Source organism: Clostridium sp. ETTB3 (assembly GCF_053571985.1).
Genome location: NZ_CP199832.1, coordinates 860,515 through 975,857, shown reverse-complemented (window position 1 = coordinate 975,857; position 115,343 = coordinate 860,515). Strand labels below are relative to the sequence as shown.

The 115,343-nt window shown below is 26.3% G+C and carries 106 protein-coding genes, 1 tRNA gene, 3 pseudogenes and 2 riboswitches (2 of these 112 only partly in view); of the genes and pseudogenes, 18 read left to right on the top strand and 92 right to left on the bottom strand.

What is annotated here, in order from left to right:
- The 3 genes in view from ACUN06_RS04785 to ACUN06_RS04775 are tightly spaced (each overlapping or abutting the next) and all read right to left on the bottom strand, a layout consistent with a single transcriptional unit that may run on beyond the window.
- Positions 1–47, bottom strand: partial view of an iron ABC transporter ATP-binding protein gene (locus tag ACUN06_RS04785; RefSeq protein WP_291731289.1) — the beginning only. 709 nt of this gene lie to the left of the window's left edge; the window shows 47 of its 756 coding nt (coding positions 1–47); the start codon lies at positions 45–47; its stop codon lies beyond the left edge, outside the window.
- Positions 44–1,000, bottom strand: coding sequence for an iron chelate uptake ABC transporter family permease subunit (locus ACUN06_RS04780; RefSeq protein WP_449390157.1), 957 nt, complete (start codon positions 998–1,000; stop codon positions 44–46). Before ACUN06_RS04780 ends, ACUN06_RS04785 begins: the two co-directional genes overlap by 4 nt.
- Complete coding sequence (locus ACUN06_RS04775) at positions 990–1,943, bottom strand: ABC transporter permease (RefSeq protein ID WP_291731292.1); 954 nt, start codon at positions 1,941–1,943, stop codon at positions 990–992. Before ACUN06_RS04775 ends, ACUN06_RS04780 begins: the two co-directional genes overlap by 11 nt.
- Before the next feature lie 471 nt (positions 1,944–2,414).
- Between ACUN06_RS04775 and pflB the strand changes: the two genes are divergently transcribed.
- Positions 2,415–4,646, top strand: a complete 2,232-nt coding sequence (gene pflB, locus ACUN06_RS04770; RefSeq protein WP_291731311.1) for a formate C-acetyltransferase — start codon at positions 2,415–2,417, stop codon at positions 4,644–4,646.
- Positions 4,647–4,681: 35 nt separating this feature from the next.
- Here the strand turns inward: pflB and ACUN06_RS04765 are convergent, their stop codons facing one another.
- Positions 4,682–5,533, bottom strand: coding sequence for a metallophosphoesterase (locus ACUN06_RS04765; RefSeq protein ID WP_449390156.1), 852 nt, complete (start codon positions 5,531–5,533; stop codon positions 4,682–4,684).
- 132 nt (positions 5,534–5,665) lie between these two features.
- Entirely contained in the window at positions 5,666–9,205 is a 3,540-nt protein-coding gene (gene nifJ / locus ACUN06_RS04760; RefSeq protein ID WP_449390155.1) for a pyruvate:ferredoxin (flavodoxin) oxidoreductase, read from the bottom strand.
- Between the two features lie 349 nt (positions 9,206–9,554).
- On the opposite strand from nifJ (ACUN06_RS04760), the gene ACUN06_RS04755 reads away from it, so the two are divergent.
- Positions 9,555–9,923 carry a winged helix-turn-helix transcriptional regulator gene (locus tag ACUN06_RS04755; protein WP_291731298.1) on the top strand — a complete coding sequence of 123 codons (369 nt, stop codon included), beginning with the start codon at positions 9,555–9,557 and terminating at the stop codon, positions 9,921–9,923.
- A gap of 183 nt (positions 9,924–10,106) precedes the next feature.
- Positions 10,107–11,318 (top strand): FprA family A-type flavoprotein, encoded by a 1,212-nt coding sequence (locus ACUN06_RS04750; RefSeq protein WP_291731300.1) that lies wholly within the window; start codon positions 10,107–10,109, stop codon positions 11,316–11,318.
- A gap of 51 nt (positions 11,319–11,369) precedes the next feature.
- Here the strand turns inward: ACUN06_RS04750 and ACUN06_RS04745 are convergent, their stop codons facing one another.
- The 4 genes from ACUN06_RS04745 to ACUN06_RS04730 all read right to left on the bottom strand — a co-directional run bounded on the left by ACUN06_RS04745 (position 11,370) and on the right by ACUN06_RS04730 (position 15,266).
- Positions 11,370–12,974 carry an ABC1 kinase family protein gene (locus ACUN06_RS04745; RefSeq protein WP_302537959.1) on the bottom strand — a complete coding sequence of 535 codons (1,605 nt, stop codon included), beginning with the start codon at positions 12,972–12,974 and terminating at the stop codon, positions 11,370–11,372.
- 43 nt (positions 12,975–13,017) lie between these two features.
- Entirely contained in the window at positions 13,018–13,323 is a 306-nt protein-coding gene (locus ACUN06_RS04740; protein WP_291731304.1) for a phasin family protein, read from the bottom strand.
- A gap of 316 nt (positions 13,324–13,639) precedes the next feature.
- Positions 13,640–14,020 (bottom strand): hypothetical protein, encoded by a 381-nt coding sequence (locus tag ACUN06_RS04735; RefSeq protein ID WP_449390154.1) that lies wholly within the window; start codon positions 14,018–14,020, stop codon positions 13,640–13,642.
- 49 nt (positions 14,021–14,069) lie between these two features.
- Positions 14,070–15,266: an alanyl-tRNA editing protein gene (locus ACUN06_RS04730; RefSeq protein WP_449390153.1), complete on the bottom strand. Its 1,197-nt coding sequence runs from the start codon at positions 15,264–15,266 to the stop codon at positions 14,070–14,072.
- Positions 15,267–15,530: 264 nt separating this feature from the next.
- Here ACUN06_RS04730 and ACUN06_RS04725 point away from each other — a divergent pair, with 264 nt between their 5' ends.
- Together ACUN06_RS04725 and ACUN06_RS04720 are read left to right on the top strand one after the other, a co-directional pair.
- Positions 15,531–16,688, top strand: coding sequence for a 3D domain-containing protein (locus tag ACUN06_RS04725; protein WP_291736391.1), 1,158 nt, complete (start codon positions 15,531–15,533; stop codon positions 16,686–16,688).
- Positions 16,689–17,073: 385 nt separating this feature from the next.
- Entirely contained in the window at positions 17,074–17,640 is a 567-nt protein-coding gene (locus ACUN06_RS04720) for an NUDIX hydrolase (RefSeq protein ID WP_294161155.1), read from the top strand.
- Positions 17,641–17,659: 19 nt separating this feature from the next.
- Here the strand turns inward: ACUN06_RS04720 and nifJ (ACUN06_RS04715) are convergent, their stop codons facing one another.
- Positions 17,660–21,172 (bottom strand): pyruvate:ferredoxin (flavodoxin) oxidoreductase, encoded by a 3,513-nt coding sequence (nifJ, locus tag ACUN06_RS04715; RefSeq protein ID WP_294368636.1) that lies wholly within the window; start codon positions 21,170–21,172, stop codon positions 17,660–17,662.
- A 171-nt stretch (positions 21,173–21,343) separates the two neighbouring features.
- Here nifJ (ACUN06_RS04715) and ACUN06_RS04710 point away from each other — a divergent pair.
- Positions 21,344–21,419 (top strand) — tRNA-Met (locus ACUN06_RS04710).
- A gap of 62 nt (positions 21,420–21,481) precedes the next feature.
- Here ACUN06_RS04710 and ACUN06_RS04705 read toward each other — a convergent pair.
- A complete protein-coding gene (locus ACUN06_RS04705; protein WP_291732121.1) occupies positions 21,482–22,027 on the bottom strand; it encodes a cysteine hydrolase family protein in 546 nt (181 codons plus the stop codon).
- A gap of 204 nt (positions 22,028–22,231) precedes the next feature.
- Between ACUN06_RS04705 and ACUN06_RS04700 the strand changes: the two genes are divergently transcribed.
- The gene (locus ACUN06_RS04700; protein WP_301953304.1) at positions 22,232–23,071 is read left to right on the top strand and encodes an undecaprenyl-diphosphate phosphatase; all 840 of its coding nucleotides are present in this window, start codon (positions 22,232–22,234) and stop codon (positions 23,069–23,071) included.
- Positions 23,072–23,113: 42 nt separating this feature from the next.
- On the opposite strand, the gene ACUN06_RS04695 is transcribed toward ACUN06_RS04700, so the two are convergent.
- The 20 genes and pseudogenes from ACUN06_RS04695 to ACUN06_RS04600 form a co-directional block, all read right to left on the bottom strand.
- On the bottom strand, positions 23,114–24,772 hold the full coding sequence (locus ACUN06_RS04695; protein WP_291732127.1) for a sensor histidine kinase: 1,659 nt from the start codon (positions 24,770–24,772) through the stop codon (positions 23,114–23,116).
- A gap of 292 nt (positions 24,773–25,064) precedes the next feature.
- The gene (locus ACUN06_RS04690) at positions 25,065–25,274 is read right to left on the bottom strand and encodes a heavy-metal-associated domain-containing protein (RefSeq protein ID WP_291732128.1); all 210 of its coding nucleotides are present in this window, start codon (positions 25,272–25,274) and stop codon (positions 25,065–25,067) included.
- A gap of 63 nt (positions 25,275–25,337) precedes the next feature.
- Entirely contained in the window at positions 25,338–27,773 is a 2,436-nt protein-coding gene (locus ACUN06_RS04685) for a heavy metal translocating P-type ATPase (protein WP_449390152.1), read from the bottom strand.
- A gap of 9 nt (positions 27,774–27,782) precedes the next feature.
- A complete protein-coding gene (locus ACUN06_RS04680) occupies positions 27,783–28,043 on the bottom strand; it encodes a metal-sensing transcriptional repressor (protein WP_291732130.1) in 261 nt (86 codons plus the stop codon).
- A gap of 335 nt (positions 28,044–28,378) precedes the next feature.
- Positions 28,379–29,332 (bottom strand): TDT family transporter, encoded by a 954-nt coding sequence (locus ACUN06_RS04675; RefSeq protein WP_291732132.1) that lies wholly within the window; start codon positions 29,330–29,332, stop codon positions 28,379–28,381.
- 368 nt (positions 29,333–29,700) lie between these two features.
- Positions 29,701–30,156, bottom strand: a complete 456-nt coding sequence (locus ACUN06_RS04670; RefSeq protein ID WP_302537967.1) for an MOSC domain-containing protein — start codon at positions 30,154–30,156, stop codon at positions 29,701–29,703.
- A 4-nt stretch (positions 30,157–30,160) separates the two neighbouring features.
- Positions 30,161–31,132 carry a GTP 3',8-cyclase MoaA gene (moaA, locus tag ACUN06_RS04665; protein ID WP_412858244.1) on the bottom strand — a complete coding sequence of 324 codons (972 nt, stop codon included), beginning with the start codon at positions 31,130–31,132 and terminating at the stop codon, positions 30,161–30,163.
- 18 nt (positions 31,133–31,150) lie between these two features.
- Positions 31,151–31,627 carry a cyclic pyranopterin monophosphate synthase MoaC gene (gene moaC / locus ACUN06_RS04660; RefSeq protein WP_291732139.1) on the bottom strand — a complete coding sequence of 159 codons (477 nt, stop codon included), beginning with the start codon at positions 31,625–31,627 and terminating at the stop codon, positions 31,151–31,153.
- A 22-nt stretch (positions 31,628–31,649) separates the two neighbouring features.
- Positions 31,650–32,666: a molybdopterin-binding protein gene (locus tag ACUN06_RS04655; RefSeq protein ID WP_291732142.1), complete on the bottom strand. Its 1,017-nt coding sequence runs from the start codon at positions 32,664–32,666 to the stop codon at positions 31,650–31,652.
- Positions 32,667–32,680: 14 nt separating this feature from the next.
- Positions 32,681–33,172 carry a MogA/MoaB family molybdenum cofactor biosynthesis protein gene (locus ACUN06_RS04650; protein WP_291732144.1) on the bottom strand — a complete coding sequence of 164 codons (492 nt, stop codon included), beginning with the start codon at positions 33,170–33,172 and terminating at the stop codon, positions 32,681–32,683.
- Entirely contained in the window at positions 33,172–33,747 is a 576-nt protein-coding gene (locus ACUN06_RS04645; RefSeq protein WP_291732147.1) for a molybdenum cofactor guanylyltransferase, read from the bottom strand. Before ACUN06_RS04645 ends, ACUN06_RS04650 begins: the two co-directional genes overlap by 1 nt.
- A gap of 12 nt (positions 33,748–33,759) precedes the next feature.
- Positions 33,760–34,965: a molybdopterin molybdotransferase MoeA gene (locus ACUN06_RS04640; RefSeq protein ID WP_449390151.1), complete on the bottom strand. Its 1,206-nt coding sequence runs from the start codon at positions 34,963–34,965 to the stop codon at positions 33,760–33,762.
- Between the two features lie 120 nt (positions 34,966–35,085).
- Positions 35,086–35,223: riboswitch (molybdenum cofactor riboswitch) on the bottom strand.
- Entirely contained in the window at positions 35,218–35,727 is a 510-nt protein-coding gene (gene mobB / locus ACUN06_RS04635) for a molybdopterin-guanine dinucleotide biosynthesis protein B (RefSeq protein WP_291732153.1), read from the bottom strand. It overlaps the preceding riboswitch by 6 nt.
- Before the next feature lie 229 nt (positions 35,728–35,956).
- On the bottom strand, positions 35,957–37,183 hold the full coding sequence (locus ACUN06_RS04630; RefSeq protein ID WP_449390150.1) for an NAD(P)/FAD-dependent oxidoreductase: 1,227 nt from the start codon (positions 37,181–37,183) through the stop codon (positions 35,957–35,959).
- On the bottom strand, positions 37,183–37,590 hold the full coding sequence (locus ACUN06_RS04625) for a 4Fe-4S dicluster domain-containing protein (RefSeq protein ID WP_291732157.1): 408 nt from the start codon (positions 37,588–37,590) through the stop codon (positions 37,183–37,185). The genes ACUN06_RS04630 and ACUN06_RS04625 overlap by 1 nt, the downstream gene beginning before the upstream one ends.
- A 14-nt stretch (positions 37,591–37,604) precedes the next feature.
- Entirely contained in the window at positions 37,605–39,692 is a 2,088-nt protein-coding gene (locus ACUN06_RS04620) for a molybdopterin oxidoreductase family protein (RefSeq protein ID WP_449390149.1), read from the bottom strand.
- A gap of 195 nt (positions 39,693–39,887) precedes the next feature.
- A pseudogene (locus ACUN06_RS04615) lies at positions 39,888–40,480 on the bottom strand (SDR family oxidoreductase); the annotation flags it as partial.
- A 54-nt stretch (positions 40,481–40,534) separates the two neighbouring features.
- Positions 40,535–41,365, bottom strand: coding sequence for an NAD(+) diphosphatase (gene nudC / locus ACUN06_RS04610; RefSeq protein ID WP_294125996.1), 831 nt, complete (start codon positions 41,363–41,365; stop codon positions 40,535–40,537).
- 13 nt (positions 41,366–41,378) lie between these two features.
- On the bottom strand, positions 41,379–43,334 hold the full coding sequence (locus ACUN06_RS04605) for a GTP-binding protein (RefSeq protein WP_301953300.1): 1,956 nt from the start codon (positions 43,332–43,334) through the stop codon (positions 41,379–41,381).
- Between the two features lie 200 nt (positions 43,335–43,534).
- Positions 43,535–44,101: a zinc dependent phospholipase C family protein gene (locus ACUN06_RS04600; protein ID WP_291732112.1), complete on the bottom strand. Its 567-nt coding sequence runs from the start codon at positions 44,099–44,101 to the stop codon at positions 43,535–43,537.
- 296 nt (positions 44,102–44,397) lie between these two features.
- On the opposite strand from ACUN06_RS04600, the gene uvsE reads away from it, so the two are divergent.
- Positions 44,398–45,360, top strand: coding sequence for a UV DNA damage repair endonuclease UvsE (uvsE, locus tag ACUN06_RS04595; RefSeq protein ID WP_449390148.1), 963 nt, complete (start codon positions 44,398–44,400; stop codon positions 45,358–45,360).
- A 204-nt stretch (positions 45,361–45,564) separates the two neighbouring features.
- Here uvsE and ACUN06_RS04590 read toward each other — a convergent pair whose 3' ends face one another.
- From ACUN06_RS04590 to ACUN06_RS04580, 3 genes are all read right to left on the bottom strand, one after another.
- Positions 45,565–46,956 carry a PH domain-containing protein gene (locus tag ACUN06_RS04590; protein ID WP_294396761.1) on the bottom strand — a complete coding sequence of 464 codons (1,392 nt, stop codon included), beginning with the start codon at positions 46,954–46,956 and terminating at the stop codon, positions 45,565–45,567.
- 2 nt (positions 46,957–46,958) lie between these two features.
- Complete coding sequence (locus tag ACUN06_RS04585; protein ID WP_449390147.1) at positions 46,959–47,357, bottom strand: GntR family transcriptional regulator; 399 nt, start codon at positions 47,355–47,357, stop codon at positions 46,959–46,961.
- 207 nt (positions 47,358–47,564) lie between these two features.
- Entirely contained in the window at positions 47,565–47,702 is a 138-nt protein-coding gene (locus tag ACUN06_RS04580) for a hypothetical protein (protein ID WP_172676168.1), read from the bottom strand.
- A 223-nt stretch (positions 47,703–47,925) separates the two neighbouring features.
- On the opposite strand from ACUN06_RS04580, the gene ACUN06_RS04575 reads away from it, so the two are divergent.
- Positions 47,926–49,308 carry a GntP family permease gene (locus ACUN06_RS04575; protein ID WP_294396759.1) on the top strand — a complete coding sequence of 461 codons (1,383 nt, stop codon included), beginning with the start codon at positions 47,926–47,928 and terminating at the stop codon, positions 49,306–49,308.
- A 98-nt stretch (positions 49,309–49,406) separates the two neighbouring features.
- Here ACUN06_RS04575 and ACUN06_RS04570 read toward each other — a convergent pair whose 3' ends face one another.
- From ACUN06_RS04570 to cobT, 15 genes are all read right to left on the bottom strand, one after another.
- On the bottom strand, positions 49,407–50,282 hold the full coding sequence (locus ACUN06_RS04570; RefSeq protein ID WP_291732100.1) for a carbohydrate ABC transporter permease: 876 nt from the start codon (positions 50,280–50,282) through the stop codon (positions 49,407–49,409).
- The gene (locus ACUN06_RS04565; RefSeq protein WP_449390146.1) at positions 50,282–51,124 is read right to left on the bottom strand and encodes a carbohydrate ABC transporter permease; all 843 of its coding nucleotides are present in this window, start codon (positions 51,122–51,124) and stop codon (positions 50,282–50,284) included. Before ACUN06_RS04565 ends, ACUN06_RS04570 begins: the two co-directional genes overlap by 1 nt.
- A gap of 85 nt (positions 51,125–51,209) precedes the next feature.
- The gene (locus ACUN06_RS04560) at positions 51,210–52,595 is read right to left on the bottom strand and encodes an ABC transporter substrate-binding protein (protein WP_294396758.1); all 1,386 of its coding nucleotides are present in this window, start codon (positions 52,593–52,595) and stop codon (positions 51,210–51,212) included.
- 329 nt (positions 52,596–52,924) lie between these two features.
- Complete coding sequence (locus ACUN06_RS04555) at positions 52,925–54,406, bottom strand: cobyric acid synthase (protein WP_442879616.1); 1,482 nt, start codon at positions 54,404–54,406, stop codon at positions 52,925–52,927.
- The gene (locus tag ACUN06_RS04550; protein ID WP_294396752.1) at positions 54,393–55,055 is read right to left on the bottom strand and encodes a Dph6-related ATP pyrophosphatase; all 663 of its coding nucleotides are present in this window, start codon (positions 55,053–55,055) and stop codon (positions 54,393–54,395) included. The genes ACUN06_RS04555 and ACUN06_RS04550 overlap by 14 nt, the downstream gene beginning before the upstream one ends.
- A 53-nt stretch (positions 55,056–55,108) precedes the next feature.
- Positions 55,109–55,864, bottom strand: coding sequence for an ABC transporter ATP-binding protein (locus tag ACUN06_RS04545; protein WP_449390145.1), 756 nt, complete (start codon positions 55,862–55,864; stop codon positions 55,109–55,111).
- An 11-nt stretch (positions 55,865–55,875) separates the two neighbouring features.
- The gene (locus ACUN06_RS04540) at positions 55,876–56,907 is read right to left on the bottom strand and encodes a FecCD family ABC transporter permease (protein WP_291732085.1); all 1,032 of its coding nucleotides are present in this window, start codon (positions 56,905–56,907) and stop codon (positions 55,876–55,878) included.
- On the bottom strand, positions 56,888–57,817 hold the full coding sequence (locus tag ACUN06_RS04535; RefSeq protein ID WP_291732083.1) for an ABC transporter substrate-binding protein: 930 nt from the start codon (positions 57,815–57,817) through the stop codon (positions 56,888–56,890). The genes ACUN06_RS04540 and ACUN06_RS04535 overlap by 20 nt, the downstream gene beginning before the upstream one ends.
- 255 nt (positions 57,818–58,072) lie before the next feature.
- Positions 58,073–58,251: riboswitch (cobalamin riboswitch) on the bottom strand.
- Between the two features lie 24 nt (positions 58,252–58,275).
- A complete protein-coding gene (gene cobD, locus ACUN06_RS04530; RefSeq protein WP_291732076.1) occupies positions 58,276–59,349 on the bottom strand; it encodes a threonine-phosphate decarboxylase CobD in 1,074 nt (357 codons plus the stop codon).
- Between the two features lie 44 nt (positions 59,350–59,393).
- Positions 59,394–60,332, bottom strand: a complete 939-nt coding sequence (gene cbiB, locus ACUN06_RS04525; protein WP_294124604.1) for an adenosylcobinamide-phosphate synthase CbiB — start codon at positions 60,330–60,332, stop codon at positions 59,394–59,396.
- 16 nt (positions 60,333–60,348) lie between these two features.
- The gene (locus ACUN06_RS04520; protein WP_294396743.1) at positions 60,349–60,951 is read right to left on the bottom strand and encodes a histidine phosphatase family protein; all 603 of its coding nucleotides are present in this window, start codon (positions 60,949–60,951) and stop codon (positions 60,349–60,351) included.
- A gap of 58 nt (positions 60,952–61,009) precedes the next feature.
- Complete coding sequence (locus ACUN06_RS04515) at positions 61,010–61,387, bottom strand: bifunctional adenosylcobinamide kinase/adenosylcobinamide-phosphate guanylyltransferase (RefSeq protein WP_294396740.1); 378 nt, start codon at positions 61,385–61,387, stop codon at positions 61,010–61,012.
- A gap of 30 nt (positions 61,388–61,417) precedes the next feature.
- Complete coding sequence (locus ACUN06_RS04510; RefSeq protein ID WP_294161138.1) at positions 61,418–62,188, bottom strand: adenosylcobinamide-GDP ribazoletransferase; 771 nt, start codon at positions 62,186–62,188, stop codon at positions 61,418–61,420.
- Between the two features lie 74 nt (positions 62,189–62,262).
- A complete protein-coding gene (locus ACUN06_RS04505) occupies positions 62,263–62,799 on the bottom strand; it encodes a bifunctional adenosylcobinamide kinase/adenosylcobinamide-phosphate guanylyltransferase (protein WP_294396737.1) in 537 nt (178 codons plus the stop codon).
- An 8-nt stretch (positions 62,800–62,807) separates the two neighbouring features.
- Positions 62,808–63,908 (bottom strand): nicotinate-nucleotide--dimethylbenzimidazole phosphoribosyltransferase, encoded by a 1,101-nt coding sequence (gene cobT, locus ACUN06_RS04500; RefSeq protein ID WP_291732023.1) that lies wholly within the window; start codon positions 63,906–63,908, stop codon positions 62,808–62,810.
- A gap of 112 nt (positions 63,909–64,020) precedes the next feature.
- Here cobT and ACUN06_RS04495 point away from each other — a divergent pair, with 112 nt between their 5' ends.
- Entirely contained in the window at positions 64,021–64,878 is an 858-nt protein-coding gene (locus tag ACUN06_RS04495) for a choline kinase family protein (RefSeq protein WP_291732020.1), read from the top strand.
- Between the two features lie 99 nt (positions 64,879–64,977).
- Here ACUN06_RS04495 and ACUN06_RS04490 read toward each other — a convergent pair whose 3' ends face one another.
- The 7 genes from ACUN06_RS04490 to ACUN06_RS04460 form a co-directional block, all read right to left on the bottom strand.
- Entirely contained in the window at positions 64,978–65,331 is a 354-nt protein-coding gene (locus ACUN06_RS04490; RefSeq protein WP_291732017.1) for a hypothetical protein, read from the bottom strand.
- A 311-nt stretch (positions 65,332–65,642) separates the two neighbouring features.
- Entirely contained in the window at positions 65,643–65,978 is a 336-nt protein-coding gene (locus ACUN06_RS04485) for a hypothetical protein (protein ID WP_291732015.1), read from the bottom strand.
- A 128-nt stretch (positions 65,979–66,106) separates the two neighbouring features.
- Positions 66,107–67,453: an MATE family efflux transporter gene (locus tag ACUN06_RS04480; RefSeq protein ID WP_291732114.1), complete on the bottom strand. Its 1,347-nt coding sequence runs from the start codon at positions 67,451–67,453 to the stop codon at positions 66,107–66,109.
- 140 nt (positions 67,454–67,593) lie between these two features.
- Complete coding sequence (pdxR, locus tag ACUN06_RS04475; RefSeq protein WP_294396731.1) at positions 67,594–69,039, bottom strand: MocR-like pyridoxine biosynthesis transcription factor PdxR; 1,446 nt, start codon at positions 69,037–69,039, stop codon at positions 67,594–67,596.
- A 675-nt stretch (positions 69,040–69,714) separates the two neighbouring features.
- Positions 69,715–72,582: a hypothetical protein gene (locus ACUN06_RS04470; protein WP_449390144.1), complete on the bottom strand. Its 2,868-nt coding sequence runs from the start codon at positions 72,580–72,582 to the stop codon at positions 69,715–69,717.
- 2 nt (positions 72,583–72,584) lie between these two features.
- Positions 72,585–74,663 carry an efflux RND transporter permease subunit gene (locus tag ACUN06_RS04465; RefSeq protein ID WP_294396725.1) on the bottom strand — a complete coding sequence of 693 codons (2,079 nt, stop codon included), beginning with the start codon at positions 74,661–74,663 and terminating at the stop codon, positions 72,585–72,587.
- Positions 74,664–75,025: 362 nt separating this feature from the next.
- The gene (locus ACUN06_RS04460; protein WP_449390143.1) at positions 75,026–75,805 is read right to left on the bottom strand and encodes an endonuclease/exonuclease/phosphatase family protein; all 780 of its coding nucleotides are present in this window, start codon (positions 75,803–75,805) and stop codon (positions 75,026–75,028) included.
- A 193-nt stretch (positions 75,806–75,998) separates the two neighbouring features.
- On the opposite strand from ACUN06_RS04460, the gene ACUN06_RS04455 reads away from it, so the two are divergent.
- The gene (locus ACUN06_RS04455) at positions 75,999–76,838 is read left to right on the top strand and encodes a tetratricopeptide repeat protein (RefSeq protein WP_294396722.1); all 840 of its coding nucleotides are present in this window, start codon (positions 75,999–76,001) and stop codon (positions 76,836–76,838) included.
- Positions 76,839–76,945: 107 nt separating this feature from the next.
- On the opposite strand, the gene ACUN06_RS04450 is transcribed toward ACUN06_RS04455, so the two are convergent.
- From ACUN06_RS04450 to ACUN06_RS04410, 9 genes and pseudogenes are all read right to left on the bottom strand, one after another.
- Positions 76,946–77,101 carry a zinc-ribbon domain-containing protein gene (locus ACUN06_RS04450; protein ID WP_291735122.1) on the bottom strand — a complete coding sequence of 52 codons (156 nt, stop codon included), beginning with the start codon at positions 77,099–77,101 and terminating at the stop codon, positions 76,946–76,948.
- Positions 77,102–77,235: 134 nt separating this feature from the next.
- A complete protein-coding gene (locus tag ACUN06_RS04445) occupies positions 77,236–78,399 on the bottom strand; it encodes an AI-2E family transporter (RefSeq protein ID WP_449390142.1) in 1,164 nt (387 codons plus the stop codon).
- 152 nt (positions 78,400–78,551) lie between these two features.
- Entirely contained in the window at positions 78,552–79,871 is a 1,320-nt protein-coding gene (locus ACUN06_RS04440; protein WP_291735127.1) for an APC family permease, read from the bottom strand.
- Positions 79,872–80,035: 164 nt separating this feature from the next.
- The gene (locus ACUN06_RS04435) at positions 80,036–80,749 is read right to left on the bottom strand and encodes an RNA-guided endonuclease InsQ/TnpB family protein (RefSeq protein WP_449390253.1); all 714 of its coding nucleotides are present in this window, start codon (positions 80,747–80,749) and stop codon (positions 80,036–80,038) included.
- Between the two features lie 21 nt (positions 80,750–80,770).
- Complete coding sequence (locus ACUN06_RS04430; protein ID WP_449390141.1) at positions 80,771–80,917, bottom strand: MerR family DNA-binding transcriptional regulator; 147 nt, start codon at positions 80,915–80,917, stop codon at positions 80,771–80,773.
- Positions 80,918–81,050: 133 nt separating this feature from the next.
- Positions 81,051–81,926, bottom strand: a complete 876-nt coding sequence (locus ACUN06_RS04425) for a radical SAM/SPASM domain-containing protein (RefSeq protein ID WP_302542176.1) — start codon at positions 81,924–81,926, stop codon at positions 81,051–81,053.
- Positions 81,927–81,929: 3 nt separating this feature from the next.
- The gene (locus tag ACUN06_RS04420; RefSeq protein ID WP_449390140.1) at positions 81,930–82,070 is read right to left on the bottom strand and encodes a hypothetical protein; all 141 of its coding nucleotides are present in this window, start codon (positions 82,068–82,070) and stop codon (positions 81,930–81,932) included.
- Between the two features lie 23 nt (positions 82,071–82,093).
- Positions 82,094–83,272 carry an RNA-guided endonuclease InsQ/TnpB family protein gene (locus tag ACUN06_RS04415; protein ID WP_449390252.1) on the bottom strand — a complete coding sequence of 393 codons (1,179 nt, stop codon included), beginning with the start codon at positions 83,270–83,272 and terminating at the stop codon, positions 82,094–82,096.
- A pseudogene (locus tag ACUN06_RS04410) lies at positions 83,193–83,867 on the bottom strand (IS607 family transposase). Before ACUN06_RS04410 ends, ACUN06_RS04415 begins: the two are co-directional and overlap by 80 nt.
- 327 nt (positions 83,868–84,194) lie before the next feature.
- Between ACUN06_RS04410 and ACUN06_RS04405 the strand changes: the two are divergent.
- Positions 84,195–84,923, top strand: coding sequence for a gamma-glutamyl-gamma-aminobutyrate hydrolase family protein (locus ACUN06_RS04405; RefSeq protein WP_301953566.1), 729 nt, complete (start codon positions 84,195–84,197; stop codon positions 84,921–84,923).
- 53 nt (positions 84,924–84,976) lie between these two features.
- On the opposite strand, the gene ACUN06_RS04400 is transcribed toward ACUN06_RS04405, so the two are convergent.
- The 4 genes from ACUN06_RS04400 to ACUN06_RS04385 form a co-directional block, all read right to left on the bottom strand.
- Positions 84,977–85,600 carry a cyclase family protein gene (locus ACUN06_RS04400; protein ID WP_291733656.1) on the bottom strand — a complete coding sequence of 208 codons (624 nt, stop codon included), beginning with the start codon at positions 85,598–85,600 and terminating at the stop codon, positions 84,977–84,979.
- A 141-nt stretch (positions 85,601–85,741) separates the two neighbouring features.
- Positions 85,742–86,182 carry a dUTP diphosphatase gene (locus ACUN06_RS04395; protein ID WP_291733658.1) on the bottom strand — a complete coding sequence of 147 codons (441 nt, stop codon included), beginning with the start codon at positions 86,180–86,182 and terminating at the stop codon, positions 85,742–85,744.
- A gap of 109 nt (positions 86,183–86,291) precedes the next feature.
- A complete protein-coding gene (locus ACUN06_RS04390) occupies positions 86,292–87,062 on the bottom strand; it encodes a prealbumin-like fold domain-containing protein (protein ID WP_291733661.1) in 771 nt (256 codons plus the stop codon).
- Between the two features lie 141 nt (positions 87,063–87,203).
- Positions 87,204–88,436, bottom strand: coding sequence for a uracil-xanthine permease family protein (locus ACUN06_RS04385; protein ID WP_412229351.1), 1,233 nt, complete (start codon positions 88,434–88,436; stop codon positions 87,204–87,206).
- 363 nt (positions 88,437–88,799) lie between these two features.
- Here ACUN06_RS04385 and ACUN06_RS04380 point away from each other — a divergent pair, with 363 nt between their 5' ends.
- Complete coding sequence (locus ACUN06_RS04380; protein ID WP_291733667.1) at positions 88,800–89,519, top strand: polysaccharide deacetylase family protein; 720 nt, start codon at positions 88,800–88,802, stop codon at positions 89,517–89,519.
- Between the two features lie 56 nt (positions 89,520–89,575).
- Here ACUN06_RS04380 and ACUN06_RS04375 read toward each other — a convergent pair whose 3' ends face one another.
- The 10 genes and pseudogenes from ACUN06_RS04375 to gltS all read right to left on the bottom strand — a co-directional run bounded on the left by ACUN06_RS04375 (position 89,576) and on the right by gltS (position 99,747).
- Positions 89,576–90,940 (bottom strand): MATE family efflux transporter, encoded by a 1,365-nt coding sequence (locus ACUN06_RS04375; protein WP_294161127.1) that lies wholly within the window; start codon positions 90,938–90,940, stop codon positions 89,576–89,578.
- 256 nt (positions 90,941–91,196) lie between these two features.
- Positions 91,197–91,385, bottom strand: a complete 189-nt coding sequence (locus ACUN06_RS04370; RefSeq protein ID WP_291733672.1) for a DUF4250 domain-containing protein — start codon at positions 91,383–91,385, stop codon at positions 91,197–91,199.
- A 301-nt stretch (positions 91,386–91,686) separates the two neighbouring features.
- Entirely contained in the window at positions 91,687–92,562 is an 876-nt protein-coding gene (locus ACUN06_RS04365; RefSeq protein ID WP_291733673.1) for a tRNA 2-thiocytidine biosynthesis TtcA family protein, read from the bottom strand.
- Positions 92,563–92,681: 119 nt separating this feature from the next.
- The gene (locus tag ACUN06_RS04360; RefSeq protein WP_302541867.1) at positions 92,682–93,410 is read right to left on the bottom strand and encodes a hypothetical protein; all 729 of its coding nucleotides are present in this window, start codon (positions 93,408–93,410) and stop codon (positions 92,682–92,684) included.
- A gap of 24 nt (positions 93,411–93,434) precedes the next feature.
- A complete protein-coding gene (gene hisJ, locus ACUN06_RS04355; RefSeq protein ID WP_302538384.1) occupies positions 93,435–94,235 on the bottom strand; it encodes a histidinol-phosphatase HisJ in 801 nt (266 codons plus the stop codon).
- Between the two features lie 26 nt (positions 94,236–94,261).
- On the bottom strand, positions 94,262–94,843 hold the full coding sequence (locus tag ACUN06_RS04350) for a BRCT domain-containing protein (protein ID WP_449390139.1): 582 nt from the start codon (positions 94,841–94,843) through the stop codon (positions 94,262–94,264).
- Positions 94,844–95,081: 238 nt separating this feature from the next.
- Positions 95,082–96,479, bottom strand: a complete 1,398-nt coding sequence (locus ACUN06_RS04345; protein WP_449390138.1) for an FAD-binding protein — start codon at positions 96,477–96,479, stop codon at positions 95,082–95,084.
- A gap of 31 nt (positions 96,480–96,510) precedes the next feature.
- Positions 96,511–97,065, bottom strand: a complete 555-nt coding sequence (locus ACUN06_RS04340; RefSeq protein WP_291733682.1) for a metal-dependent hydrolase — start codon at positions 97,063–97,065, stop codon at positions 96,511–96,513.
- A 202-nt stretch (positions 97,066–97,267) separates the two neighbouring features.
- Positions 97,268–98,482 carry a peptidase T gene (pepT, locus tag ACUN06_RS04335; RefSeq protein ID WP_449390137.1) on the bottom strand — a complete coding sequence of 405 codons (1,215 nt, stop codon included), beginning with the start codon at positions 98,480–98,482 and terminating at the stop codon, positions 97,268–97,270.
- A gap of 67 nt (positions 98,483–98,549) precedes the next feature.
- Positions 98,550–99,747, bottom strand: a pseudogene (gltS, locus tag ACUN06_RS04330) (sodium/glutamate symporter).
- A 183-nt stretch (positions 99,748–99,930) separates the two neighbouring features.
- On the opposite strand from gltS, the gene ACUN06_RS04325 reads away from it, so the two are divergent.
- From ACUN06_RS04325 to ACUN06_RS04310, 4 genes are all read left to right on the top strand, one after another.
- Positions 99,931–100,086, top strand: coding sequence for a hypothetical protein (locus ACUN06_RS04325; protein ID WP_291735506.1), 156 nt, complete (start codon positions 99,931–99,933; stop codon positions 100,084–100,086).
- A gap of 78 nt (positions 100,087–100,164) precedes the next feature.
- A complete protein-coding gene (locus tag ACUN06_RS04320) occupies positions 100,165–100,443 on the top strand; it encodes a spore coat associated protein CotJA (protein WP_449390136.1) in 279 nt (92 codons plus the stop codon).
- On the top strand, positions 100,436–100,699 hold the full coding sequence (locus tag ACUN06_RS04315) for a spore coat protein CotJB (RefSeq protein WP_291735511.1): 264 nt from the start codon (positions 100,436–100,438) through the stop codon (positions 100,697–100,699). The genes ACUN06_RS04320 and ACUN06_RS04315 overlap by 8 nt, the downstream gene beginning before the upstream one ends.
- Before the next feature lie 3 nt (positions 100,700–100,702).
- On the top strand, positions 100,703–101,281 hold the full coding sequence (locus ACUN06_RS04310; RefSeq protein WP_449390135.1) for a manganese catalase family protein: 579 nt from the start codon (positions 100,703–100,705) through the stop codon (positions 101,279–101,281).
- An 88-nt stretch (positions 101,282–101,369) separates the two neighbouring features.
- On the opposite strand, the gene ACUN06_RS04305 is transcribed toward ACUN06_RS04310, so the two are convergent.
- From ACUN06_RS04305 to ACUN06_RS04270, 8 genes are all read right to left on the bottom strand, one after another.
- Positions 101,370–103,688: an HAD-IC family P-type ATPase gene (locus ACUN06_RS04305; RefSeq protein ID WP_449390134.1), complete on the bottom strand. Its 2,319-nt coding sequence runs from the start codon at positions 103,686–103,688 to the stop codon at positions 101,370–101,372.
- A gap of 296 nt (positions 103,689–103,984) precedes the next feature.
- On the bottom strand, positions 103,985–104,767 hold the full coding sequence (locus ACUN06_RS04300) for an HAD family hydrolase (RefSeq protein WP_291735515.1): 783 nt from the start codon (positions 104,765–104,767) through the stop codon (positions 103,985–103,987).
- Between the two features lie 15 nt (positions 104,768–104,782).
- Entirely contained in the window at positions 104,783–105,547 is a 765-nt protein-coding gene (locus ACUN06_RS04295; protein WP_294398906.1) for a DeoR/GlpR family DNA-binding transcription regulator, read from the bottom strand.
- Between the two features lie 272 nt (positions 105,548–105,819).
- Entirely contained in the window at positions 105,820–106,275 is a 456-nt protein-coding gene (locus tag ACUN06_RS04290) for a DMT family transporter (RefSeq protein ID WP_294124725.1), read from the bottom strand.
- A gap of 13 nt (positions 106,276–106,288) precedes the next feature.
- On the bottom strand, positions 106,289–106,711 hold the full coding sequence (locus ACUN06_RS04285) for a DMT family transporter (RefSeq protein WP_291733576.1): 423 nt from the start codon (positions 106,709–106,711) through the stop codon (positions 106,289–106,291).
- A gap of 425 nt (positions 106,712–107,136) precedes the next feature.
- Positions 107,137–107,556 (bottom strand): TM2 domain-containing protein, encoded by a 420-nt coding sequence (locus tag ACUN06_RS04280; protein ID WP_291733574.1) that lies wholly within the window; start codon positions 107,554–107,556, stop codon positions 107,137–107,139.
- 90 nt (positions 107,557–107,646) lie between these two features.
- Positions 107,647–108,663 carry a D-alanyl-D-alanine carboxypeptidase family protein gene (locus ACUN06_RS04275; protein ID WP_291733572.1) on the bottom strand — a complete coding sequence of 339 codons (1,017 nt, stop codon included), beginning with the start codon at positions 108,661–108,663 and terminating at the stop codon, positions 107,647–107,649.
- A gap of 214 nt (positions 108,664–108,877) precedes the next feature.
- Positions 108,878–109,261, bottom strand: coding sequence for a zinc-ribbon domain-containing protein (locus ACUN06_RS04270; protein ID WP_291733569.1), 384 nt, complete (start codon positions 109,259–109,261; stop codon positions 108,878–108,880).
- Positions 109,262–109,378: 117 nt separating this feature from the next.
- Between ACUN06_RS04270 and ACUN06_RS04265 the strand changes: the two genes are divergently transcribed.
- A complete protein-coding gene (locus tag ACUN06_RS04265) occupies positions 109,379–110,215 on the top strand; it encodes a patatin-like phospholipase family protein (protein WP_291733566.1) in 837 nt (278 codons plus the stop codon).
- Between the two features lie 61 nt (positions 110,216–110,276).
- Here ACUN06_RS04265 and ACUN06_RS04260 read toward each other — a convergent pair whose 3' ends face one another.
- From ACUN06_RS04260 to ACUN06_RS04240, 5 genes are all read right to left on the bottom strand, one after another.
- Positions 110,277–110,522 (bottom strand): hypothetical protein, encoded by a 246-nt coding sequence (locus ACUN06_RS04260; RefSeq protein WP_294368734.1) that lies wholly within the window; start codon positions 110,520–110,522, stop codon positions 110,277–110,279.
- A 78-nt stretch (positions 110,523–110,600) separates the two neighbouring features.
- Positions 110,601–112,223 carry a Na/Pi cotransporter family protein gene (locus ACUN06_RS04255; RefSeq protein WP_449390133.1) on the bottom strand — a complete coding sequence of 541 codons (1,623 nt, stop codon included), beginning with the start codon at positions 112,221–112,223 and terminating at the stop codon, positions 110,601–110,603.
- Between the two features lie 213 nt (positions 112,224–112,436).
- Complete coding sequence (locus tag ACUN06_RS04250; protein ID WP_291733559.1) at positions 112,437–113,519, bottom strand: ABC transporter ATP-binding protein; 1,083 nt, start codon at positions 113,517–113,519, stop codon at positions 112,437–112,439.
- Positions 113,520–113,536: 17 nt separating this feature from the next.
- Complete coding sequence (locus tag ACUN06_RS04245; protein ID WP_291733557.1) at positions 113,537–114,433, bottom strand: sugar ABC transporter permease; 897 nt, start codon at positions 114,431–114,433, stop codon at positions 113,537–113,539.
- Positions 114,434–114,438: 5 nt separating this feature from the next.
- A protein-coding gene (locus ACUN06_RS04240) for an ABC transporter permease subunit (protein ID WP_301953577.1) crosses the window boundary here: on the bottom strand, positions 114,439–115,343 show its 3' portion. 1,183 nt of this gene lie beyond the right edge of the window; only the last 905 of its 2,088 coding nucleotides appear in the window; its start codon lies beyond the right edge, outside the window — the gene reads right to left on this strand; it ends in the stop codon at positions 114,439–114,441.

The window sequence follows — 115,343 nt, the reverse complement described above, 5'->3', positions numbered from 1 at the left end:
ACCTTTTTATTTCCATATGATTTAGTTATATTTTTTACTTCTATCATCTGCTTCTCTCCTTCATTACTAAATAAATAAAATAAATTCCTCCAACAAAATTAATTATTATACTTACTGAAACACCAAAATTCATTAATTGCTCAACAACTAATTGACCTCCTATTAATGAAACAATACTAATTAATATTGTAGCTACTCCTAATATGCTATGTTTATAACTAGATATTACTTGTCTTGCTATATTTACTACAAGTAGCCCTAAAAAAGTTATTGGTCCAACTAATGCTGTTGCTACTGATGTTAATATTACTACTATTATAAGCATTTTTTTAACTATTTTGTCATAATCTATTCCAAGATTGATTGCAGCATCTCTACCTAATGACATTACATCTAATATCTTTAAATAATCATAAGCATATCCAATACAAAGTATTATTACTATACTTGATATAAATAATAAATCAGTATTTATATTATTAAAGCTAGCTTGCATTTTATCTTGAACCATTTGAAACTCAACTGGATCTATAAGAACTTGCATAAATGTAGTTAAACTTTCAAATAATGTTCCACATACAACACCAACTAATAACAATGTAAAAATATTTTTACTTCCATTTTTAAATATAAACTTATAAAGAATACTTGAAAATAAAAGCATTGATATTATTGTAATAATAAAATTTATATTTCCATTACTTATTATTGCTGAAGATGATCCAAGTAAAAATACAACCGTAGTTTGTAATAATACATATAAAGAATCAATTCCCAAAATACTTGGAGTTAAAATTCTATTATTAGTAACTGTTTGAAATATTAGTGATGAAAATCCTATTGCCGTTCCTGTTAATATCATTGCATATATTTTAGGAATCCTTCTATATAAAGCATATCTAAAATTAACACTATTTACTCCAATAAACAAAAATCCACTTATTAATATTAAAGCTACTATAGCTAAAATTATTATATTTCTTTTATCTCTAGCCTTCATTTTTACTCCCCCTTATTATCATATAAAGGAAAATTATGCTTCCTATAACTCCAACAGTTAAACTTATTGACATTTCAAATGGGAAAATTATGAATCTTCCTAAAATATCACAAGCTAATAAAAATATTGGTCCTAATAAGGCTGTGTGATATAAAGTTTTTTTTAAGTTATCTCCACTATATAAACTAATTATATTAGGAATAATAAGCCCTAAAAATGGTATATTTCCAACAGTTATTATTGTAACAGCACAAATTAATGAAACTATTGCTAATCCTACATTAACTACAAAGTTATAATTTACACCTAAATTAATTGCAAAATCTTCCCCCATTCCAACAATGGTAAATTTATTTGCATATAAAAATGCTATTATAACCATTGGTATACTTAAATATAGAAGTTCATAACTTCCCTTCATAATTAAAGACATATCTCCTTCCATCCATGAAGATATATTTTGAACTAAATCATATTTATAAGCAAAAAATGTTGTTATAGACCCGATTATTTTACCTAACATCATTCCTATTAATGGAACAAAAATAATATTTTTAATTTTTATTGCTTTTATCATTTTCATAAATAAAATAGTTCCTAACCCTGCAAAAATAAATGATATAATCATTTTTTGCATAATAGTAGCACCAGGAATTATCATTATACAAAACAATATACCCAACTTTGCAAAATCTGCTGTTGCAGCTGTAGTTGGTGATACAAACTTATTTTTACTTATTTGTTGCATTATTAATCCGCTAATACTAAGTCCCACTCCAGCAACTATTATTGCTATTAATCTTGGCAACCTACTTATTAACAGTATTTGTATTTTATCAATATTAAAAGATAATATATCATTAACACTAATATTAGTTACACCTACAAATAAAGAAATAATACTTAGTATTATCAATATAATAAATAAATATCTTTTTTTCATTTGCTTTCCCCCTATGTATATATATCAATGATAATACTTCTCTCTTTCAATTGATACCTATTATCATTTTCATTGTTATAATACTATTATTTTAACCTTATGTCTATATTTTTTTTTTATTATTTTTATTAAATTATATATTTTTCCTACTTTAAATTGTTAATTTTTTAACTATACCCCTTATATATTGCTCTTTTTTTACATTTTTTTAATTATTCATTTAAATTTCTTCAATATATATTATTTTCCCCTACTTATTCCCTTTGATTATAACTTAATACTGTGATATTATAAATTACATAGTATTATATTTAATTTTATATTGTTTTTTAATTTTATATTGTTTTTTAATTTATATATTGAAATATAAAAAATTTAATGATATAGTTTAAATATGGTATTATTAAATAATAATTATTATCAAATGATTATTATTAGATGTTTTAAGAAAATAAGAAAAGAGGCGCTATGATGAGAGAAGAATGGAATGATTTCAAAACAGGTTCATGGACAAAAAGTATTGATGTAAGAAACTTTATCCAAACTAACTACACTCCATATGAAGGTGATTCTAGCTTCTTAGCAGGAGCTACTGAAGCAACAAACAAACTTTGGGCTGAAGTTAGTGATTTATTCAAAAAAGAAAGAGAAAACGGTGGGGTTTTAGATGTAGATACAGAAACTATATCTGGAATTAATGAATATAACCCTGGTTATATTGATCAAGCTTTTGAAAAAATCGTAGGTGTACAAACTGATGCTCCTTTAAAAAGAGCTGTAATGCCTTATGGTGGAATTAGAATGGCTGAAAATGCTGCAAAAGCTTATGGATATGAAGTAAGCCCTAAAATTTCTGAAATATTCACTAAATATAGAAAAACTCACAACCAAGGTGTTTTCGATGCTTATACTACAGAAATGAGATTAGCTAGAAAATCAGGTGTTATCACTGGTCTTCCAGATGCATACGGTAGAGGAAGAATTATAGGTGACTACAGAAGAGTTGCTCTATACGGAGTTGATAGATTAATAGAAGATAAAAATTCTCAAAAATTAAGCTTAGAAGTTAAAACTATAGATGAAGATGTAATCAGATTAAGAGAAGAAATTTCTGATCAAATCTTAGCTTTAAATGAATTAAAAGGTTTAGCTGCTAGTTATGGATTTGATATATCTAAGCCAGCTACAAATGCTAAAGAAGCTATTCAATGGTTATACTTTGGATTCTTAGGCGCTATAAAAGATCAAAATGGTGCTGCTATGTCTTTAGGTAGAACTTCTACATTCTTAGATATCTATATTGAAAGAGATTTAAGAAATGGTGTTATAACTGAAGAAGAAGCTCAAGAATTAATGGACCACTTCGTAATGAAGTTAAGATTAGTTAAATTCTTAAGAACTCCAGAATACAATGATTTATTCTCTGGAGATCCTACTTGGGTTACTGAATCAATCGCTGGTATGGGATTAGATGGAAGAACTTTAGTTACTAAGAACTCATTCAGAGTACTTAACACATTATATACTTTAGGGCCATCACCAGAACCAAACTTAACTGTTTTATGGTCAACTAGATTACCTCAAGGATTTAAAGATTTCTGTTCTAAGGTTTCTATTGATACATCTTCAGTTCAATACGAAAATGATGATTTAATGGCTCCATACTGGGGAGATGATTATGCTATCGCTTGTTGTGTATCAGCAATGAGAGTTGGTAAGCAAATGCAATTCTTCGGTGCTAGAGTTAACTTAGCTAAGACTTTACTTTACGCTATAAACGGTGGTAAAGATGAAAAGTACGGAATGCAAGTTGGACCTAAGACTGCTCCATTAACTGGTGAATACTTAGATTACAACGAAGTAATGGAAAGATTTGATATTATGACTGATTGGTTAGCTAACCTTTATGTTAATACATTAAATGTTATCCACTACATGCACGATAAATATTCTTATGAAAAATTACAAATGGCTTTACATGATAGAGATGTATTTAGAACTATGGCTTGTGGTATAGCTGGGTTATCAGTTTGTGCTGACTCTATTTCTGCAATTAAATATGCAAAAGTTAAGCCAATAAGAAATGAAGATGGTGTTGCTATCGACTTCGAAATTGAAGGTGACTTCCCTAAATACGGAAATGACGATGACAGAGTTGACGAAATTGCTGCTTGGTTAGTTGAAAGCATGATGAATAAGATAAGACAAAACAAGACTTACAGAAATGCTTACCACACTCAATCAGTATTAACAATAACTTCAAATGTTGTTTACGGTAAGAAGACTGGTACTACTCCATGTGGAAGAAAAGCTGGAGAACCATTTGCACCAGGAGCTAATCCAATGCACGGAAGAGATTCTAGCGGATCATTAGCATCATTAAACTCAGTTGCTAAGATTCCTTATGAACATTCACAAGATGGTGTTTCTAACACATTCTCAATTGTTCCAGATGCATTAGGAAAAACACCAGAAAACAGAATTCATAACTTAGGTACTATGATGGATGGATACTTCTCTCAAGGTGCTCAACACTTAAACGTAAATGTATTTAATAGAGAAACTTTATTAGATGCTATGGATCACCCAGAAGAATACCCACAATTAACTATCAGAGTTTCTGGATATGCTGTTAACTTCATCAAATTAACAAGAGAACAACAATTAGATGTTATAAACAGAACATTCCATAAATCAATGTAATAAAAAAGAGGATTCATTTGAATCCTCTTTTTCTATTATATTATCTTTTCATTATATATATCTACAACTATAACCTCTGGTCTATTAAATAATCTTAATGGAAATCCACTATTCCCTAATCCTCTACTTATTATAAGCTTATTTTTTTCTCCATGAATACCCCTATAATACTTAGGTAAAATTCCTTGTCCTGGTGCAAATAAACCACCTATAAAAGGTAATATAAACTGTCCTCCATGAGCATGCCCTGAAAACATAATATTAAAATTATATTTATTGTAAGATTCTTCTCCTATTGCCGCAAAATTTCCCGGATAATGGGATAAAATAATTTTTATTCCATTTTTACTCTCTAACTCATTAAATAATAAGTTAGATTTATTATAAAAATATCTACTATTTGCCTTCTCATAAAATGATTCACCTTCATCTATCCTATTTTCAACAAGGCCTAATATAAATATCTTATTATTATTTATATTTATTTCTTTAATTTTATTATCTAATACAATTACTTCATTTAAATTAATTTTATATAATATCTCATTTATCTTCTCAGTTCTCATCTCGTTATTTCCAGGAATATATACTAAATAAACCTCTTTATTTAACTCTGCTAAAAAATTTATTATTTCATCCATTTTTCTTAAATTTGAATCTATCATATCACCAGTTGTAACAACTATATTAGGTTTTTGTTTTAATATAATATTTTTTAATCTCTTATTATCTTTACCAAATTCTTTACTATGTAAATCAGAAAGATGTACAATCCTTATTTTATTATTTACATTAGCACTTATCTTAAATTTTGTTATATCAAAAACATTATTTTCATAATAACAAAACATTATTATAAGAAATATTAATATTATTATTACTTCCATGTCTTTCCTCCTTACCATAATTAAATATAAATATTATACATCATCTTATAAAACTATTGTATTAATAAAATGTAAATAACTAAAAAGAGAGTGAAACTACTGATATTTCACTCTCTTTTTAAATTTATAATATTATTCTTGTTCTGCTAATTTCTTTAATTCAGCATATTTTCTTCTAGCATGCTCTTCTGTCATTTGGAATAATTCTTCCGCTTGTTCAGGATATTGCTTAGCAATTGCTGAATATCTTACTTGATCCATAATAAAGTCTCTAAAACTTCCTTGTGGTTCTTTAGAATCTAAATTAAATGGATTTTTACCTTGCTCTTTTAATTGTGGATTGAATCTATATAAATGCCAATATCCAGCTTTAACTGCTTCATCCATGTTTCTTATAGAGAATCCCATTCCTTTCTTTAATCCATGGCTAATACAAGTTGAATATGCAATAATAATTGATGGTCCATTATGTGCTTCTGCTTCAAGCATTGCCTTAACTACTTGGTTCTTATCTGCCCCAATAGCTACTTGCGCAACATAAACATTACCATAAGACATCATCATTCTTCCTAAATCCTTCTTATTTGTTTTCTTACCTGATGCTGCTAATTTAGCCATTGCTGCTGCAGGAGTTGATTTAGAAGATTGACCTCCAGTATTAGAATAAATTTCTGTATCAAATACTAATACATTTACGTCTTGTCCAGATGCTAATACATGATCTAATCCACCATATCCGATGTCATAAGCCCATCCATCTCCTCCAAGAATCCATTGAGATCTCTTAACTAAGAAGTCAGCTCTTTCTCTAATTTCTTCAATTAGAACTTTAACTTCTTCATTTTCAATATTGTTTTCTGCAAGTATTGCTTCAACTTCTCTTGAAGAAACCTTTGAAAGTTCTCCATTATCTTTATTTTCTAACCAATTTTTGAATACTTCTTTATATTCTTCAGCAATATCCATAGATATTAAGATTTCCATATTTGCAGCTATTTTCTTTCTCATTTGATCAGCTGCTAAGAACATACCATATCCAAATTCAGCATTATCTTCAAATAATGAGTTAGCCCAAGCTGGCCCTTTACCTTCATGGTTCTTAGTATATGGTGTTGAAGGTGCTGAACCTCCCCATATTGATGAACATCCAGTTGCATTAGCAATCATCATTCTATCACCAAATAATTGAGTTGCTAATTTAATATATGGAGTTTCTCCACAACCTGCACATGCTCCTGAGAATTCCATAAGTGGTTGTTTAAATTGGCTATCCTTAACTGTCTTGCCTGCAGTTAAATGTTCTTTATTTGATACTTCTTTTGATACTGAGAAATCCCAATTTGCTACTTCTGTTTCTACTTGTGTTCCAAGTGGCTTCATTTCTAATGCCTTACCTGGTGCTGGACAAATATCAACACAGTTATTACATCCAGTACAATCTAATGTACTAACTTGAATTCTATAGTTTAATCCAGCTAATGTTTTACCAGTAGCTTTCTTAGTTTCAAATCCAACTGGTGCCTTTGCTAATTCTTCATCAGTTACTAAAACTGGTCTAATACATGCATGTGGACAAACAAATGCACATTGGTTACATTGAATACATTTTGCCATATTCCATTCTGGAACATCTGTTGCAACACCTCTTTTTTCATATGCTGCAGTTCCTGCTGGGAATGTACCATCTTCTAATCCATTAAATGCACTTACAGGTAACTTATCACCTTCTAAAGAATTCATTGGATTCATTATATTTTTAACGAAATCTGTTACCTTTTTAGTTTCTACTTTTGCTTCTTCAGTTGCAGTTTTCCAACTTTCTGGTACATTTATTTTAACTAATGAATTCATACCTGCTTCAACAGCTTCGTAATTCATATTAACAACTTTGTCACCTTTTTTACCATAAGCCTTCTTAATTGAAGCCTTTAAGTATTCAGTTGCTTCTTCTTGTGGTATAATTTCTGCTAATTTAAAGAATGCAGATTGCATTATCATGTTAATTCTTCTACCTAATCCAATTTCAGATGCTATCTTAGTTGCATTAACAGTATAGAAGTTTATTTCATTTTCAGCTATATATCTCTTCATTTTAGCTGGTAATTTTCTTTCAATTTCTTCTTCGTTCCAAATAGTATTTAATACGAAGTTTCCACCTTTTTTAAGCCCTTTTAATAAATCATATTGATTTACGTAAGCTTGTACGTGACACGCTATATAATCAGCTTCATCAATAAGGTAAGTTGATCTTATTGGTGTATCTCCAAATCTTAAGTGAGACATAGTAACTCCACCAGATTTCTTTGAATCATATGCAAAGTAAGCTTGTACATATTTATCTGTATTTTCACCTATAATTTTAATTGCTTGCTTATTAGCACCAACTGTACCATCTGAGCCTAATCCCCAGAACTTACATCTAACTGTTCCTGGTGTAACTATTCTTAATTCATCTTCTACTGGAATTGAAGTGAAAGTAACATCATCTTCTATACCAACTGTAAAGAAGTTCTTAGAATCATCTTTCTTTAAGTTATCAAATATAGCTTTAATATCTGAAGGAGTAACATCCTTAGAAGCTAATCCATAACGTCCACCAACAATCTTAGGTGCATTTTCTTTTCCATAGAATGCAGAACATACATCTAAGTATAATGGTTCACCATTACATCCTGGTTCTTTAGTTCTATCAATTACACAAATCTTTTCTACTGATTGTGGTATAACCTTTAATAAATGCTCTACTGAGAATGGTCTGAATAAATGAACTTTAACTAATCCATACTTTTCTCCTCTAGCATTTAATTCATCTATAGTTTCTTCTATAGCTTCAGTAACTGAACCCATAGCAACAATTATTTCTTTTGCATCTTCTGCTCCATAATAATTAAATAATCCATAGCTTCTTCCTGTTTTTTCTTCTATCTTAGCCATATATTCTTCAACTATTGGAATTATATTATTGTAGAATATATTTGAAGCTTCTCTAGTTTGGAAGTAAATATCTGAGTTTTGAGCAGTTCCTCTTGTAACTGGATTATTTGGAGTTAATGCTCTACTTCTAAATTCCTTTAACGCTTCTCTATCTATCATTTCTGCATAATCTTCGTAATCTAAAACTTCTACCTTTTGTATTTCATGTGATGTTCTAAATCCATCAAAGAAGTTTACAAAAGGTAATCTTCCTTTTATAGCTGCAAGATGAGATACTGGAGCTAAGTCAGCAACTTCTTGTACTGAACCTGCAGCAAGCATTACACAACCAGTCATTCTTGCTGCCATAACATCTTGATGATCTCCAAATATTGATAATGCTTGAGATGCTATTGCTCTAGCACTTACATGAAATACACCTGGTAATAATTCTCCTGCTACCTTGTACATATTTGGTAACATTAATAATAAACCTTGAGATGCTGTAAAAGTGGTTGTTAATGCACCAGCTTGTAGTGAACCATGGAATGTACCAGCAGCGCCTGCCTCTGATTGCATTTCTACAACATTAACTGTTTGTCCGAAAATATTTTTCTTCCCTTGAGCAGACCATTCATCAACAACTTCTGCCATTGTAGTAGATGGTGTTATTGGGAATATTGCAGCTACATCTGTAAAAGCATATGCTACATGAGCAGCAGCTGTATTACCATCAATAGTCATCATTTTCTTTGCCATGATAATATACCTTCTTTCATTTTTCTAATAGAAATTTGCAATAATTGCAACTTAATATTTATCATAATGTATTTAAAATATTTCTAAGCATTCTTATTAATAACAATAATTAATAATCTAAAATACTATTTTAATATTTCCTTTAAAATTTTTAAAATAAACATTAAATTTATATTATTTAATAACTTTTTACTTATTCTTTCATTCATAATATTACTATTTTCAGTTTTTTTCTACAAGTAGGCACTTTTTTTATATATAGTATCAAAAAAGATACTAAGTATATAGTTTTATATCTATATTTATGATATTATTTTTATACTTAATATATATAGGAGGGATACCCTTAATGAATGAAAAAACACTTATATTTCATAATGATTGTCGTTTAAACAATCGATGTGCAAAATATAAAACTTGCCCTATTATTCTTGTACATAAATTATTATCAGGCAAATGGAAAATATTAATTCTTTGGTATTTAAGTAATGAAACATTAAGATTTAGCGAATTAAAAAAGAAACTTCCTGATACAACACAAAAAATGCTTACTAATCAATTAAGAAGTTTAGAAGAGGATAACCTTATATTTAGAAAAGTATATCCTGTTGTTCCCCCTAAAGTTGAATATGGACTTACTGATATGGGAAAAAATCTAATACCTCTTCTTGAATCAATGTATTCATTTGGAGTTGAATATTTAAATGAAAAAATTTAAAATAAAAATAAGATGTTTACAACCTAATGTAAGCATCTTATTTTTTTATAATAAATACAAAATCACTTAAAAAGCATAATTTAATTATTCCATTTATTTATTGACAACAATTACTGTTAGATTATAATTATTACTATAAGCGTAAAAAGCATTTAAGAAAATTAATAAAAAGGAGATATTTACATGTCTAATACATTCAAAATAACTGAAGATTTATTTTGGGTTGGAGCACTTGATCCAAACTTAAAAATTTTTGACATTATAATGGAAACTAAATTTGGTACATCTTATAACTCTTACTTATTAAGAGGTTCTGAAGGTATTGCATTATTTGAAACTGTAAAAGAAAAATTTTTTGATGAACATTTAGAAAAAATTCGTTCTGTTATAAATTTAGAAGATATAAATTATGTTGTTGTAAATCATACTGAACCTGATCATGCTGGATCGGTTGAGAAAATTTTAGAATATGCTCCTAATGCAACAGTTGTTGGAAGCAATTTAGCAATTAAATACTTAACTGAAATTATTAATAAACCATTTAAAAACAAAGTAGTAAAAGACGGAGAAACATTATCTTTAGGTAATAAAACTTTAAAATTTATTAGTGCTCCTCAATTACATTGGCCTGATACAATGTACACATATGTAATTGAAGATGAAACATTAATTACTTGTGATTCTTTTGGTGCTCATTATTGTGATGAACGTGTTTTAAAAAGTGCAATTGAAGATAGCAAAGAAGATGACTATATAGAAGCTTATAATTATTACTTTAGAATGATAATGGGTCCATTTAAACCATTTGTTTTAAAGGCATTAGATAAAATAAAAGATTTAGATTTAAAATTTATTTGCCCTGGTCACGGCTTAGTACTAGATAATAATAATATAGAAAAATATATGAACTTATATAAAGAATGGTGCCAATCAGTAAAAAGAAAAAAACAAAGTATAGTAATACCTTACGTTAGTGCATATGGATACACTGAGGAAATTGCACAAGAAATAAAAAAAGGAATTGAATCTTCAAATTTTGATGTAGACATTTTAATGTATAATTTAGTTACTGCTGATATGAATGAAGTTTTATCTGAAATAAATCAATGTAGTGGTTTATTATTAGGTTCTCCTACATTATTATCAGATACATTACCTCAAATTTGGACTATTTTAACTTCATTAAATCCTGTTATTCATAAAGGATTATCAGCAAGTTGCTTTGGATCATATGGTTGGAGTGGAGAAGCTCTTAAAAATATTAATGAAAGATATAAGCAATTAAAACTAAATGTTGTTTCTGAACCATTAGGAATAATCTTTAAACCTAGTGAAAACAACTTAAAAGATGCTTATAATTTTGGTTTAGATTTTGCAAAAAAAGTTTTAAAATAAATAAAAAAATAAACAATAGGTAGATTTATATAACATATAATCTGCCTATTATTATTTTAAGCTTCCAGATCTAATTATTGATATCAATAACCATAAACCTAAAATTGCAGAAACAAAATACCCTCCCATTCCAATAATAGATATTCCATATATTTGAGGTTCTGGATTTCTATTAAGTATTAATGATGAACCAACTACCATACCTGCTATTATTAAAGCAAATGATAATCTATTAATCATTTTATTTAATACATTAATATATTCTTCTTTATCTTCAATTACTATGTTAACTTTTGTTCTTCCTTTTATTAAAGTATCTGCTAAAGAAGCAGTTTTTGAAGGTATATTTAAACTATCTCTTGTTAATTTATATATTTTTAATAAATAATCATTAATATCAAATTGTTTAAAAAAATAATTTTTATAATACTCTTTAACATATGGTATTACTAAATTAATAATATTTAATTCTGGAGAAAGTTCTGCTACTAATCCTTCAACCATAACCATTGTTCTTACTAACATAGTAAAATCACTAGGTAATCGTAAATTATTTCTTTTTGCTACTTCAAATATTTCTTGAAATAATAAAGAAATTTTAATATTTTTTAATGAAGTGGTATAATAATTTCTAAACATATAATCTATATCTTTATAAAGCTGTTCTCTATCAATCTTTCCAATTTTAATCCCAATATTCATTACAAAATCAGTTAATTTATCAATATCTTCATTTGCAATAGCCACAATAGCATTATTTAACTCTTGTTGTCTTTCCTTTGATAATACACCAACAATCCCAAAATCAATAAAGCATATTTTCTCACCATAAATTAATAAATTCCCTGGATGAGGATCTCCATGAAAAAATCCATCTTTTAAAACTTGCTTGAAATATGAAAGAGTTAACTTCTTTGCTATATCATCTTTATCATATCCTAATTCATTAAGTATAACTTTATCATTTATTTTAAATCCTTCTATATTTTCTTGAGTTATAACTTTTTCACTTGTATATTCATCAATAATAAATGGTGCATATATACATGGAATATCTTTATTAAATTCTCTAAATTTCTTTACATTATTTGCTTCATAAATAAAGTTTAATTCTTTTTCAGTTGATGATTTTATTTCTAATAATATTTCTTTAGGATCTACTACACTTTCTTTAAATACCCTATCAAATTTTTCACTTAAAATAAGTAATATATCAAAATCCATCATCATAGTTTCTTTTATATTAGGTCTTTGTATCTTTATAACAACATCTTGACCATTTTTAAGTATTCCTCTATAAACTTGTGCTACAGATGCAGCTGCTATTGCTTCTTTGTTTATATATAAAAATTCATCTTCAATATTTTTATTAAATTCATCATAAAATACCTTTGCCATATCTTCAAATTTATCACTTGCAACATTATCTTGTAATTTTGATAGTTCAATTATATATTCCTCTGGTATAAGTTCTTGCCTTGTACTCAATATTTGACCTATTTTTATAAAAGTTGGTCCTAATTCTTCAAATGCTTTTCTAAGATTAGAAGGGGATTTTTTCTCTTTTTCCTCTTTTTTACCAAGCAAATATCCTAATCCATAACTTGTGAATACTTTTAATATTTCTTTAAATCTAGCAACTGAACTCCCCTCCATATTAATCTCCTACTCTCCTTATACCTTACTCTTACTCTTATTTTTATTCCTCATTATTTAACTTACTTTCAAGCTTATAAACTCTTGCTTTTAATATTTCAAACTCATCTCTTGTTACATAATTATATGCTTCTATATTACTACCATTTGTTTCATAATGTTTATTTTTTTCTTCAGTTTTACATTTATCATTAAATGTTCTCTTTAATTCCTCTCCAAGTTCTTTACCTTCTTCCACTGTTATCTTTCCTTTTTTAACTAGTTCATCTATAACCTCAACTGACTTTTCATAAGTACTTGCTACAGCTCCTACTCCAAATAATAAAACCTTTTTTATTTCATCCATCATTTTATATTCCTCCTTTATTTCTTTATTAATATATTTATGTACTCTTTTATAAAAAATATGTTAAAAATAAAAGTTAGCATTTAGTTGCTAACCTTATTTTGCATTATTATTTATATTTTCTTCTATGATAAAAGTATTACTTTTTATAATTATATCTTTTATTTATATTATTAACTTTTAATAAGCAAAAATAATTACATTTCATTTTTTTATTATTAACAAATTATATATTATTTATTCATATAAAAATAACAAAAGTGCAAACTTTAAAAAAAATTTTAAATAATTCTTAATAGTTTGCACTTAATAATATATATTATCTTCTATTTCTACTTATTCTCATTCTAGGAATAAACCCTAATTTAAACATAGCCCTAAATGCATCTCTTGCTCCTTTTTCATATCCATCTTTAAAACCCTCATCATAATCTTCTTTTTGGATATCTATATCTTCATCACATTCATTAAAATTCTCATAATTATTTTTATCACATCTAGATTCTTCATTTAAATCTTCTTCAAAACTTCTATAACAATCATCTATATCTGAATCATACATTATAATATTATTATATTCATCTGTAGAATAATTTTCGGGTGTAGTTTTTTCTTCTATTATTTCACTATTCATTTCAAAATTATCTTCTTCATATGATTCATCTAAATTATTATCATTTTTTGAAGTTTCTATGTCCATAATTATATCTCCTTAGAATATTTTTATACTCTATTATATGAACAAGCTTTTATAAGGTGTTTATTTTACGAAGTGCATATTCCATTGTTCCTTCAAGATTACTACTATTTTTTCCTCCACCTTGTGCAAGAAAATTGCTTCCTCCACCTCTTCCATCTATTAATGTAATACTATCTTTTAATAAATTATTCATTGAAATATTTTTAATATTTTTAGAACATGCAAAAATTAAATTTGCTTTATCTTCTAACTTTATTGCAAATAATACTATCATATTATCTCTAACAGTTATTTTTTCTGCTATTTTGCTTATATATTTTACATCTCCATTTTCATAAATCTTTTTAACAACCTTTAAATCACCTATAGTAATTGAATCTTCTATCATATCTTTTATTTGATAATCTGAAATTTCCATCTTTATTTTTCTATTTTCATCTTGTATATCTCTTACTTCTCTTACTAACTTATCTATTGAATTTATTGCATCAGTTTCATTACAATTTAAAAGTTTGCAAATTTTATTTCTAAATTCATCTTTTCTAAAATAATCCTTAATAGCTCTATTTCCAGCTAAATATTCTATTCTCGTTGCTCCTTTATGTTTTTCCCATTTTCTTATTTTTATTAATTGTACATCTAATGTTTTACTAGGATGAACACCACAACATGCATTTATATCTAAATCACCTATTTTTACTATTCTAATTTGCTCATTTGTATTTGGTAAATCACGTCTTATTTTTATTTTTTTTAATTCTCTTTTAGAGGGTGTTAAAAATTCAACATTAATATTTTCTTTAATAACTTCATTTGCCATTTCCTCTACTTTTCTTATAGCTTCTTCACTAATTATTCCTTGGATATCTACTGTGCTTATTTCTTTTCCTACATGGACACTTACAGTATTAGCATTAAATAAAGTAAAGAAGCATCCTGAAAGTATATGCTGTCCTAAATGTTGTTGCATTCCATCTAATCTTCTATCCCAATCTATTTTGCATTTTACTTTATGTATTTTTATTGCTTTTGTTTCTGTTACATGATATATTTCACCATCTTTTTCATAAACATCAATTAATTTATGATTATCTATATATCCTAAATCGCAGTGTTGTCCCCCTCCCCCGGGGAAAAATATAGTTTTATCTAAAGCTATATGATATTGTCCATTGTTTTCTATAATATTTGTTATTTCTGCTGTAATTTCTTTCAAATATTGATCTTTATAGTATAGTTTTTCCATAGTAATACCTCCATTATATTCTTAAATTACTATTTTTATAAATTTTATATTAGTTAAAGTTACAATTCAACTTATTTTCATTTTTAACCTTTTCTCCTATTTTTACCTTTTAATTTATGTTATAATATTACTTGTTTTACTTTTTATTGAATTTTATATTCCTTAATATTAAATAATTTACATCTAAATACAGTAAATTTGACATATATAAATTTCTATAGTAAGGTAACGTCAAGAATAATATTCTTATAGGAGGTAAATTTTTTGTTTAAAAAATTAACACTTTTTTCTTTAATTGTAGTATTGTTTATATCATTTATTAATACAAATTTTGCATATGCTACTCCACAAGATAAAATTAATGAAAGCTTAAAAAAATATCAAACTCTCGATTCTGAAATTCTAGAACTTAATTCTAAAATTGAAAGTTTAGATATTGAAATAGATAAAACTACACTTAAATTAAAGGAAAATAATCAAGCGATTTCTGATATTAAAAATCAGATAGAAATTAACGAATCTAAATTAAAACAAACAAAAGAAGAAATCGAAAAAGCTCAAATAGTATTAGATAATAGAGTTAGAACTATGTATAAAACTAATATGTCTTCAAATATATTAGTTAGTGTTATTACTTCTAAAAATATAACTGATTTATTTTCTAGGGTACAAGCTATTTCTAAGATATTATCTACAGATAAAGAAATTTTGTCTGATATAAATAATAAAAAAAATGAATTAGATTTAACTATTAAAAATTTAAATACTAAAAATTCTGAATTAGCTACATTAAAAAATATTATTGAAGAAGATTTAAAAACTATTGAAAATAAAAAATCTGAACAAGAAAAATATCTTGAACAATTAAATTCTGAAAAAGAATCTGCTTTTGCAATTATTGAAGAAAATGAAAAAATATTGATATCTGATTCATTAGCTATTGCTAACTCTTCATCTGCATCTACTTCAGAATTACAAAATGCTATTGATTCATTAAAATCTTATATTCCACTACTAAATAGTTCTAAAATTATTAATATGGCACGGGATGGAATAAGTAATGCTGAATCAAGAATCAATGAACTTAATAAACCTATTGTAGATAATAGTGCTGACATAGCAACTGGAACCATTGGCAATGTTGTAAAAACATTGACTATGGAGTCAACTGCATATTATGGTCATGGTACTACAGCTTTAGGATTAAAACCAGTTAGAAATCCTAATGGACTTAGTACAATCGCTGTTGATCCTAATGTAATTCCATTAGGTACTAAGGTTTATGTATCTGGTTATGGTCTTGCAATAGCAGCTGATACTGGTGGTGCTATTAAAGGAAATATTATTGATGTATTCCTTAATAGCTATGAAGAATGTTATTCATGGGGAAGAAGACAAGTTACTGTACAAATTTTAGAATAAGCTAAAAATAGTTTGTAGTTATGTATGGGGATGTCGCATTAAGAATAAATCCTACAATATATTGTATTAATTTTTATTTTTTAAAACAATATATTGTGTATAAAAGTTTTAGTGCGACAGCCCCTTAAATATATATTTTTTGATTAATTTCTTCAGGATCTAATAATTTAATAACTGTTAATCAACATTTATTGTATTATTTATTCTTGTTTTTTTAGCAATTTTAAATTATTATCCATAATAACTTTAATCCTACATAAAACTTTATATATTACTACTTTAATTTTAAACTAAGATCTCATTAATTCCAATAATTATAATTGATTTTATAAATTTTTATGTTATTATAAGTTATAATATTTAATTTTGGAGAGGTAAAAAAATCATGGATTGGATAAAAGATATTGAAAACTATGAACCTTATAACGAGCAAGAAATTAAAGATAAGGATTTAATATTAAAATGTATCAAGCTTCATGATGATATTTTAACACGTGAAAATACAATTGCTCATATAACTAGCTCTGGTTACATAGTTAATAAATCAAGAACAAAGGTATTAATGATTTATCATAAAATTTATAAAAGTTGGGCATGGACTGGTGGTCATGCTGATGGTGATTCAAATTTACTTCATGTTGCAATTAAAGAAGCTAAAGAAGAAACTGGACTTAAAAATGTAACTCCAATAACTGAAAATATCTTGGGATTAGATGTACTTAATGTAAATGGTCATGTAAAAAAAGGTAAATATATTTCTTCTCACTTACATTTATCTATAGCTTATCTTCTAGAAGCAAATGAAGAAGATGAACTTATTATAAATGAAGAGGAAACTAATGGAGTTAAATGGATTCCTATTGATGAATTGCATATTCATTGTACTGAAGACCATATAGTAAAAACTGTATATTCAAAATTTAATAAAAAAATTAAGGAGCTAAATTTATAACTTTTAGCTCCTTAATTTTTTAATCTTGTGCTAATCTCTTATAACTTTCTAATCTTTCTTTAGCATCCTTTTCTGTCTTTTCAAATAACTGTTCTGCTAATTCTGGGAATACCTTAGCTAAAGATGCATATCTTATTTCTCCCATTAAGAAATCTTTAAAGTCGGCTTTTGGCTCTTTAGAATCTAAAGTAAATGGATTTTTTTCTCCTTTAAGTGATGGATTATATCTATAAAGATTCCAATAGCCACAATCAACAGCTTTCTTTTGTTCATAAGGACTATTAGTCATACCACCCTTTATTCCATGATTAATACATGGTGAATATGCAATTATTAAAGATGGTCCATTATAGCTTTCAGCTTCACTTATAGCTTTAATTGCTTGATTTTTATCTGCTCCAATAGCTATTTGAGCTACATAAACATATCCATAGCTCATTGCCATCATGCCTAAATCCTTCTTTTTAGTTCTCTTACCTGCTGCTGCAAATTTAGCAATTGCTGATGTTGGTGTAGATTTTGATGATTGACCACCAGTATTAGAATATATTTCTGTATCAAAAACAAGTACATTTACATCTTCATTACTTGCAAGCACATGATCTAATCCACCATAGCCAATATCATATGCCCATCCATCTCCACCAAATATCCATTGTGATGTTTTTATAAAATATTCTTTATCTTTTAATATTTCCTTTGCAATTTCATCATTACATCCTTGTAATGCAACTTCAAGCTTTTCTGCTCTTTCTCTTGTACCCTCACCAATATCTTTATTATTTAACCATTCCTCCATAGATTCCCTTGCACTATTACAAGCACCTTCTTTTAGTGCTTTTTCAATATTTGATGCAATTCTTTCTCTTATTGTCTTTGTTCCTAAAAACATTCCAAGTCCATATTCTGCATTATCTTCAAATAATGAATTTGCCCATGCAGGTCCATATCCTTGTTGATTCTTTGTATATGCTGTTGCAGCTCCAGATGATGCCCAAATAGAAGAACATCCTGTAGCATTTGCAATTATCATCCTATCCCCAAATAATTGAGTTACTAATTTAGCATAAGGTGTTTCTCCACATCCTGCACATGCTCCTGAAAATTCTAATAATGGTTGCTCAAATTGACTTCCCTTAACAGTAGTCTTTTTCATAGGATTTTTCTTATTTTTTATTTCATTTACAGCAAAATTCCAAGCCTCAATTTGATTTGCTTGTGAAGCAATAGGTTTCATAATAAGAGCTTTTCCTGGTGCTGGACAAACCTCTGCACAATTAGCACATCCAGTACAATCAAGAGGTGTAACTCCTATAGTATAAAAATAAGGTACTTCTACTTTAACTCCCTTAGCATCTATTTTTTTAAATGATTCTGGTGCATTTTGCAATTCATCTTCTGTTGATAAAAATGGTCTAATACATGCATGAGGACATACATATGAACATTGATTACATTGTATACATCTTTCTTGAATCCATTCTGGAACATTTACAGCTATTCCCCTTTTTTCATATTTAGTAGTTCCATGCATAAATGTTCCATCTTCCATTTTATTATCTATAAAAGCTGATACTGGTAAGTTATCTCCTTTTAAATCATTCATAGGCATACATATATTTCTTACAAAATCAGGAACTGATATATTTTCTTTTTTTTCATCTACAACATTTTTCCATGAATCTGGTACATCTACTTTTACTAATGCTTCAACCCCTTTATCAATAGCAGTATGATTCATATTAACAACTTCTTCACCCTTTTTTCCATATGAAGTTACTACTGCTTGCTTTAAATATTTTATAGCTTCATCAACAGGAATTATATTAGCAACTTTAAAAAATGCTGATTGCATTATCATATTAATTCTTCCACCTAAACCAATTTCTTGGGCAATTTTAATTGCATTGATTATATAAAAATTAATATTATTTTCAGCTATATATTTTTTTATCGTTGCTGGTAACTTTTTATCTAATTCATCTATACTCCAAATTGTATTTAAAACAAAAACTCCATTTTTCCTTAATCCATTAAGTAAATCATATGAATATACATATGATTGATTATGACATGCAACAAAATCAGCCTTATCTATATCATAATGTGATTTTATTGAATTTTTTCCAAATCTTAAATGTGAAATTGTTATTCCTCCAGATTTTCTTGAATCATATGAAAAATATCCTTGAGCATACATATTAGTATGATCTCCAATAATTTTAATTGCACTTTTATTTGCTCCAACTGTTCCATCTGAACCTAATCCCCAAAACTTACATGCTGTAGTTCCTTCAGTTGTTACATCAACTTCCTTAATAGGTTCTAATGAATTATTGGTAATATCATCTATTATTCCAATAGTAAATCTATTTTTTGGTGTTTCACTTGCTAAATTTTCATATACTGCAGCTATATCAGAAGGATAAGGGTCTTTAGAACCTAATCCAAATCTTCCACCTATTACCTTTGGTGGATTTTCTATTTCATTTACAGCTCTTAAAATATCTAAATAAAGTGGCTCTCCTATTGAACCTGGTTCCTTTGTTCTATCTAATACTGCTATCTTTTTAACAGTACTTGGTATACAATTTAATAATCTTTCAATACTAAAAGGTCTATATAGCCTTACTTTTATTAGTCCAACCTTTTCTCCCTTATTTCTTAAATAATCAATTGTTTCTTCAATAACTTCATTTATAGCACCCATAGAAATTATTATTCTATCAGCATCCTCTGCTCCATAATAATCAAAGCAATGATACTCTCTTCCTGTTAATTCAGTAATTTTCCCCATATATTCTTCTACTATAGAAGGTATATCATCATAATATTTATTTAATGATTCACATAATTGAAAATAAACATCTGGATTTTGTGCTGTTCCTCTTGTTACAGGATGACTTGGATTTAAAGCATTTTTTCTAAACTCCTCTAATGCTTTATAATCCAAAAGATTAGCTAATTCTTCATATTCTAAAACCTCTATTTTTTGTATTTCATGAGAAACTCTAAATCCATCAAAAAAATTCATAAAAGGTATTTTTGCCTTAAGTGCTGATAAATGAGCTACAGGAGATAAATCCATTACTTCTTGAACAGATCCTTCTGCTAGCATTGCACATCCTGTAGCTCTTGCAGCCATAACATCTTGATGATCTCCAAATATGCTTAATGATGAAGTTGCTAAAGCTCTTGCAGCTACGTGAAAAACTGCTGGCAACCTTTCACCAACCATCTTATATATATTAGGTATCATAAGTAATAATCCTTGTGATGCTGTATATGTAGTTCCTAATGCTCCACTTTGAAGTATTCCATGAAGTGCACCTGCTGCCCCTGCTTCTGATTGCATTTCAATAACTTTTACCTTTTCTCCAAATATATTTTTCTTTCCTTGTGCAACCCACTCATCTATATGCTCAGCCATAGGTGATGATGGTGTTATAGGATATATTGAACTTACTTCTGTGTATGCATAAGATACATATGCAGCTGCAGTATTACCATCCATAGTCTTCATTTTTCTCATAGTCTTACCTCTCTTTTTTTAATATTTAATTTTATATTTTGCATTCTTTATTAGTATTAAAAATTTAAGAAATAATATGTATTTTTTATTAAAATTTTTTGCCTTTTTTTAACATTTATATTGACTGTATATTTTTTTAGGTTTATACTAATAATATAAATAGAATATCAACGCGGGATGGAGCAGTAGGTAGCTCGTTGGGCTCATAACCCAAAGGTCGTAGGTTCAAATCCTTCTCCCGCAACCAAAAAAAGGTATGTCATAAGACATACCTTTTTACTTTTATAATAATTAATAGCCCTTATAAATTTATTTTCTATTTATAACCTTCACTTGTAAACCTTCCATTACATCTAAAGCTTTTTCATGAAGTTTTTTATCAAAGCTTGCACATAAACTTGCATCAACAATTATTTCTGAATTAATATATTTAGATTGAAACATTACTATATTACTAATTACACATATATTAGTTACTACACCAACAAATTCTATTTGTTCTATATTATCACCAAGCTTTTCACTTAATCTAATAATTTCTTGTGGTGAAATTCCAAAAGAATATTTATTTAAATGAATTGTATTTTCATCATTAACAAATTCATTCACTTTTCCATAAAGCCTATGACCTTCAGTATTCATTCTACAATGTAAAATAGGTAAATTCTTCCCCTCCCTTGTTTCTAAATAATTTTCTGAATGAGTGTCATATGTAAATATAACCTTATGCCCATCCTTTAAGTAGCTTATTACCTTTTCATAAATTCCATTTTCTAATTCCTCTGCTCTTTTAAATCCTAAAGAACCATTAACAAAATCATTTTGATAATCAATAACAACTAATACTTTTTCCATATTATCCCTCCAAATATTAATTATTTAAATATATTTTATCATAATCTTATTATAAATGTTACTAATGTATATACACTTTTTATTCCTTTATTAATAAATAAGATAAAATTTATGTTATTTATTTTTTTATCTTTAATAAATAACCATTTTTTTATATAATAATAAAGTATAAATTAATTATAGTTAAATTGTGGAGGTAATTTAATGGAATTTTTAGAAATTATTAAAGCCATAATTTTAGGAATAGTTGAAGGTATAACTGAATGGCTTCCTATTAGTAGTACAGGACATATGATTTTAGTTGATGAAGTTTTAAAACTTAATATGTCTCCTGAATTTATGGAAATGTTTTTAGTTGTAATTCAGTTAGGTGCTATTTTGGCAGTTATCCTATTATACTGGAAAAAAATATGGCCTTTTAAAGTTGAAAATGGTCTTAAAATTGAAAAAGATACAATTATAATGTGGGTTAAAATATTAATTGCCTGTGTTCCTGCTGCAATTGTTGGAGTTTTATTTGATGATAAATTAAATGAATTATTCTATAATCCAACGACGGTTGCTATTATGTTAATTTTATTTGGTATATTATTTATTATTATTGAAAACTATAATAAAGGTAAAAGCCCTAAAATTAATAGTTTATCAAAAATAACATATACTGTTGCTATTATGATTGGTATTTTCCAACTAATTGCCGCTGTTTTTCCTGGAACATCTCGTTCAGGTGCAACAATAGTTGGTGCTTTATTAATAGGTGTATCTAGAACAATAGCTGCTGAATTTACATTCTTCCTTGCTATTCCTGTTATGTTAGGAGCAAGTGCTTTAAAGCTTGTTAAATTTGCATTAAAAACTGGATTTGTTATGACTGGAAATGAAGTTGCTATATTATCAGTTGGAACTTTTGTTGCTTTTATAGTATCAATTATAGCAATAAAATTCCTTATGTCTTATATAAAGAGTAATGATTTTAAAGTATTTGGATGGTATAGAATAATACTTGGTATTTTAGTACTAGCTTATTTCTATATTATTAAATAATATTTACATAAGAAAGGCTGAGTTAAAACAACTCAGCCTTTCTTAATATAATTCATATATATCTGAAAATTCTATATTAACCTTTTGTATTAACGGTTTATTATCTATATCAATAGATTTAATTTCTTCATTTTTGCTTTCATCTAAGATTTTATTAGGAAGCTTTATCACAAATTCACAACCTTGTTCAACACTCTTTTCTAAATATACTACTCCTCCATGAAGTTCAACAAGAGATTTAACTAAAGATAAACCTATTCCACTACCTTCCTTCTTTCTATTAAAAGACTTATCCTCTTGTGCAAACCTTTCAAAAACATAATCACTAACCTCTGGTGCTATTCCTATACCATCATCTTTTACTTTAATAATAACAAAATCCTTATTAGCATCTAACAATACAGTTATATTTCCATTTTCATTGGAAAATTTTACAGCATTAGATAGTAAATTTAGTATAACCCTCTCTAAACTTTCTGGATCACATTTAATAACTAACTCTTCAACATATGTATCAAATAAAACAGTAATATTTTTTGATTCTACATATGGAACAATTGATAAAGTAATATCTTCTACTAAACTTACAATTTCATAATTTATAAAATTTAATTTCATAAACCCAGAATCTATTTTAGTAATATCAACAAGATTATTAACTAATCTTAATAATCTATAACAATTTTGTTTTATAGTTCCATAATATTTATTATATGAATTCCATAATTCAGTTTCACCCTTTTCCTTGTTAATATCAAGTAATTGAAAGCATGAATAAATTATATTTATTGGAGTTTTAATTTCATGTGATAAATTTGCAAAAAATTGTGTTTTTGCTTTTTCTATTTCCTTTATTTCATTATATTTTTTTTCAAATCCCATTAAGTTATTAACTTTATTATTTAATATATTATTTAGCTCTATTCTTCTAATCATTTCTATATATAATCCAGCTATTAAGATTATATATGCTATAAAAGTTAAAATTGAATTATATACTAAAACATTATTAAATACATTATTGGATATATTAAAATAAAATAATCTTCTTATTGTAAATATACTTATTGTTCCAATAAAAATAGTATAAATAAATTCATTTTTTATAATACACCTTTTTGTTAATTTTAATAATAATAATGTATAATAAAGTAACAAACTACCTTGTAATATATACCAGATAATAGTATTTCTTTTTACCAAAATATTAATTAAGTTTAATTTAATTTCTAAATAAGTTCCAATGATATTAATTATTATTATAATTATTATTGAAATCTTTTTATTTTTAACAATTTTATTTGCATATTTACTTTCATTAAATATTGCAATTGTAAGTAAAACAATTCTTATCACAAAAGGAAATGTTATTAAATATTCACTTAAACCTATATCTTTAATTATATAATTTACAAAAATATATTCAATAAATATACTTATATATGATAATTTCAAAATAAAAAACTCATTGTTTTTATACATATAATAATACAACAAACAAGTTGGAATAGATATCAACCCTAGTATTACATTAATAGAATTAATATCTTGTACTATTGGCAAATTATTTATTTTCTTAGTGTCTAAAAAATTAATAATATTTAATGATAAAAATAAAATTACTAAAGTTATGCTTAACATATATTTTATATATGTTTTACTTTTCATTTCATATTTTTTAAATCTAATAATATTTTCCATATCCCAATTCCTTTTTCACCATTTTTCTTCATTTTTATTAAAATTATACCATATTTATCTAATAACAAGAATTGTTTTTATAATTTTTCTTATGATGATAATTAAACTTATTGTGTTATTTAAAAAAATGCCTTCGAAAAAAACTAATAATTTTATTATTAATAATTATTAAATATGTTTTTTACTTTAAATTATAATATATAAAAAATAGTGATATCACTTAGTAAATTATATTATTAAGTAATATCACTACTTCTTACAATTAAATTTTATATTTTAGATAAACTATCCATTAAATATTTTCTATTGAAATTACATCATATCCTTGATCTTCAATTTTTTCTTTTATTTCTTCATCATTAGAAGATGTTTCAACAATTGCATATTTTTGTTCTAAGTTTACTTCAACTTTTTGAGAATCTTTAAGCTCTGATAATGCTTGTCTTACATGATTTACACAATGACTACAACTCATTCCTTTAATAATTATCTTTTTTAACATTTCTATTCACTCCTTAAGTTTTATATTTATATTGTTAATTTTATTTAATAAAATTATTTCCCTTTATGCTCTAAACTTTTTTAATCTTAATGCATTAGCTAATACAGAAACAGAACTTAAACTCATAGCTGCTGCTGCAATCATTGGATTAAGTAGTGGCCCTCCAAATATGTGTAATACTCCCATTGCTACAGGAATTCCTAAAACATTATATCCAAATGCCCAGAAAAGATTTTGCTTTATATTTCTTATAGTTGCTTTACTTAATTTTATAGCAACTATAACATCCATTAAGTCACTTCTCATAAGAACTATATCTGCAGATTCAATTGCTACATCTGTTCCTGAACCAATTGCTATTCCTATATCTGCTTGTGCTAAAGCTGGAGCATCATTAATTCCATCACCAACCATAGCTACCTTATTATTTTGTCCTTGAAGTTTTTTAACTTCATTTGCCTTATCTTCTGGAAGAACTTCTGATAAAACTATATCTATTCCAACTTGTTTTGCAATAGCTTCTGCTGTTTTTTTATTGTCTCCAGTAATCATTGCAACCTTTATACCCATATTGTGAAGTTCCTTAATTGCTTCAAAACTACTTGGTTTAACTACATCTGCAACAGCTATAATTCCTTCTAATTTATTATTTATTGCAATATACATTGGAGTTTTTCCTTCATTAGCTAATTTATCAGAATCCAATTTAAATTCTTCTACATCAATATTTTTTTCTTTCATTAACTTTAAGTTACCTAATAAAATATTATCTTTATCAATAGTAACTTCTATTCCATGACCTGGTATTGCATTAAAATTATTTAATATTTTTAATTCTAATTTTTTTTCTAATGCAGCTCTTACTATTGCTTCTCCTAATGGATGTTCTGAACCCTTTTCTGCACTTGCAGCTAATGATAATAAAACATCCTTTTCTTTATTTTTTGTTAATATATCTGTAACAACAGGCTTTCCTTCTGTAATAGTTCCTGTTTTATCAAAAACAATAGTATCAATTTTATGAGTAATTTCTAATGCTTCTCCCCCCTTTATTAATACTCCATTTTCAGCACCTTTTCCTGTTCCAACCATTATTGCTGTTGGTGTTGCTAATCCTAAAGCACATGGACAAGCAATTACTAATACTGATATAAATATAGTTAATGCAAAAATAGGTGTTTCTCCTGAAATTAACCATACAATTGCTGATAAAATTGCTAATCCTATTACTATTGGAACAAAATATGATGAAATAACATCTGCCATCTTTGCAATTGGAGCCTTAGAACCTTGTGCATCTTCAACTAATCTTATTATTTGAGCTAATGCTGTATCTTTACCAACTTTAGTAGCTTTATATTTAATAAATCCTGTTTTATTAATACTTGCCCCTATAACATTGCTACCAACACTCTTTTCTACAGGAATACTTTCTCCTGTAAGCATAGATTCATCTATTGCAGTACTTCCCTCAATAACTTCTCCATCAACAGGAAGTCTTTTACCAGGTTTAACCAACACTATATCCCCAACCACAACTTCATCTACAGAAACTATAATCTCCTTATTATCTCTAATAACAGTAGCTGTTTTTGGAGCTAATCCCATTAATTTTTTTATTGCTTCTGAAGTTTTGCCCTTAGATACTGCTTCTAAATATTTACCTAAAGTTATAAGTGTTAATATTGTAACTGCTGCTTCAAAATATAAATGCATTACATAACTTATATCTCCAGCTATTATTTTATACATTCCAAATAAACTATAAATAAATGCAGCACTTGTTCCTACAGCTATTAATGAATCCATATTAGGACTTAATTTAATAATATTTTTAAATCCTATTAAATAAAACTTATATCCTATTGCCATAACAGGAACTGTTAATATTATTTGAAATAATGCAAAATTTAAAGGATTAACCATTGGATTTATTATTTTAGGTAATGGCATTCCAATCATATGACCCATTGTTACTATTAAAAGAGGTATTGTAAATACACATGAAAAAATTAATCTTCTTAATAACTTATCCTTATCACTTAACTTTTTTACTTTACTTCCTTGTTCTTCCTCTCTTATAAGTTTATATCCAGCCTTTTCTACAGCACTTTTTATATCACTATAACTTACAACATCTTCATCTATAGTAATAATTAACTTTTCTGTTGCTAAATTAACAATAGACTCTTGAACTCCTTCAATTTTTTTAGTTACTTTTTCAACTCTTCCTGCGCATACTGCACATGTCATTCCTTCTACTTTATAAGTATGAGTTTTAATCTTTTTAACTATGCTATATCCTAATGCTTCTACTTTTTTTTCTATTTCATCACTACTAATCTTATTTTCATCAAAATCAACAGTTAAGATTTCTGTAGTTAAATTAACATTAGCATTATTTATTCCTTCCATCTTTTTTACTCCACGTTCAACCCTATTTGCACAAGCTGAACATGTCATTCCACCTACTTTATACTTTTTATTTATTTTAATCATCTCCTTAATTTATTTTGATACTTTCTCAAACAAGTTGATTATTTCATTTATTTTTTCATCTCCATTGTTATGTAAGATTGCATCTTTTACACAATGATCTAAATGCCTTCTTAAAATTTGCATATTAGCCTTTTTTAATAATGATTGTACTGCAATTATTTGATTTGATATATCAACACAATATCTTTCATCTTCAATCATCTTTATTATTCCTTCTATTTGACCTTTTGCTATTTTTAAATTTTGAATTGCTTTTTTTCTTTCTTCCATAAAAATTCCTCCATATATTCCTTTGTTCCAACCCCCCAGGGGGGTGTATTTTAATTATAATTCTTTTTTTATTAATGTCAATATACTAATATATTTTTTCATTTATAAAAAAATATTCAAACTTTTATGCTTTACCATTATCTTTTTAGTTATATTTTAAATTAATCTAAAATTTTCATTATATTATTACTTTAAACTATAAAAAAACAGATTAAATTTTATATTTAATTTCAATAAATAAAAAACTCCTAGAATAAAATTAACATGATTCTTATGTAAGTAATTTTCAATTTAACTATTTATACATAAGAATCATATTTTAAATTCTAAGAGTTTTATTTATTATTTTTATAACTATCTACTAACATCATAAAGAACTTAAATAATACAAATGATACTAGTGCTGTTGTAACATAAATTTGTATACCTGCTATTTGAGTTATAACATTACCAAATGCTTCATATCCTTGTGCTGTTAAATAAACTGCCATCTTATTTGAAGCAACTATTCCAATTGCCATAGGGAATGTAAGTCCTGCAAATCCTGGATGGAATGCATATGAGAAAAACTTTGGTAACTTAATTAATATAAATATTAATGCGCAAATAACTGCACAATATAAATAATATATTATAAATTTATTAGGTGTTGAAATAAAGTTAAGATAACTTACTAAACAAAGACTTGATGGTGCAAGTAATATTGCTTGAGTATGATATACTGGATCCTTTATTTCATGCTTTGCTAATCTATAAATCATAAATGGTATTATTACTGTAAATACTGCAATCCCGTAATAAACAACTATTTTACCTATTAAAGGTTCATTCATAACTCCACCAACAACTGTTGAAACCATTATTCCATTATATGTAACAAACCAACTTGGTACAAATGTTTGCATATTAAAATTCTTAATTACATTATTATAAGTAAATACTAAAATTTGAATTGCATGTAATATTAAACCTACAAACCATAATGTTTTACCAAATACAGGACTAGCATTATAGAAATAGCTTCCTAAAATCATAGTTAACATTGTAAATCCTGCATAAAGAGATGCTGGAATTGTATTAGAATATTCCTTCTTTACAGTATCAAAATGAAAACATATCTTAAGAATATAAGATAATATAACAGCAATAGCTGCCCATGCTGTAATATGTCTTATCCATGTATACCCCATCCCAGAGTAAACATTAGATAAAGTAAATGCACCAACCATTGTAGGTAAAATTGGTACTGGTAGGTTTTTAACCTTTTTTATTAACGACTTATTGTTCATAATTCCTCCTAAGATAATAAATAGGTTCTATATATTTTGTGTAATACATTTAATTTAAATTCATTTGTTAATTTTTTCACTTTACACATAACAATTTTATTATCTCTTTTCTAACAATTATGATTATATTCTACATTTTTAAAAATGTATGTGATTTTTATCACAATATTGTTATTTTTTTAATTATTTCATTGTTAATATTAAGTAATTGCTCTTATTACAACTATAAAAATAACTTGATTTTGCTTTGTAAATAAAATTAACTCCTTTTCACAATAATTTTTATATCAATTATTATTAAAAAGGAGTTAATTTTTTATCAGTAATTTAAAAAATTACTTTTACATTTTTAATTTTATTTAATAATATTATAAACTTAATATTTTACCTTGATTAACTAATTTACATTCATCTCCAACCTTAACTTTTCCACCTTTTAAAACTCTTGTAAATATTCCATTCTTAGGCATAATACATTCTCCAACTTGGTAATATATAGCACACTTATCATGACACTCTTTCCCAATTTGAGTTACTTCTAAAAGAACTTCATCTCCTACTGTTAATCTTTGCCCAACTGGTAGCTTATTTAATTCAAATCCTTCTATAACTAAATTTTCACCAAATGCTCCAAAATCAACATTTCCACCCTTACTTCTAAAGTCTTCTATTTTTTCTAATGCTAAAAGACTTACTTGTCTATGCCATTTTCCAGCATGTGCATCTCCTTCTATTCCAAATTCCTCTATAAAATTAGCTTCATTAATCTCATTTTTTAAAGTTCCTTTATGCTTGCTTGTGCAAATTGATATTACTCTTCCCATTTTATTATCCTCCAATTTGATTCATAAATTTTATTTCTTTATGAGTACTTTTCTCTAAAAATAAATGTTTTTCTGGCTTATCATATATATTATCTTTAATAATTTTTCTTAATTCTTCATCAGTAATGTTTTCTCTTAATTTAGATTTTAAGTCTACACCATAATCAAAATGTAAACATTGCTTTAAAAATCCATCTGGTGTTAATCTTATTCTGTTACAATCTTCACAAAAACAATTGCTTAAAGCACTTATGAATCCAACCTTACCTTTAGCACCCTTAAGCTTAATATATGTAGCTGGTCCACCACTTTTACTTCTTACTACTTTTTCATAATTTGAATAATTTTTTTCAATTATATTTAAAACTTCTTTATTAGTTATACCTTTATAATTAACAGCTTCTCCTATTGGCATTAATTCAATAAATCTTATATCTATTGGCTTTTCTCTAGTTATATTTACAAAATCAATTATTTCATCTTTATTTATATCATTAACTATAACTGTATTTACTTTAACCTTTACTCCTAATTCTATTGCTTTATCTATAGCTTCTAAAACATTATTTAAATTACCTAATCTAGTTAATTTATTAAACTTATCTTCTTCAAGAGAATCTAAACTTATATTTACTCCCTTTAATCCATTTAACTTTAATTCCTCAAGCTTATCACCTAACAATATTCCATTAGTTGTTAAATAAATTTCTTCAATCCCTGGTATTTCATTTATTTTTCCAATAAGCTTCACTATTCCTGCTCTAACTAAAGGTTCTCCACCTGTTATTCTAATCTTTTTTATTCCAAGGTTTGCACTTTCTTTTACAACTCTATATATTTCATCATCTGTTAACTTTTCATCTTTCTTTAAAAAGTTATTTTCTTTTTCACTCATGCAATATATACATCTTAAGTTGCAATTATCAGTTACTGATACCCTTAAATAATCTATTTCTCTTCCAAACTTATCTTTCATATTTCTTTAAAGGGTAAGTTAAAAGTTAAACTCCCCACTCTTTCCTCCTGTTTTTTTAAGCAAGTGAGTGCTTTCAATAACCATTCTTTTATCAACAGCCTTACACATATCATAAATTGTTAATGCACTTACTGTAGCTGCTGTTAAAGCTTCCATTTCAACACCTGTTTTATCTACGATTTTTACAGTAGCAGTAATTTCTATAGAATTTTCTTCTTTATTTATTTCAAAGTCTACATTACAACTTGTAATCATTAATGGGTGACACATTGGAATCAAATTTGATGTTTGTTTGCTTGCCATTATTCCTGCAACTCTAGCAACACCTAAAACATCTCCTTTACCTATTTTGCCTTGTTTTATAAGCTCTAATGTTTCTTTACTCATCTTTATTTTAGAAACAGCAATTGCAACTCTTACTGTTCCTTTCTTTTCTGATACATCAACCATTCTAGCATTTCCACTATTATCAAAGTGTGTTAATTTATTTTCCATATTATAAGCCTGCTTTCTAAAATTATTTTCCAAATGAACAATGTGGGAAAGTACAAACTTTACAGTCTAAGCATAATCCACCATGTCCATATTCAACTATATCTTCAAATGTTAATTTTTCATCACTTAAAACCCTTGGTAAAACTAAATCAAGAACTGTTCTCTTAGAATACATTGCACAACTTGGTACACCTAATATTGGTGTATCTCCATAATAAGCTAATAAAAACATTGCTCCTGGTAATATCGGTGAACCATATGTTACAAGTTCTCCTCCACATTCTTTAATTGCAGTTGGTGTAACATCATCTGGATCTACTGACATACCACCAGTACAAATAATCATATCAACATTTTCATTTAATCCCTTTTGAATTTCTTCAATAATTCTTGACTTTTCATCTGGTAATATAACTTGACGAATTACTTCACTTCCATAATAACCTAATTTTTGTTTTATAACAGGTAAAAATGCATCCTTTATTCTTCCTTTATATACTTCATTTCCTGTAGTAATTAATAAACACTTTTTAGGTTTTATTTCTGCAACACTTATTATTTTTTCTTTAATTAATTCTTCTGCAGTTATGATTTTTTTTTCATCTATTATTAATGGAATAACCCTAGTTGCTCCAACCTTTTCACCCTTTTTAATTGGTGTATTATTGTGTATTGTAGAAACTATTATTTCACCTAATGAATTTAACTTAAATAAATTTGTCTTATCAATCTTTAATACTCCATCTCTATCTGCAAAGAAGTCAACTTTACCTTCCTTAATTTCATCAGAAAGCTTAATTCCTTCCCCCACAACTAAATTAGAAATTCTTGTTGCTGCATCATTTTCATGAAGTTGTCCTTCTGTTGGCTCCCATACATATACATGCTCTTTACCAATAGATAGTAATTTTTCTATATCTTCTTCCTTGATTATATGCCCTTTCTTGAACAATCTCCCTTTAAATTCTCCTGGAATTATTTGAGTTACATCATGAGAAAGTATAGTTCCTACTGCCTCCTCAACTCTTATCATTTTCATAACTATTACCTCCCTTACTTTCTAGCACATTCCCTTGCCGAACCTAATAATATATCAATTCCATGTTTAACATCGTCTAATACAAAATCCAATGCTTCTTTACAAGCCTTAGGACTTCCAGGTAAATTAACTATTAAAGTATCCTTTCTTATGCCGGATACTGCTCTTGAAAGCATTGCTCTTTTAGTTATTTGCATACTATACATCCTTATAGCTTCGCATATTCCTGGTGCTTCCCTATCTAATATTTCCTTTGTAGCTTCTGGAGTTATATCTCTTTTAGAAAATCCAGTTCCCCCAGTACTTAATATTAAATTAACTTTTAATTCATCACTCATAACTTTAAATTCATTTTTAAGCATTTCTTTTTCATCTGGAAGTACTACTTGTTTAACAACAGTAAATCCAGCACCTTCTACTATTTCTTTTATTACAGCACCACTTTTATCTTCTCTTTCACCTGCATAACCTTTATCACTACTAGTAATTATACCAACTGTATACATTATAACTCCTCCAATTCATGATATTCCTTTTCAGTATTTATATTTAAAAATTCTTTTTCAATAAATTTATTATCTTCATTTCCTTCAATAACCTTATAATTTAATGTTTTTATTAATAGTTGAAGTTTATTATTATTTTCTCTAATTGCTTCTTCAATATTAGGAATAATTTTTTTTGAATATACTGCACATAAAGGCTGTAATCTTCCTAAGACCTTAGGTATTAATACATCATAATTTTCATCATAATTGCCTAGTACATTTAAAGTTTCTTTAGTTATTAATGGCATGTCACATGCTATGCACAAAACTTCATTTGTAGTAGAATTCATAAGCGCTGAATGAATTCCACTTAGTGGTCCATTTCCCTTATATATATCTTCAACTATCCTAAGATTAAATCCTTTATATTCTTCTTTTTTATTTGAGATAATTATTATTTCTTTATAATCCCTTCCTGCAGCAATTATATGCTCTATAAATTTGTGATCTTTATATTTTAATAATGCTTTATTATTATAATTCATTCTACTGCTTTGACCACCAACTAAAATTGCCAAGGTTTTATTAATCATAATCATCTTCTCCTAAAATTTGATAATATTTACAATACATCCACTTTGAAGTCCTTTATTGCCTGCTTCTACTTCAATCATACAATTAGAATTTAAATTAGAACTTAATATACCATTACCATTCTTAACTTGTGTAATATATACATTTTGTTTTTCTTCTCTTATTTCAACTCTTCCTCGTATAAATCTTCTTTGTGGACTCTTTTTATTAAATGAATCACAAAGTATTGCTTTTTCTCTTTTTATTTCTATCTTTTCTTTTCCAGATAACTTTTCTAATGATGTTTTAACAAACAATTCAAATGCAGTTAAAGCTGCTGTTGGATTACCTGATAAACTAATTATAATTGAATTATTAACAATACTACAAAGCACTGCTGATCCTGGTTTAATTTTTACTTTCCAAAATAATCTTTTACCATTAATTTTATCCATGGCTTCATTTAATAAATCTTTTTCTCCAACAGATACTCCACCAGTTGTAATTATTAAATCAAATTTTTTAGAAAGTTTTTCTATATAACTTACAATTTCTCCTTCAGCATCTCCTGCATGTTGTATTTCACAAATACTATACCCTAATTCAAAAATTCTTGAAATTATAGAATATTTGTTACTATTGTAGATTTTTCCTTCTGTTAATATATTTCCTACATCTATAACTTCATCTCCAGTAGATATAAGAGCAATTTTAGGCTGTTTAAAGACATTGATTTTTGAAATTCCTGTACTTGCTATTATTCCTATATCTGCAAAGTTTAATTTTTTATTTTTTTCTACTAATAAAGTACCTTTTTTTATATCTTCACCTTTAAAGCATATATTTTCATTTTCTTTTATTACTTTTTTAAGAGTAATAAATTCATTATCACCTTTAATAGTATCTTCTTGCTTTATTACTGCATTTGCCCCTTTTGGAATAGGCGCACCTGTCATTATTCTGACGGCTGTTTTATTAATAACTTCTGCTTTACTTACTTCTCCTGCAAAAACTTTATCAATAACCTTTATTTCATTACAACCATTACTATCTTCTGCTATTATTGCATAACCATCCATGGCTGATTTATTAAATGGAGGATTATCAATTTTAGAATATATATCCTCCGATATTATTCTTCCAGTTGCTTTTATTAATTCAACTTCTTCTGTTCCTATAGCTTTAACATTTGCATCTAATATATCTATTGCTTCTTCCAATGATATAAATGACTTCATGTAATATCCTCCTTAAAATATAAGACTTATTACTTCATAATTTTGTAGATGAGTAATAAGTCTTAAATATAACAATTTAATTTTTTTCAGTTATAAATTAACTAAAAGTATAAAATATATTTAAATCAAACTTATTTTCCTTCCCAAAACGTGGAGATAATACCTTTTCAAATATTACCCTTGAATTTTATTTAAAATTCCGGCTTAAGCTCCCTAGAATTCTCCTTAGGATACTTAGCTCAAGAAAACTTATTATTGATAAATTTCAAATTTAAATTCATTTTCTTTTTCAATCAAATCTGCAAGTTCTTTTATTGAATTTTTATCTATTACTTTTATATTTTCTAAATTCAAATTAATATCACTTGCAACAGCTATTATCTTTTCTTTTGGAGTTATAATTTTATCACTTACTCCACTTCTATAAACTTCAATTTTTCTTAAGTTACTATTTTTATATCCTTCTACTAAAATAATATCCTTATCTAATAATAATTTAATTATATCATTAAATTCAATTTCTTCATTTAATTCTTTTATCATTGCAAATCTATTTTTTGATGAAATTACAACTGTTTCTGCACCTGCTTCTCTATGCTTATATGTATCTTTTCCTTTTTTATCTATGTCAAATCCATGAACATCATGTTTAATAGTTGCTATACTATATCCCCTGCTTTTCAGTTCTTTTATTAAATTTTCAATTAAAAGTGTTTTACCAACATTTGAGCTATAGCCCACAATATTTATTACTTTTGACATTTAGTTCATCCCTTAATTTACCTTTATTTATATATTTTAAATTTTCTAAGCTTATTTATAAAATATTCCTTATTTAATTTAATAATATTAGAGGAAAAAGGCTCTTAAACATTAACTTCTTCTCCTTATTCCTCTAATCTTTTTATTTTTATAATATTTTATTATATAACTTTTAATAATTAAATATTATAAAATATATTTTTAGCTTTTTGCTTAAATATTAAACTTATTATTTATAACTAAATTCAAAGTTTTTTTCTATATTAAAGAAATCTGAATAATCTATATCAAATAAGCTCTTTGTTACTTTTGATACATCAATATTTGCTTTTATAAGCTGAGTTAAAACTCCTGTATAAGAAAGATCTCCTTGAATTATTGCTCCATAAATCTTACCATCCTTATGAATTATCTTCTTATAATTCTTTTCATCAGCTTTAGTTTCTACTATGTATGTTTCATCTGCTGGCTCTACCATACCAAGTGACATTGTAGCTATACCAACGAAATTCATAGTATTTTTACTTCCAAAGAAATCAGTCATTTCCATTTCTTTTCCTAGCATATTGTGTGCTGCAATTATACCTTCCTTTACAGCTGTAGGCCATATTGGATTTCTTCCTGTAACGTCTCCAGCACCATATACATTTTCAACATTAGTTTGACCTTTTGCATCTATTATTAATCCAAATCTATCACATTCAACATTGCTATTTTCCATAAATGCAATATTAGATCTAACACCTGTAGCAACTACAACTAATTCACAATGAATTTCTTCTCCTGTATTTAATACTAATGCCTTTGGATTATTTTCTTCATCTAAAAGTAATTTTTCAGCTTTAACATCTAATTTTAAAGAAACACCTTGTTTATTGAATTCTTTTTCATATACATCAGAAGCATGCTTATCTAATTGTAATGGAAGTATCTTATTGCTCATTTCAACTAATGATATATTTAATCCTTGTCCTAATAATCCACTAACTGCATCTATTCCAACAAGCCCTGCACCTAAAACAACTACATTTTTAACTTTTTTAGCTTGTTCTTTTATTAAAACTGCATCTTCTAAGTTTCTTAAACCAACTACATTTTTCCCTTCTCTAAGTCCTGGAACTGGAGGAACAAATGCAGATGCTCCGCTACAGACTAATAATTTATCATATCTTAAAGATTCTCCATTTGATAATTCTAATGTTTGTTCTGCATCATTTAATGCTTTAACTTCTAAACCTTTCATCCAAGTAATATTGTTTTCTTCAAAGAAATCCTTACTTGTAAAGTTTAATGCATCAACATCTCTGTGATTTGAAATATAATGATGAAGTATACATCTTGAATATACATTTTCATCTTTAGATACTAGTATTATTTCAGCCTCTTTATCTAATTCTCTTAAAGTTTTAGCTCCACTAATTCCTGCTGCAGAGGCTCCTATAACAACATATCTCATTATTCTGTTACCTCCTCTAATGTGATTGCTGCCATTGGACATTTAGCTACACATTGTGGGCTTCCCTTATCCTTACATGCGTCACATTTCATTATTTCTTTTTGTCTTCTCTTATCAGCTTTTAAAACTCCATATGGACATGCCATTATACACATATAACAGCTAGCACAACGATTTTTATCATATTCTACTAATCCAGTTTCTTTATTTTTACTCATAGCACCAGTCATACAAGTGTAAACACATTCTGGTCTATCACAATGTCTACAAAAAATAGGTGCATATTTCCCATTACTATCTATTGTTATTCTACTTCTTGTATCCTCTGCATCATGAGATACTATACATGCTGTTGTACAAGTTAAACATCCTACACATTTATCTCTATCTATTTTTATTCTTTTCATCTTTAGTCACCCCCTTATTTCTTAATTATATTTACTGCAACTGTTTTAAATGATGGCTCCTTTGAATATGGATCATAAACTGAAGGAGTAAGAGCATTTGTTTCTATATAATGCATTGGAGCATATAAATGTTCTTTTTTAACATGATCTGATATCTTTATAGTAAAATCTCTAGTAACTCCATTTTGAGAAGCAATACTTACTCTTTCATTTTCAACTATATTTAATTCTAAAGCTAATTCTGGATGCATAAATACATAAGATTCCTTAGAATAAATTCTTTCTGATGCTTCAATTTCTCTTGATCTAACTCCAGTATGCCATTGTCCAACAGTTCCTCTTCCTGAGTTAAATATATATGGGAATTCCTTACTTGTTTGTATTGGATTTTCAGCTATATCTTCAAAATGGAATTTAGCTTTCTTTGATGGAGTATAATAATTTCCATCTTCATATAATCTTCTTTCATCTTCAATTAAAGTTTCACCTTCTCTAAATGGCCATTGAACCCCTCTTGATCCTTCCATGTTTGGACCTTCTAACATTTCATAAGTTATACCTGTAATATCACAAGGCATTCCCTTTGAACATTTCTTTAATAATTCAAATGTAGATCTTGGAGTTTCCCATCCATTTAATAAATCACCCATTCCAAGTTCTTTACCTATATTATAGAATATTTCAAAATCTGATAATTCTCCTTCTTCCTTTGGAATTACAGGATTAACTTTTGATGCCCTTCTTTCAGTATTTATTATTACACCTTCTTTTTTAATTGCTGGAACTGAAGGTAAATATAAATCGCAAAGTTTAGCACTATGAGTATCTTCATATATATCTTGTACAACAAAGAAATCTAAGTTCTTAACACACTTTTCAAACTCTTCATTATTAGCCCATGAATGTCTAGGGTTTGTACAAATTACCCATAATCCTTTAATTTCACCTGAAATTGCTTTTTCAATTATTGCATTGTAAGGAATTGTTGGCTTTGTAGCAAGTACACTTTCATCTACTCCTAAAGCTTCAGCTACAGCTTTTCTACGTACTGGATTATCAAAATCTCCACCACCATATAAACCTGTTGTATTACTAAATACTCTTGAACCCATAGCATTACATTGTCCAGTTAAAGAGTTTGCACCAGTTCCTGGTCTACCAATATTACCTGTCATTAATGCTAAATTAATTATAGATTGAGCTGTTCTAACCGCTTGATATCCTTGGTTTACTCCCATTGTCCACCAGAATGAAACTCTTTTACCTGCATGAATTATTTCTGCAAGCTCTAATACTCTTTCAGCTGAAATTCCTGTTTCTTCTTCAACATTTTCTAATGTGAACTTAGCTACATGTTTTTTAAACTCTTCATAGCCTTCTGTATAATTTTCAATGTAATTTTTATCTATGTATCCTTTTTCAATTAAAACATTAGCTAATGTATACATTAACACTAAATCTGCCTTTGGTTTAATGTCTATCCATATATCTGAATTCATAGCTGTTTCTGATTTTCTTGGATCAATTGTTATTATTTTAGCTTCTTTATTTTGTCTTATTCTTCCCCAAAATACTGGGTGAGCTATAACTGGATTTGCTCCAATTAAAATTATAGTATCTGAAAGCTCTGCATAATTTAAAGTATATGGAGGCGCATCAAATCCAAAGCTTTGTTTATGAGCAACTACTGATGTAGCCATACATAATCTTGTGTTTCCATCTCCATTAATACCCATATAGTTTCTTCCTACATGCCCTAGTAATGCCATATCTTCTGTTGGCATTTGTCCTGTACTAATAAAAGCAACGCTTTCTTTTCCATATTTCTCTTGAATACTTGTCATTTTTTTAGCAAATGTTTCAAATGCTTCTTTCCATGAAACTTCTTTCATTTCACCATTTTCATCTCTTAATAAAGGGTTTTTTCTTGCTTTTATTTTAGTTTGTTGCTTGTCTAAATTTAAACCCTTTATACAACAAAACCCCTTATTTACTGGATAATCAACAGTAGGTGAAACTCTATCTATTTTGCCATTTTCTACATAAAAATCTAAATTACATGCTAATGCACATAAATTACATGTTGATTGAATTTTCTTCATATTACTCCCATCTCCAATTCATGATTTAATAAATTCTATAATTAGCATTATTTCAAAATCATTTTATCATTAATACTATCTTATAACTGTGATTATAATCACAAATAATTCTTTTTATTGTTATTTTTTTAACAAACCTTTATAAAAAAATAAGTCATTAAATTTTTTTACAACCAAATGACTTATTTTTAATTTACTTGTTACCATTTCTCCACCATTTATATGTATTGTTTGCCCTGTAATATATAATGCTACTTCTGATGCTAAAAATACATATGAACCTGTACACTCTACCATCTGACCAGCTCTTCCTAATGCTGTAGTAGAACCAAAATGTGGAATTTCTGACTTTTCAAAACTAGAGGGAATAAGTGGAGTCCAAATTGGTCCTGGTGCTACTGCATTAACTCTTATTCCACTTTTATTTTTAGCTAATGATAATTCTAACGACCTTGTTAAAGTTGTAATTGCTCCTTTTGTCATAGAATAATCAATTAACTTTTCATTACCTGCATATCAGTAACTGATGACTTATTAATAATGCATTCTCCTGATTTCATATATTTCAAAGCTTCTCTACTCATATAAAAAGTTCCATAAATATTAGTCTTTATAGTTTTATCAAATTGAAAATCAGTAATTTGTTTAAAATCTTTACATTCGTATTGAACAGCTGAGTTATTTACTAATATATCTATTTTACCATATTCATTGATTACCTTTTCTATTGCTGAAGTACAAAAATCAGAATTAGAAATATCACCTTCAATTAGGCTACATCTTCTACCATTTTCCTATATATAATTCCTATTTTTCTAAAACCATATGTTATATTTAAAGATTTATTTATATAATATTGAATCAATTATTCTTCTTGCTATTGTTGTTTTTTCTGGTAACATAGGTAACTCATCTTTGTTATACCAGTCTGCATGAATTATTTCTTCTCCATCAACTTTAATTTCTCCACTTTCATATTCAGCAGTAAATCCAATCATCAGTGAATTTGGATATGGCCAAGGTTGACTATCAAAATATTTTATATTTTTTACTTTAATATTAACCTCTTCTAATATTTCACGTTTTACACATTCCTCTAAAGTTTCATTTACATCCACAAATCCTGCAATAACACTATGTAGCCCCTTTGGAAAATTCTTGTTATTTGCTAATAATATCTTATCTCCTTTAGTAATTCCTACTATTATAGCAGGACAAACTTTAGGATATACTATATATCCACATTCCTTACACTTCATAGCAAATTCACTTTTAACAAATTCATTTTTTCCACCACATATGCCACAATATTTACTTACCTTATGAAAATGAATTATCTGTGCTGCTTTTCCAGCTACTGCTGCATATTCTTTATCAATAATTGCAGTAACTTCTCTTAATGCAATAAATTTAAACTTTCCAGATACCTCAACTGCAGAATTAATTTCTCCACAAAAACATTGTATATTCATTAACTTTCCAAGATTATATTTTATTTCTAATCCATCTATTATTTCTTTTACATCATTAAATCTTGGAATTTGAATCTTTTCCTTATCTGATTTAATTAAAATCATTTTATCCTTAAATAAAAACCATAAATCTTCATCCTTATTTTCTGCTGGTAAAATTGGGTTTGATACAAATTTTATATAATCATCAGTAGTAATCATATTTCCTCCAATCCTATTCCTCAAATATTTCACAATGCATATATTTTTCTACTTCATTCCAAGGTACAATAATTCCTTGCCCCTTAGAACAAAATACTGAATTTGAAGAATACTCTATATCTGCATTTTTATTATATTTTATTTTTTCTATAACTTCATCAGAATTATGACATACATCATATCCATCAAACATTAAACTAATATTGCCTTTTCCTTTAGTAAAGGCTATAACATCCATACTATAATCCATAAACGTTGATACTGGCCCTCTTCCTGTTATTCTAACCTTATTTAGGTTAGTTTCAGGTGGATTAAATTCACCACTTAGCCTTTGTATATCAGCTAAAACCTTCCCTAAATATTCTAGTTCTACATCTATTATAAATTTATAAAACGGCTCTAATAATATATTTTCTGCCTTTTCCAACCCTTGTCTTAATGCCCTAAATGTTGCTTCTCTAAAATCGCCACCTTCAGTATGTTTATTATGTGCCCTACCAGTTAAAAGAGTTATTTTAACATCTGTTATATCTGAACCAGTTAATAAACCATGATGATTTCTTTCAAAAATATGTGTCTTAATTAAATTCTGCTGTCCAGTTGTCAAATCATCAGCATGACATTTATTTTCAAAAGTAATTCCATATCCTCTTGGATTTTCTTCTATTTTTAAATGCACTTCTGCATAATGCTTTAACGGTTCAAAATGCCCATATCCCTTTACTGAATTTTTTATAGTCTCCTTATACATTATTTTACATGGTCCAAAGTCAATTTTTAAATTAAATCTATCAAGTACAACTTCTTTTAAAACTTCTAGTTGTATTTTACCCATAATATGTACTTGAATTTCCTTATTACTGCCATTCCATAATACATTTAACGCTGGATCTTCTGCTTCTAGTATTTTAAAATATTTTAAGACTTCTTTTTCATTATATGATTTATCATATATAACACTAGACATCAATGTAGGAATCATATTTAATTTCATTTTTTCATTTAAGTTACCTACCACATCACCAGCATTTAATAATGATAAACCTGTTACTGCAAAAATATCACCTGCTTGAGCTTCATCTAAGCTAATAAACTTGTTTCCATTATAAATTCTTATACTGCTTATTTTTTCCTTAATTTTTTGTTCTCCTTTATAAATTTCTATTTCATCTCTTACTTTTAGTTTACCACTTAATGCTTTAATAAATGTAATTCTAGTTCCATTACTATCATAACGAATTTTATTAACAATTCCTGAAAATTTATCATTTACATCATATTTTGTAAAAGTAAGCTCATCAAATGCATTTAAAAATTCTTTTATACCCCCATCTTGAAGTGCCGAGCCTGCAAAACATGGATATACCTTATTTTCTTTTATTAATTTTCTTAATTTATCTTTCCATATATAGCTTTCATATTCATTATTTAAATATTTTTCTAATAATTCTTCATCCATTTCTGCTATAAATTCAATTAAAGATTCATTTAGTTCATTTAAATCATTTATATAAAAACTTTCTTTAGAAAGGCTCTGTCTGATTTCACAAATAACACCTTCTAAATTTGCTCCTACTCTATCTAACTTATTTATAAAGAAAAATGTAGGAACTTTATACTTTCTAAGTAAATTCCAAACAGTTTCAGTATGACCTTGAACTCCTTCAACTGCACTTACTATTATAATTGCATAATCCATTACACTTATAGCCCTTTCCATTTCACAAGAAAAATCTACATGTCCTGGAGTATCTATTAAATAATACATGGAATCATTTAATTTAAATACAGCTTGATCTGAAAATACTGTAATCCCTCTCTTTTTCTCTATCTCATGACTATCTAAAAACGAATTCTTATGATCAACTCGCCCTCTATTTTTTATACTTCCTGTATGATATAAAACCTGCTCTGAAAATGTAGTCTTTCCAGCATCTACATGTGCAAGTATTCCTATTGTTTTTTTCATATAATCTCCTTTTGTTAACTTACTGAAAAATCCTTATTTTTATTATAACATCATAAGAATTATTTACCATTTTAAATTATAAAAATGGGGATGTCGCATTAAGAATAAACACTACAATATATTGTGTTGATTTTTATTTTTTAAAACAATATATTGTGTATAAAATTTTTAGTGCGACAACCCCATTTTTATATTATATTTTAAATATATGATTCTTCTATTTTTACAAGATACTTTTGTGTTAAATATAATAACTGACAAGTTGTTTTTATTGTAAAGTATATATCATTTAAACAATCTTCTTCTAAATCAAGATATTCTTCTCTATTTAGTTTTAGTTCTTCTAAATAATCTTTAGATTCATTCATATCATCTAATAACTTATTAAAAACTTTATCATATTTTATTAAAGCTTTTTTCAATACTCTATGCAAAGCAATTTCATATATAAAATGATCTTTCATATCTTTTCCATAATATTCTTCTAAATGATATTTGCAAAAACAATCTGCTATATAATGTGCAATTTTACCTACTACAAAAGATATTTCATTAATATCTAAGTCATTATTTTCAATGTATTGTTTATATTCTAGCATCTTATCTTTTGAAACACTATATGTGTGTTTAATCTTATTTTTCCTTTTGTGTAAATCTGGCTCTATACAACCATGCAAAAATCTTTTTTTATTTAAATTTAAATTATATCTTTCATTGCATAATTTATAACAGTATGACCCAATTGCTAAGTGTGTGTTTATTAACATAAGAGTTCTCCCCCTATTAGGATATAATATTAAACTTAACTCCAACAATATTATTATACATCATTAATAAATTTTTTGATTGTAATTTTTTAAAATTTATTCTGGATTTAGTGTAATATTTTTCAAAATTAAATTAACCTTAAACATATAAATATATTTCATACTTAAATATTTATGATTTTCATTTTAACATATGACTATAATTTATTGCACATAATAAACAATAAAGTTTAAATTCATAATATAGAATATTTTACAGTAAACTTAAAATAATTTAAAAAATGTGGAGGAATAAAATGAAAATCAGACTTGGATATGTTGCTATATCAAAAAAATTAGGCAAAAAGATTACCTCTTCTAGCACTGTAACTTTTACTAATTATAATAAAATTTCAACTTCAGAAAAAAAATTAGAAAAACTAAAAGCTGTATCAGCTTCAAATTTAAAAAATTTAGGAAAAATATTAAATTATAATATAGAAAATAATATTCACTTTTACAGAATTACCTCTGCTTTAATCCCTTTAGTAACTCATCCTGAAGTAGGTTATTGGGGACATAGAGAATTTTTAAAAAAAGATTTTGAATATATAGGAAAACTTATAAATGAATCTAATATGCGTGTTGATACTCATCCTGATGAGTTTAATGTAATTAATAGTATTAATCCTAAAGTTGTTGAAAATACTAAAATAAATTTATTAAGGCAAGCTCAATGGTTTGAAGACTTTAAATATGATTTAGGAAAAATGGTAATTCATATTGGTGGAGCTACAAATGGTAAAGAATCTGGTATAGAAAGATTTATTACTAATTTTAAAACCTTTCCTGAAGAGGTTACATCTAAAATAATTATTGAAAATGATGATAAAACTTATACAGCTAAAGAAACACTGTTTCTATGTAATGAATTAAAAAGACCTATGGTTTTAGATATTCATCATCATAATTGCAATAATGCAAATACTAACATATATGATTTAATTCCATATATATTTGCTACTTGGAAAAATGAAAAACTTCCACCAAAACTTCATTTTTCTTCTCCTAGAGATAGTGAAAATGATCGAAAACATTCTGATTTTATTAACGCACAAGACTTTGTAAACTTTTTAGAAAATATTAAACATTTTAATACTGATATAGATATAATGCTTGAATGTAAAGAAAAGGATTTAGCATTATTTAAATTAGCAGATGATATTAAAGAATTAAAACCTGAATATACATGGATAGATCAAAGCACTTTTATTGTATAATTTTAGGTATAAACTAAAAAAAAGTGTTAATAATAGTGTATGATGTAAAACATACTACAATATATCTTACACCATACAACTTTAGTTATTTCGACATATAGCATTCAAAAAATAGTAGCATCCAATTTAATGGATTAGCTACTATTTTTTATTTTTAGGACAAACTTTATATTATTTTCTTATATATTATATAAAAGCTCTCCTCTATTTTTCTAATAATTTTTGTAATTCAGCATAATATCTTAATGTTTCATCATTACTCTTACTATTAAAGAAAATATATCTACCATCTTTTAACTTAATGCTAATACAATTTGGATTTTCAAAGTAAAGATATAATTTACACTTTCCATAACCATCTATACTAAAATTACCAAGATCATATGTTGAAGCACCAACCCCATTAGTTCTTATTCCTGAAGGTAGCCTATCTAGCATTGTTACTTCTTCAATATCATCAATATTAAACTCAGTTCCATAAGTTGGAGCATTTATTTTTACAAAATTATTCTCAATATTTAAAGTAAAACTAGAATGATCAATTCTTATCAAGCTTCCTGTTATCCCTATTACAAGTATTCCAGCAAATATTAAACTACCATAATAAATTCTTCTTCCCTTTTTAGTTCCTAAATTATAAGTTATTCCATAGCCTGCCCTATCTTCAACAGTTACACTTCTATCATTAGGATTGTTATATACACCTTTGCTCCAAAACTCATCATTATCAGTATAAATAGGATTTGTACAAGTATTTAATATTTTTCCTTGTTCTTCTTTTATTTTATTATTTATATAAAATATGCCAAAAAGAATAATACTTGAAGGTATTATTACAGATAAAATAAATAATATTTTACTATTATTATTATTTAAGAAAAGTGAAAACATAAATGACATACCAATACTTTGGATTGTAGCCGCTATTATAGTTCCCATTGTCCATGTTCTTTTAAATACTGTATTATATGCTATATTAGCATTTGTATCTTCACTTATAACTTCCGTTTTCCCCTTAGAATATACCTTATACATAACTAAGAAAATTATATTACCTATTAATGCATTACTTGCTGCAATTCCAAGTGAAACTCCATACTCTTTTATATTATTAAATACAATTATTATTGGAAATAATGAGATTATAAAACTTGGAATAAACCAAAGAACAGATACTGGCATTTCATCTTTTAAACGAGTAACTTCAGTATCTATAGTTACTAATCTTTTGCTTGGTAATAACCAATTATTTTCTCGTTTTAAATCCATTAACCTTTTATTATATTTAATAAATAAACTTCTAGTAAAAATATATACTCCAATTAACCATAAAAAAAAGTATAATATTTGATTTGAATTTAATTTAAAGAAAAAAGATGGAATAAATAAAATAGCTGCAATAATAAAACCTTTTATATTTTCTTTCTTAAACTCTTTTACTATGTCTAATACTTTTTCATTTTTAAGTTCTAAAAATGGAATAGTTACTCCAATTAAAATATTTTTATCTCCCTTAATCATATATCTACAATTAAAATACATTGATAACAAAACAACTACAGGTATACTCCCCCAAATAATATTAAAAACCCCCATATTTACCCCTCATTCCATGCTATATTTAAGCCATTCATATTTTTATAAATATCTTCACACATTTTCATGAATTCTTTATATTCAATTCCCTTTATACCAGATTCAGCAATTATAAGCTCTAGTTCACCTTCTAATTTTTCCTTAAATTCTTTGCTTGTATCTAATGATGGACTAACCTTAGCTCCATGACGTCTATCTATTTCTATATATCCTTGATTTTTTAGTATTGTATATGCCTTATTAACAGTCATATTATTAACCCCTATATCTTCTGCCATTTGTCTAACTGTTGGCAAACCTTCCCCCTTTTTTAATTCTCCTCTTCCAATTCCCATTACAATTTCATTTCTTAATTGTACATAAATAGGAATATTGCTAGTCATATCTAATTTAATAATCATAATTTATCCCCTTTGTATAGTTTGTATTATTAATTGTAATACAAACTATACAAATAAACAATATTAAATTTAAAAATTTATCTGATGACTAGCTGTTATAACACTTACTCTAACAATGGCCCCCCCATATATAACATATTCTTAGCTTCTAAATAAAAAAAAGCAACATTAATTAAGTTATAAAAATAATTAATGTTGCTTTTAAAATTATTTTTTTAATACTAAGCCTTTACTTCTGATACATGTACATTCTCGCGCCTCTTCAGTATGTAAACATTGATATTTTATTTTTTTAGGTGCTTCTATTTCAATTTGCTTTTTTTCTTTTAATTCTTTTTTATTCATTTCTTTTATCCCTTTCCATTATAAGTAAAATTGTAAATTTTAATTTAGATAATTGAACTTACTTCTACAAACGAATGTAAGTAGTAAGTTTCCTTTATAAAAATATTTATTTACTAATTATATTTTTATTATATAATAATTATTATCTATTTATATTCATTATATAATACTTTTCTTAATTAGTACATATAATAAAATTAGTAAAAAAGTAAGGAGAAAACAAATGATAAGCTTAATTAGTTTAATAATTTCATTATCTCTAATTATGTATTTAGCATATAAGGGATATTCAACAATAATAACTGCACCTATTATAGGGTTATTAACTATTTTAATTTCTAATGGACTTAATGCTCATTTAATGGCTAACTATACTGAAGTTTATATGAATGGATTTTCTGGATTTGTAAAAAGTTATTTCCCTTTATTTTTAACTGGTGCAATTTTTGCAAAATTAATGGATGAAGCTGGATATGGTAAATCTATTGCTTCATTTATCACAAACAAATTAGGTAAAGATAAAGCAATACTTGCAATAGTTTTATCTGGTGCCTTTTTAACTTATGGAGGCGTATCACTTTTTGTTGTTGCATTTATTTTATATCCACTTGCAAATATTTTATTTAAAGAAGCTGATATTCCCAAAAGACTTATACCTGGAACTATAGCACTAGGTGCCTTCACCTTTACAATGACTGCTATGCCTGGCTCTCCTGAAATTCAAAATGTAATTCCTATGAGTTACTTTGGAACAGATACATTTGCATCACCTATACTTGGCATTATAGCTAGTATAATAATGTTTACTTTAGGTATGCTATGGCTTACAAACAGAGCTAAAAAAGCAAATATTAATGGTGAGGGATATGGAAATTATAAAAATACCCATAAAATAAATTCAAATGAAAATTTACCTAATATTATTTTGTCAATAATGCCTATATTAATTATATTTATAACTAATTTTACATTATCTAAATTTTATTTTCCTAATATTGATGGAAGTTACCTAGATAAATATGGTGTCACTTTAGATAAAGTATCTGGTACATGGAGTGTAATAATTTCCATTGTTTTAGCAATTATATATATAATATTACTTAATTTTAAAAACTTTAAAAATTTAAATTCCTCTCTTAATGAAGGAGTAAAAAATGCCTTTTTACCTTTGCTTAACTCAAGTGCAATAGTTGGATATGGTAGTATAATTAAAGCATTGCCAATTTTTACAGCTATCCAAACAAGTATAATGAATATTTCTGCTAATCCAATTATTTCTGAAGCAATATCTGTTAATATTATTTGTGGGCTTACTGCTTCTGCTTCAGGTGGATTAGGTATAAGTTTATCTGCTCTTGCACCAACTTTTATAGAAATGAGTCAGAACTTCTCAATTTCTCCAGAAATATTACATAGAATTGCAGCATTATCATCTGGTGGTTTAGATACCTTACCCCATAATGGTGCTGTTATAACCACTCTTGCAATTTGTGGTTTAACTCATAAGGAAAGTTATAAAGACATATTTATGACTTCTGTTGTAATTCCAATATTAACTACTATAATCATAGTAATATTAGTTTCATTAAAATTTTCTTTTTACTAAAAGGATCTATTTTAAATAATATTAATAATATTAATAATATTTAATTAATTTAAATGACCAGTGATATCTAAATCACTGGTCCTTAATTCATATTAACTTTATCCTTTAACAGCTCCTGCTGCAACACCTTCGATTATATGTTTTTGACATGTTAAATAGAAAATTATAATTGGTATAATAGCAAGAACTAAAACAGCCATCATTGCTCCCATATCTACAGCACCATAGCCACCACGTAAATATTGTACTGCAATTGGAATAGTTTTATAATTTGTTCCTAAAAGTAAATATGGTAATAAATAGTCATTCCATATCCACATTACATTTAATATGGAAACTGTAATTGCTATTGGCTTTAGCAATGGTAAAACAATCAAAAAGAATGTTTTTACTGGTGTACATCCATCTATCATTGCTGCTTCTTCTATATCAATTGGAATAGATTTAACAAAACCACTAAACATAAAAACAGACAATCCAGAACCAAATCCAAGATATATTACTATTATTCCTATTGGATTATCTAAACTTAATATATTTGCAACTTTACTCATTGGAAACATAACCATTTGAAATGGTACTATCATTGATAATACAAATAAATAATATAATGCACTTGTAAATTTGGATTTAATCCTTGTAATATACCATGCAGTCATTGATGTAAATAATACTATAACTGCAGTTGAGCAAACTGTTATAAAGACAGAATATCCAAAGGCTGCTAAAAATCCTGTTTTTTCAACTCCTCCTATATAATTTTGTAATCCTGAAAATGTAACTTTATTTGGTAAAGCAAATGGTGCTCTACTTATATATAACTTTCCTTTAAAGGAATTATATAAAACTATAAAAATAGGAGCTAAAAACGCTATGCTTAAAATAGTTAATATAATGTATATAAGTTCGTTATTCTTTTTCTTTGGTTTATATTTTAATTCAACTTCTACTTTATTATCTAATTTAGCTTCCATTAATTTTCAACCTCCTTTTTCCTAGTCATATTTAATTGAAGTAACATTATAGCTGCTACAATTATGAAGAAAATTACCGCCTTAGCTTGACCTACACCTTCCCAACCTACTCTTCCATAAAATGTCTTATAAATATCTAATGCAAGCATTGCTGTTTTATTTCCTGGTGCACCATCAGTTAATGCTAAGTTTTGATCGAATAATTTAAATGCATTTGACATTGTTAAGAAAAGACAAATTGTTATTGATGGCATAACTAATGGAATTATAACCTTTTTTAATGTCATCCACTTTGATGCTCCATCTATTTTAGCACTTTCAATAAGCTCTCCAGGTATATTTTGTATACCTGCAATATATATTATCATCATATATCCAATTTGTTGCCAATTAAGTAATATAACTAATCCCCAAAATCCATACTTAGGGTCCATAGTTAAATTTACTCCAAAATAATTTAATACCCCATTAATAATTATTAGCCAAATATATCCTAAAACAATACCACCTATAAGATTTGGCATAAAAAATACAGTTCTAAATATATTAGTTCCTTTTAATTTTCTTGTTAAAAGATATGCTAAAGCAAAAGCACAAATATTTACTGTAATAACAGATACAATAACAAATTTTGTTGTAAATATTAACGCATTTGTAAACTCTGGAGTTACAAATACCTTTTTATAATTATCTAATCCAACAAAAGTTGCATTAGTAACTGTAGTAAACTTAGTAAAAGATAAATAAATACCCATTACAAATGGTACTAAAAATGCTATAGCAAAAGCTATTAATGTTGGTAATGCAAATAACCAAAAATATTTTTTTAATCCTTTTTGCATAGTATTTCACCCCTAACTTTTATAATTATAGTAATTTTAAACTAAAAGCAGCACATATTATACATGCTGCTATTAGTTTAAATTATCATTGAGCCTTTTCAGCCTTCCAAGAATCCTTTACTGTATTCACAACATAATTCCAATCTTGAGTTCCTTGTACATATTCAAGTAAAGCACTTGCAAAAGTATCTTTAAAGTTTTGACTTGGGAATGCTTGGAATACCCATGGAACAGTATTAATATTATCTTTACTCATCCAATTAATAACTTCTTTAGATAATGGATCTTCTGGTTTTTCATCATCATTAAATGTATCAAATGGAGCAATAAATCCTAAATCACCAGAAACATAAGCTTTTCCTGTATCACTTGTAAATAACCAATTTATAAAATCAATTGATGCTTGTTGTTTTTCTTCAGATACTTGACTATTGATAGCTAAATAATTTTCAGTACCAATACAAATACCTTGGTTTTCTTCACCTTTAATACCTGTATATATTGACATAAATTTAATATTTTCTGCTTTAACAGTATTACCATTAATATCATTAATTTGTGACCAAGCCCAATTACCATTTTGAACCATAGCACAATCACCTAATGCAAATTCAGCCATTGAATCATCTACACTCTTATTTCCTAATATACCTTTTTCTGAAACAGAGTTGTCAGTATATAAGTCATATATATTTTTATAGTTTTCATTATATTTAAAATCAATTTCCTTAGCATCTATTCCTGTTTGAATAACATCTCCATTTTCACCTGCATCATCTTTAAATTCATAATATAATGGTAAATTAGCTAAGTGAGTTTCCCATCTCCACGCATTACCTGATGCCATTGAAGTTGAAGCAAATACACCTTGAATTCCTAAAGCATCCTTATTTGCCTCCATATCTTCTACAACAGCTTTTAATTTTTCAAAATTATTAATTTCATCTGCAGAGTTTACATCTGTCTTTTTATTAGATAAAGCAAAATATTTTTGCATTATTTCATCATTATATATTATTCCATATCCTTCAACAGCATATGGAATTCCATATACTCCTTCACCACTTGTAACAGCTAAACTCTTATCAAGTAAATGATTATAAAGTTCAGTATCCTTTAAATCTAAACAATAATCTTTCCATGATTGATATCCAACTGGACCATTAATTTGGAATATTGTTGGAGCATCTTTTTTGGCAATTTCTGATTTTAATGTTTGCTCATAAGTACCACTTGCTGCAGTTTCAACCTTAACCTTAACTCCAGTTTCGGCTTCATAATCTTTAGCAATCTTTTTATATACATCAGCAATTTCTGGCTTGAAATTTAAGAAATAAATTTCCTGTGTTGATTTAGATGTAGAATCACTATTTGCTTCTCCATTAGTTGAATTGCTACTTCCACATCCTACAAAAGCACTTGCAACTAAACTTGTTGCTACTGCAATAGATAATAATTTTTTAATCCTCATAAAATCTCACTCCCCTAAATATTAATATATATAAATTTACTTACAGTTTTCTGTAAATATTTACATATCCAATAAAAAAATATATTTTTTTACTAAAATCATTTCACTACTCGGAAACGATTCCCATTTAAAATAAATTTTTATTTCTTAAATTTATTATCTTTATAATTATTATTTTATATTAATAACTTTACACTTTCAACCATATTTTAACTTTTATTAAAAATTTATCAAATTAATATTTGCTTATACTTAAAATATTTTTATTAATAAAATATTTTAAAAAAAATTAGCAGTTTATTTCATTATTTTATAAACTGCTAATTTTTTTACTTATTAAATATTCTATTTAAATCTATATTTTCTTCAAAAAGTTTTGTTAACTCATCATATTGAGTTAATTTATATTTTTTATAATTCATTAATTCTTTATCTAAAATATTAATTCCCTTATTAATCATTAACTTATTAATAAAGCTATTTAGAAAATTATTATCATCAAAAATCCCATGTAAATACGTTCCAATAACATTTTTATTAAATGTCCCCAATATATCCCCATTTTCATTTTCAATAAATATTTGCTCTTTATTTTTTATTGTTGTTGTTCCATTATGTATTTCATATCCAAATACTTTTATTCCAATACACTCATTTAATGAATCACTAATATTCTTAATATAACCCTTTGTTTGTCTTGTAATCTTTTCTTTAGAAAATCTAGTATCAATACTTAAAAATCCAAATCCCTTTTCACTTGTGATTTCGCCTTCTATACCCTCTGAATCAATAATATCATCTCCTAACATTTGATATCCACCACAAATGCCTAATATTATTTTCCCCTTATTTTTCAGCTCATTAATCTTATCAAAAATTCCATTTTGTTTAATAACTCTTAAATCATTTATTGTATTTTTAGTTCCTGGTATTATTATTAAATCTGGATTATTAACCTCATCCACATTTTCAATATATCTAACACTAACCTCATCAATTCTTTCTAAGCTACTAAAATCAGTAAAATTAGACATATGAGGAAGTCTTATTACTGCTATATCTAAATTACTAACACTATTATTTTTAATCCTTTCAGTAACACTATCTTCATCTTCAATATCTAATTTAAAATATGGTAAAACCCCTAATACTGGTATATTTATTATTTCTTCTAACTGCTTCATCGCCTCTTTAAAATAATCAACATTTCCTCTAAACTTATTAATAATAACTCCCTTTACTCTACTTCTTTCTTCCTCTTCAAGTAACATTAATGTTCCAACTACAGATGCAAATACCCCTCCCCTATCTATATCTGCTACTAAAATTACATCTGCATCTGCTGCTTTTGCCATTGACATATTAGCTATATCAGTTTCTTTTAAATTAATTTCTGCACAACTTCCCGATCCCTCTAATATAATTACTTCAAAATTTTTTGAAAAATTATCAAATGTTTCTTTTACTATTTTTTTTAATTCTTTATTTAATTCTTTATATTTGTATGAATCCATCATACAATGAACCTTACCATTAACAATAACTTGCGTTTTATTATTTCCACTAGGCTTTAATAAAATAGGATTCATGTATGCCATTGGCTTTAATTCACAAGCTTCTGATTGAACAACTTGTGCTCTTCCCATTTCTAATCCATCTTCTGTAACATATGAATTTAATGATATATTCATTGCTTTAAATGGTGCTACTTTAAATCCTCTATTTTTATAATACCTACATAAAGCCGTTGCTATGGTGCTTTTTCCTACTCCTGAGGCTGTTCCTAGAACCATTATTTTATTCATGGACAATTTCCTCTATCTCTAAAAATCCATGTGTTTCATTTTTTATAACATTTAAAATTTTAAAATTAATAGGATATTTAAATAGCGGTCCATCATAAACAAAAGTATGATATTCTCCATTTTCTCCACATGCATCTGAGCCTGTTTCTTTTATATCTTTAACTACATCTTTAGTTAAAACTTTTCCTAGAAACTCTTCTCCCATACGCTGCAGCTTTACATTTTTTATAATTGTCTTAAATCCACTATCAATAAATTCATAAACAAGCTCTTCTCTATCTTCTTCCCACAAAGGAAATATAGACTCTATATTAGCTTCATCACATCTACTTGTACACCATTTTCTATGTTCTTTTAAATCTATATCTCCAAAAGCACAAGAATCTGCACCAAACTTTTCCTTTATATAAATTAATGCTTGTGTAAACTTTTCTGTATAATCATTTCCTACAACTTCTATTAATACTACAGGAATATCTAATGACTTTGAAATTTCATATATTAAGTTTACTGAAACTCCATGAAAGCAAGACTTTTTTTTATATTTATTAATTGTTGTAATTAAAGCCACTGGAATATTTCCCTTGTTTATCATTCTATATAATGCTAAAGTACTATCCTTACCACAACTATATGACATTATAAATTTATTCATTTGTTTAACTCCTTTCTAATATTGTAAAATTTTATTTAAAGTAATCTTAAACTTTAATTCCATTTTTCTAAAGCTTCTATCATAAATGTTTTTACATCAATTCCATAAACTTCTTTAAGCTTATCTCCATTTAATACTTCCCTTGCATTTCCAGCAGTAGCTATTTTCCCATATTTCATCATTACTACCTTTTCTCCAAATGTTTGTACTAAATTTAAATCATGTAATACAGCTATTACTATTTTATTATTTTCTTTACTCCACTTATTTAAATACTCTAACATTTCTATTTGATATTTTAAATCCAAATGATTTGTTGGTTCATCTAAAAGAATTACATTTGGGTCTTGTGCAAATGCTCTTGCTAAATATACCCTTTGTAATTGTCCACCCGATAATTCACTTATTAATTTATCCTTTAAATCTAATAATCCTACATTTTCTATACTTTTAATTATTATTTCTTCATCACTTTTGCTCATTCTTGAAAACACACCTTTTAAATGTGCATATCTTCCTAATGATACTGTTTCATAAACTGTATAAGGAAAATATATAGAACTTGCTTGACTCATTAAAGCTATACTTTTAGCTAAGTCTTTTCTATTAAATTTACTTATCTCTTTTCCATTTAATAATATACTTCCCTTATAATTCAAAAGATTAGCTATAGATTTTAATAATGTGCTTTTCCCACAACCATTTGGGCCAACTATACATAAGTTACTTCCTGGTTCAACATTAAAGCTTACACCCTTTATTATTTCATTATTGTCATATCCACACCTAACATTTTTAACTTCTAACATTAAACCACCACCTACTTTGACTTTTTAAAATATATATAGGCAAAAAAAGGAGCTCCAATTAATGCAGTTATTGCACCAACTGGTAATTCTGATGGTGCTACTATAGTTCTTGCAACTAAATCAGTAAGTATCATCATACATCCACCAAATACTGCTGACATAGGTACAACATAAGAATGTTTTGAACCAAATATTTTTCTAACAACATGTGGAGCAATTAAATCTACAAATCCAATAGTTCCACTTAATGCAATAGCACTTCCAGTAAGAATTGCTACATATAAAAATAATCTTCTTTTAACTTTATTAGTATCAACTCCAATTGTTTTAGCTTGATCTTCTCCAAAAGTTAATACATCCATTTCTTTAAAATAAAAAGATACACCTAAAATTCCAATAATGAAAAATGGTATACCTGCCTTTACATAACTCCAACCCTTCATTGAAAATGATCCCATAGACCACATTGTTATACTTTGTATCTTATCGCTTGCTAATGCTGAAATAGTAGTTAATGCCGCGCTAAAAAATAATGATATTACCATACCAGCTAATATTATAGTTGTATTAGACATTCCTCTATCAACTTTTTCAGAAAACTTTAATACTATTACCATAGTAATTAAACTACATAAAAAACCTACTACAGGCATAGTTAGTCTTCCTAATACAGATATTGATGCTCCTGTTATAATTAATATTCCTACCCCTAATGAGGCACCTGAAGATATTCCTAATGTATATGGTGATGCCAATTGATTTTTTAAAACAGATTGAACTATAGCTCCACTTGCTGCAAGGGATCCTCCTACCATAAATGCAAGTAAAACCCTTGGTAATCTTAAATTCCAAATGATAGCTACTTGCTTTGGATCAATTCCATTTGTTAATGGGACGTTAAAAAATTTATTGCCTAATATAGAAAAAGTATCTAATATGCTAATATTGGAACTTCCAAGGGAAGTTCCAATACCTATAACTAACAATATCAATGGAATTGATAATATTAATAATATTTTATTTTTATAGTTCTTTGTATTCATCTGGATAAATAGCTTTTGCTATTTCCTTTAATGCTTTTATTACATTTTGTGAAGGTCTTGAAGAAGCATTATTATCTATCGAATAAACAGCTCCATTTTGTACTGCAGTTATTGTGTCCCATCCATCTCTACTTTCTACATCTTCAATTGCAGTTAAACCAGCTTCATTAGTTCCTGGTGTATTTACTAAAATAACATCTGGATTAGCATCTATAACAGCTTCTGGTGTTACTGTTATCCATGAACTTTCATTTCCAAATATATTTTTTGCTCCAACTGTTTCAATAAGTTCATTTAAAAATGTTCCATTCCCAAATGTATATAATCCTGAACCAGCTCCAATTTCAAAATAAACATTTTTCTTATCTGCAATTTTATCGCCTATAGCCTTTACTTTTTCTACTTCTTTTTTCATTGAATCTACTAATTCTTTACCTTTTTTCTCTGTATTAGTTAAACTAGCTATAAATTCAATATCTCCATATATTTCATCAATGCTATAGCTACTTGGTATATATGCAACTGGAATTCCAGCTTCCTTTATTAATGCAAAAGGATCTTCATCCCCAACTTTATTATGGCCAGATGCTATTACTATATCAGGCTTTAAAGATATTATTTTTTCTGCATCTGGATTTCTAAAATCTATTTTAGTTATATCTGAACTTACTCCTTCAACATCAACCGAATATTTATCTACAGCAACTAACTTATCTGCTAGCCCTAAAGCAACTAAAACTTCTGTATTAGATGGTGCAGTAGATATTATAGTATTTACTTGTTTAGGAACATTAAATTCATTTCCTTCCCTATCCTTCATTGTTGTAGGTTTGCTTGAGCATCCTACAAACATCATCATTGCTACTATAAAAGTAAGCATTAATGATAAAACTTTGTTTGTCTTTTTCATTATTATTCCTCCTAAATTTACATCTTAGAGTGGTTACTTAGTTAATTTAAAAAATTTAACTAAAAAAGAGTGCTATCATATTAAGAGCACTCTAAAATACATAATAACTTTAGACAATATTATTAATACACCTTATTTTAAGTATTTAAATAATTATTTTAAACTCATTATAATAACTATTTAAAAGCTATATAAATAAAGTACATTAATTACACTATCTTTTATTTGTATCTATTATCTCACCCTCAGAAGATAATATTTTCATCATAATAGGCAGGTCTCCCGGCTTAACTTCATTCTACTATTCAAACCTTCCCATAAATTTTACAGTGGTATAAAAATGAATTTCGTCAGTTTTACGGTTACTGGGGTAGCTTAGGATTTTAACCTAATTCCCTTTTAAGTTTATAATCACCTAATATGGTTTTAAATTCATATTGATTATATATTTGAATAATTTATTTGTCAAATAAAATATTCCTTATTTCATTAATAATAATTTTATTTTCTTCTGAAGTTCTTACTGCTATTCTATAAAAATTTTCATTTAATCCTATATAGTTACTACAACTTCTAATTAATATTTTTCTTTTAATTAATTCACCTTTTAAATCTAAATCAATTAATAATTTAAACATTATAAAATTAACACTTGGTTTTAATACCTTTAACACTTGTATTTCTTTTAGTGCTCCATATAAATATTCTTTCTCATCTTTTACATATTTTATACTATTATTAATATAATCTTTTTCCTTTAATCCTTGAATTATAGCATCAGCTGCTATTATGTTTATGCTCCAAGGCACCGTAACTTTATTAATTTCATTTATTAATACATTGTTCTTACATAATCCATATCCAATTCTAGCCCCTGGAATTGCAAAAAACTTAGTTAGTGATTTAACAACTATAAGATTATCATAATAATTTAATAAACCCTTACTTGAATACTCATTATTTGTTTCCATAAAATCTAAAAATGATTCATCTATAACGATTATAGTATTTGTAATTAACGCCTTTTTTAGCACTTTTATTATAAATTGATTTGTTGTTAAAACCCCTGTAGGATTATTAGGATTACAAATAAAAACTACATCTATATCATCTTTTATATTGTCAATAAATTCATTATCTATTTCAAAATTATTTTTTTCTTTTAACTTGTAATATTTTATTTCACCATTAACACTTAAAATAGCTTCTTCATATTCTGAAAATGTTGGTGCTGGTAATAATGCTTTTTTAGGCTTTAAAGCTCGTACTATATTGAATATTGCTTCAGCAGCACCATTACCTAAAATAATATTTTGGGAATTTATATCCTCAAAGTTAGCAATAGAATTTTTCAAATCAAAATAAGTTATATCTGGATACTTAATAACTTTATCAATTGATTTTATCATTGCTTTTTTAACATTTTCACTTAACCCCATTGGATTAATATTGGCTGAAAAATCTACTATTTCTTCTGGATTAAATTTATACAGCCTTGCAACTTCTTCTATATTCCCACCATGAACACTCAATTTTCCATCCTCCTTATTAAAAACTTATATTTTATCAACATTATCTAACTAACTATAAATTTAATTATAAGTGACATTATACATCCTAAAATAGCACTACAATATAATATATTATTTACATCATTAACTTTATCAATGCTTACTTTCTCTTTACAATCACCTATAGTTGGCTTTTCCACAAGCTTTCCAAAATAATAATTTGCTCCTCCTAACTGAATATTTAATGCACCTGCAACTGCGGCTTCTGGATGTGCACTATTAGGACTACTATGATTATTTTTATCTCTCTTATATATTTTTAAACTATTTTTATAATCTAACCCTAAAATAAAAGAAGCTATTGTAATTAAATAACCACTTAATCTTGCTGGAATATAATTAAATACATCATCTAATTTTGCTGGAAAATATCCAAACTCAATATATTTTTCATTTTTATATCCAAACATTGAATCCATTGTATTTACAGCCTTATATAAAAATGCTAATGGTGCTCCTCCAAGCCCCGCATAAAAAAATGGAGCAATGACTCCATCAGACATATTTTCAGCTACAGTTTCTATAACTGCTTTTAATATTGCTTCCTTATCTAAATTTTCAGTATCTCTTCCAACTATATATGATAATTGTTTTCTTGCGCCTTTAATATCATCTTTAATAAGATACTTAATTACTTTTAACCCTTCAATTTTAAGAGCTTTTGCTGATATACAAAAATAAATCATCACTGCACCTAATATAATTGATATAATTGGATTAATTAAATATGTAATTTTAATTAATAAATAATTAAATGTAAAAACTATAGAAACTACTATTATCCAAGTTACTAATCCTACAACTTTTAAATGTTGCTTTAATATTTTTCTAAATAAATTTTCTACAAATTTACATAATGAGCCTATTATCCTAATTGGATGAATTGGATTTTGTGGATCACCTATTATTAAATCTAATAAAAATCCTAATATTATTTGTATCATTTTATCCTTCCTCTAATTAAATATTATCTATATTTATAATTTCTAATTTATTATTTATTTGTTCTAAATTAATTTTATATCCTCTTCCACAATTTGGTTGATGTTCATAAAAATTCTTGCTATCATCATAAAATATTTCCAATATTGTTCCTATTGTTCCTCCATGACAAACTAAAATTGCTTCATTTCTATTTTCAGTAAAACATTTTTTAATAAACATATTAAATGTATTTTTTATTCTTTTTCTATATTCAATTTTACTTTCTCCATTAGGACATGATACTTTTCCTTCATTATCAGTAATCCATTTAATATATTCTTCATTTTCCTTAAGCATATCATAACTTTTCATTTCAAAATCACCAAAATCATATTCCCAAAATTCATTAATTTTTTCATACTTTTTTCCTGGATATAATATTTCTAATGTTTCATTTGCCCTTTTAGCTCCACTACTAAATAATATTTCACACTTAGGATATTTTATTTTCTTTTTAAATTCCTCTAATTCTTCTATTCCCTTTTTACTTAATTCTATATCACTTTTTCCACAATAAAGATGATTTTCATTTGCTTTTGTTTTTCCATGCCTTATTAAATATACTACAAGTTGTTTCATACATTAACTTACCTATTCTATTCTTTTCTATTCTTTTCTATTCTTTTCTTTTAATTTATTATTCTTTGATAACTGATGGTATTCCACAAAACACCCTATATACTTTAGAGGATTCCTTTGATAAATATTGAAGGCACTTTCCTGTTTCCTCTCTCCAAATCCTATCTTCTTTTTTTAACGGAACTATTCCACTTGATATATCATCACAAATTATTATTTTATTTTTAAATAATTTTATATTATTTTTTATAAATTCAATTGAACTTTTTTCCTTTGTTACATTAAAATATGTAAACTTATGTAATCCACATATAACCTTTTTAGAAAAATTAATTTTATCTTCATTACAATAAAATATATCTTCTTCACTAACTTCAAATTCTTCTTTAACAAAGTCCAATTTTCCATTAAATGCTCCACCCAAAACTAAAATCATAATTTTCTCCTCTACTCACATTGCCATATACTATATAAAGCTTAAAATTAAAATACCAACTGTTTCTGCAATAACAAGTCCATATCCAGCACTATCTCCAGACATTCCATCAAATTCTTTAATTGCATTGTTAACAAAATATAAACTTATTAAATTCATTCCTAAGCTTATTATTAATCCATATATTCCAAAAATAAATATTAAAATCAAACTTGATATTAACAAGCTTGTTAACAATATAACCTTATCTACATCTCCTGTACCCCTTTTAAAAAATGCTCCTAATGAACTTCCCTTCATAGATTCCTTTGATATTAATAAATATCCCATTAAGCTTCTTGATATTATAGGTATTAATATTAATCCCAATGCACTATTATAATTTAATATAATAGTATTGCTTATTATTGTATTAATTGCAGAAAAATTTACTATAAATAACATTACTACTGAAATAACTGCAAATGCTCCTGTATGAGGATCCTTTAATATTCTTAACTTTTCCTGTTTATCCCTTCTAGAAAGAAGTGCATCACAAACATCCATATATCCATCTAAATGAAGCATGCCCGTTAATATAAAAGGGGTAATTAAAGTAATTGCAGATGTTACCATTATACTTGCATTTAATAAATTAAATAATTTAAATACTCCATACCAAATCAATCCAATAATTAATCCTATTAAAGGATAAAATTTCAATATATTTTTTCCACCTTCATCATCCCATTCATACCTAGGCAATGGAATAATAGTAAACATACTTATTGCCATCAAAAAACTTTTAAAATACTTATTCATTTTTCCTCCTTACAATAAATAGATGTGCCTCCAGTGTTAATCTAAAATTTAGATTTACCCCAGAGGCTCTTCCATTATATAGTTTTATCTTTATGATAAATTATATTTCCATAGGCACATTCAACTACTGTATCTGAAATTTTAGCTAATCTTCTATTTATAATTCCTAATTCTTTTCTAAAATTTTCAGTATAGCAATCATACTTAATACTATCGCTAAATAAGTAATCTGATACCATAACTACATTTTCAACTGAATTAATAATTTCTAATATTCCATTTAAAATATCATTGCTAACATATCTATAAAATTCTTTTCCTTTAAACATAGAATTTGTAACAATAGAAGTTATACTATCTATTAAAACAGTATCATTTTTCTCTATAAGTTTTACAACTTTGCTCATATTAGTATGTTCTTCAATTGTATTAAATCCATATCCTACTCTTTCATTTAAATGGTTTTCTATTCTTTTTAAATCTTCCAAATCATATGGCTTCATAGTTGCAATATAATATAATTTTCCACTTTTATTTTCTAAAGATTTTGCTAAATTTTGAGCAAACATAGATTTTCCACTCTTAGCCCCACCTATAACTAATACAATCATACTTTCTCCTAAACTATATAATTTTCCTCTTCCCTGACATCATCTAAGTAATCATCATTTATCCCTGCTTCATCAAAGGTTGCCATGTTATTCATCATAGCACAACTAAATTCAACTATTGAAAATGCTATAGGACATCCACTACCTTCTCCTAATCTCATATCTAAATTTAGCATTGGCTCTAGTCCAATTTCTTTCATTGCAATCTTATATCCAATTTCCTTAGAATAATGAGAGGCTATTAAATATTCTTTAACTAATGGATTTAATTTTATTGCTGATAACGCTGCAACTGCAGATATAAATCCATCTATAACTACAGGAATTTTATAATATGCAGCTCCCAAAAACACTCCTGTCATACCAGCTATATCAAAACCTCCGACATTAGAAAGTACATCAATAATATCATTTTTATTAGGACTATTAATTTTTATAGCTTTTGATACTACCCACTTTTTCTTTTCAAAAGCTTCCTTAGTTATTCCTGCTCCTTTTCCAACAGCTTCTTCAATTTCACATCCAGTTAAGCTTACAAGAACAGAACTACTAGTTGTTGTATTTCCTATACCCATTTCCCCAATCCCTAATATATCATATCCATCTTCATAAGCTTTCTTAGCCATTTCTATACCTATATTAATAGCTCTTATAGCTTCATCATAACTCATTGCTGGTCCATTTATTATATTAGAAGTCCCTCTTCTAATTTTTCTATCAATTGCTCCTAATATTTTTTTATTTGTATTAACTCCAATATCAACTACCATTAAATCAGTATTATTTTCTTTTGATAATGCTGCTACTCCTGTAATTCCTCTTGAAAAATTTATAGTTTGAGCTAATGTAACACTTTGTGGTGCTGATGCCACTCCTTCTTCTACTACCCCATTATCTGCAGCCATAATTATTATACATTTCTTCTTTATTTTATTTTTAACTTTCCCAGTAATTCCAGCTAATTTTAATGCTATATCTTCTAATTTTCCTAAACTTCCTAATGGTTTTGCAAGAGAATCTACTCTTTTCTTAGCTTCATTTATTATATTTTTATCAAGTTCAGTTATTCCACTAATAACACTATATAAATTATCTTTTTCATTTTCCATACTATGCCACCAATTATTTATTTAAAACACCTTCTTTTTTTGTTATAATACTTTATTATTTGTTTAAATGTCAATAAACATATATTATATACTTTTACATTAGGAGATTGCTATGAAAACCACTTTAATTAAATTTTTACAAACTGAAATGAATTGGAATCCTATAAATATATCATTTATTGAAAAATTAGGAGGTCTTAGTAGTGAAAATTATAAGGTTTCTTACAATAACAATGATTATTTTGTTAAAATTTGCATAGCTGATTACTTACATACTGATAGAATAAATGAATTATCAATATTAAATAAGGTATCTAAAATAAACTTAGCCCCTAATATATATTATTTTTCTAATAAAAGTGGTAATATGATTACTTCTTGGATTGATGGAAGTATGCCATCACTAGATGATTTTAATTCATCTAACTTTTTAAATATGCTTTCAAATTCATTAAAGAGTCTTCATAATTTAAAATGTGAAAAACAATTTAATCCATTTAATGATATACGAAAAAGAATAGAAATATGTAAAGATTTAAATTTACCCTTGCCTAAATCTATAAACATACTATTGGAATTTTTAACTTACATTGAATATAAGCTTAATAAAAGCCCTTTAATTGGACTTTGCCATAATGATTTAAATGCATCTAATATTATTTTAACTTCTAATAAATTATACTTTGTAGATTATGAATATTCTTCAATGGGTGATATTTTTTTTGACTTAGCCACTATTTCTTGGTTCTTTTCTGAAAAATCTAGAAAAGATTTATTAAAATTTTACTTTGGTGAATATAACCCAAAAGATTATGAAAAATTATTAGATTTTATTTTTATAGTTAAATTTTATAATGCTTCTTGGTCATTATTAAAATCTACAGATCTTAATATAAATTATGATTATTTATCTGGAGCTAAAATGATTTTTAAGGATTTACTTAAGAATGATTCCATAAGAAATTTTTAAAATAAGGGGGTTAATAATTTAACTCTCTTATTTTAATGCAACTTTAAAAATTATGTCATATTCAAAATTAATCTTATTTGAAAACATATATTTTAAAATCTATATACCATAGTGAATCAAGTGTTTATTGTCCCTAATAGCAATATTAATTTTATTAATTAAATTTTCAAGTTCACTTGATTTAAATTGCTTGTTTGCCCTAGCAATAATTTTTTTAAATTCTTTTAATGATCTTGGAGGAATAATTGTAATTCCACAATAATCTAAACCTAATCCTGGATGCTTTTTCATTTGAAAATATGTTTTTAACTTTCCTAATTCTTCTAAATGTTCCTTCACTATACCTTCTATTAAATCATCACTAACTGAAATACAGTTATATTTTTTAGGTTCATAATCACTATACCATTTATCTTCTTCAAATTTTTCAATTACTCCAAAATTGTGCTTCATAAAATTCTCACCCCATATAATTTAGTTTTTTATCTTTTATTATCTAACTATTTTAAAATTATCTTTTTTATTATATATAATCAAAAATTCAAATTTAAATTACACTAATATTTTAAACTTATCAAATATATTTAAATTTATTTCAATTATAATGAAAAAAGCTTCTAATGTTGCAACCAATTTGCAGTATTACTTTTAAATCTTAAAATCTATTGATATCACTAACTTTATATATTCTTAAATATAAATAAAAAACCCACCGTTTAAAACCAGTGAGCTTTTCAGAAAATTTCAAAAAACATTTTTTATAATTATTTATTCTTACCACTACAATTATTTTCTAAGCATTGATTTAATAAATCACTTATAGCATTAGTTAATTGACAGTTTGAATTCATAAAATAGCAATTTGTCATTTGGTTATTCCAAGCATATAAAAATATTAAGAATAATACTAATTTCATAAATTGCATTCCATAACATTGTAGTAAATTTAATAATTGACAAGCTAGAAATTCATTTGCCGCTTCAGTATTGCTATTACTGTAATTTTCACAAAAATCTTGTAAATCATCTAAATTTACATCACTTAAATTCAAATTATTTAAAATATCATTTAAATTAGCTGTTGAAGTACATGTACTCAATTCTCTTATCCTCTCAAAAGTTATCTAACACTTTATTTTATGGTGAAAATATAAACATTGATACATCTTTATATAAAAAATGATATAAAACAACTTAAAATCATTTTATATCATCTCATTTTTGTATTTTAAACTTTTATAGTTCCATGCTTTAATAAGTGTTTTATTCTTTTGAAATAAGTAATTCCTAATGGAATTGATGCTGCAAGCCAAGCTACTGGATCTGCTAAACATATTCCAAAAAAGCCTATATATTGTGGTAATGTAAATGCAACTATTGCTCTTGCAATAAGTTCATATGCTCCAGCCATCATTGGAACAAATGAATCACCAATTCCTTGAAGTGCATTTCTATAAATAAATATTAATCCAAGAGGTATAAAGAATATTGCTGATATATCAAGTACTTGTTGAGCATATTTTAATATTTCCACATCTGGATTACTTATAAACATCATAACAAAATATTTACCAAGGAATATTAATACTGCTCCAGCAATAATACTAGTAATAATAGATATTTTAGTACAAGCTTTTACCCCTTCTTTTATACGATTATATTCTTTAGCCCCCAGATTCTGTCCACAATACGTAGCCATAGTTACACCAAAAGTAATTGCTGGTTGCATAACAAGTTGTAATGCTTTTGAAGCTGCTGTATAAGCCGCAATAATAGTAGAACCAAATACGTTTAATGCACCTTGTACTGTCATTATTCCAATTGCTGTTATTGAAAATTGAAGTGCCATTGGAATTCCTATTTTTAAATGCTTATGATAATATCTTTTTTTGACATTAAAATCTTCTCTTTTTAATCTTAAAATAGTAAATTTCTTATATGTGTATATTAAGCAAAGTATTGCTGAAACAGCTTGAGAAATAATAGTTGCATAAGCTGCTCCTGCAACTCCCATATTGAAGTTAATTATAAATACTAAATCTAAAATTACATTTAATACAGAAGAAATTATTAAGAAATATAAAGGTGTTTTACTATCACCTAAAGCTCTTAATATACTTGCAATTAAATTATATGCAACTGTTGCTATAACACCAGCATAAATTATTTTTATATATAAATATGCATCATTTATAATATTTTCAGGTGTATTCATTAACTTTAATAAAGGCATGGCCCCTAATAAACTAACTATTGTAATTATAACTACTGAAATTATCGTTAATGTAATTGCACTTGCAACTGCCTTACGTAACCCTTTTTCATCTTTTGCCCCAAATCTTTGTGAAACTAATACTGCAAACCCACTAGATAATCCTGTTGCAAATCCATTAACTAAAAATACCATAGAACTAGTTGCTCCAACAGCTGCTAATGCATCTACTCCAACAAATCTACCAACTATTATAGTATCAACCATATTATAAAATTGCTGGAATATATTCCCTATGAGTAATGGTATTGAAAATAATAAAATTAACTTTACTGGATTACCATTAGTCATATCATTTGTCATATTGTTTTTCATCTCCTCATCTCCCCCTAATATCTTATTTCACAATTAAATACAATATCATCTTTACTGTAATTTTGCAAAACAAATTTTTAAAAAGTAAGAATAAATTTTACTACCCCCTATAACTAAATAAAAATAAGTTACTTTTCTAATTTTTTCTTTACTTCTCCTATTATTTTAATACCTTCTTCTATTTGATTTAAATTTAATCTTGATAATCCTAACCTTAACGTACTTTTACACCTATCATCTATTGAAAATATATCTCCTGGTGTAAATATAACCCCTTTTTCATAACATTTTTCTAATAATTCCCTAGCATTTATACCTTCTATTCCAAGATAAATATGAAGCCCACCTTCTCCCCATATAAATGTTGATTTAATATATTTATTAATACAATTTAATGCAAACTCATACTTTTCTTTATATACTTTTCTAACTTTTTTTATCTGCTTTTCAAATGCCCCAGAATTTAAATATTCATATAATATTCCCTGATCTAAAAAAGAAGTATGAATATTTTTACATCTCTTTACACTTTCTAAAACATCTATAACATCCTTATCAGCAAGTATCCATCCTATTCTTATTCCAGGAAATAATATTTTAGAAAAACTTCCTATATAAATAACTCCACTGCCACCATTGTCAAGAGCCGCCATAGGTGATACATGAACACTGTTATATAATAATTCTTCATTAAATCCATCTTCAATAATAGGAACATTATATTTTTTAAACAAATTATAAACTTTATATCTTTTTTCTCCCTTCATTACAATTCCAGTTGGATTATGATATGAAGGAATTAAGTACCCAAACTTTATATAATTATTTTTTAATTTTTTTTCTAATTCATCAACATCTATTCCATCTTCTGTCATAGAAACTCCTACAACATCTAATCCATGAACTTTCATAATTTTAATAGCGGTATTATGAGTTGGATTTTCACATATAATTTTATCACCTGTATTGGTATATGCAGTAAAAATCATTTCTAATCCTTCTGTAAAACCATTTGTAATTATAATGTCTTTTCCCTTTATATCTACTCCTTTTGTTTTCATATAATTAAATAAATATTCCATAAGAGGCTTATATCCTTTTGCATATCCATAATTTAAAATCTTATGACCCTCAATTGAAATTCTATTTAAAAATGCCTTTTTAAACTCATCCATATCAAATAATTTACCATCTGGAGATATACTTTTAAAAGAAATTAAATTTTTTTCCCAAGGTATCTCATTTTTTACTATATCTAATTCATTAGCAAGCTTTCCATAATTATTAACCTTATCATTCCATATAACCTTCCATCCCCCTTCATTTATGGATTTAACTTCTGATACAAAAGTTCCCTTTCCCTTTACTGTATATAATATTCCTTCTTCCTCTAAATTTTCATATGCTGTTATTACAGAATTTCTACTTACACCAAGTAACTTAGAAAGCTCCCTTGTAGCAGGGAGCTTTCCATCTGAAACAAGAAGATTACTAGTAATCATGCTTTTTATATAGTTTTCTATTTGTAGATATAATGGCTCTTCATCATTAAATTCTATTTTAGAAAATATCATTAACCTTCAACTCCTAAAATAGTGAATACTCTATTATATTATCTAATAGTTCACTAAATTCTAATCCCCGTACCTTTAAACTCTTAGGAATAAAAATTTGTGTTGTTATTCCTAGAAGAGTATTTACCTTTAGTAAATAAGGTACTTCACTATTATTATCATATCAACTCGCACATAACTATTGCAACCTAAAATCCCCCAAAACCTCTTTGATATATTATTAATTTTTTTCTAATAAAAATACCTCTTATTTTCTTCCATTTTTTGTATTTAGAATTATACTCCATTTATACTTTCATTTTATATTCAGTAAAATGAAGGATTAACCTTATTCATTATTCATTAAATATCCTTTTAATATTATCTTAAAAATTTCCTATTTCACTTATAAAAGCATATTGTATGATTTTATTTTATACAGTAAAATTTATTAAAAATACAATTTTTAAATAAAATTACTCATTTTTTTCTAAACGAAAAAAATGGGGCTAATATGAAAACAAAATTAGGTTTAACAATAAAAATTTTTATTGGACTAATACTCGGCTCAATTTGTGGCATAATTCTTTACGGTATAGTTCTATCTAGCATGATAAAGGATGACATATTAATTGATTGTACCTTTATATAGAACCTTAAATTATATGCTAAAACTATATTTTAAAACAGTTCCTATTATTTAAATAAATTTTTTATTTTTTGAATTAATGATTTATCAGTTTTACTTAATTTTGAATTATTTTCAGTATCTATTTCATTTGTAGTTTTACTTGCTTCAACAGAATCACTTCTCATAATAAATTTAACTGATCCTGTCATATTACTAGATAATCCTGAATAAACTCCATAATCCTTTGTCATTTGGACTAATTCATCCTTAACTTCACTAAATCCATCAATACTATCTAGTAATTCTCCACCTTTATCATTAATCTTATCTAATCCTTCGCTTTTTAACTTTTCAACACCATCATATAATTGTGAAGTTCCATCCTTAAGTTCCTTTGTTCCATTTAATATCTTTTCTGAATTATATTTTAATGTTCCTGTACCTTCAGCTAATGTATTAGCACCTGTTGATAATACACTAACACCATCACTTAATGTTTTACCTCCTGCTGCTAATTGACTTGTTCCATTATATATTGATCCTATTCCATTGTTTATTAATTTTGAATTAGTACTTAATTCACTTGCTCCACTTGCTAATTGATTACTTCCTGTTGATAATGCACTAACACCATCACTTAATGTCTTACCTCCTGCTGCTAATTGACTTGTTCCATTATATATTGATCCTATTCCATTGTTTATTAATTTTGAATTAGTACTTAATCCACTTGCTCCACTTGCTAATTGATTACTTCCTTCTAATAAAGATTTAGTACCATTTGCTAATGTTCCTGTTCCATCAGCCAATTCCTTGCTTCCCTTTGAAAGTTCTCCCATTGCATTATTTATTAATTTTGAATTCTCATTTAAAGAATTTGCTCCATTTAATAAGGTACTACTTCCTTCTTGTAAACTTCCAACTCCATCCTGTAAATTTTTTGTTCCACTTAATATAGATTTACTTCCATCCTTTGCTGAAGTTATTCCATTTCCTATTTCAGTTGCAGCATTACTTAATTTATTACCATTTGATGATAATTGTGATAATCCATCTGCAAATTGTTCAGAACCACCAGACAAATCTTTTAATCCAGCTTGTAATTTACTAGCTCCGGTATTAGAAGTTTCAATAGCTTGTGCTATTTCATTTAAACCTCCACTTTGTCCTTGAGATATTTTTAATATTTCTTGACTATAATTTTTAAGAGCTGTTGCTTGCTCTGGATCTACTTCATTAAGTTTATCTGCAATTTGAGAAATTTGATTAGCAATATCACTTAATTGTGATGTTGTTCCTTGAATATTTTTAATTCCACCACCAATTTCCTTTAATCCATTGTTTAAATTAGTAGCTCCTTCTAAGCTAGATTCTATTCCATTGTTTATAGTTTTATAATTATTATTTAAGTTATTTGATCCATCTAAAAGTTGATTAATTCCTGGCAAAAACTCATTTTGATATTTATCATTTAAATTGCTAAGTCCTTGATTTAATTCTACTGTACCATTATTTAATTGACTTGAACCATCTTTTAAACTATTAACTCCTGAATTTAAAGAATTTGCACCTAAAGCCAAATTTGATATTCCCTTGTCAAACTCTGTATAATTTCCTTGTAATTGATTTACTCCTGAATTTAATTTCTCTGCTCCATTATTTAATTGAGGAACTTTTTCATTTAAATTATTAACACCTTCATTTAGGCTATTTGCTCCTGTTGATAATGTTGATACACCTTCATCAAATTTTAAATAGTTACTCTTTAATTCTCCTGCACCATCATTTAATGTATTTACTCCATCTATTAATGTTGGTACTTTTTCACTTAATGTATTAGCTCCTTCATTTAAGCTATTTGCTCCTCTTGCTAACCTTGATACACCTTCATCAAATTTTGAATAACTACTCTTTAATTCTCCTGCACCACTATTTAATGTATTTACTCCATTTATTAATGTTGGAACCTTACTACTTAATGCATTTATACCATTTTTAAGTTCAATGGCTCCACTATTTAAAGTGCTTACACCATTATTAAAAATTGAATAATTATTTGATAATTCAGTTTGTCCATTTAATAATTCTTTTGAACCACTTAATAAATCTTCTCCACCTTTTTGTAAGTCATTTAATGAATTTCTTAAATCATCAAAACTATCTATGCCTTCTATATCATCTATTTCTCCACTTGTTGTAGATGCAAATAACATTATTGCAGGTATTTCAAAATTATCAGTATCTCCTGTAATTTCAAATGAACTACTTAAATCAACAGTACTTCCATCAAGTAAATCATCTAATAAATCACCTATTTTAAGAGATTCCTTAAGTCCCGGTATTGTTACAAAAGTTACTAAAGAATTATTTCCATCATCCATAACTTTACCTGAAGTTACTTTTAAATTACTAAACTTAGTATTTGATAATGTAATTTCTGCTGCTGTTAAAATTGGTAAGTATAATGTTCTTTTTTCTCCTTTTATAAAACTTGTCTTACTTTCATTATTAGTAATATTAAGTGAAATTTTAAAATTCCCCTTTTGCCCTAATACCTCATTTGGGTTAACTTTTTTCCCATTAAATTCATAATCAACCCATACTGTTATTGGTAACTTATTGTTGCTTTTCCCTTGATAATATAATTCCTTTGAATTAACTTCCCATGTTAATTCATCACCATTTTTTACTGGTTCCTCTTCTCCCTTTACATTTTTAATATCACTTAATGTTGATTTATCTGAAAATTTTCCTAAGTTTTCACTTCCTTTAATCCAATCGCTTACAATTTGTTCTGTTGGATTTCCATTTTCATCTAATATTACATAAACTGTTTCATCTTTATTTATATCTTGAGCAAAAGCTACTGTATTGCTAGTTACTGTTATTAATGTTACTAAACACGCTAATTTTTTTGATAATCCCTTTTTCATATCTATTTTACCCCCTCAGTAGATTTAACAAATGATTTACTTGTCTTAATTATTAGTTTTTCACAAAGTAATAGTATTCCTGGCAATACAAATAAAATTACAAACATACTTATAATTGCCCCTCTAGACATTAAAATACATAATGAACTTATCATTTCTATATCCGATATAATTCCTACCCCTGCAGTTGCTGCAAAAAAAGTTAATGCACTAGTTACAATAGATCTAGAAGATGTTTTAAGTGCAATTGTCATTGCTTTTACTTTGTCATTTGTTAAAGCTAACTCTTCTTGAAATCTAGATGTTAATAAAATTGCATAATCAACTGTTGCTCCTAATTGAATTGTTCCTATTACTATTGAAGATACAAATGGTATTACACTTCCTGTATAATATGGAATTCCTAAGTTTATAAATATTGCCAATTCAATTGCTAAAACTAATAATATTGGCACTGATATTGATTTAAATACAAATAATATTATTATGAAAATAGCTAAAATTGATGCTGTATTAACCTTTTTAAAGTCATTATCAGCTATTGTAATTAAATCTTCAGTTAAAGGAGCTTCTCCTCCAACTAATCCTTCTTTATCATATTTTTTTACTACTTTATTTATTTCTTTTAATTGAACTGCTACTTCATCAGATGCTGATTTATATTCAGAATTAAGCATAATTTCTTCATATCCACCATTTTTAATCTTTTTCAATAATTCCTTTGGAATAAAACTTTCTGGTATTCTTGCTCCTAATATATCTTCAAGTCCAACTACTGAAGTTACTCCATCTATATTTTTTAATTCTTCTATCATTTGATTAATCTTGTAACCTTCAAGATCATCTTTTACTAAAATTATGTTAGTAGACATCATATTATATTCTGTTTTTAACTTATCATTAGCTACTATAGATAGTAAATCCTTAGGAAGAGATTCATCTAAATTATAATAAACTTTAGTGTTGTTATTTCCAATAATAGCTGGTATTAATATAATTGCACCAATTGCAACTAAAACTTTATGATGTTTTATTATAAATTCTGAGCTCTTTTCAAACTTAGGTAATAAAACCTTATGTTGATATTTATGAATAAGCTTATCAAATACTAATATCATTGATGGCAATACTGTTACTGTACATATAACTCCAAATAAAACACCTTTTGCCATTACTAATCCAATATCCTTACCTAATGCTAAATCCATAATACATAATGCTAAAAATCCTGCTATTGTAGTTAATGAACTACCAGTAATAGATGATATTGTCTTTTCAATTGCAACTGACATTGCATCAATTTTATTAAGCTGATTTTTTCTTTCTTCATCATATCGATGTAAAAGGAATATTGAATAATCCATTGTTACCCCAAGTTGTAATACAGCTGATAATGCTTTTGTTATATAAGAAATATTTCCAAATACAATATTTGTCCCCATATTATAAATAATTGCAACTCCAATACTTAACATAAAAATAATTGGGATAATAAATGATTCCATAGTTAAACTTAAAACAATAATTGATAATATTACAGCTATTAAAACATAAATTGGAGTTTCCTTATCAGCTAAATCTTTAGTATCTTTTATAACTCCTGCAACCCCACTTAAAAAGGCCTGTTTTCCTGTTATTTTCCTTATTTCTTCTATTGCCTTTTCTGTACTTTCACTTGCATCAGTATCTCTTAACTTAACAATCATCATTGTTGAGTTATCAGAAAAAAATATGTTTTTAACTAAATCAGGTAATATTTCTTTTGGAACTGAAATATCTAATGCATCATTAATCCATATAACTTCTGATACACCATCAACAACTTCTACTTTTTCTTTTAGCTTAGCTACATCTTTATTATCCATACCTTCTACTATAAGCATAGCTAATGATCCACAATCAAATTCATCTTTTAATATCTTTTGAGCTTCTCTTGTTTCTAAATCATTTGGTAAATAACTTAAAATATCATAATTAACTTTAGTATTAAAATAACCTATTGCAGATGGTATTAATAAAATAATTGCTATTATTAAAATTAAAACTCTGTTTTTGGCTATTAACTGTGATATTTTTTTCATAGCTTCTCCCCCTATCATCCTCTTGCTTTAAACTTTATACTTTTTGAACTATTTTTTCAATTTCAGTTTTATTTCTATTTTTATCCATTTAAGTTTGTTTATTTTATTTTATAACGTATTCATACCATTTTCCCCTTAAATTGTTTCGTTTTTCTTTATCTCTTATTTTTTATTACCTCCATTTCCTTATTCTTCTAGCATTAAATTTTCACTTTAAATTTTATTAATTAAAATTTAATATTTTATTTAAAATTTAATCAAAAAAAAATAATACTAATTATTAACTTACAGTTACTAACATTAGTATTATTTTTAATATAATTTTATTCTTTAAATTTTAAATTTTATTATATTACTATCTTTTATTTTTTCAATATAATATCTGCAATTAATGGATAATGATCTGATGGATATTTTCCATTTTCATTATCTTTAATAATATCAACATCAACAATTTCTAAATCTTCACTTACAAATATATAATCTATATGTAACCCTTTCTCTATACCTTTAAATCCACTCATTGTTGATTTTTTATACAATTCTTTTTTTACTTCTTGGACTGCAACAAATCTATCTGTATTATATTCTCCTGCTGCAAATTTTTTAATAACTTTGCTATTAGGATTAGCATTAAAATCCCCCATTACTATTACAGGCAATTTTTCTTTCTTACGATTTTTATCAATAAATTGAGCTAATTTTTTTAACCCAAAATCTCTTGCTTGTGGTAAAAAGCAATCTAAATGGGTATTATAAACTCTTACTTTATCTCCATTTTCAAGTTCTACTATAGCAGTTGTGCATATTCTTGGATACAAGGAATACCATAATTGACTTCCTACCTTTTCAGGGTTTTTAGATAACCAAAATGTGTTGTGATCTATTATTTTATTTCTATTTTTAATAAATAAATTATTTCTTTCAGAAAAATATTTTTTACTTCTAGGCTTTCCTACAATTGTATAATCATCAAAATTTTCTTTTATATCATTAAACATTTTATTTGTTACTTCTTGTACGCCTATAATATCACAATCATATTTATCTATAATTTCATATACTATATGTTTTCTCTTATCCCATCTGTTTTTAAAATCTAAAATAAAATCACTTCTTAAATTAAAAGACATTACTTTCATTATTTCCTAACCCGCCTTTATTTTTATTAATATCATTATACCTCTTATAGTTAATTCTTCAAATTATTAAGTTTTTATTAACATCTTGTGGAAATATTTACATATTGTATAATAATAATAGAGGTATCATTGTATAAATTTTTATTAAAGATATTACTTTAAAATTCATTTTTACAATGTAATGGAGGGGTATATGAAAACAACTTTAAACAAAACAAATATTATTTTAATAAGTATAATTTTATTATCATTAATTTCATCTACATTTTTAGGAATGAAATTAGCTATTTTATTATGCTTATTATTATTTTTAATTTATTTAATAATAACAAAACATTATTTTATAAAAGTATATAAGGGGATGAAAGCTTATAAAATTGAAAACTATTCTAATGCATTAGAAAATTATAGAGATGCAGCTTTGTCTAAATATTGTAGCGGTCCTATAATAAGTAATTATTTAATATGTGAATTAAAATATGGAAAGCCTTCTATAGCAAGAGAATATATTGATGAAAATTTAATTTCTAAAAATATAAAATCCAATGAAAAATTAAATTTAGAAGTTACTAAAGCAATTGTTTTATGGAAAACTAACTCTCAAGAGGAAGCTATTAATTTATTAAAACATTTAATTGAAAATAATAAAAACACATATATTTATGAAACTTTAACCTCATTACTTTTAGCATCTGGTAAATTTAATGAAGCAAAGAAATATATTTCTGAAGCAATGGAATTTAATTCTGATAATAACATAATAAAATCAAATTATGCTGAACTTTGTTTTAAATTTGAACAATTTGATGAAGCAGAAAAAACTTTTGATTACTTAATTAATGAAAATGTTAAATTCATAGAACCTTATTATTATTCAGCTTTATTAGAAAGAAAAAAGGGTAATTGCGATAAAGCATTTGAACTTTTAAGAATAGCAGAAAGCTTTAATGAATCTCTTGTAAGTTTAATCACTCATAAAGATATTGAGCAAGCTCTTAATTCAGTATTGATAAAATCTTTAAATATGAATTAAATTTTATATTACAAATTATAATATAATCTATATATTAAAAGGAGCTGTATCCAGATTGAATTAAAAAATTCAATCTAATACAACTCCTTAAGAAACATACTATATAATTATCTTCTATTATTTTGTTGTTTCTTTGCTTTTCTACAAGCAGGACATCTTGTTGGTTCATTTTCGAATCCTTTTTCCTTGTAAAATTCTTGTTCTCCTTCTGTGAAAACAAATTCATTTCCACAATCTCTGCATGTTAAAGTTTTGTCTGCCATTTAAAATTCCTCCATATATGAAAGGTTTAAACAAAAATAACAACAAAATAATAAATTATTAGTTAATGTTTATATACCTTCCTTTTCTTTACATTATAGTAGTATAAACATTTTTTAAGTTTTTATACATTTTTTTATTTATATTCCTCTGTTTCTACTGGCAACCCTTTTTTTCTCAATTTATCTTCTACTACTTCTTTTATTATTGAGTAAATTATTGCAAATAAAGGTACACCTATTATCATTCCAACAACACCCATAAATTTAGCTGCTACTAATAAAGAAAATAATATCCAAAATGCTGATATTCCTATAGAGTCTCCTAATATTTTTGGTCCTATTATATTACCATCAATTTGTTGAATAACTATAATTATAATAATAAACCATAAGGCTTGTATTGGAGAAGCAAAAAGAATTATTATTGCTGATGGAATTCCACCAATAAATGGTCCAAAGAAAGGTATTATATTAGTTACTCCAATTATAACTGAAATTAATAATACATATGGCATTTTAAAAATAGTTAATATAATAAAAGTTAATATTCCTATAATAGCTGAGTCTAATATTTTCCCACCAATAAACTTACTAAATGTCATATTACTTTTATTTGCTAAATTTAATACAAATTTTGCTCTTTCTTTTGAACATAATGCATAAGTAACTTTTTTACTTAATGCTATAAACTTTTCTTTATCAATTAATATGTAAATTGATACTATTATACCTATTATAATATTTAAAACACTTGAAGTTGTACTAATAACAAAGTTAGCAATTACCGGTAATAAATTACTTATTGTAGTTATAATATAATTAATAGCTTCACCTAACTTTTCATTAATTAAAGTTATATATTTTGGCTGTAAATTTACATTTCCTATTAATTCATTTGTATATTTAGAAACATCATTAACATATTGAGGTATATTATTAACAAGCCCAACTATACTATCAATAAGTTGTGGAAGTACAAATTGAATAAATAAGTATGTTATTAATATTGCTGTTATATAAGTAAATACTATTCCTACTGCTCTTTTTGCTGTTTTATTTAAATTATTAAACCATTTATATGATAATATATTTTTTTCATAAAATTTCAAAATAAAATTTAGTAAGTATGCTAGTGCAGTCCCTATAATAAATGGTTGCAATGTTCCAATAAAATCATTTATTCCACTTTTTATTTCAGTAAATCGTGCTATACCCAAATATAAAAGAATACTTCCACAAATGACCAAAAAAGCATAAATTGCAATAGTTGCATATTTGTTATTCCAATTAATTTTCATTATTCATCCTCCCTGTCCAAATCTTAATAGTATTCTATCATACTTTATTAAAATATTTTAGTATTAGTTATTAAATAAATTGTTACTTTTGCATATATTATATAAAAAACAGTAGAATTAATCAAAATTCTACTGACTAAATATTTCTTTTATTAATTTAATTTATTTTTATAATGGTTATATACATAAATAGGAATTCCTAAAAGCATAAGTATAAATCCCCACATTACAGTTTCTGCTCCTGATCCATAAATCGTCCATATTACATATATAAATGCTAATAATGTCATTAAAGACTTTTTCATAAATATTTTAAAATTAAATTCTTTTTCTTCTCTAAAAATTAACATCATTTCAGCCGAAATACTCAATATATACACAGGTAAATATGAAAGTGTTGCAAGTATAGTTATAAATGTAAATGCATCAACCATGCCTTTTTGAAAATTCATAATTAATAATATATTAACTAAAATAGAACCAACTATAAGTGAATTTACTGGTGTTCCAGTTTTACTATTTATTTTACCCAAAAATTTAGGGAATACTCCATCAACTCCTGCTGCATAAGAAACCCTTGCTGTTGATAATAGCCATCCTATAATAGTTCCTAATATGCAAATAACAACGGAAATAGTTAATATTCTTCCAAGCCCACTTCCTAATGCATTTGTTAATATATCTGTTAATGGTGCTGCACTATTCGCTAATTCTTCATTACTCATAGCACCCATACTAGCAATACTAATTGCTAAATATATAATAGCTGCAATTAGTAATCCATAAATTGTACTCTTTCTTACATTTTTTTCAGGCTCTTTCATTTCTCCAGCAGCTATTGTAGCACTTTCTAATCCTATAAATGCCCATAATGTTGATGTAGCTGCCAATGGAACTGTACTTAATCCATTTCCTTCTGGAAATAAAGGTATAATATTTTGACTATCAAAATTTAAAAATGCTACTATTATAAATAATGTAAAAAATCCTATTTTAAACACAGTAACAAAAGCTTGTAACTTTCCTGCTACTTTTACACTTAAAATATTAATACTTGTAAATATCCACAAAATAGCACTAGAAAATATTATTGAAACTAATGAATTATTTAAACTTGGAAACACTGCTGATGCATAACTTGTTATTGCAACTATAATTGCTGCATTTCCTATCCATGATCCATTCCAATATAACCAAGCACTCAAGAATCCAGCAAAGTCACCAAAAGCTTCCTTTGTATATTGATAGGCTCCACCTGTAGATGGATATTTAGTTCCTAAATTTGCAAATGATATTGCTATTAATATTGACCCAATTGTTGTTATAATCCAGGCAATTATTGTTGCTCCCGGACCTGACACCTGTGCTAATGTTGAAGGAAGCATAAATACTCCTGAACCTATCATATTACCACAAACAAGCATTGTAGCCATAAAAAGGCTGATTTCTTTTTTTAGATGTTTATCTTCCATTTCTCCTGCTACTCGAAATATGGGCAAACGTATCCATATTGAGATTTTTCCTTTTTCAACGTGACCTATTTTGTCTTGATAAACATAGACTACTTTAGTTTGATATATCACTCCAAAGGCGTAAATTCCCGACTTAGCCATCGGTACATATCTATAAAATTTGTTTATGCTATTTTATAGATTTTTGCATCTCTTAAATTAAGACTTGCATTATAATCTCTATCTTCAACATACCCACAATCACAATTGAAAATTCTATCTTTAAGCTTTAAATCTTTTTTTATAGAAGCACATTTATGACATAGTTTACTTGAAGGATAAGATCTATCAACAATTCTTAATTCTATACCCAAAGCATTGCATTTAGTTGCTAATTTATTTCTAAATTCATTAAATTTCTGTTGTGCTACTGCTTTAGATAAATGCTTATTCCTCATCATTCCTTTAACATTTAAATCTTCTATCGTAATATAAGATGGTTTGTTTCTCACCACATTACTTACAACTTTATTTATATAATCAGTTCTTATATTGTTAAGTCTTTGATAAAGTATTTGTACTTTAGCTATTTGTTTTTGGATATTTTGTCGAGTAGCTTCTCCCTTCTCTTTTTTATTTCTTATTTTTAAACTTTCATATTTCCTTGAAAGTCTTTTTTGCTGTCTTGATAATTTCTTTTCTAACTTTCTAACTCTTTGAGTTTTATTTATGTTTTTATAAATGATTTTATCGCTGCAAATAGCAAAATCTTTTATGCCCAAATCAATTCCTATACCTTGATTTGTATTTTTCTGTGGGATATTTTCTACATCTTTTTGCCCATTAGTAGAAACTCTAATATAAATAACTGTCTTTCTATCATTATCAGAACCATTGATGCCTTTAAACTCTAAATACTGTTAGTAAGTATAATATCTTCTGTCTGTTGGTGTTCTTTTTGCCTTTAATATCTTTTCCCTATCCCAACGTTGCAAGGTTTTTACACTCACTCCAAGTAATTCAGCAAAATCTTTTGGTTTGTAATTTGTTATGTGTTTACTGTTCATTAATATCACTCTTTAGGCACATATTGACACTTTTAAACACATTCGTCAATATTTTAATTGACTATATATTCCTCCTTAGTACACTATGCAAATTTAATTAATCCCTCTATTTAATGCATTTAAAATAAAAAAATTATTTCTTAAATCTTGTTGCATAACCACATTTTTTACAAAGCTCTTCTACTGCCATTCTTTTTGAAAAACCATTATATATATCTGATGCTCTTTTTCCTTCTATAATATTTGTAAATGATGTATTAAAAATATTTCCTAATTCTATTGTTCCTTCACTATCTAAGCAACAAGGAACAACAGTACCATCTACTAAAATCCCTACTTGATTTCTTAATCCATAACAAAATACTTTTTCTTGTGAAGAATCTAAATTAATATTAGGCCATTCAAATTTTTCTGCCATATTTAAATAAACTTTATCTTTAAGTTTAATTCTATGTGTTTCCTGCAGCTTTTCACTTAATGAAAAATCCAAATTAAGATTTTTTTCTAGCATCCTTAATATTTCTATATTTAAGTTATTTTCCCCTTTTAATTCTTTATTATCCATATTCCATAATCTTATTGCACATATAATGTTACTTTTTTGTGTTGCATTATTTATAAAATCAGTTACATTATTTATGTATTCATGAAGCTCAATTTTACTTTCATTAGCTTCAAAGCTATGTAATGAAATATTTATTTGCCTCAAAGCTTTTGCTTTAATAAGCTTTTCTCCAACTTTATTAAGCAATGTTCCATTTGTCGTTAAATTTACCATTAGTTCATTTTCATAACTATCTTCTAAAAATGCTTCAATATTTTCATTTAATAAAGGTTCTCCCATTAAATGAAAATATATATGATTAGTAAATGGCTTTACTTCTTTAAGTATATAATTAAATTCTTCCCTATTCATAAATTTATATTTTCTTTTTGTCTTTGGACAAAAATTACAACTTAAATTGCATATATTAGTTATTTCTATATATACTTTTTTAAATTTCCTCATTAGTTAATCTGCTACTCGAAATATGGACAAACGTATCCATATTGAGATTTTTCCTTTTTCAACGTGACCTATTTTGTCTTGATAAACATAGACTACTTTAGTTTGATATATCACTCCAAAGGCGTAAATTCCCGACTTAGCCATCGGTACATATCTATAAAATTTGTTTATGCTATTTTATAGATTTTTGCATCTCTTAAATTAAGACTTGCATTATAATCTCTATCTTCAACATACCCACAATCACAATTGAAAATTCTATCTTTAAGCTTTAAATCTTTTTTTATAGAACCACATTTATGACATAGTTTACTTGAAGGATAAAATCTATCAACAATTCTTAATTCTATACCAAAAGCATTGCATTTAGTTGCTAATTTATTTCTAAATTCATTAAATTTCTGTTGTGCTACTGCTTTAGATAAATGCTTATTCCTCATCATTCCTTTAACATTTAAATCTTCTATCGTAATATAAGATGGTTTGTTTCTCACCACATTACTTACAACTTTATTTATATAATCAGTTCTTATATTGTTAAGTCTTTGATGAAGTATTTGTACCTTAGCTATTTGTTTTTGGATATTTTGTCTAGTAGCTTCTCCCTTCTCTTTTTTATTTCTTAATTTTAAACTTTCATATTTCCTTGAAAGTCTTTTTTGCTGTCTTGATAATTTCTTTTCTAACTTCTTAACTCTTTGAGTTTTATTTATGTTTTTATAAATGATTTTATCGCTGCAAATAGCAAAATCTTTTATGCCTAAATCAATTCCTATACCTTGATTTGTATTTTTCTGTGAGATATTTTCTACATCTATTATTACAGACACATAATATCTATTTGCTTTCTTTGATACAGTTCCGCTAATAATTTTTGAGCCTATTGGAATGTAGCCATACTCCTTTAACCTTACGTTTTTTAATGTAGGTATCATTATTTTATGTCTATCCACTTTCCAATCGCCTTTATTACTCTTAGGAAAGTATAATTTAACATCACATTTATTTTTCTTTTTAAACTTAGGAAACTTAGCTTGACCTTTAAAAAACCTTTTATAAGCGATTTCGGCATTTTGTATAGCTTTTTTTCTAGCTTTAGAACCGCAATTATTTATCCAAGAGTATTCATCTAAAACTTTGATTTCATTATTTATATACTTATCAAAATCATTGGCACTCATAAACACCTGTTTCTTATCAATGAATTCATTTTTGTATTTAGTATATAGTTGATTGTTCGTTGATAAATATTCATTATATAGCCATCTACAAACTCCAATACTTTGATTGATTTTCTGTATTTGTTTTGTTGTTGGTTTTATCTCTACTTTGTAGGCTTTTAGCAATTTCTTCATCCCTTTTTATCTTTTTTTTATATTTTCTTAATCCGTATATTCTACAACTAAAAACATGTAATATTGAAATTATATCTTGAACTAATTCTTCTTGCGGTGAAAGCAATTCGTTATTTACAACTATTATTTTCACATTATATTTACTCAAAAATCGTTCAAACCAATCATATCCAAAGCGAATAAATCTATCTTTATGAGTTACTATAATAGAATCAACTTTATTTTCCATGCATTCTTCAATAAGTTTATTCCATTTTCTACGATTGTAATTCAATCCACTACCTATATCTTCAATTATTTCATCTACTATTATTCCTTTGGAAGATGTAAAGTTTAAAAGAAATTCTATCTGATTTTTTAAATCATCTTTTTGCCCATTAGTAGAAACTCTAGTATAAATAATCGTCTTTCTATCATTATCAGAACCATTGATGCCTTTAAACTCTAAATACTGTTCGTAAGTATAATATCTTCTGTCTGTTGGTGTTCTTTTTGCCTTTAATATGTTTTCTCTATCCCAACGTTACAAGGTTTTTACACTCACTCCAAGTAATTCAGCAAAATCTTTTGGTTTGTAATTTGTTATGTGTTTACTGTTCATTAATATCACTCCTTTGGCACATATTAACACCTTTAAACACATTAATCAATATTTTAATTGACTATATATTCCTCCTATATTTAATTATTTAATAGTTTTTTATTTTTAATACTCTTCATATATTATTCTTTAAAATTATTTAATAATTTTAACATCCCATAATGATAATTACAACTTTCATTCTTTATAAACCTTATATATCTTAATATAAATCAATTTAATAATAACTTTTATATACTTTAAAATTTTTAATTGTTCCACTTTTTTACCTATTAAAATATAATAAATAATATCAATTTTATGGAGAATAAAATGACTAAACCTATTATTGGAATCGTTGGCTCATTATATAAAGAATCTAGAGAATCATTTTTGGGAAATTACTTTGATTTTAACAATAATAACTATTCACAATGTATAGCTAAAGCTAATGGAATTCCTATCTATCTTCCTATAATAAAAAATGAGGATATAATTGAAAAACAATTATCAATTTGTAATGGATTATTATTACCTGGTGGTTCAGATATTAATCCATTATTATATAATGAATATCCAAAAAAACTTCTTGGAAAATGTAATGATTTAATAGATTGGTATCAACTTTCTATAACTAAAAAGGCATTGATATTAAATATGCCTATATTAGGTATTTGTAGGGGTATTCAAATTTTAAATGTAGCTGCAGGAGGTACCCTTTATCAAGATATATCTTACTCAATACAATCACCTATTTTACACAATCAAAATAGCCATTTATCAGATACTTGTCATCCAATAAAAATAACATTAAATACTATCATTTATAACATATTAGGTAAAAAATATATTGTTAATAGTGCTCATCATCAAGCTGTTAAGAATTTAGGAAATAACTTTATAATTTCTTCAATTTCACCTGATGGAATAATTGAATCAATTGAAATGCAAAATAAAAATTTTGTTGTTGGAGTTCAATGGCATCCTGAAATGTTAGCTTTGAAAGATGATACTATGCTTAACCTATTTATAAAATTTATAAATAGTTGTAATACAAAGTAATCTTTCATAAAAAATAACAGATTAACATATGCTAATCTGTTATTTTATTTACATTAATAGCCTTCGTAACTTGCTATTGCTCTTACTAAACTAGATTCACTTTCTATTTTTAATGGTTGAGCAAATAATTTAATTTTTTCATTATATAATAACTTATTTAAATTAGTTAAATTTTCTAATAAAAATATATCATTTTCAAATAATGCATTATGAATTTCATAATTATTTCTATCAGGAGATGGCATATCCATGCCAACCATTTTAACCTTTTTCTTAATTAAAAGTTCTGCTAGTTCCATACTAACTATTGGATGTTTGGTATAATATTCTTCTTTTCCATAAAAATTATCCCATCCAGTAAATAATATAACTATATCATTTTCCTTTATATTTTTATAATATTCATCCTTAAGCTCTATAATTTTTTCTCCACGAACATCTAATAATGCAACATTACCTATAAACTTTTCAATAGGATATTCTGAAATAAACTTCTTATTATCTTTCATATGTAATGGTGCATCTATATGTGTTCCTGCATGCATTTCTGTATATAAAGAATACATATTATATCCATCTTTATTGAAATCTTTTTCTTTTGTTAAATTAACATCTATATCTCCTGGATAAACAGGCATATTGTTTTTAATTTCATGTGATAAATCAATGTATTTCATATTTTCCCACTTGCTCCCTTTAACTAACTTCTCATGACTTATATTAACATATTTTACATTTAATTACAATCACACTTTTCTCAACCCTTTTCTAATTAGTATTTTAAACAAAAAAAGCCAGTTTTATACTGGCTCTTTATATTAATTTACACCTGTAGTACCAAATCCTCCACGATCATCATTTCCAAAGACTTCAACCTCTTCAAATTCAATTTCAGGCATTACTTCCATTATTCTAAATTGCCCTATTTTATCTCCAGACTTTATCCAACTTCCATTTTCATTTTTTGCTTCTAAACAATAAACTGGCATATGCCATTGATCATTATCTCCTATATATGTATCATCTACAACTCCAACTGAATTTGTTTGAATTATTCCCCATGTTTTAAATGTTGAACTTCTAGGTGCTAAATGCCCTTCCCATCCTGTTGGTAATTCTAATGCAAATCCTAAAGGTACCATTGATCTCTCATTTAAAGGTACAAAAATATCTTTACATGCATAAACATCTATCCAGTTTCCTTTACTTATTTTTTTAAGCTTAGTTGCACCTTCAAAATATTTTATCCTTATTTTCATAGTTTATATCATCCTTTCAAATATTATAAGTAATTTTATCATATAAAAGGATTATAATAAAAGTAAAATAGACTTATTTATCATTTTACCTTTACATAATCCTTTTCTTTTATCTTGAATGGCGCTTTACTCTATTAACAACTATTATATTCTCTTCTTGCAACTCATCATTAATAGTTACTTCATTCCATTGAATATATGTTGGCTTTTCAAAATATTTTCTATTAACTATTTCTATTACTCTATAGCTACCTTCAGATAAATTATCAAAAATAACAACTCCATTTTTATCTGTAACTTTAGAACTAATAAACTTAGGTGATAATCCATTTAAAGCATATAAATTTATTTTTGCATCGGAAATGTTGCTTCCATTTCTATCACCTAACTTTGACACAACTCTAATTTTTCCTTTTATTTCCACATTTCTTTTTTTCTTCATATAGTAACTTTTATTATATGATATATTTTCATTTAAATATTCTTTTAGATTATTTTTATCTTCCTCATTTGATTTATTTTTGACTAGCTTACTTTCACTTAATTTATTTTCACTTGATTCATTTTCATTTGCATCATAAGTATCACCTACAATTCTTGCTCCTTGAAGCTCTAAGCTAAATCCATTATCTAAATTATAAGTTTTACTTTCCTTTTTATCTTTATTTTCTGAAACATTAGCTTCTTCATTAGTATATTCAAAGTTATCATTTATATTGTTTTCATCCATATTGCTTTCATCAACTTTAGTAGCATTTACTTCAATTATTGTTTTGTTTGAATTTGATAATGCTCCATTTCCTATTATAGAATCATCATCTATTGATTTATATTCTGATTCTAATTCATTATCAAAATCATCCTCTATCTTGATACGCATAAAAACCTCCTTAAAGCATATATTTACATAATACGCATTAGAATGTTATTTTGTGAATGAAATTTATAATTTTTTAATATAATTTTACCTTTGCCTCTAAAAAAAGACACTAAGCAATATAAGCTTAGTGCCTAAAAAGAATTATTTATTTTTAACCTTACTTAATTTCGTTAATATAATATTTAAAACTACACCTACTATTGCAGCAAGACTTAATCCAGATATACTAACTGTTTCAGTAATTTGAATACTAATTGCATTAGGTAAAAAATTACTTGATAAACCTACTATTAATATTGATGCCATTACTATGATATTAAATATATTAAACTCAACTTTTTCTCTTTTTATTGTTTTAAATCCAACAATTGCAATCATAGAAAATAATATTAAGCTTATTCCTCCCATTACAGGTTGTGGAATTGTTCTTATTACAGCTCCAAACTTAGCTATAAAACTTAATAATATTGCAAATACTGCAGTTAATCTTAATATTGCAGGATTGTAGTTTTTAGTCATAGCTAATACTCCTGTATTTTCACCATATGTTGTATTTGCTGGCCCACCTATTAATCCTGCCACTAGTGTAGCAACTCCATCACCTAATAATGTTCTATTTAATCCTGGATCTTCAATAAAATTCTTTCCAACAACTTCTCCATTTGTTGTTATATCACCTACATGTTCCATAAAAACTGCTAAAATTACTGGTGCTATTATAGCAATTGCTCCCATATCAAATTTAGGTAATGTGAAACTTGGTATAGCTATTAAACTTGCATTTTGAATTTCAGTTGTAGATACCTGTCCTAAAGCCAAACTAATTACATATCCAATTACTACTGCTATTAAAATAGCTACTTGAGATAAAAAACCTTTATTAAACTTTTTTATTGCTAAAACTATTGCTAATGTTATAGTTGCTATTATTACACTTACTATAGTATTTTTATCACCAGAAGCAATTTGTGTTACTCCTGTCATATCTAATGCTGTTGGAATTAAGTTTAATCCTATTACTATTATCATAGGTCCTACTACTTGAGCTGGTAATATCTTTTTAATTTTATCTAATCCAATTTTTTTTATTAAAAAAGATATTGCTATGTAAATCAATCCTACTACTATAACTCCACCTTGCGCATATCTTAAATCACCATTATATTTTTCTGAAACTGCTACTATTACTGGTATAAATGCAAATGATGATCCTAAAAATACTGGAACTTTCCCCTTAGTACATAAATGAAACATTAGTGTTCCGACACCTGCTGAAAATAAAGCTACTGATGGATCAAGGCCAGTTAAAATTGGTACTAAAACCGTTGCACCAAACATTGCAATTAAATGTTGCATTGCAAGAATAATTTTCATTACTCCATCCTTAATACTTTTCTTTTCCTGTAATAATTCACCTGTATATTGTGCCATTATAACACCCTCCCTATTTCTTTTTAAGGAGAATAAAAATTCCCCCTTGCAGCCTCTCTGGACTGTTATTAAAGGTAAAAAAAATACTTCTTACATTCAGTAAGAAGTTATAGTTATCCTATAAAAATTAATACTACAAACTTTTGAAACTTACCGAACTCTCTGTTTCGACTTAAAGCCTTTTTATTATTATATACCCTTTTAATAAAAATATCAAGAAATATATTTTTGTAATTTGTACATACTAAAAATGATTTAATAAAAAATTAATTATAAGAAATATCTATAGGAAAGGGTGATTTATATATGTCAAAAAATTTTTTTTATTTAATATCATTTATATTATTATTTTTATTAACTTTTCAAAATGTAAATGCTTATTGTAAAGATGATAATAAGGATAACTCTAATAAAAAAGTTGTTTATTTAACATTTGATGATGCTCCTGGTGGAGATGTTACACGAAAAACATTAGATATACTAAAAGATGAAAATGTCCCAGCAACATTTTTTATAATAGGAAATCAAATAAAAGGACAAGAAGATATAATAATACGTATGAAAGATGAAGGCCATAGTATAGGCTTACATAGTTTTACTCATGAAAGAAATAAGCTTTATGGAAGTTGTGAAGGCTTTATTAATGAAATGACTCAAGTTCAAAAAGCTCTTTATGATGTTACTGGTGAAAATTACTATATTTTAAGATTTCCTTTTGGAACTAATAATAGTACTTATAAAATAAGTACTGAAATGGCTAATACCGTTCATTCCCATGGTTTTAAAATATATGATTGGACCCAAGATACATTAGATGGTGCAAATCCAACTTCATCTCCAGATACAATTTTAAAGAGAGCTATTTCTACAAATGACAATGTTGTTGTATTAATGCATAATGCTCCAGCAAATAAAACTACCGCTCAAGCTATTAGAGGTATAATTAAATATTATAAAAGTCAGGGATATACCTTCAAAAAAATAACTATGGATACACCTGAAATTTATCATGTAATAAAAAGATAATAAAAATATATTGCAGACTACATTAAAAATTAATCTGCAATATATTTATTTAAATATTAAAATTCTAAAGCTATTTCTTTTCTTAATGGTCTTACTACCATAATTGTAAATAATGTTATAAGTAAAATTCCTTTTATTATGCTTGAACTACTAATGCTCCACCATATTCCGTTTATACCTAATAATTCTATATTAAATAAAAGCATTGCTAAAGGTACTCTTAATCCAGTAAAAATAATACCTATTATTGACGGAGTAATTGTTTTTCCCATTCCATAAAAAGCTCCATTAGTTGTTATTTCAATACACATAAATAATTGTGAATACCCTAAAATTCTTAAATAATCTGCTCCTTGCTTAATAGCTTCAGTCTCATTTATAAATATTGAAAAAAGCTTTTCTCCAAAAACTATTAAAACTATTGTTGTGAATAAACCTAGTATACAAGAAATTAAAAGAGTGCTCTTATATCCCTTTAAAACCCTATCCATTCTTTTAGCTCCATAATTTTGTCCAACAAATGCTGTTAATGCACTTGCAAATCCACCTGCTGTCATCCATGAAATAGACTCTATTTGTGATCCAACTTTTTGAACTGCAATTGCTACTGGTCCTGCAACAGCTACTATTCTGCCTATTAGCATAGCAAAGAATGTAAATAAACAATTTTGAATTGCTGTTGGTCCACCATATTTACATATATTTTTAATATATTTTAAATTAATAAATTTCTTATTATACAAATTAAAATTATACCCATTTTTTATAAATACATATATAAATATAATAGTAACCAACAATTGTGATAATACTGTAGCTAATGCTGCTCCTTTTACCCCTAGTGGACTAACCTTACCTATTCCAAATATTAAAATTGGATCTAGAACTATATTAACTATTAATCCTATTGTATTTACTATAAATGGAGTTTTACTATTGCCTGATGCTGTAAATATTCCAGTAAACTGTGGATTTAAAAATGCACATATCATACCTAATGCAATAATAATTAAATAATCTAATGACATTTTTATTATTTCTACATCACCTAAATTAAAAAATCCAATAAGCTCTTTCTTAAATAAAATTAATATAACTGTATATACTATAGCCATTATTAAAGCTAATGTTATACTACTATATATATATGAATTCCTTTCACATTCATCATTTTTTCCTATAGATTGAGATACTCCAACTTCTGCGCCTGTTTTAGTAATTAATACTAATGAATTACCGAACCATGAGAAAAATCCTGCTGTTCCTATTGCTGCAACTGCTGCACTTCCAGCTTTTCCTATCCATATCATATCAACAAGATTATATGCCATTTGAATAAATGAAGTTCCTAATATAGGTAACGATAATGTTATTAATGTTCCTATAATGTTTCCTGATACTAAATCAACTCTTTTTTTCATTTGTAATTGCCCCACCCTCAATTTTAGCAATAAAATAGAAGCAATAAAAACTTATCACTTCTATTTTATTAATTAATAATTAACTTTATTTTAATATGTAAAAGCAATATTTTATTCATTGCTTTCTTTATTTTCCTTTTTATCTTTTATTAAAGTTGCTGTTAACGCAGTAGAAGCTGCTAATAAAATAACTAATTTGCTTAATTTTTTTAAATTCATAAAACTTCCCCTTTTTATAAACAATAATTTTATTAATTTACTTAAATTGATTAATATTGCTATTATATTTATATCCTGCTGATTCTAATCTTCCTATAATTTCTTCTTTAGTTATATCAAAATCATCACAAAGTAAATCTATATTACTATAAAAATCCCTTAATTTCATATTAATCATACTAACTAATATATTAGGATCCATTTTTAATAATGCTTCTCTATCCATTTCTTCCTCCTTATTTGTATTTTAAATACATTTTCCATATTTTCCTCATAATTATATTGTATATAAAAATAAACTAAAGTACATACTTTTTTAGTACTTTAGTTTATTTTATTTATATATTAAATATATTTTTTACTTTCCATTTCCAACTGGATTCATTTCTGTAACTTTTGCTACCTTTGTTTTTTTTGCATTTTGAAAATTATCATTTTCCCAAGTAGCTTTTTGACCTTTCTTAGCCATAATAACACCTCCACTAAATATTTATATATTTAGTATTAACAGCATATACTATTTTATTCTATTTCTTACTTTTTGGAGTTTCTGGATCTAAAAATGAATATTTTTCTCCGTCCTTTTCCCATCCTAAAATTGAATTCATATTAACATTTGCTGCAGCCTTAAAGATTGACTTATCAACATCATTAAAGTTTTTCTTTAATTCAGCTATCATATGTTTTATTTCATGTCTCTTGTTTCCTATTTTTTCAGCAGCAACCATACATGCACAGTTAAGAGGCCATAATCCTGTATATTTTATAAATCTCTTTATAGCTTCTTCTTCTACATAATAAAGTGGTCTTATTAATTCTATTCCTTCAAAATTATCTGCTTTTAGCTTTGGCAACATTGTTTTAAAGTTTCCAGCATAAAGTACATTTAACATTGTTGTTTCTATAACATCATTATAATGATGACCTAATGCTAATTTATTGCACCCTAACTCCCTAGCCTTATTGTAAAGTGAACCTCTTCTCATTCTTGCACAAAGATAACAAGGATAATCTTTAGCTTTTTCATCAATTATTTCAAATATCTTAGATTCATAAATATGTACTGGAATGTTTAAATGCTCACAATTTTCTATTAATAAATCTTTTATTTGTGGATGATATCCAGGATCCATAGCAATGAATTCAACATCAAAATTTACTTGACCATGCTTCTTTAATTCTTGAAATAACTTAGCCATTAATAATGAATCTTTTCCACCTGATATTGCAACAGCTATTTTATCTCCTTCTTCTATTAATTGATAATCCTTAACAGCCTTTATAAATTTAGACCATATTGGCTTTCTATATCTTTTAACAATACTTCTTTCTATTTCTTCAAGAGTTTTTTTAGCTTCTTCTGGAATTATTCTCTCACATCCACTACCTGCTATACTACTCATATCTATCACCTCGTATTTTTAATAACAAAACTTATTGTACTTAAATTATCTAATAAAAGCAATAATGTGAACTACTTTGATTTTAGTCTAAAAAAGATTGTATTAAAAAATAATACACCCTAAAAATTAGTTTCTCCTAACGCTGGAACATGATCAAATTCTATTTTTTTCCCTTTGTAAGTAAATTTTACTCCATCAATCCAATCACCAGAATAATTTTTTTGAAGTAAATTATTTATTAATGTATATTGAGTTATATCTCCTCCAGTAGAGCCAGCAAAATAATTATTATACCAATTTACTCCTTTATAATTTGCTATTGGTGTATCTCCTGCATTATTTCCAATTTCATTTAAGTCAAAAACAGCTATTTTCTTTCCATTTACCTCTTTAATTTCAGTAAGTGTTATTGGCAAGCCACTAAATGCTTTTTCACTTAATGTATTTGCTAATATTGTTAATTTATTCTTTAATGAATCATTTTTATTTATTTCAACTTCTCCAAGATAAATTTCTTGCCCTTCATTTGCATCTTTAGAATATAATTTAAATACTTCTGTTTTAACTTGTGTATTTGTTTCTTCCTCTTTATTGTTAGTATCTTTTTTATTAACTTCTTCACTACTATTTTCTATATCATCTTTTTTATCATCTTTTTTATCATCTTTTTTATCATCTTTTAATTCACTTTTTGATTCATCTTTTACTTCATTACTCTTATTTGTTTCTTCAACTTCAGTATTATTTTTATTATTAGATATGTTTGATTTTTCACATCCATAAATAGCTGTACTCATAATGCATATCATAGCCATAGCTATTATATTTTTTAATTTTAAATTTCTCATATCTTTTCCTCCAACTATATTGTTTTATTTGAAGTTAAAACCTACATCCTTAGCTTCATGGGAATCAGAGCCATAAACCATATTTATATTATTTTTAATTGCTAATTCATATAATAATCCGCTTGGGTAAATTTCTCCACAAAACTTTTTTCTTAATCCTGCAGTATTATAATCAAATTCATAACCTTTATTCTTAACATTTCTTATTATTTCTTTAAATATTTCATAATTTTTATAATCTATAGGATATATTTTATTAAATATTCTAATTAAAGTAGGATGGCCTATTCTCTTAGGTTTATATTTTCCTAAATTAGTTTTTATTCCCTTTAATAAGGTATTATAATACAAATTATATATTTTTTCTACACTTCCAATATCACTTAATAAAGCTTCAAATGATTCAAGACAATCAAAAGCATAATACTTTCCATTATACCTTCCAATATGAACAGATAAAATTGCATCATCTAAATATTGGCCATACTCATTAAGCATATTAGTAGTAAATTCTTCTCTACCATCTAAATAATCTACTTCTAACCCTACATTTATTTTAATTTTATTTTTATATTTTTCTTTATAATAATTTGCTTCTTTAAAATATTCATCTATTTCTTCTATTCCTGGAGATGATGTTTCTAAAAAATCTGAACTTGCACCTTCTAATACTATTCCCTTTGGCATAGGCATATGTTCAGTAAATGTAATTTCTTCTATTTCTTCTTCTATTGCCTTTTTTATATAACTCTCAAAACTGTCATTACTTCCATGAGGACAATAATGGCTGTGTATATGACCATCCCTTTTTACATTCATTTTTATTTTCCCCGCTATCTATTTAAATTTATTTAACTCATAATCATTTTATTAAAAATTCCTAAACTCATTACTTTTATGTTTTCTTTTTTAGCTTTTTCTAAAATTTCATTAATTTTAGAATGTGGTTGATATACTATTAAATCAACACTTTCTTCTTCAATGTTATTTAAAATATTTCCACCATTAAGTTTTATCTTTCTAATTACTCTTTCCTTAATTACATCATTATGTATAAGTAATACTATATTTTTTTTAAAAATATTTATTGATTCACTACTATTTTTACTTACATTTATATTTAATATATCTTCATCTATAAAATTCTCTTTATTTTTTCTCTTACATTCTAATATTTCTTTAAAATCATTTGTTGTAATTATTTCACACCCTAAAATTTTAGCTTTTCTTAATTTGCTACCTGGCTTTTCACCAACAATTAAAATATCACATTTTTTAGTTACTACACTTTCCACATTAGCTCCAGCTTGTCTTGCAAGCCTCATAAGTTCACTTCTTACTAAAAACCCTCTTCCTGTAAATACTATATTTTTACCCTCCAAAACTTCGCTTGCTGCCTTAAAATCCAACGTTCTATAATCTATTATCGACATCTTTATCATTCCTTAATTCAAACTAAACACTTTTTCCTTTGTGTCTTTTAATCATTTAAATTATATTATATCATTTTTCTAATATAAAAATATTAAAAAATTATATAAACATTATCAATAATCCTATAAATAACAAAATCAGCAGAATTTTTCTGTAAACCGCACCCTGTCTACTTGACAGGGTGCAGCTCACTATTAATTCTACTGATTTATTTTTCAAATATATTTATTTTAAATGTTATTCTACAAGAAAATCATAAAATAATTTTCTTTCTATTCTAATGTCTTGTTCAAAATTAAAGAAATCATCTTTATCATATTTTTCCTTTATTAATTTAAGAACATTTGTATTTCCACCATAATATTCTTGTTCATAAGTTTGTGATTTATCATTTATTTCAAAGCAAGGAAAATTAATAAAAGCTCCTTCTGTTATTGTTTTTATGTATTTTAATTTTTCTACTAACCATCTTCTATTAACTAAAGTAAATCTGGCATCTTCCCAAACTGATTGGAAACCTAATATAAAATTAGCATTTCTATGATAAAATGCAGTATTATCATTTTTAACTTCTTTTATTACTCCTCCTAAACCATAAAGTGTAATTGCTGCGTATTTTGAGCCTTCTGCTCTTTCTTCAATTATTTCTAATAATTCTGCAATTTCTTCCCTATTATAATCTTTATAAACAAATCTACCAGCGCTTTTATATTTTTCGAATTCTGGATGACTATCTTGTATTATTCTATTTGCTTCTAATATACTTATATATTCTAATTTATAAATCCCCTCTGATACAATATCCTTTATGGGTCTTAATATATCATTAGCTAATTTTTTATCTCCATAAATTAGCCCTACTATTTTAGCTCCTCTTCCTCTTTCTAAACAGTTATAAGATACTAACTTAAAATTAGCTCTTTTATCTAATGTTTTATATAATTCTTGCCACTTTTCTATTAAATCAATATTTTCTTCAATATCTATATTAGTAAAATCAATATTTACTAATGTAACATTTTCTACTTTAGATGGCAAATTAAATGTCATAGAAGTAACTATACCAAAATTTCCACCGCCACAACCTCTTAGCGCCCAAAATAAATCTTCATTTTCCTCCTTATTACAAATTACAAGTTCTCCATTACAGTTTATTAGCTCAACTTCAACAAGTCTATCACAACCAAGACCTAATAACCTAGATGAATATCCCCATCCGCCTCCTAATGTAAATCCAACTACACCTACTGTTGGGCATCCTCCACCTGGAAATGGATATCTTCTTTTTCCTGTAACTTCATATAATTCTCTATTTTTAACTCCACCTTGAATCTTTATTTTTGAATTTTCCTCATCAATATATATCTTGTTCATCTTGCTTACATCAATTACTACTATATCATTTCCTGTAGAATATCCTTCATAATGATGACGTCCACTTCTTATTCTTACTGAAAGTGAATTTGTTTTTGCAAATATAATTGCATTTCTAATATCTTCTTCACATTCACAATATACAATGACTAATGGATACTTTTCTATAGCCCTATTCCAAGCTTTTCTTTCCTCTTCATATTCAAAATCTTCTCTTGTAATAACTTCACCAGTTAATTCTCTATAATCATAGTTAATCATTATTTCACCTCATTATTGTTCATCAAAAAAATTACCATGCTATTGTTGTTTTATTTTTTGAATTTTTACACGGAAGCTTAAATTCAAAAAATCTTAAGTTTTTGCCTCTAGGTGAAAACCTATCACATACTATATGTAATATATATCCCATTGAAAATCCTAATGCTAAATAAGTATCACCTATAAAATATACACAACTACAAAAAGCAAGTGTCCCAAGCCATTTATGAGTAAACATTCTATGTGGTGATAACTTACCTAATATAGTTAAAACACAAAATATAATAGCAGCAAAATAATTTTTAAAATTATTTTCTAAAAACCTAATAATATCTGTTACATTTAGCGCAACGCCTAAAACATAACCAATAACTATTGCTATTATTAAAAATGTTAATATCTTATTAAAGACTTGTCTAGCCTTTGAATTATGAGAATCAATATCCGGCATATACGAACCTATAAATCCCCCAATAATTAATGGAATTAAATAAATAAAACTATCAAAAGTTTTAGTAACTAAAAATCCAATTCCCATAGTTGCTGTAGCTGTAGTTCCTACTATCATATGCTCTTTTCCACTCATTTAACTATCCCTTCATCCTTTGCAAAAATATACTATGTTCTATTATTAATTTTACTATATTTTTATATTATGTGAAAGCACGTTCTTATTTTTCCTTAATTTACTTATTAACTATATTTAATATATCTATAACTTAATATAAAAATAAGTAGAGCAAAACTAAAAATTACTCTACTTAAAAAACAGTTATAATTGCATAAAGTTACATTGCATATCTTTTTAATATTTCAATTATTATATTGGTTGCAATTTCCATGCCTTCAACAGTAATATGTTCATATTCACCATGAAATGCAAATCCACCAGTTCCTAAGTTAGGGCAAGGTAATCCCATATAACTAAGTGTTGCTCCATCAGTTCCTCCTCTTATTGGCTCAATTACAGGAATAACATTTAAGCTTTTCATTGAATCTATTGCATTATCAATTAAATGTATACAAGGTTTAACATGTTCCGCCATATTTTTATATTGGTCTGTAATAGTTAATTTTACTGTTCCTTCTCCATACTTTTCATTTAATAATTTTTCAATTAATTTTAAAGTTGCTTTCTTAGATTCAAGCTTATTTTCATCATGATCTCTTAATATATATCCTAATACAGCATGATCAGTATTTCCCTTAAAACTTTCTAAATAATAAAATCCTTCATATCCCTCTGTATGTTCTGGCTTCTCACCTTGAGGTAGCATTTTATCAAATTCAATTCCTACATTTGTAGCATTTATCATAGTATTTTTAGCTGAACCTGGATGAACAGATACTCCATTTATTTCAACAGTTGCAGCAGATGCATTGAAATTTTCATAAGAAATTTCACCTTCAACTCCTCCATCCATTGTATAAGCAAATTGTGCTCCAAAGTTTTTAACATCAAACTTATTGGCCCCTCTTCCAATTTCCTCATCAGGAGTAAATCCTATGCATATCTTTCCATGAGGTATATTTTCATTTATTATTCTTTCACAAGCTGTTAATATTTCAGCTATACCTGCTTTATCATCAGCTCCTAAAAGAGTTGTTCCATCTGTAGTAATTAATGTTCTTCCCTTTAAATTTTTTAAATGTGGGAATTTTTCTACAGATAAAATAGTTCCATTTAAAAGTGTTATATCCTTCCCATCATAATTTTCAACTAATTGAGGATTAACATTTTCTCCTGGTGCTGCAGGTGCAGTATCCATATGCGCAATAAATCCAATGCTATATTTATCTTCATATCCTTTAGTTGCTGGAATAACTCCATAAACATAACAATTTTCATCTACTCTAACATCTTGAATTCCTATTTCTTTCATTTCGTCAACTAAAATATGTGCTAAATCAAATTGTCTTTTAGTTGATGGTACTGTTTCTGATGTTGGATCAGATGTTGTATATACTTTTGCGTATTTAATTAATCTTTCATATGCTTTCATAACTCTTATCTCCTTTTATATAAATATTTTTTTATAAGTTTTAATTATTTCCTATTTTAATTTATCATTAAGTAAGTATGTTTACAAATAAAGTTATCACTGCTGAATTAACAAAGTCTACAAATAAAGCTCCTACTATAGGCACTACCAAATAAGGAGTTGGTGCAAAACCATATTTATTACTAAGAGCATCCATATTAGCTACTGCATTAGGAGTTGCTCCCATTCCAAACCCACAGCTTGCTGATGCAAATACTGCAGCATCATAATCTTTTCCCATAAAACTAAAAATAATAAAATATGCAAATATAGCCATAAGTATAGATTGCGCTAAAAGCATTACTATTAATGGCAATGCTAAATCAAATAATTCCCATAATTTTAATCCCATTAATGCTATACATAAGAAATATCCTAAACTTATGTTACCTATTACTTCAATTTCCTTTTCTTTTATTTCAATTTTTCTTATATCACAAAAATTTCTTATAATTGCAGCTGCAATCATTGCTCCTATATAAGATGGAAAAGTTAATCCTGTTCCTTGAATTAATCCTGAAATTATTGACCCTATTCCCATTGATAAAAAAAAGAAAACTTGACCCCTTCATCAATCTATTTTGACAAAGAACAACTTGATTATCTTCATGAAAATCACTTAATGGAATAGAATTATCATTTGATTCCTTAGGAGTTTTTAATTTTTTATTATCTATTAAGGTTTTTGCTACAAATCCTCCAATAAAACTTCCCATAACTAATCCAAATGTAGCTGCTGCAAAAGAAACAGTTGTAGCTCCACTTATACCCATATCTTCTAGTAATGGCCCAAATGAACCTGCTGTTCCATGTCCTCCAATCATTGATATTGACCCTGTACACAATCCTAAAAGTGGATTTAAATCAAATAACTTTGCAAGACTAGCTCCTACTATATCTTGAAAAACTATTAGAAGTATCGCTAACCCTAAGAACATTATAACCTTAATTCCACCATTTTTTAAAATCTTAAAACTAGCTGTAAATCCAACACTAGCAAAAAACATTGTCATAAATAAATTTTGTAATGTTGTGTCTAAAGTTATGGTTGCTAAATTAGTTAATTTTAATATTAATGTAATTATTGCAAAAACAAGCCCTCCAACAACAGGGGCTGGTATACAATACTTTGATAAAAAATTTACTTTTGTTCTTAAAAACTTTCCTAAATAATATATTGCTGTTACTAATGCCATAGTTTCAAAAATATTTAATGTTATTTGCATCTTCATATCTCAGTCCTTATTTAATTTATTTTTTAACTTATATTTTACACTTTTTTCACTCTTTTGCAAATAAAGTCGTTTATTGTTATTTAATTATTTATATATTTATTTTTCTTCATACTTGAAATTTTAAATATACTATATAATAATTACTTTAAAAATTTAATTAAAAGGAGACTATTTATGAACAAAAAAATTAAAACTAAAGAACTAACTCTTAATTGTCCTATTTGTGGAGAAGTTATGCATGAATTTAAATATGGATATGATAATCATGTTCATGGAAAAATTTATTTCAAATGTGATTGTTGTGGGCATAAAGAAAGTAAAATTATTTAATTCGACATTCTTTTATCACATTATTTAATTTTATACATAAAGTGTATTGTAGATAAATTTACGAAAGGATATACTTTTATGTACTATGAAAGAATGGATAAATGTATAAACTGCAATGATTGTATAGATGATACTTCTGATGTTTCTTGCAATATTGCTTGTTCTGATACAAAAAAGAACTGTTATGAATCATATAAGGTTTTTGCTCCTAAAACTTATGCTAAATCATGCATTGTTTTACAACCATATCAAAATTTATTTGATATGAATTCTGCTTTTTATGCAGGAACAATATTTAAGGATTTATATACTCCTTATTGCGCAATTAAGTATTCTAAGGAGGAAAAATATGACTAAGAATGAACATTTAAATGCAATTAGAAAATTACAATTTTTTGCTGTAGATTTAAATTTATATTTAGATAATTTTCCAAATTGCAAAGATGCAATTGATGATTATAAACTAATTTCTTCTAAATTAAGCAAATTAGTTTGGGATTATGAACAAAACTATGGTCCTTTAACTAACTTTGGCTCATCTTATATTCAAAATCCTGATAAATGGATTGATGGCGCTTGGCCTTGGGAAAAAGAAAATAATAGGGAGGAATAGTTTATGTGGTATTATGTTAAAACATTAGAGTATCCTGTTAATTTGAAATCTTCTGATTTAAAAATGGCAAAGCTTTTAATAAGCCAATATGGTGGTCCTGATGGTGAATTAAGTGCTGCTCTTAGATATTTAAATCAAAGATATTCAATGCCAACAAACAAAGCAAAAGGTCTATTAACTGACATAGGAACTGAAGAAATGGCTCATGTAGAAATACTAGGAACCATGGTATATCAACTAATGGATAACGCGTCAATAGCTGATATTAAAGCTGCTGGTTTAGATGGTCACTATGCCGATCATGGAAAGGCTCTTTTCTATACAGATGCAACAGGCAATCCTTGGACTGCAACTTATATTCAAGCAAAAGGTGATGTAATTGCTGATTTACATGAAAATATGGCAGCTGAACAAAAAGCTAGAGCAACTTATGAATGGTTACTAAATTTAACAGATGACTATGAAATAAGAAAAATATTAGGATTTTTAAGAGAAAGGGAAGTTGTTCATTATCAACGCTTTGGTGAAGCGCTAATGAATGTTCAAGATAATGTAAAGTCTGGTAATTTAAATTGTAGATAACCTATAATATTATAAAAAGGATGTAATAAATTTATTTTTCATAAATTTTACTACATCCTTTTTATATTCATAGGATTTCAATCAACTATTATTTAAATTTTATGTTTTTTTCAATTTTGTTCAATATTAATGAAATCCACCTAATCACAAAGAATTCTGCTATTGCACATAATATAACAAGTATAGTTGCTCGTGTTGATATTTCCCTTATAGCAAAAAATCCTGGAATTATATTAATTGTTAAAATAATTCCTAAAATACATAAAGAAATAACACCTATTCTGTATTTATTTATAGGTTTAATAATTTTATATAAAATTAAAAATCCTCCAGTAAAAAATAAATAACTGCAAGCTGTAGCAATTTCTTCTCTATTAACATTAAATAAAACTGACAATTTAACTAGAAATACAATTGCTATAAATGAAGTAATTGCTGCTGGAAGTGAGTTCATAAACACTCTCTTTATAAAATTTCCATTTTGTTGCTTCTTTTGATTTTCTTCAAAAGTTAATAAAAATCCTGGAATACCTATTGTAAAGGCACTTCCTAAAGATACTTGATTTGGCTGTAATGGATATTGCATTACAAAAATTATTGAGTATACAGAAAGTAATAATGAAAATATATTTTTATAAGTAAATAATGAAGCTGATCTTGTTATATTGTTAATATTTTTTCTTCCTTCATAAACAATATTGCGCATAGTACCAAAATCAGAATCAAGTAATACAACTTGTGAGGCTTTTCTAGCTGCATCTGACCCAGAACCAACTGAAATTGAACAATCTGCTTCTTTCATTGCTAAAATATCATTTACACCATCACCTGTCATTGCCACTTTTAATCCTAATTCTTTTAAAGCTTTAATTATTTGCCTTTTTTGTTCAGGACTAACTCTACCAAAAATTTTATATTTTTCTACTGCCCTTTGTATATCTTCATAGCTTTTCAACTCTCTACAATCAATATATTTTTCATATTCTTTTATTCCTACTTGCTTTGCAATTGATGATACCGTAACTGGATTATCTCCTGAAATAACTCTGATTTCAACTTTTTTATCATTAAAATACTCAAAAATTTCTTTTGTATTTTTTCTTATTTCATTTTTCAAGCTTATAAATAAAATAGGAGTAATTTCATTTTTTTCTTCTTTAACTAAAACAATTACTCTTTCACCATTTTTAGCTCTTTTATTTATTGATTGTTCATATTTTTTATTTAATAAAATTTCAGGAGCTCCTAATTTGTATATTATATTTTCATCTATTTTAATAAAAGAAAATTTATTTTTTGAATTAAAGTTTTCTTTTTGTATATAAGATAATTTTTCTGTAGAAATTTTATTTAAGTGATTTTTTATTGCATCTATGGTTATATTGCTATCTTCTATTGTATTAACATATTTAGCTAGAATTTCTATATTTGCATCTTTTGTATTATTTACAAAACTTTTTTCTTTATCATTAAATATATCTATGACTTTCATTTTGTTGTTTGTAATTGTTCCAGTTTTATCAACACATAAAACATCTACTCTTGCTAAACTTTCAATACTTTTCATATCATGAAGAAGAACCTTCCTTTTAGCAAGCTTCATTGCACTTAAAGCTAAAACAACTGTTGTTAATAAATATAATCCTTCTGGTATCATACCTATTAAAGCTGAAACCACTGAATGAACGCTATCTTTATAGCTACTACCATTTACAACATATGATTGCCAAAATAATAAAACACCAATTGGAATTATTACTACACCTGCAGTCTTAACAATATTATTAATTGCTAAAATCATTTCAGATTTTGTTTCCTTTATTTTTTTAGAATCCTTCATTATCTTAGCAGAATAAGATTCATCTCCTACATTAGTAAGCTTTACTATAGCTTTTCCAGATACAACAAAACTTCCAGACATAAGATTAGAATTTATATTTTTTTCAATTTCATCTTGTTCTCCAGTTAATAAAGATTCATTTACATACATACTTCCAGAAACCACTATTGCATCAGCTGGAATTTGATTTCCTGATTCTAAAATTACATAATCTCCTTCAACAAGGTTATCAGAGTCTACTTTTTCTTCTTTTTCATTTCTAATTGCTATATATTCATTTTTATCTAATAATGATAATTTATCTAATGTAATCTTTGCTTTGATTTGTTGGAAAATTCCAATACAAATATTAATTATAATAACAATCAAAAATGATAAATTTCTATATGACTTTGCTACAATAAGTAAAACTGCTAAAATAAAAAAAATAAAGTTAAAATATGTAAATATATTCTTACATATTATTTTAGAAAAGCTTTCATTTGTTTTTATTTTAATCTTGTTTATTTTTCCCTGTTTTATTTTTTCTTCTACTTCTTTTTGTGTTAAACCTTTTATTTTTTTCATACTTTTATTATTTATACTATACCTTTCTCTAATAGAAATTATTATTAATTTATTTTATTATATTTAATTTATTACTACTTAAAGCATTTCTTTTCATTAAGATTCCAACTTCAATATAACACATCTCTCCTAAATTGTCCCTCGTTAATTTTTTAATAATTTTTAATATAGATTCATTTTTAGAACCTATAATATCATAAAAAGGATGGAGTAAGATTTTTTAATAAATCTACTACATCCTTTTAAATATTTATACATATATAATTTTTAATACAACCCATTATTAAAATAATGATTTATCCTAATATAGAATTTATAGCATGTACAACTCCACTTTCATCATTACTTTTTGTTATAAATCTAGCTACCCTTTTTAAATCTTCATGGGCATTTTCCATAGCATAACTATGATATGCACTTTTCATCATTTCTAAGTCATTTAAATAATCACCAAAAACCATAGTTTCCTCTTTCTTAATATTTAATAATTCTTGAACTTCTTCTATTGCAACACCCTTATTTATTCCCTTTGCTGTTATATCAAGCCAAATTTCACCTGATACAGCAATTTGCGCCTTTTCTCTATAATCATCATAATATTTTTTACTGTTATTTTCTGAGCCTAAAAAATCACAAATTGTAACTTTTAATATATCATCTTCTATTTTAGTTAAATCTGAAACTATTTCATATCTTGCATAATACTTTTTAGTTTGTTCAATTAACCTTTTATCACAACTTTCTATATATGCAGAATTTTTTCCACAAAGAATTACATATGAGTTTTCTATTTGTCTTCCTACCTTAATAAGTTCTCTTGCAAGATTTATATCTAAAGAATTTACTACAAGTTCCTTTCCTTCATAAACAACAAATGTACCATTTTCAGCAATAAACATCATTTTATCTTCAATTCCTTTAAATCTTTCTAAAAGATTATAATATTGTCTTCCACTTGCTGCCGCAAATATTATTCCCTTTTCTTGAATTTTTTCAAATACATCATAAAATCCATGTTGAATTTCATTATTTGAATTTAATAAAGTTCCATCCATATCTGTTGCTATTAATTTAATCATATTAATCTCCTATTCTTAAAATATTACTATAACATCTTCCTTTTCTAAAGCTGCTTTTATCTCGTCATTTGGCTCCCTATCCGTAATTAAATAATCTACATCACTAAATAATCCAAACTTATATGCTCCATCTTTAAAAAACTTTTCTTCATCTGCTAAAATATAATTTTTCTTGCTATTTCTTAAAATAGTTGCTTTTAAAATTGATTCATCATAATTAAAATTGCTTAAAAAATTTTCTTCTATATTTACTCCACCTGCTCCTATAAAAGCCTTGTCTATATTAAAATTATTTATTTGCTCTATTGCACAAGCTCCTATAGTTCCCCCTAACTTTTTATTATATATTCCCCCAATAAATATAGTTTCAATATTAGGAGAATTATCAAACTCCATTACAACTCTATTCATATTTGTTATAACTGTTATATTCTTATTTGTATTTTTTAATATCCCTGCAATAGATAAAGCGGTACTTGAAATATCTAAAAAAATAACGTCATCCTCTTCAATAATTTCTGTAACTTTATGAGCTATGTGATTTTTTCCCTCCATATTTACAAAAACACGTGATACGGTATTTTCATCAAATGCCTTTGCTCTTTCAATTATTGCTCCACCATAAGTTCTTTTTAATTTCCCTTCATTTTCAAGTGTTTTTAAATCTTTTCGAATCATACTTTCTGAAACATCAAATCGTTCACTTAAATCTTTTACTAATACTTTTTGTTTTTTTTCAATTATTTCTAATATTTTTTCTAATCTTTCTTCCTTAAACATATAAATAACCTTCTCTATCACTCTCATTTAGTTTTATTTTTTATCATTTATTATCATTTTATCTCTTTTCAATTAAAATTTCAATAATTACTAAATAGTTTTATTTTATTAAACAAAATTATTTCACTTCAAAACAAAAGTTATTTTTTCAAATTATCACACAAAATATATTTAAAAATATCTCTATATAAATTTAATTAAAAAAGATAAAAAAAAGAAATAACTAAAAAATATTATTAAAAAGTTATTTCTTTTTTTATTATATTTAATTATTATGCTTCTATAACTTTATTTTCTTCTTTTTCATCAATTTTAGAATTATAAAATATTCCTAATATAACAATTATAGCTCCTAAAAGCTTTTTCCATGAAAAGTCTCCCATTACAATTGCATCAATTACAATTGCACATAACATTTGCCCTGAAAACATTAATAATGTACTATATACTACTGGTATTTTAGGAATTACAACATTAGAAGCATAAACTACCATAACTCCCATAATACCACCAAGGAAAATATAAAGCGGCATTCTACTCATATCAATTATAGATGGTACTGAAACACTTCCCATACCTATTAAAATAAATATACCACCTATAAGTCCACCAATATAGTGAATTATTGTACTTTGAATTAATCCAATTTTCTTTCCAAGACTTGAACTAACTACCATAGATAATGTTGTTAATACTCCACCTAATACTGCTAATAAAATCACTAACATATTTTTACCTCCCCTATGCTATTGTCATAATAACTATTCCTATAAATACTATAAGAAATCCTATAAGCTTTTTAGGGTTAAATTCATATTTAGTTAAACCAAATAACCCAAAATTGTCTACTAGTGATGAAAAAACTAATTGCCCAAATACTGCAAGTGCTGTTGTTAATGCAACTCCTAGGCTTCCTATAGTTATTACATTAACTAATGTAAGCATAACACCAAAAATTCCACCTAAAAATAAATAAAAAGGTATTGCTTCCTTTATAACTACTTTTTCCTTCTTTATTGCTGCAACTATAAGTATAGAAATAAGTCCAACTGCATGAATAATCACCACAGAATATGTACTTCCAACATAACTTTCTAATCCGCTATTTAAAGATACCATAACAGAAATAAGTGCACCAATTGCCAATGCTAAAATATTATACATTTAAATTCCTCCAGTTAAAATTATAGAAACAATACTATCATATAGTTATAATATAAAAATAGGACATTTGTCCTATTTAGCAATTAATAGTATAATCTTTTTTATATAAATTTATATTATTATCTATATAGGAGTACAAATGAAAAAAATTTTTGATGACAATCTTTTAAATTATTATTGTAATAAATATTTATTAACTTCTTATTTAAATTCTAATTTAATTAACTTCCTAGAAATACATTACTTTAATAAAATATAACTCTTTCTTATTTAAAACTTTACTTTTATAAAATAATAATTGATAAAAATAAAAAAGGACTATACTAAGTTATTTTAAAATTACATAAAAACAAATTTCTATTGTCCTTACGCTATACCAAAAAACTAGTATACCCCTTTTATTTCAAAATATTACAATCTCACTTTTATTCTAATTCATTACCATTAGAATCCTTTATCTTATTAATAAAAATCAAAATAAATTCAATAAATGACCATACTTCAGTAATAATCCACGTTATTCCCCCTGTAAAAAAACCTAATACCCATAATATAAATTGAACAATTCCAATTTTAATATAACCTAAATAAAATCTATGAATTCCCATTGTGCCTAAAAATAACGATAAAAATATAGCAAGTAATTTACTTTTTGACTTTTCATTAACTATATATTTATTTTCATTTAAATTTGCTCCACAAAAATCACAAAACTCTTGATTCTTATCTTTAATTCTAGAACCACACTTATAACAATAGTTTTCTCCTACCCCCCTTTTAGTTCCACAATTAGTACATTTATTACTTGTATTACTTATAAGTTGTCCACAATCTCTACAATACAAAAACTCACTCCTATAAATTTTTATATTAAAATATATAACAATTTATAGGATAATTATTCTATATAAAACATTAATTAATAAATATTAATTTTAATATTCTCCATAATATTCTTCTAATGTAATCCCCTTTTCATATAATTCAGTAGCTAAATCAACACCTAAATATCTAATATGCCAAGGCTCATATTTATATCCCGTTACCTCTTCTTTACCTTGTAAATACCTGACTATAAATCCGTATTTGTGGGCATTTTCTCTAATCCATGCACCTTCTTTAGTGTTTCCAAAATTTACAGATAAAGTTCCATTATATTTAGCTAATGTAATATCCATTGCTAATCCAAGCTGATGTTCACTAGCACCTGGTGGAGCTGAATATCCGCTATATGGATTATATATACTCTTTTGATAACTATAAGATCTATATCCAGATATAGCATATAAATAGTAATTTTCTTTTTCTGCTGCTTTAAATAACTCTTCTAATGCTCCTGCCGCTTCCTTTCTCATATATAATCTATTATTGCTATTAGCACTTCTCACATTTGGTAAAACTAAATCACTTGGCTGATAAGTAGATGGTAATTGCCTACTTTTATTTACACAAACAGTTAAACTATCAGCTTCAAATGTTCCTTCTGCTATTACTCTATCAACAGGCTCACTTAATACTTCTTCATCATTTAAAACTTTATTTACTTCATTTCCATCTTCATATGTTACTGTATAAAATCTTTTATTTTGTCCTTGAACGCCTTCTGAAACAACTCTACTTTCCCCTACAGGTGTTTTATAGTCCTTTACAATTACTTCATTGAATTCTATTGGCTCAATTACTTCCTCTGATTTTGTTAATACTCTATTTATTACTATTTTTTGATTATTTTTAATCTTATCTTCAATTTTACAATTTAACTTATCATTATCATTTAAGTTTATGTTAGCTTCCTTTATTGCTTGTCCAACTCTTTTTTCAGTAGTTTTTCTTTCAATAACCATACCATCAACTTCTATTATTATGTTTTTAGACTTATTTCCCATAAATCCATAAAATATACTTCCTATAAATACTGCAATCACAATATTTCTTATTAATTTCTTTTTCATTGTTTTCTCCAATTAATTATAAATATCTTTAATTATCATTATGAAAACTATTATAATACATTTTATTTATTAATGCCCACATTAATAATAAAAAAATGGTTTCATCAAGGTATATTAACCTATTTGTAAAAAATAAATTAATATACTTTAATAAAAACCATACCCTTCAGTTATTAAAAATATTATAAAATATTAATAATTTAAATAAAAATTACTATTTAAGCTTTTCTCCACAATATGGACAATATTCAAAATCATTTTCTAATTCCCTATTACACTTTGGACATTTTCTAATATAATAATTTTCATAACTATTATTTACTTCTTTTAAATCCCAATATGAAATTTCTGATTTTTCTCCTCTCTCAATTGCTTTTCCTTTTTCCTTATCTATATTAAATATAGAATTACACCCATTACAAATTACATAATATTTTTCATTCCACTTAAATAATGGTAAAAAAAAGAAATGAAAAAATGAATAAGTCTTTATTAATTTTGCTTCACTAGATTCATTACAATTTTTACAGCAAAAATTATTTAAAATTTTAATTTCTTTTTCTTTATTATCTATTCCAAATACACCTATAAAAAACATTTTCACACCTTCCTTATTTATATATTAACAATATCATCCCCCAAGTGTAAATATTTGTATTAAAATTTATTTTGTTTTATAATTAGTTAATAATACTTTTACGAAAGGAGCCATTTTATGCCTAGTTTAATTTTAGAAGGTGGAACACTTAGACCAATTTTTAGTGCTGGAGTAATGGATGCTTTACTTGACAATAACATTACTTTTCCATATTGTATAGGAGTTTCTGCGGGTATCACTAATGGGGTTTCTTACATTTCAAAACAAAAAGGACGTAATCTTGAAGTTGTAACTAAATATAGAAATGATAACCGTTATTTAAGCTATAGAAATTTTTTAAGATGTAAAAGTATATTTGGACTTGATTTTGTTTTTGATGAAATTCCAAATAATCTTATACCATTTGATATGGATACGTACAGAAAATATCCTGGAAAAGTATTAGTAGGTGTTACAAATGCACATACTGGTAAAACTGAATACTTAAATGGTAAAGATTTAGATGATAAAGCTACTATGTTAAGAGCTACTTGTGCTATTCCGCTACTTTTCCCAGTTATAAAAATCAATGGAAAGGAATATTATGATGGTGGACTTTGTGATCCAATTCCAATAAAGAAAGCAATTGCTGATGGTAATACTAAACATTTAATAGTTCTTACTCAGCCAAAAGGATATAAAAAAGAATTAAGTAAAAAAAATATATTAGTTGCTAAATTATTAAATAAAAAATATCCTAATTTAAAAACTCCCCTTTTAAATAGACATAATCACTATAATGAAACTGTTAAATTTTGTGAACAATTAGAAAGTGAAGGAAAAGTATTAATATTAAGACCAGAATATAATTTAGATAGCTTTGAAAAGGATATTAATAAACTTAAATCGTCTTATGAGCATGGATACAATTTAACAATAAATCATCTTTCTGAAATCAAAAAACTATTTGATTAACATTAATAAATTTATATAAAAAATAGTGCAATACAAAACTGTATACACTATTTTTTATAATTCATAATATTTTTTTAATTTTTTCTATTTCAAAATCTTTAATAAATTTTTGCTTATCTTCAGTATATAAAATTACACTTACTTTTCCATCTTTATATCTTAAAAATCTTGCCTTATTTTTACCACCAATTATATTGACAGCTTTTCCTCGTTTTAACTCCCTTACATTCTTTGAGTTACAATATTTACATTTATCATCTATAGTAAATACCCTTTGACAATCCAAACAATAATTTAATTTATACATTAACCCTTTCCTTTTAAAATATTTTTACAATAAACAATATGAAAATTTTAAATTACTTATTACAAATTACATAAATTTTTAAATATAAATTTTATGAGTATACTCTTCTTTAATATTTGAAATATTATTAGCATGATCTCCTATTCTTTCAAGATTTGATAAAAGGTCAAAAAACATTACTCCTGCATTAGCATAACATTGTTTAGCATTTAATCTTGCTATATTATTATTTCTAAATTTCTTCTCAAGAGTATCAATTTTATCTTCTATTTCTTCATTAATATCATTATTATTTTTATTATTTTCAAATGATTTTATTGAAATATCTAATGATTTTAATGTTATTTGAAAAATTTCATTCATTTCACTTAATGCCTCATCTGACATTTCTATTTTATTATTAATTTTACTCATTGCAAGCTCTACAATATTTTCTGCATGGTCTCCTATTCTTTCTACATCATTTATAGTATGATAAAGTATACTTACTAATTGAGCATTTTCTTCTGGTAGATTATGTTGTGATAATTCAATTAAATATTCTGTTATTTCTCTTTCCAACCTATTTATAACTTTTTCATTTTCATATACCTTATTAATACGATTTTCATCCCCTAAAAAAAATGCTTCCATTGCTAATTTAAAGTTATTTTTTGATATGTTTGCCATTCTAATAGTTTCCTTAACAGCTTGTGTACTTGCAACCATTGGTGTTTCTAAAAGCTTCTTATCTAAATATATTGCTCCATAAGGTTCTTTTTCATCGTTTTCAGGTAATATTTTATTTATAAATTTAATAAAGTAATTTGATATTGGTAATACTGCCAATGTTATTAATATGTTAAAAATAGTATGCGAATTTGCAACTTGTCTTCCTAAATTATCTGGATTTAAAAAGGCAACAAATTTTATAATATATGAAGCTAATGGCAAAAATATAATAGTTCCAAATATATTAAATGAAAGATGTAATAATGCTGCTTTCTTTGCTGTTCTATTTGCTCCTAATGAAGCTATTATCGCTGTAACACATGTACCTATATTACATCCTAATACTATTGGAAATGCAATTTTCATGTCAATTGTTCCAGCTGATGCTAATGCAACTAATATAGCTGTAGTTGCTGATGAACTTTGTACTATTGCTGTTATTATAACCCCAACTAAAACGCTTAATACAGAATATCTTCCTAAAACTATTACTGCCTTTTTAAACACTTCTAACTCTGCTACTGGCTTCATTGATGAAGACATTAATCCCATCCCCATAAATAATATTCCAAATCCAATTAAAATCACAGAAATATCCTTAATCTTTTTTTTCTTAGCCGTTAATGCACATATTTCTCCAACTCCAATAAATATAGGTGCAACTACTTCTAATCTAAAACTTACCATTTGTGCCGTTATTGTCGTTCCAATATTAGAACCCAATATAACACCTATAGCTTGACTTAAATCCATTAATCCAGCATTAACAAAACTAACTACCATTACTGTGGTTGCACTAGAACTTTGTATTATGGCTGTAACTGCAGTTCCAACTAATACCCCCATAACTTTATTACTAGTAATTTTCTCCAAAATACCTTTTAATTTCTCTCCCGAAACATTTTCAAGTCCATCACTCATTTGTTTCATTCCATACAAAAATAAGCCTAAGCCCCCAAAAATACCTGTAAAAATTTCAAAGCTATTCATATACCTTATAATACCTCTCATCTTTAATTAAAATAATGTAAATATTTTATGATTTCATAATCTCTCTTTAACTATATTCTATTTTTTCTTAAATAAGTCCTTAAAAATTTTATAACTTAACATAAATTTCTATACAAAAAAGCTGGAACTCATTATAATATAGTTCCAGCTTTAAAAAATATCATTTTAAATAATTATATTAATATTCTTTTATTAATTTATTCTTAATTCAGTTTCAGAATCAAAGAAATGTAATGCACCTAAATCAAATCCAAAGTTATGCTTTTCACCAACTTCATATTGATGATATCCAGGTACAGTTATTACAAGATCTTTACCACTCTTAAGTTTAACATAAAGAGTCTTTTCTTTACCTAAAACTTCTATAACATCTATTGTAGCTTCAAATGTATCATTTTTAGCATCTCCAACAAACCTTTCAGAACGAATTCCTAAATATACACCTTTTCCATTATATGAAGCTAATGACTTTAAATCTTCATCTGATGGTGTAATAGAAATTAATCCATCTTCAGAAACAAATTTCTTTCCTTCTATTTTACCCTTAATCATATTGATTGTTGGAGATCCAATAAATCTAGCAACAAACATATTTTGTGGCTTATCGTAAAACTCATATGGTTTACCAACTTGTTGAATTTTCCCATCATTCATTAAGACAATTTTTGTTGCCATTGTCATAGCTTCTACTTGGTCATGTGTTACATAAATAGAAGTTGTTCCAAGTGCTTTATGAATTCTAACTAATTCAACTCTCATATGCTCTCTTAACTTTGCATCTAAGTTAGAAAGAGGTTCATCCATTAAGAAAACACTTGGCTTTCTAACGATTGCTCTTCCTAAAGCAACTCTTTGTCTTTGTCCCCCAGAAATATCTGATGGTTTAGAATATAAATATTTTTCAATTTGAAGTAATTTTGCTGCTTCATTAACACGTTCATTAATAATATTTTTTCTTTCTTTTCTCATTGATAATGAAAATGCCATATTATCATAAACGGTCATATGTGGATATAAAGCATAACTTTGGAAAACCATTGCTATATCTCTATCCTTTGAAGCTAGCTTGTTTACTCTCTTTTCTCCAAATATTAAATCCCCTTCAGTAATTGAATTAAGTCCAGCAATCATACGTAATAAAGTAGTTTTACCACATCCAGATGGCCCTAAAATTACACAAAAGTCCTTATCTTCAATTTCTAAATTTATATGTCTTAAAGTAAAGTCTTCTCTACTTTCATATTTCTTTCCTATATTATTTAATGTTACTTTCATATCTACTATCTCCTATCCTATCCTTTTGTAGCCCCATTTGAAAGACCTGATACTAATTGTTTTTGTAATACAATGAATAAAATTACTATAGGTATTGCTGTTAAAAGTGCACCTGCTGTAAATGCTGGCTGATTTATTGTACGTTCATCTGTTATAAGAGTTTGTAAACCAGCAGCTAATGTATAGTCAGCTGATGAATTTAACAATACTTTTGGTAATAAGTAATCACCAAATGGTCCTATAAATGACCATAACCCTATTATTGCAAGCATTGGTCTTGCAATAGGCATTATAATAAGTCTATATATTTTCATGCTAGAGCAACCATCTATTTTAGCTGCATCATCTAGCTCTGTAGATATTGAATCTAAATACCCCTTTAAAATTATTGTATTACCTGCTATACCGCCACCTGCATATATAAGAATAAGCATCATTTGTCTTGTAAAGCCTGGCATAATATCTGATGCAATAGAATACATTGTAAAATATGCTGTAATACCAACAAATGTTGGGATTGTTTGGATAAGCATAACTGTCATAAGAGATGCTTTTTTCCCTTTAAATCTATATCTTGAATATGCATATCCAGTAAATGAAACTATTATTATAACTAAAATTGCTGTTGTAATACTTACAAATAAAGTATTTCCCATCCATTTTAAATAATCAGTTTCCTTAAATAATATTTCAAAATGTTTGAATGAAAATTTAAATTCCCCACCAATTATAAGTCTGCTTGATTGTGCTCCATTAAATGATGATATCACTATTTGTGATATTGGAACTATTATTATTACTGCCCATAGTATTAAAAATATATATGATATAGCAAGTGCTATTTTTCCTCCTACAGTAAGAGGTTGCTTATCAGAAAGATATAAATCATTTTTCTTATTTTTAAATATACTCATCATTCTTACCCCCTCTTAAATGCATCTGTATTTCTATACCCTATATATGCAATAATCATAAGTGCTATAGATATAATAACTGTTATAGTTGCTCCAATAGCTTGATATTGATTATTCATAGTTAACTTAAATATATAAGATATTAATAGGTCTGATGAACCTGCAAGGTTACCATATTTAGTTGGATCAAATGGTCCCCCATTATTAAATAATGCTATAATACTATAGTTATTAAAGTTAAATGTATATTGCCCAACTAAAAGTGGTGCTGTTTGGAATAAAACAAGAGGTACTGTTATTTTAGTTAATTTATTAAAGTTTGTAGCTCCATCAATATCAGCAGCTTCATATAATTCAGCATTAATAGATTGAAGTACTCCTGTTGATAGTAAGAATATATATGCACTACCTAACCATGCTTGTATACATATTAACGTAACTCTTATAACAAATGGATCATTTTTTATTGAGAATTTTGCTCCAAAAATACCCTTTAGTGCATTTACTACTGTTCCACCATCAGCTGCTAAAATACTAAAGAATAGTATTGAAATAAATGCAGGTACTGCCCATGGTAAAAGATATATTGATCTAAATAAAACTTTTCCTTTAACTCTGTCATTGTTAAGAACTATTGCTAAAATAAATCCTAATGCAATTGCTAAAGTTGTAGCTCCTATAGTCCAAATTATTGTCCATCCTAATATTCTCCAGAATATTGAACCAACCATTCCTTGTCCTAAGAAAATCATCTTATAGTTCTTTAATCCTTCCCATCCAAACTTAGCTTGAGTGTCTGGTCCCATTCCTGTAAATGCTAAAAGAATCGTTGTAACAACAGGGATACAAACTATAAAAATAGTAATTATAGCTGCTGGCGATAAAACTAAATAAGGGAATCCATCTTCAA

Coding starts and splice junctions, on each gene's coding strand:
- ACUN06_RS04775 (WP_291731292.1), bottom strand. CDS start 1,943: ATGAAAAAAAGATATTTATTTATTATATTGATAATACTAAGTATTATT.
- ACUN06_RS04630 (WP_449390150.1), bottom strand. CDS start 37,183: ATGAGATATGTTGTTATAGGAGCCTCTGCAGCAGGAATTAGTGGAGCT.
- ACUN06_RS04365 (WP_291733673.1), bottom strand. CDS start 92,562: ATGAGTAGTATAGCAGGTAGTGGATGTGAGAGAATAATTCCAGAAGAA.
- ACUN06_RS04560 (WP_294396758.1), bottom strand. CDS start 52,595: ATGAGGATTAAAAAATTATTATCTATTGCAGTAGCAACAAGTTTAGTT.
- ACUN06_RS04305 (WP_449390134.1), bottom strand. CDS start 103,688: ATGAAAAAAATAAAAGGTTTAACACAAAAAGAAGTAGAAGAAAAAATA.
- ACUN06_RS04285 (WP_291733576.1), bottom strand. CDS start 106,711: ATGTATAATATTTTAGCATTGGCAATTGGTGCACTTATTTCTGTTATG.
- ACUN06_RS04540 (WP_291732085.1), bottom strand. CDS start 56,907: ATGAATACAAAGAACTATAAAAATAAAATATTATTAATATTATCAATT.
- ACUN06_RS04370 (WP_291733672.1), bottom strand. CDS start 91,385: ATGGATAGAGAAGCATTATTAAAAATGGATCCTAATATATTAGTTAGT.
- ACUN06_RS04520 (WP_294396743.1), bottom strand. CDS start 60,951: ATGAAACAACTTGTAGTATATTTAATAAGGCATGGAAAAACAAAAGCA.
- nifJ (WP_294368636.1), bottom strand. CDS start 21,172: ATGAGAAAAATGAAGACTATGGATGGTAATACTGCAGCTGCATATGTA.
- ACUN06_RS04385 (WP_412229351.1), bottom strand. CDS start 88,436: ATGAAAATTATTCTTGCAATGCAACATTTAATTGCAATGTTTGGTGCA.
- ACUN06_RS04495 (WP_291732020.1), top strand. CDS start 64,021: ATGAAAACCACTTTAATTAAATTTTTACAAACTGAAATGAATTGGAAT.
- ACUN06_RS04380 (WP_291733667.1), top strand. CDS start 88,800: ATGTCAAAAAATTTTTTTTATTTAATATCATTTATATTATTATTTTTA.
- ACUN06_RS04490 (WP_291732017.1), bottom strand. CDS start 65,331: ATGAAGCACAATTTTGGAGTAATTGAAAAATTTGAAGAAGATAAATGG.
- ACUN06_RS04585 (WP_449390147.1), bottom strand. CDS start 47,357: ATGATTATTAAATTAGATATGACTAGCAATATTCCTATTTATGTACAA.
- ACUN06_RS04440 (WP_291735127.1), bottom strand. CDS start 79,871: ATGGAAGATAAACATCTAAAAAAAGAAATCAGCCTTTTTATGGCTACA.
- ACUN06_RS04275 (WP_291733572.1), bottom strand. CDS start 108,663: ATGAAAAAGAAATTAATAAGAAATATTGTGATTGCAGTATTTATAGGA.
- ACUN06_RS04640 (WP_449390151.1), bottom strand. CDS start 34,965: ATGAAGTCATTTATATCATTGGAAGAAGCAATAGATATATTAGATGCA.
- ACUN06_RS04395 (WP_291733658.1), bottom strand. CDS start 86,182: ATGAAAATAAGGATAAAATATTTTGAAGGTGCAACTAAGCTTAAAAAA.
- ACUN06_RS04320 (WP_449390136.1), top strand. CDS start 100,165: ATGTACTATGAAAGAATGGATAAATGTATAAACTGCAATGATTGTATA.
- ACUN06_RS04575 (WP_294396759.1), top strand. CDS start 47,926: ATGATAAGCTTAATTAGTTTAATAATTTCATTATCTCTAATTATGTAT.
- ACUN06_RS04535 (WP_291732083.1), bottom strand. CDS start 57,817: ATGAAAAAGACAAACAAAGTTTTATCATTAATGCTTACTTTTATAGTA.
- ACUN06_RS04455 (WP_294396722.1), top strand. CDS start 75,999: ATGAAAACAACTTTAAACAAAACAAATATTATTTTAATAAGTATAATT.
- ACUN06_RS04465 (WP_294396725.1), bottom strand. CDS start 74,663: ATGAAAAAAATATCACAGTTAATAGCCAAAAACAGAGTTTTAATTTTA.
- ACUN06_RS04510 (WP_294161138.1), bottom strand. CDS start 62,188: ATGAATAAGTATTTTAAAAGTTTTTTGATGGCAATAAGTATGTTTACT.
- ACUN06_RS04250 (WP_291733559.1), bottom strand. CDS start 113,519: ATGAAAGTAACATTAAATAATATAGGAAAGAAATATGAAAGTAGAGAA.
- ACUN06_RS04700 (WP_301953304.1), top strand. CDS start 22,232: ATGGAATTTTTAGAAATTATTAAAGCCATAATTTTAGGAATAGTTGAA.
- ACUN06_RS04295 (WP_294398906.1), bottom strand. CDS start 105,547: ATGTTTAAGGAAGAAAGATTAGAAAAAATATTAGAAATAATTGAAAAA.
- ACUN06_RS04340 (WP_291733682.1), bottom strand. CDS start 97,065: ATGAGTGGAAAAGAGCATATGATAGTAGGAACTACAGCTACAGCAACT.
- ACUN06_RS04605 (WP_301953300.1), bottom strand. CDS start 43,334: ATGAAAAAAACAATAGGAATACTTGCACATGTAGATGCTGGAAAGACT.
- ACUN06_RS04670 (WP_302537967.1), bottom strand. CDS start 30,156: ATGGGAAGAGTAATATCAATTTGCACAAGCAAGCATAAAGGAACTTTA.
- ACUN06_RS04655 (WP_291732142.1), bottom strand. CDS start 32,666: ATGAAAATGATAAGAGTTGAGGAGGCAGTAGGAACTATACTTTCTCAT.
- ACUN06_RS04745 (WP_302537959.1), bottom strand. CDS start 12,974: ATGGAGGGGAGTTCAGTTGCTAGATTTAAAGAAATATTAAAAGTATTC.
- ACUN06_RS04600 (WP_291732112.1), bottom strand. CDS start 44,101: ATGTTAATAAACACACACTTAGCAATTGGGTCATACTGTTATAAATTA.
- ACUN06_RS04360 (WP_302541867.1), bottom strand. CDS start 93,410: ATGAGAAATTTAAAATTAAAAAATATAATAGCTATGGCTATGATATGC.
- pflB (WP_291731311.1), top strand. CDS start 2,415: ATGAGAGAAGAATGGAATGATTTCAAAACAGGTTCATGGACAAAAAGT.
- ACUN06_RS04470 (WP_449390144.1), bottom strand. CDS start 72,582: ATGAAAAAGGGATTATCAAAAAAATTAGCGTGTTTAGTAACATTAATA.
- ACUN06_RS04405 (WP_301953566.1), top strand. CDS start 84,195: ATGACTAAACCTATTATTGGAATCGTTGGCTCATTATATAAAGAATCT.
- ACUN06_RS04580 (WP_172676168.1), bottom strand. CDS start 47,702: ATGAATAAAAAAGAATTAAAAGAAAAAAAGCAAATTGAAATAGAAGCA.
- cobT (WP_291732023.1), bottom strand. CDS start 63,908: ATGGAAAATGAAAAAGATAATTTATATAGTGTTATTAGTGGAATAACT.
- pdxR (WP_294396731.1), bottom strand. CDS start 69,039: ATGATATTTTCTAAAATAGAATTTAATGATGAAGAGCCATTATATCTA.
- ACUN06_RS04480 (WP_291732114.1), bottom strand. CDS start 67,453: ATGACAAATGATATGACTAATGGTAATCCAGTAAAGTTAATTTTATTA.
- ACUN06_RS04300 (WP_291735515.1), bottom strand. CDS start 104,767: ATGATTAAATTAATAGCAACAGATATGGATGGAACTTTATTAAATTCA.
- ACUN06_RS04350 (WP_449390139.1), bottom strand. CDS start 94,843: ATGTCGATAATAGATTATAGAACGTTGGATTTTAAGGCAGCAAGCGAA.
- ACUN06_RS04420 (WP_449390140.1), bottom strand. CDS start 82,070: ATGGCTAAGTCGGGAATTTACGCCTTTGGAGTGATATATCAAACTAAA.
- ACUN06_RS04755 (WP_291731298.1), top strand. CDS start 9,555: ATGAATGAAAAAACACTTATATTTCATAATGATTGTCGTTTAAACAAT.
- ACUN06_RS04325 (WP_291735506.1), top strand. CDS start 99,931: ATGAACAAAAAAATTAAAACTAAAGAACTAACTCTTAATTGTCCTATT.
- ACUN06_RS04460 (WP_449390143.1), bottom strand. CDS start 75,805: ATGAAAGTAATGTCTTTTAATTTAAGAAGTGATTTTATTTTAGATTTT.
- ACUN06_RS04690 (WP_291732128.1), bottom strand. CDS start 25,274: ATGTTAAAAAAGATAATTATTAAAGGAATGAGTTGTAGTCATTGTGTA.
- ACUN06_RS04545 (WP_449390145.1), bottom strand. CDS start 55,864: ATGTTAGAAGTTAAAAATGTTAGGTGTGGATATGACAATAATGAAATA.
- ACUN06_RS04650 (WP_291732144.1), bottom strand. CDS start 33,172: ATGTATACAGTTGGTATAATTACTAGTAGTGATAAAGGTTATGCAGGT.
- ACUN06_RS04735 (WP_449390154.1), bottom strand. CDS start 14,020: ATGGACATAGAAACTTCAAAAAATGATAATAATTTAGATGAATCATAT.
- nudC (WP_294125996.1), bottom strand. CDS start 41,365: ATGATTACTACTGATGATTATATAAAATTTGTATCAAACCCAATTTTA.
- ACUN06_RS04450 (WP_291735122.1), bottom strand. CDS start 77,101: ATGGCAGACAAAACTTTAACATGCAGAGATTGTGGAAATGAATTTGTT.
- ACUN06_RS04390 (WP_291733661.1), bottom strand. CDS start 87,062: ATGCGTATCAAGATAGAGGATGATTTTGATAATGAATTAGAATCAGAA.
- ACUN06_RS04290 (WP_294124725.1), bottom strand. CDS start 106,275: ATGTTAGTGATTTTATTAGCAGTATTAGGTGGAGTATTAACAACATTA.
- ACUN06_RS04310 (WP_449390135.1), top strand. CDS start 100,703: ATGTGGTATTATGTTAAAACATTAGAGTATCCTGTTAATTTGAAATCT.
- cbiB (WP_294124604.1), bottom strand. CDS start 60,332: ATGATACAAATAATATTAGGATTTTTATTAGATTTAATAATAGGTGAT.
- ACUN06_RS04550 (WP_294396752.1), bottom strand. CDS start 55,055: ATGAATAAATTTATAATGTCATATAGTTGTGGTAAGGATAGTACTTTA.
- ACUN06_RS04570 (WP_291732100.1), bottom strand. CDS start 50,282: ATGGAAGCTAAATTAGATAATAAAGTAGAAGTTGAATTAAAATATAAA.
- moaA (WP_412858244.1), bottom strand. CDS start 31,132: ATGAAAGATAAGTTTGGAAGAGAAATAGATTATTTAAGGGTATCAGTA.
- ACUN06_RS04675 (WP_291732132.1), bottom strand. CDS start 29,332: ATGAACAATAAGTCGTTAATAAAAAAGGTTAAAAACCTACCAGTACCA.
- ACUN06_RS04730 (WP_449390153.1), bottom strand. CDS start 15,266: ATGGAAAAACTATACTATAAAGATCAATATTTGAAAGAAATTACAGCA.
- nifJ (WP_449390155.1), bottom strand. CDS start 9,205: ATGGCAAAGAAAATGATGACTATTGATGGTAATACAGCTGCTGCTCAT.
- mobB (WP_291732153.1), bottom strand. CDS start 35,727: ATGTCAAAAGTAATAAATATTGTGGGCTATAGCTCAAATGTTGGTAAA.
- moaC (WP_291732139.1), bottom strand. CDS start 31,627: ATGGAAAATAAATTAACACACTTTGATAATAGTGGAAATGCTAGAATG.
- ACUN06_RS04505 (WP_294396737.1), bottom strand. CDS start 62,799: ATGATTGTATTAGTTATAGGTGGGGCTAAGAGTGGAAAATCTATGTTT.
- ACUN06_RS04680 (WP_291732130.1), bottom strand. CDS start 28,043: ATGGAAGAAAGAAAAAAAGCAATTCAAAATTTAAAAATAGCAAAAGGT.
- ACUN06_RS04625 (WP_291732157.1), bottom strand. CDS start 37,590: ATGAAAAGAATAAAAATAGATAGAGATAAATGTGTAGGATGTTTAACT.
- ACUN06_RS04515 (WP_294396740.1), bottom strand. CDS start 61,387: ATGATTTTAGTTTTGGGTGGAGCATTTAATGGAAAATTGGACTTTGTT.
- ACUN06_RS04780 (WP_449390157.1), bottom strand. CDS start 1,000: ATGAAGGCTAGAGATAAAAGAAATATAATAATTTTAGCTATAGTAGCT.
- ACUN06_RS04345 (WP_449390138.1), bottom strand. CDS start 96,479: ATGATTAACTATGATTATAGAGAATTAACTGGTGAAGTTATTACAAGA.
- ACUN06_RS04265 (WP_291733566.1), top strand. CDS start 109,379: ATGCCTAGTTTAATTTTAGAAGGTGGAACACTTAGACCAATTTTTAGT.
- ACUN06_RS04720 (WP_294161155.1), top strand. CDS start 17,074: ATGGATTGGATAAAAGATATTGAAAACTATGAACCTTATAACGAGCAA.
- ACUN06_RS04620 (WP_449390149.1), bottom strand. CDS start 39,692: ATGAAGAAAATTCAATCAACATGTAATTTATGTGCATTAGCATGTAAT.
- ACUN06_RS04375 (WP_294161127.1), bottom strand. CDS start 90,940: ATGAAAAAAAGAGTTGATTTAGTATCAGGAAACATTATAGGAACATTA.
- ACUN06_RS04645 (WP_291732147.1), bottom strand. CDS start 33,747: ATGATTAATAAAACCTTGGCAATTTTAGTTGGTGGTCAAAGCAGTAGA.
- ACUN06_RS04705 (WP_291732121.1), bottom strand. CDS start 22,027: ATGGAAAAAGTATTAGTTGTTATTGATTATCAAAATGATTTTGTTAAT.
- ACUN06_RS04430 (WP_449390141.1), bottom strand. CDS start 80,917: ATGAACAGTAAACACATAACAAATTACAAACCAAAAGATTTTGCTGAA.
- ACUN06_RS04685 (WP_449390152.1), bottom strand. CDS start 27,773: ATGATTAAAATAAATAAAAAGTATAAAGTAGGTGGAATGACATGTTCA.
- ACUN06_RS04245 (WP_291733557.1), bottom strand. CDS start 114,433: ATGAGTATATTTAAAAATAAGAAAAATGATTTATATCTTTCTGATAAG.
- pepT (WP_449390137.1), bottom strand. CDS start 98,482: ATGAAAGCATATGAAAGATTAATTAAATACGCAAAAGTATATACAACA.
- ACUN06_RS04425 (WP_302542176.1), bottom strand. CDS start 81,926: ATGAGGAAATTTAAAAAAGTATATATAGAAATAACTAATATATGCAAT.
- ACUN06_RS04270 (WP_291733569.1), bottom strand. CDS start 109,261: ATGTTTTTTATAGGTGTATTTGGAATAGATAATAAAGAAAAAGAAATT.
- ACUN06_RS04260 (WP_294368734.1), bottom strand. CDS start 110,522: ATGTATAAATTAAATTATTGTTTGGATTGTCAAAGGGTATTTACTATA.
- ACUN06_RS04400 (WP_291733656.1), bottom strand. CDS start 85,600: ATGAAATACATTGATTTATCACATGAAATTAAAAACAATATGCCTGTT.
- ACUN06_RS04590 (WP_294396761.1), bottom strand. CDS start 46,956: ATGGGGGTTTTTAATATTATTTGGGGGAGTATACCTGTAGTTGTTTTG.
- ACUN06_RS04740 (WP_291731304.1), bottom strand. CDS start 13,323: ATGATGGATGAAATAAAAAAGGTTTTATTATTTGGAGTAGGAGCTGTA.
- ACUN06_RS04445 (WP_449390142.1), bottom strand. CDS start 78,399: ATGAAAATTAATTGGAATAACAAATATGCAACTATTGCAATTTATGCT.
- ACUN06_RS04315 (WP_291735511.1), top strand. CDS start 100,436: ATGACTAAGAATGAACATTTAAATGCAATTAGAAAATTACAATTTTTT.
- ACUN06_RS04565 (WP_449390146.1), bottom strand. CDS start 51,124: ATGCAAAAAGGATTAAAAAAATATTTTTGGTTATTTGCATTACCAACA.
- uvsE (WP_449390148.1), top strand. CDS start 44,398: ATGAAAATCAGACTTGGATATGTTGCTATATCAAAAAAATTAGGCAAA.
- ACUN06_RS04255 (WP_449390133.1), bottom strand. CDS start 112,223: ATGAATAGCTTTGAAATTTTTACAGGTATTTTTGGGGGCTTAGGCTTA.
- ACUN06_RS04750 (WP_291731300.1), top strand. CDS start 10,107: ATGTCTAATACATTCAAAATAACTGAAGATTTATTTTGGGTTGGAGCA.
- ACUN06_RS04695 (WP_291732127.1), bottom strand. CDS start 24,772: ATGGAAAATATTATTAGATTTAAAAAATATGAAATGAAAAGTAAAACA.
- ACUN06_RS04765 (WP_449390156.1), bottom strand. CDS start 5,533: ATGGAAGTAATAATAATATTAATATTTCTTATAATAATGTTTTGTTAT.